The sequence below is a fragment of the Nocardia sp. NPDC049190 genome (assembly GCF_040648115.1).
Taxonomy (GTDB): Bacteria; Actinomycetota; Actinomycetes; order Mycobacteriales; family Mycobacteriaceae; genus Nocardia.
This window is the reverse complement of the sequence record NZ_JBEZDE010000002.1, coordinates 113,661-229,003: the sequence shown is the minus strand read 5'-3', so window position 1 is coordinate 229,003 and position 115,343 is coordinate 113,661. Positions and strand designations below refer to the sequence as shown.

Here is a 115,343-nt window from a genome sequence, read left to right as displayed (position 1 = left end):
CGCCCGGCTCCCGCCTGTACCGGACCGGTGACCTGGTGCGCTGGGTGCAACCGCGCGATCCCGAGGTGGGCAACGCCGGTGTGCTGGAGTACATCGGCCGCACCGACTTCCAGGTCAAGTTCCGCGGTCAGCGCATCGAGCTCGGCGAGATCGAGACCGCCCTGCTCGAGCACTCCGCGGTCACCCAGGCCGTGGTACTGGTCATCGATACCGTCGCAGGCGACCAGTTGGTCGCCTATGTGGTCACGCCCGGCGGACCGGTCGACATCGACAACATCAAGAATGTTCTGCATCGCACCCTGCCCGCCTACATGGTGCCGTCGGCGATCGTGGTGCTCGAGTCGCTGCCCCTCAACCCCTCCGGCAAACTCGACCGCAAGGCCCTGCCCGCGCCGGTGTTCGAGGTGCGTGAGTTCCGTGCTCCCACCACGCCGATCGAGGAGATCGTCGCGCAGATCTTCGGCGAGGTGCTCGGCATCACCCGGGTCGGCGTCGACGACGACTTCTTCGAGCTCGGCGGCAACTCGCTGATCGCGACGCAGGTCGCCTCTCGGCTGGGCATCGCGCTGGACACCCGGGTGCCGGTGCGCATGCTGTTCGAGGCGTCCACCGTCGCCGCGCTCGCCGCACGGGTGGAGTCGCACGCCGGGGACGGCGCGCGCAAGGCGCTGGTCGCCCGGCATCGTCCGGACGAGGTGCCGCTGTCGCTCGCGCAGCAGCGCATGTGGTTCCTCAACCGGTTCGACACCGCCTCGGCGGTGAACAACATCCCGGTCGCCATCCGGCTGTCCGGCGATCTGGATATCGCCGCGCTGCAGGTCGCGGTCATCGACGTGATCGACCGGCACGAGTCACTGCGCACGGTCTTCCCAGAGACCAACAGCGGTCCGGTCCAGGTGGTGCTGGACGCCGCACAGATCGTGCCGGACCTGACCCCGGTGCCGGTGACCGAACACAACCTGATCGACCATTTGGTCGAACTCGCCTCGATGGCGTTCGACGTGACCAGCGAAGTGCCGCTGCACGCACGACTGTTCGAGATCAGCGAGACCGAGTATGTGCTCAGCATGGTGGTGCATCACATCTCGGCCGACGGCTGGTCGATGGGCCCGCTGGCCCGCGATGTCATGGTGGCGTACGCCGCCCGCACCTCGTGGGAGGCGCCGGCCTGGTCGGCATTGCCGGTGCAGTATGCGGACTACGCGCTGTGGCAACGCGAAGTGCTCGGCTCCGAAGACGACCCGAGCTCGCTGATCTCCACCCAGATCCGGTACTGGACACGCGAACTCGCCGACCTACCGGACGAATTGGTGCTGCCGTCGGATCGGCCGCGTCCCGCTGTCGCCTCCTACCGCGGCGGGACCTACCCGTTCGTGATCTCCGGCGAGACGCAGCGCGGGTTGGTCGAACTGGGCCGTAGGCACAACGCCTCGCTGTTCATGGTGCTGCACAGCGCGCTCGCGGTACTGCTGGCCAGGGCAAGCGGTACCGACGACATCGCCATCGGTACACCGGTCGCCGGCCGCGGCGAGGCCGCGCTGGACGACCTGATCGGCATGTTCGTCAACACCCTCGTGCTGCGCACCAAGGTGGACGGCGCGTCCAGCTTCGTCGATCTGCTCGCCACGGCCCGCGAGACCGACCTACACGCCTTCGCGCACGCGGATGTGCCCTTCGAGCGGCTGGTCGAGGTGCTCAACCCGGCCCGCTCGCAGGCCAGACACCCACTGTTCCAGGTCATGCTGACCTTCCAGAACACCAGGCAGGCCGGCCTGGAGTTGCCCGGCCTCTCGGTCAACGGCATCGACTACGATGCCCGGCTCGCCAAGTTCGACCTGCAACTGACGCTCTCGGAGACCCAGGACGAACAGGGTGACGCGGCGGGGATGTCGGCCGAGTTCTCCTACGCTCTCGACCTGTTCGACGAGGCGACAGTCGCCGCGTTCGCGCGACGCCTGGATCGTATTCTCGCGGCCGTCACCGCCGACCCGAATGTGCCGGTCGGCGATATCGACCTGCTCACGCCGGCCGAGCACGCGCGGGTCCTGGTCGACTGGAACGACAATGCGCACCCGGTGGGCGCCGATACGCTGGTCTCGCTGTTCGATGCGCAGGTGGCGGCGACGCCGGACGCGGTCGCATTGGACTTCGAAGACGAATGGCTCACCTATCGCGAACTGCAGCAGCGGGCCAACCGCATCGCCAGGCAGCTGATCGGCGCGGGCGTCGGGCCGGGATCGCTGGTGGCGCTGGCGATCCGGCGTTCGACGGAACTGGTCGTCGCGATGTACGCGGTGGCGCAGACCGGCGCCGCCTACGTCCCGTTGGACCCCGATCAGCCCGCGGACCGGGTCAACTACATTATCGAGACCGCGCGGCCACGGATCGTGCTGTATCGCTCGGCGGACGGATTCGACCTCGAGCTGCCGCCGCAGGTGACGGCGCTCCCGGTCGAGGGCATCGAAGGGGTTCCGGGATACGCGGACTCCAGCGGCGCGCCGATCGCCGACAGTGAACGCACGCAACCCCTTCGGCCGGAGAACATCGCGTACGTGATCTTCACGTCGGGGTCGACCGGCCGCCCGAAAGGCGTGGCGGTCGGTCACGCCGCGATCGTCAACCGCCTGCGGTGGATGCAGCACGAATATCCGATCGGCCCCGAGGACGCGGTACTGCAGAAGACGCCCGCCACGTTCGACGTGTCGGTGTGGGAGTTCTTCTGGCCCTTGCAGACCGGTGCCCGGCTGATCATCGCGCGCCCCGACGGACACCGCGACCCGGTGTACCTGTCCCAGATCATCGCCGACAAGGGCATCACGACAGCGCATTTCGTGCCGTCCATGCTGTCGGTGTTCGTGGCTACGCTCGGCAACGAGAACGGCGAGGGCCTGGCCGCGCCGCGTTTGCGGCAGGTGTTCGCCTCGGGTGAGGCGCTGCCCGCGCCGACCGCGGCCCGGCTGCGCGAGCTGACCGGCGCCCGGTTGCACAACCTGTACGGCCCGACCGAAGCCGCCGTCGACGTGACGTATCACGAAGCGACGGACGCGGATACCGTGTCGGTGCCGATCGGACGCCCGGTATGGAACACCCAGGTTTTCGTCCTCGACAGCCGTCTGCACCCGGTCGCACCGGGTGTCGCGGGTGAGCTGTATCTGGCGGGCGATCAGCTGGCGCTGGGCTACCTCGGTCGCGCGGACCTGACCGCGGATCGATTCGTGGCAAACCCGTACGGCGTCACCGGTGCGCGGATGTACCGCACCGGTGACCTCGTCACCTGGACTCCCGACGGTGAGCTGGAGTATCTGGGCCGCACCGACTTCCAGGTGAAATTGCGTGGCCTGCGCATCGAGCTGGGCGAGATCGAAGCCGCGTTGCTCGCGCAACCCGGGGTCGCGCAATCGGTCGTCGTACTGCGTTCCGACGCGCACGCGGGCGACCAGCTGGTGGGTTACGTTGTCGCCGAGGCGGACGCGATCGTCGACGGTGACCAGGTGAAGGCCGCGATCGCCGCGTCACTGCCGGGTTACATGATCCCGGCGGCGCTGATGGTGTTGGACACCTTCCCGGTCAACGCCTCCGGCAAGCTGGACCGTAAGGCGCTGCCCGCGCCGGTGTTCGAGGCCAAGGTGTTCCGTGCACCGTCCACCCCGATCGAAGAGATCGTGGCAGAGGTGTTCGCCGAGCTGGTCGGTGTGTCGCGCGTCGGTGTGGACGACGACTTCTTCGAGCTGGGCGGCAACTCGCTGGTGGCCACCCAGGTGGTCGCCCGCCTGAGCGCGGCGTTGAACACCGAGGTCGGGGTGCGCGCGCTGTTCGAGGCGCCGACCGTCGGCGCGCTGGCCGCCAGAGTCGAGTCGCACGCGGGTACCGGTGCGCGCCGAGCCCTCACGGCACAGACCCGTCCCGACCACCCGCCGTTGTCGCTCGCGCAGCAGCGGATGTGGTTCCTCAACCGTTTCGACGCCGACTCCGCCGCGAACAACATTCCGGCCGCGGTCCAACTCGAAGGCGTGCTCGATCTGGACGCGCTGCGCGGCGCGGTCTCCGACGTGGTGGCGCGGCATGAATCGCTGCGTACCATCTACCCGTCCCGAGACGGCGTCGCCTATCAGCGGGTGCTGCCGGCGACCAGAGCCATCCCGGACCTGGAGATCGTGCCGGTCGCCGAAGGCCGACTGCTCGGCGCGCTCTACGAATTCGTCGAGCGTGGCTTCGACATCACCGCCGAACCGCCGGTGCGCCTGCGTGCTTACCGGCTCGGCGCGGACGACTATGTTCTGGTCGTGGTGGTGCACCACATCGCCGCGGACGGGTTCTCGATGCGGCCGCTGGTGCGTGATCTGATGACCGCCTATGTGGCGCGCACCTCGGCGTCCGAGCCGGGCTGGCCGCCACTGGCGGTGCAGTACGTCGACTTCGCGCTGTGGCAGCGTGACACGCTCGGTTCCGAGGACGATCCGACTTCGCTGATCTCCGAGCAACTCGACTACTGGCGCGAGGCGCTCGCGGGCCTGCCGGAGGAGCTGCGACTGGCCGGCCGCCCCCGGCCCGCCGTCGCGTCCTATCAGGCGGGTACGCATCGGTTCCGCGTGCCGGGCGAGCTGATCGACGAGCTGAACCGGGTCGCGCACACGCACGGCACCACGCTGTTCATGGTGGTGCACAGTGCCTTCGCCGCACTGCTGGCCCGGTTGAGCGGCTCCGACGACATCGCTATCGGCATCCCGGTGGCCGGGCGTGGCCAGCAGGCCCTCGACGACCTGGTCGGCATGTTCGTCAACACCCTGGTGCTGCGCGCCCAGGTGGACGCCGCCGAGTCGTTCACCGACCTGCTCGCCCAGGTGCGCGAGCGCGACCTGCAGGCCTTCGCGCACGCGGACGTGCCGTTCGAGCGGCTGGTCGAGGTGCTCAACCCGGTCCGCTCGCAGGCGCGTCACCCGCTGTTCCAGGTGATGCTGTCGTTCCAGAACCTCGGGCGCACCTCGCTGGAGTTGCCCGGTCTCACCGTCTCCGAGCTGAGCCTCGACCAGCCGACTGCGAAGTTCGACCTGCAGCTGACGCTGAGCGAGGTGCCCGGTGTTCAGACCGCGATGGACGCCGAACTCGTCTACGCCAGCGACCTTTTCGACGGCCCGTTCGCCTCGACGTTCGCCGAGCGCTTCGTCCGCGCGCTGCGCGGCGTCGCCGCCGAGCCGTCGGTCGCGGTCGGCGACATCGACCTGCTGGACGCCGCCGAACGATCGCTGGTGATCGAGCGGTGGAACGCCACGGAATTCTCGGTCGACGCCGCGCTCACGTCGCCGGTGGGCGATGCCGCGGCAACCCTGGTTTCGCTGTTCGAGGCGCAGGTGGCGCGCACGCCGGACCGAGACGCGGTGACCTTCGAGGGGACAAGTCTGTCCTATGCCGAGTTCGCCGGCCGAGTGCATCGACTGGCGCGCTGGTTGAAGCGCAACGGCGTCGGCCCGGAATCGTATGTGGCGCTGGGCATGCGCCGCTCGATCGACCTCGTGGTCGGCATGTACGCGGTGAACGTCGCGGGCGGTGCGTACGTGCCGCTGGACCCGGATCATCCGGCTGAGCGCACCGACTACATTCTGGAAACCGCACGACCGGTGTGCGTGCTGACCTCCGGTTCCGATCTGGCGACGACCGCCTCCCGGCAGGTGCGTATCGACCGGCTCGACCTGTCGGAGTTCGCGGACGCGCCCCTGACCGACGCGGATCGGCACAAGCCGTTGCGTCCGGCCAACACGGCGTATGTGATCTTCACGTCGGGTTCGACCGGTCGTCCGAAGGGTGTGGCGGTCTCGCATGCCGCGATCGTGAACCGCTTGGTGTGGATGCATGCCGAGTATGGTCTTGCGGCTTACGATGTGGTGCTGCAGAAGACGCCGGCGACGTTCGACGTGTCGGTGTGGGAGTTCTTCTGGCCCTTGCAGGTCGGTGCGCGTTTGGTGGTCGCGAAGCCGGACGGGCACCGCGATCCCGCCTATCTGGCGCAGTTGATCACCGAGGAGCGGGTCACTACGGCGCATTTCGTGCCGTCGATGCTATCGGTGTTCGTGAGTTCGTTGGCGGAGTCCGCGGGTCGGTCCGGGCGGGCGCAGGCGGCCGGTGCGGAGCGCCACGCCGACGAATGTGCAAGTCTGCGTAATGTTTTCGCGTCCGGTGAGGCGTTGCCCGCGGTCACGGCGCAGCGGTTGCGTGAGTTGACCGGTGCGCGTCTGCACAACCTGTATGGTCCGACCGAGGCTGCGGTCGATGTCACGTATCACGAGGTGACCGACGCTGACACCGTGTCGGTGCCGATCGGTGCTCCGGTGTTCAACACGCAGGTGTACGTGCTGGATTCGCGGCTACGGCCGGTGCCTGCCGGCGTGCCGGGCGAGCTGTATCTGGCGGGCGCACAACTCGCCCACGGCTACGTGGCCCGCCCCGACCTGACGACCGAGCGTTTCGTGGCCAATCCGTTCGGCGACGGCGCCCGGATGTACCGCACCGGTGACCTGGTGGCCTGGACGGCCGGTGGTGAGCTGGAGTATCTGGGTCGTACCGATTTCCAGGTGAAGTTGCGTGGTCTGCGGATCGAGTTGGGTGAGATCGAGTCGGCGCTGACGGCGTTGGAGTCCATCGCGCAGGCGGTCGTGGTGGTGCGTTCGGATGATCGGCTCGGCGACCAACTGGTCGCCTATCTGGTGGCGGATCCGGACCGTGTGGCCGACGTCGACTCGGTGCGGGCTGAACTCAGCGCGCAGCTGCCCGCGTACATGGTGCCGTCGGCCTACGTGGTGCTCGATGAGTTCCCGTTGAATGCCTCCGGCAAGTTGGATCGCAAGGCGCTGCCCGCGCCGGTGTTCGAGGCCAAGGTGTTCCGGGCGCCGGCCACCCCGGTACAGGAGATCGTGGCCGACACGTTCGCCGAGGTACTCGGCGTCGACCGCGTCGGCCTGGACGACGATTTCTTCGAACTCGGCGGCAACTCGCTGGTCGCCACTCAGGTGGCGGCCCGGCTCGGCGAGGCGCTCGACACCCAGGTTCCGGTGCGCACGCTGTTCGAGGCGTCCACCGTCGTCGCGCTGGCCGCGAAGGTGGAATCGGCTGCCGGACAGGGTGGCCGAGCGCCGTTGACAGCGCGGCAGCGCCCGGCTCCGGTGCCGCTGCCGACCGGTGAGACGGCGCAACTGGTGCCGCTGTCGCTCGCGCAGCAGCGGATGTGGTTCCTCAACCGGTTCGACAGCCGCACCGCGGTGAACAACATCCCGGTGGCGCTCGGCCTGACCGGTGACCTCGATGTGGCCGCGCTCGGCGCGGCGCTCGGCGACGTGCTCGCGCGGCACGAAGCGCTGCGCACCGTCTATCCCGAGGTAGCGGGGATCGGCTACCAGCGCGTCCGGTCCGCCGCCGAGGTGGCGATCGACCTGACCGCCGAACCCGTCGCCGCGGCGGAACTGCCCGCGCGGATCGTCGAACTCGCGAGCGTCGGTTTCGACGTGACCGAGGAGATCGGGTTCCGGGCCAGCCTGCTCGCCCGGTCCGCGACCGACCACGTGCTGGTTCTGGTCATGCACCACATCAGCGCCGACGGCTTCTCGCTGCGACCGCTGTTGCGTGACGTGGTGCTCGCCTACACCGAGCGCACCCGCGGTGAAGTCCCCTCCTGGGCCCCGCTCGAGGTGCAGTACGCCGACTACGCGCTGTGGCAGCGCGACGTTCTGGGCGCCGAGGACGACGCGCACTCCGTCGCCGCGCGCCAGATCGCGTACTGGACCGAGCAGCTGCGGGACCTGCCCGACCAGATCGAGCTGCCCGCGGACCGTCCGCGCCCGGAGATCGCCTCCAATGCCGGTGGTACACACAGCTTCTCGATCGACGCCGAGTTGCACGACGCGTTGGCCGAGCTGGCCCGCACTCACGGCGTGACGCTGTTCATGGTCGTGCACGCCGCGCTCGCCGCCTGGGCGGGCAGGTTGTCCAACAGCACCGATATCGCGATCGGCACGCCGATCGCGGGCCGTGGCGAACGCGCGCTCGACGATATCGTCGGCATGTTCGTCAACACGTTGGTGCTGCGCAGCGAGGTCGATCCGGCCGCCACCTTCGGCGAACTGCTCGACCAGGTGCGCCGCACCGACTTGGCCGCCTTCGCCAACGCCGACGTGCCGTTCGAGCGGCTGGTGGACGTCATCAGCCCGACGCGCTCGCAGGCGCACCACCCGCTGTTCCAGGTCGCGCTGACTTTCGAGGCAGCGTCCGCTTCCGAGCTCGGCGTCGTGTCGCTGTCCGGCCTCGACGTGGAGATCGTCGAATTCGACGCGGGCACTGCCAAGTTCGACGTCCAGCTCACGGTCGGCGAGATCGCCGACGGCGGGCTGGCGCTGTCCTGGAACTACGCCACCGAACTGTTCGACCCGGAGACGGTGGCCGCCTTCGCGGACCGTCTGGTGCGCATTCTGCGTGGCGTCGCCGATGATCCGCGGATCGCGATCGGCGACATCGATCTGCTCGGCGAGTCCGAGCGCCTCGATGTCGCGCAGCGCTGGGTGTCCTCCGGCGCCGACAGCGTGGCGCGGGCGACGGAGCCGGTGGTCCGGGTCGCCGCGGAGCGGCACCGGAAAACCGTTGCCGAGGTCCGGACGGCCGCGTTCGCGGACCGGGGCGCCACGCTGGTGACGGTGTTCGACGCGGCGGTCGCCGCGCACCCGCACCGCATCGCGGCCCGTTTCGGCGTGGAGACGCTGACCTACGCCGAGCTGGACCGGCGGGCGAACGTGCTGGCGCGTCGGCTGATCGCCGACGGTGCGGGACCGGAAGCGCTGGTCGCGGTGATCCTGCCGCGTTCGCTCGACCTGGTTGTCGCGCTGCTGGCCGTGGTGAAGACCGGCGCGGGCTACGTGCCGGTCGATCCGACCTACCCGGCCGACCGGATCGCCTACGTGCTGGCCGATTCCCGGCCGACCAGCGTGATCCTCGATTCCACGGTCCAGGTGACCGTTCCGGACGAACTGCCCGCCGTCGTGCTCGACGGGTTCGCGGTCGAGACCGGCAATGTGGAGGACGCCGACGACGGGCCGATCACCGACGCCGACCGGGTGGCCGCGCTCACGCCGGACAATGTCGCCTACGTGATCTACACCTCCGGCTCGACCGGCCGACCCAAGGGCGTCGCGGTCGCGCACCGAAATGTGGTGCGGCTGTTCGCCAATACCGACCGGGACTTCGGATTCGGACCCGACGATGTGTGGACGCTGTTCCACAGTTACGCCTTCGACTTCTCGGTGTGGGAGCTGTGGGGTCCGCTGCTGTTCGGCGGCACCCTCGTGGTGGTCGACTACTACACCTCGCGATCGCCCGAGCAGTTCCTGGAGCTGCTGCGCACCGAGCGGGTCACGGTGCTCAACCAGACGCCGTCGGCCTTCTATCAGCTGGCGGAGGCGGACCGGAACGCGGCGGCGGACGCGGCGCCGCTGGCGCTGCGTTACGTCGTGTTCGGCGGCGAGGCGCTCGAGTTGCGCAGGCTGTCGGACTGGGTGGCGCGCCACGGCGCGGGAGCCGACGGCCGCTCCGGCTCGCCGCTGCTGGTCAACATGTACGGCATCACCGAGACCACGGTGCACGTGTCCTACCGCGCGCTGGATGCCGCGACCATCGCCGCCGCCTCGGGCAGCGTGGTCGGCCGCGCCGTGGCGGGTCTGCAGGTCTACGTGCTCGACAGCAGGCTGCGACCGGTCCCGATCGGGGTGGCGGGCGAAATGTACGTGGCGGGACCGCAATTGGCCCGCGGTTATCTCGGCCGGCCCGATCTGTCGGCCACCCGCTTCGTCGCCAACCCGATGGCGGGTGCGGAGGCCGCGGGCTCGCGGCTGTACCGCTCCGGCGACCTCGCGCGTTGGAACCGCTTCGGCGAGCTGGAGTACCTGGGCCGCGCCGACGACCAGGTGAAGGTGCGTGGCTTCCGGATCGAACTCGGCGAGATCGAATCGGCGGTCCTCGCGCAACCCGGGATTGCCCAGGCGGCGGTCATCGTGCGGGAGGACCAGCCCGGTGATCAGCGGATCGTGGCCTATGTGGTCGCCGAACCCGATGTCGAGCCGGTGCTCGACGTGGTCCGCGACGGCGCCGCCGAGCGGCTGCCGGCGTACATGGTGCCCTCGGCGCTGGTGCGGTTGGAATGGATTCCGCTGACCGTCAACGGAAAGCTGGACCGTCGGGCGCTGCCCGCGCCGACGGCGCAGGCTCGCGCGTTCCGCGCGCCGGTCACCCCGGTGCAGGAGACGGTGGCGGCGGTGTTCGCCGACGTGCTCGGCCTGGAGCGGGTCGGCGTGGACGACGACTTCTTCGACCTCGGCGGTAACTCGCTCATCGCGACCAGGGTGGTCGCCCGGATCGGCGCGGCACTCGGCGTGTCCGTCGCGGTGCGCGCGCTGTTCGAGGCGTCCACCGTGGAAGCGCTTGCCGCACGGGTGGAATCGCATGCCGACGGCGACGCGCGGGCCCGTCTGGTCGCGCGGCAGCGTTCGGCCGACGAACTGGTGCCGCTGTCGTTCGCGCAGCAGCGCATGTGGTTCCTGAACAAGTACGACACCACTTCCGCCGCCTATAACCTGCCCATCGCCATTCGGCTGACCGGCGCGCTCGACGTTGCCGCGCTGCGGCTCGCGGTCGCCGATGTGGTGCGCAGACACGAGTCGCTGCGCACCCGCTACCCGGAACACGGCGGCAGCCCCGTCCAGGTGATCGTCCCCGCCGAGGACATCACCCTCGACCTGCACGCGGTGCCGGTGGCGCCGACCGAGCTGACCGCGGCGGTGACCGCGTTCGCCGGCGCCGGATTCGATGTGGCCGAACAGGTTCCGCTGCGCACCCGGCTGTACGCGGCCGGGCCGAACGAGCATGTGCTGGTGGTGGTGGTGCACCACATCGCGGCAGACGGCTTCTCGATGGGGCCGCTGACCCGAGACGTGATGACCGCCTACACGGCGCGCGCCCAGGACAGCGCGCCCGGTTGGGCGCCGTTGACGGTGCAGTACGCCGACTTCGCGATCTGGCAGCGCGAGATCCTCGGCGCCGAAGCCGATCCCGAGTCTCTGCTGGCCAGACAGGTCGCGCATTGGCAGCGCGCGCTCGACGGTATTCCGGACGAACTGGCGTTGCCCGTGGATCGCCCGCGTCCGGCGATCGCCTCGCACCGCGGTGCGACGGTGCACAGCGAGCTGTTCGGCGAGCTGGTCGCCGCGCTGGAAGCCGTCGCGCGCGAGCGCGGGGCCTCGCTGTTCATGGTGATGCACGGCGCCCTGGCCGTCCTGCTCTCGCGACTGTCCGGCGGCGACGACATCGCGGTCGGCACCCCGATCGCGGGGCGCGGCGAGGCCGCGCTCGACGACTTGGTCGGCATGTTCGTCAATACGCTGGTGCTGCGCACCGGAATCGATGCGGCGGAATCGTTCGGCGAACTGCTCGACCGGGTGCGCCGCACCGACCTGGACGCGTACGGCAATGCCGACGTCCCGTTCGAGCGACTGGTGGAACTGCTCGCGCCGGAGCGCTCCCAGGCACGCAACCCGCTGTTCCAGGTGATGCTGGCGTTCCAGAACCTGGAGCGCGCTACCCTGCAGCTGCCGGGTCTGTCGGTGTCCGCACTGGACCTGGAAGAAAAAGTCGCGCGCTTCGACCTGCAGTTCACGCTGTCGGAGCGCGGGGAATCCGGCTCCGGCGCCATGGCATTGGCGCTCACCTACGCCACCGAGCTGTTCGACGAGTCCACCGCGGCACGGATCGTGCAGCGGTGGCAGCGCGTGCTGGCGGCCATCGCGGCCGACCCGGCGATCACCGTCGGCGCCATCGACGTTCTCGACGCCGCCGAACGAGCCGATCTTCTCGCCCGCACCGGCGCTGCGGCCACCCCGGCGCGGACTCTGCCGGAGTTGCTCGCCGAGGCCGTCGCCATCGACCCGCACGCGCCCGCGGTGGTGTTCCAGGGGAGAAGTGTGTCCTATGGCGAGCTGGACACGCGGTCGAACCGCCTGGCTCGCTTGCTGATCGCCCGAGGCATCGGCACCGAGGATCTGGTGGCGGTCGCCGTGCCGCGGTCGGACGAGTCGTATTTCGCGGAGTGGGCGGTAGCCAGGTCCGGCGCGGCGTTCGTGCCGATCGACCCGGCCTACCCGGCCGATCGCATCGCCCACATGGTCACGGACTCGGGTTCCCCGGTCGGCCTCACGGTGGCGTCGGTTCGTGCCGAACTGCCGGATTCGGTCGAGTGGCTGGTGCTCGACGAGCTGGATCTCGCCGAATTCTCCGACGCAGCGGTCACCGACGCGGATCGAGTGCGACCGGTGCGTCCGGAGCACCCGGCCTACGTCATCTACACCTCGGGTTCCACCGGTGTACCTAAGGGCGTCGTGGTCACCCACGCCGGCCTCGCCAATTTCCGCGATGAGCAGAACGCACGCTACGACGTCGATTCCGACACGCGCGCATTGCATTTCGCCTCGCCGAGCTTCGACGCCTCGATCCTGGAGTTCCTGCTCGCGATCGGCCGCGGTGGCACCTTGGTGGTCTGCCCGCCCGGCGTGTACGGCGGCGAGGAGCTGTCCGAACTGATCCAGGCCGAGCGGGTCACGCACGCGTTCCTCACCCCGTCGGTGCTCGCCTCGTTGGATTCGGCCGCGCTGGCCGATATGCGGGTGATCGTGGCCGGTGGTGAGGCCGTGCCCGCCGATCTGGTTCTCAAGTGGGGTGGCGCACCGGATGGTTCGGGCCGCCGTTTCCACAACGGTTACGGTCCGACCGAGACCACGATCATGACGAACATCAGCGATCCGCTGGCGCCCGGTGCTCGGATCACCATCGGCGGTCCGATCCGCGGCATGCAGTCGCTCATCCTGGACGACCAGCTCAGGCCGGTTCCGGTGGGTGTCGCAGGTGAGCTGTATCTATCGGGCGTCCAGCTGGCTCGCGGCTACCACGCGCGGCCGGGGCTGTCGGCCGAGCGTTTCGTCGCCAACCCGTCGGTACCCGGCGCGCGGATGTACCGCACCGGTGACGTCGTGCGCTGGACGAGCACCGGCGAGGTCGAATATGTCGGCCGCTCCGATTTCCAGGTGAAGGTGCGCGGTTTCCGCATCGAACTCGGCGAAATCGACGCCGCGCTCGCCGCGCACGAGACGGTGGACTTCGCGGTCACCCTCGGACACAAGAATGTCGCGGGCGCGACGTCGCTGGTGTCGTATGTGGTAGCGGCGCAAGGCCGTTCGATCGATGTGTCGGCGCTGACCGCTCATGTCGAGGATCGGCTGCCCGCGTACATGGTGCCTTCGTCGATCATGGTGATCGACCATGTCCCGCTCACTCCGGTGGGCAAGCTGGACCGAAAGGCGTTGCCGGAGCCGGTGTTCGCGACCGAGGTCGTGTTCCGCGCCGCCCGCACGCCGGTCGAGCAGACGATCGCCGAGGTATTCGCCGAGGTGCTCGGTCTGGAGCGGGTCGGCATGGACGACTCGTTCTTCGCGCTCGGCGGCGACAGCATCGTCTCCATCCAGCTGGTCTCCAGGGCCAAGGCGCGCGGTGTGGTGTTCACGCCGCGCCACGTTTTCGAGCAGCGCACCGTGGCGGGCTTGGCCGCGGTCGCCGAAACCGCCGAGGCGGCCGAGGCGTCCGCCGTGACGCTCGCCGAACTGCCAGGTGGCGGAGTCGGCACGATGCCGTTGACGCCGGTGGTCCGTTTCATGGCCGAGCGTGGTGGGTCGTTCGGTCGGTTCAACCAGACGCTCGCGCTGGAACTTCCGGTCGGCATCGATCAGGCGGGCATCGCGGCGACGGTGGGCGCGGTCATCGACCGGCACGACATGCTGCGGGCGAGCCTGCGCCGCGCCGGCGACGAGTGGGTCGTCGAGACCGCCGCGCCGGGAACGGTCGACGTGGACGCGCTGATCGACCGCACCGAGTTCGACGCGGGTGTCGGGGACGCCGAGCTGGTCGAGATCGCCTCGGCCGCACTGGACGCGTCGTTGGACCGGCTCGATCCCGCCGCCGGTGTGGTCGTCCGCTTCGTTTGGCTGGAGCCCTCGTCCGCCGATCGTGCCGGACGCCTGATCGTGGTCGCGCATCACGTGGTGGTGGACGGTGTCTCCTGGCGCATCTTGGTGCCGGACTTCGTCACCGCCTGGGGGCAGCGCACCGCGGGCCAGGCGCCCGAGTTGGTCGCACCGGCCACCTCGATGCGGGCCTGGGCGCATGCACTGCAGCGCGAGGCTGCCAGCGCCGAGCGGGTCGCCGAACTCGACTACTGGCGTTCGGTGGTCGGCACCGCCGATCCGCTGCTGACCGAGCGTCCGATGGATCCGGCGATCGATACGTCGGGCGTCGTCGAGAAGCTCCAGGTCCAGGTGTCCGCCGAGGTCACGAAAGCGTTGCTCACCACCGTCCCCGCGCTGTTCCACGGCGGCGTGAACGACGGGCTGCTCACCGCGCTCGCGTTGGCCACCGCGAAGTGGCGCGCCCGCCGGGTCGGCGCCCGCGGCGACGACTCGCTGCTGCTGCGGCTCGAAGGCCACGGCCGCGAAGAGGACCTAGCGCCCGGTGCGGATCTGTCACGCACCGTCGGCTGGTTCACCGCGATCTACCCGGTCCGGGTCGATCTGTCCGGTATCGACATCGATGCCGCGTTCACCGGCGGGCCCGCGCTCGCGACGGCCGTCAAGGCGATCAAGGAGCAACTGCTCGCGGTTCCGGACAAGGGCCTCGGTTACGGTCTGCTGCGCTACCTGAACGCCGACACCGCGCCCGAACTGCCCCGCGACCTGCCCGGCCAGGTGAGTTTCAACTACCTCGGCCGGGTCTCCGAGGGCGACGTGCCCGAGTCGTTGCGCGGCTTCGGCTGGGTTCCCGCGCCGGAACTCGGCGCGCTGGGCGGCGCCTACGACGCGGACATGCCCGCGATGGCGCCGCTGGATGTCAACGCGATCGTGGTCGGCGACAAGCTGACCGCGAATATCGGTTACCCGTCAACCCTGTTCACCGCCGCTGAGGTGCGCGAATTCGGCGAGTTGTGGACCGCCGCGCTGGAAGCGGTTGCCCGCCACGCTCAGTCGCCCGGTGCGGGTGGACACACGCCGTCGGATTTCACGCTCTTGCGCACCGCACGGGACGGATCGGGCCGGGGGGTGACGCAGCGCGATATCGACGGCTGGGAGCAACGGTTCCCCGCGCTGGCCGACGTCTGGCCGCTCTCGGCGCTGCAGGCGGGACTGCTGTTCCACGCCCGCCTGGCCGCCGGCTCGGTGGACGTGTATACCGCGCAGGCGGTGCTGACGCTCACCGGACGGGTGGACGCCGTCCGACTGCGCGCGGCCGCCCAGGCATTGGTGGATCGCCACGAGAACCTGCGCACCGCGTTCGTCACCGACCACGACGGCAATCCGGTGCAGATCGTGCTGGACAGCGTCCGGGTCGCGTGGGCCGAGCACGACCGGATCGCTCGCGGCGACGGTGACGACCTGATCGCCGCCGACCGAATGCGCCGCTTCGATCTCACCGAACCGCCATTGATCCGCTTCACACTGATCCAGGTGGCGGACGCGTCGGCGGCGGGCGGGGCCCGCTGGCAGTTCGTGGTGTCCAACCACCACATCCTGCTCGACGGCTGGTCGATGCCACTGCTCATGCGGGATCTGCTGGTGCTGTATGCCGCACACGCGGACACTGCGGGTGGGGCGGGGGGAGTGAGCGCCGCATTGCCCGCGGCTCGTTCCTATCGGCACTTCTTGGCATGGATCGGGCAGCAGGATCGTTCGGTGTCGCTGGCCGCGTGGTCGAACGCGCTGCGCGGGGTCGGCGAGCCGACGCTGCTGGCCCGCCCGGATGCCGGTCGCGAGATCACCGCACTGTCCGGCGAGTACTTCTTCGACCTGGACGAGGCGGCGACCGCGCGGCTGACCGCGCTGGCCGGCTCGCTCGGCGTCACGCCGAACACCGTGCTGCAGACGGCGTGGGGCATCCTGCTCGGCCGGATGACCAGCCGGGATGATGTGCTGTTCGGCACCACCGTCTCCGGGCGTCCCGCCCAGCTGGCGGGTGTGGAGTCGATGGTCGGTCTGTTCATCAACACCGTGCCGGTGCGGGTGCGCTTCGATCCCTCCGAGTCCGTGCGGGAGCTGTTGGCCAGGACCCAGGGCGAACAAGCCGACTTGCTCGACCATCATCACATCGGCCTCGCCGACATCCAGGCCGGCGCCGGCATCGGCGGCCTGTTCGACACGCTGGTGGTGTTCGAGTCCTACCCGGTCGACGCCGAGGGCCTGCAGGCGCAGGCCTCGGATATCGACGGCATGGCGGTGGTCGGCCTGGACGCGGCCGACGCCACGCACTACCCGCTGACGTTGATCGCACAGTTGGATTCGCGGTTGCGCGTGCGCGCCGGCTACCTGCGCGACCTGTTCGACGAGCAGACGGTGCGCCGCATCGCCGACCGCCTGGTCCGGGTGCTCACCGTGATCAGCGCCGAGCCCGACGTGGCGGTCGGCGACATCGAGCTGCTCGACACCGCCGAGCGCGAGCTCGTCATGTCCGGTTGGAACGACACCGAGTTCGATGTGGCTGCGGTGTCGTCCGGTCGCGACGGCGGCTCCGTGCCCGCCGCGACCCTGGTCTCGATGTTCTACGACCAGGCCGAACGCACGCCGGACGCGCCCGCGGTCACGTTCGAGGGGACAACTCTGTCCTACGCCGAGTTCGCGGGCCGGGTCAACCAGCTGGCGCGCTGGCTGATCGCGCGCGGCGTCGGTACGGAATCCGCGGTGGCGCTGGGGATGCGGCGCTCGATCGATCTGGTCGTCGGCATGTACGCCGTCGTCGTCGCGGGCGGCGCGTACGTGCCGCTGGATCCGGATCATCCGGCCGATCGCACGGAATACATTCTCGGCACCGTCGATCCGGTCTGTGTGCTGACCTCCGGTAGTGATCTGGAGATCGACACCGCGCAGGTGCGGATCGATCTGCTCGACCTGAGCGGGCTGTCCGAGGCGTCGATCACGGACGCGGATCGCCGTGCGCCGCTGCGCGCGTCGAACACCGCGTATGTGATCTTCACCTCCGGCTCTACCGGCCGTCCGAAGGGTGTCGCGGTCTCGCATGCCGCGATCGTGAACCGCCTGGTCTGGATGCAGACCACCTACCAGCTGTCCGCGGACGACGTGGTGTTGCAGAAGACGCCTGCCACGTTCGACGTGTCGGTGTGGGAGTTCTTCTGGCCGTTGCAGGTCGGCGCGCGGCTGGTGGTCGCCAAGCCGGACGGGCATCGCGACCCGGCCTATCTCGCCGAGATCATCAGTGCGGAGCGGGTGAGCGTCACCCACTTCGTGCCCTCCATGCTCGCGGTGTTCGTGAGTTCGATCGCGTCCGCGGGACCCGATGCGGCGGACGCGTCCGCGGCGCGCTGTGATGCGCTGCGGCTGGTGTTCGCCTCCGGTGAGGCGCTGCCGCCCAAGCCCGCGCACCGCCTGCGCGAGTTGACCGGTGCGGCGTTGCACAATCTGTACGGCCCGACCGAGGCGGCGGTGGACGTCACGTTCCACGAGGTGGCCGACACCGACACCGACACCGTGCCGATCGGCGCTCCGGTGTTCAACACGCAGGTGTACGTGTTGGATTCGCGGTTGCGCCCGGTGCCGGTGGGTGTCGCGGGTGAGCTGTATCTGGCCGGCGCCCAGCTCGCGCGCGGTTACGTCGCGCGGCCGGACCTGACCGGTGACCGGTTCGTCGCCAACCCGTACGGGTCGGCCGGGTCGCGGATGTACCGCACCGGCGACTTGGTGGCCTGGACCGAGAACGGTGAGTTGGAGTATCTGGGCCGCACCGACTTCCAGGTGAAACTGCGCGGTCTGCGCATCGAACTCGGTGAGATCGAGTCGGCACTGACCGGACTGGACGAGATCGCGCAGGCGGTCGTGGTGGTGCGCTCCGACGCACACACCGGTGACCAGCTCGTCGCGTACGTCATCCCCGCGCGCGATGCCGCGCAGCACACAGCGCGTGCTGCCGCGCAGCACACAGCGCCCGGCGCCGCGTTGGACACCGAGCTGGTTCGCGAGGACTTGGCGCGGCAGTTGCCCGCGTACATGGTGCCGTCGCTGGTGATCGTGCTCGACGAATTCCCGCTCAACGCCTCCGGCAAGCTGGACCGCAAGGCGCTGCCGGCCCCGGTCTTCGAGGCAGCGGTGTTCCGCGCCCCGACCACGCCGGTCGAGGAGATCGTCGCCACCACCTTCGCCGATGTACTCGGCTTGGAACGAGTCGGCTTGGACGACGACTTCTTCGCGCTCGGCGGCAACTCGCTCAGCGCCACCCAGGTGGCGGCCCGGCTCGCCGCCGCGCTGGACACCGACCTCGGCGTCCGTGAACTGTTCGAGGCCTCCACCGTGGTGGCGCTCGCGGCCCGCGCGGAGACCAGGGCGGGAGCCGGCGCGCGGGCGGCGCTGGCGCCGCAGCCGCGGCCCGAGCTGGTCCCGTTGTCGCTGGCTCAGCAGCGGATGTGGTTCCTCAACCGTTTCGACCCCGAGTCGGCGGTCGACAATATCCCGGCCGCGGTCCGGCTGTCCGGTCTGCTCGACCGGCAGGCACTGCAGATCGCGGTCGCCGATGTGCTGGCCAGGCACGAGTCCTTGCGGACCTTCTACCCCGAGGTGGACGGCGCCGCGTACCAGCGGACCGTACCCACCGCCAAGGTCATTCCGGACCTCTCGCCGATCGACGTCACCGAAGCCGAACTGCCCCAGCAGCTGTCGGAACTCGTGCTGACCGCGTTCGACGTGACCGTGCAGGTGCCGTTCCGCGCGCGGCTGTTCGAGATCAGCCCGACCGAGCACGTGCTCGCTCTCGTAGTGCATCACATCTCGGCCGACGGCTTCTCGATGGGCCCGCTCACCCGGGACGTGATGACCGCCTACGGCGCGCGCGTCGACGGCGGCGAGCCGGCCTGGCGGCCGTTGGAGGTCCAGTACGCCGACTTCGCGCTGTGGCAGCGCCAGGTGCTCGGCGCCGAGCACGATCCGAATTCGGTGATCTCCGAGCAGATCTCGTTCTGGTCGAACACGCTGCGCGGGCTGCCCGAGCAGTTGGATCTGCCTGCCGACCGGCCACGCCCCGCGGTCGCCACCGGGCGCGGCGCCACGCACACCTTCGATATCGACGCCGAAACCCATGGCAAGCTCACCGAACTCGCCCGGACCAGGGGCGCGACGCTGTTCATGGTCGCGCACACCGCCCTTGCCGTGCTCTTGTCCCGGTTGTCCGGCGAGGACGATATCGCCATCGGCACCCCGGTCGCCGGGCGCGGCGAACGCGCACTCGACGACCTGATCGGCATGTTCGTCAACACTCTGGTGTTGCGTACCCCGATCGAGGGCGACGCGACGTTCACCGATCTGCTGCGCACGGTCCGTGCCACCGACATCGCGGCATTCGGACACGCGGACCTGCCGTTCGAACGGCTGGTGGAGATTCTGAACCCGGCGCGTTCGCAGGCGCGCCATCCGCTGTTCCAGGTGATGCTGTCGTTCCAGAACCTCGGCCAGAGCAGCCTCGAACTGCCCGGGCTGACCGTCAGTGGCGTCGATCTACCGATCGACGTCGCCAAGTTCGATCTGCAACTGGTGCTCTCCGAGCGGGACGCCGCGGGAGCGCCCACCGGCGTCGGCGCGCCGGCCGGTGGCATCACCGCCGAGCTCATCTACGCCACCGACCTGTTCGACGCGGACACCATGGTCGAGTTCGGGCGACGGTTCGGTCGTCTGCTGAAGGCCGTTGCCGCCGAACCGGATCGGGCTATCGGTGACATCGCGCTGCTGGACGATCGGGAGACCGAGCGGGCGCTGCGCGAGTGGAACGACACCGCACACGCGTTCGCCTCTACCGGCACGCTGGTCGAGGAGTTCGCCGCGCAGGCCGAGGCCACGCCGGACGCGGTCGCGGTCGTCGACCCGGCGGCCGGAAGATCGCTGACGTATGCCGAATTCGCCGGTCGGGTGCGCATACTCGCCCGCCGCCTGATCGAGGCGGGTGTCGGCCCGGAGACGCTGGTCGCCCTCGGCATGCGCCGTTCGGTGGATCTGGTCGTCGCGGCCTACGCGGTGCACGCGGCCGGCGGTGGCTATGTGCCGCTGGACCTGGACCAGCCCGACGAGCGCGTGCAGTACGTGCTCGACTCGGCCGATCCGGTGTGCGTGCTGACCACCACGCGCGATGGGTTCGACGGTGCGGGCCGTGCCACGCTGACCGTGGACGAACTCGACCTGTCCGGGTACTCGGACGCGCCGATCGCCGACTCCGAGCGCATCGTGCCGTTGCGGCCGCGGCACCCGGCGTACGTGATATTCACCTCGGGCTCCACCGGACGCCCGAAGGGCGTCGCGGTGTCGCACGCCGCCGTGGTCAACCAGATCCGCTGGATCACCGGCGAGTACGGCATCGGCGTGGACGACATCGTGCTGTTCAAGACCCCCGCCACCTTCGACGTGTCGGTGTGGGAGTTGTTCGGGCCCATGACCACCGGTGGCCGGATCGTGGTGGCGAGCCCGGACGGGCACCGCGACCCGCAGTACCTCGCCGAGGTGATCGCGGCCGAGCGGGTCACCATGACCTCGTTCGTGCCGTCGATGTTGACCGTTTTCGCGGGGGCCATCGACCCTGCCGACGCGGATGCGCTCGCGTCGCTGCGGACGCTGTTCGTCGCGGGTGAGGCGTTCACCGCCGACGCGGTCGTCGCCATCCGCCGGGTGAGTTCCGCGGCGCTGTACAACCTGTACGGTCCCACCGAATTCACCGTGCACGCCACGCACGGGCCGGTGGCCGACCAGGTGGACGGCGCTGTGCCGATCGGCCTGCCGGTGTGGAACGCTCAGGCGTACGTGCTGGATGCGCGTCTACACCCGGTGCCGGCCGATGTCCAAGGCGAGCTGTACCTCGCCGGTGATCAGCTGGCCCGCGGCTACCTCGGCCGCGCCGACCTGACCGCGGACCGATTCGTCGCCAACCCGTTCGGCGCGCCGGGCGCCCGGATGTACCGCACCGGAGACCTGGTCACCAGGGACGACACCGGCGCCATCGCCTACCTCGGCCGCACCGACTTCCAGGTGAAGCTGCGCGGCCTGCGCATCGAACTCGGCGAGATCGAAACCGCGCTCACCGCACTCGATTCGGTCGCACAGTCGGTGGCGCTGGTGCGCTCCGACGCGCGCATCGGCGACCAGCTGGTCGCCTACGTGGTGCCGGCCGGCGGTGCGACGGTGGACATCGAACAGTTGCGGGCGCACCTGTCGGCGCAGTTGCCGTCGTACATGGTGCCCGCGGCCATCGTGGTGCTCGAGGCCATGCCGCTGAACGCCAATGGCAAGCTGGACCGGCGTGCGTTGCCCGAGCCCGTCTTCGAGGCACGGGAATTCCGTGCGCCGTCCACCCCGGTCGAGGAGATCGTGGCCGACACCTTCGCCGAGGTGCTCGGCGTGGTGGTCGCGGACGGCGAGCGCGCCGTCGGCCTCGACGACGACTTCTTCGATCTGGGCGGTAACTCGCTGATCGCCACCCAGGTGGTCGCTCGCCTCGGCGCCGCGCTGGACACCAGGATCCCGGTGCGGATGCTGTTCGAGGCGCCGACCGTCGCCGCGCTGGCCGCGCGAGTGGAGGCGAGCCAGGGCACCGGACGCCGCCGCGAACTGGTCGCTGGTCTGCGGCCGTCCCGGATTCCGTTGTCGCTGGCGCAGCAGCGGATGTGGTTCCTGAACCGGTTCGACAACCAGACCGCGGTGAACAACATTCCGCTCGCGGTCCGGCTCGCCGGATCCCTGGACACCGCGGCGCTGCGCCAGGCCGTCGCCGACGTCATCGACCGGCACGAGGTGCTGCGCACCGTCTACCCGGAGACTTCCGATGGTCACGGTGTGCAGGTCGTGCTGCCCGCCGGTCACAGCACGCTCGACCTGACCCCGATCGAGGTGTCCGAGGCCGAGATCCAGGGTCGGATCAGCGAGCTGGTGCTGACCGGCTTCGACGTCACCACCGAGGTTCCGGTGCGGGCCGAGTTGTTCCGGATCGCGGGCTCGATGGACGGTTCGCAGCCCGACACCCACGTGCTGGTGTTCGTGGTGCATCACATCTCCGGCGACGGATGGTCGGTGCGGCCGCTGGCACGCGACGTGATGGTGGCCTACTCGGCGCGCTCGCGCGGCGAGGCGCCCGCTTGGGCTCCGCTGCCGGTGCAATACGCCGACTATGCGCTGTGGCAGCGTGAGACGCTCGGCTCCGAGGATGACGCGTCCTCGCTGATCGCCCAACAGGTCGCGTTTTGGTCGCAGCACCTGGCCGGCCTACCCGATCAGCTCGATCTGCCGTCGGACCGTTCGCGTCCCGCGGTCGCGTCCAACCGCGGTAGCGTGTACGAGTTCTCGCTCGACGCGCACCTGCTGCGCGGCCTGAACGCACTGGCCCGCGCGAACGGGGCCAGCCTGTTCATGGTGGTGCACGCGGCCCTCGCGGCGCTGCTGGCCCGCCTGTCCGGCAGCGACGACATCGCGATCGGCACCGCCGTCGCGGGCCGCGGCGAGGCCGTGCTCGACGACGCCATCGGCATGTTCGTCAATACGCTCGTGCTGCGCAGCGCGATCGACCCGGCCGAACCGTTCACCGAACTCCTCCAGCGCACCAAAGACACCGACCTCGCGGCGTTCGGGCACGCGGACCTGCCGTTCGAGCGGCTGGTGGAGATCCTGAACCCGGCGCGTTCGCAGGCGCGGCATCCGCTGTTCCAGGTGATGCTGTCGTTCCAGAACACCGGAGAGGCATCGTTCGAGCTGCCCGGGCTCGAGGTGGCCGGTGTGCCGTTGGACGTGGTGACCGCCAAGTTCGATCTGCACCTGAACCTCGCCGACCGGTTCGGCGCCGACGGCGCCGCGGACGGGATGACCGCCGAATTCGCCTACGCGACCGATATGTTCGACCAGCGCACCATCGCGGGCGTCGCGCGTCGACTGGTGCGGATGCTGACCGCTGTGGTCGCGGACGCGTCGGTGACCGTCGGTGACGTCGAGTTGCTCGACGCCGTCGAGCGCACCGAGGTCGTCGAGCGGTGGAATGCCACCGCACATGTCGTGGACCGGAACGCCACCTTGGTGTCGCTGTTCACCGCGCAGGCCGAGCGGACGCCGGACGCGATCGCGGTGACGTTCGAGGGGACGAGTCTGTCCTACGCCGAGTTCGCCGCGCGGGTGCACCGCCTTGCCCGTCACCTGATCTCGTCGGGTGTCGGACCGGACGCGATGGTCGCGCTCGGCATGCGCCGCTCGATCGACCTGGTGGTCGGTATGTACGCGGTCGGCGTCGCCGGTGCCGCCTATGTGCCGCTGGACCCGGACCATCCCGCCGACCGCACCCACTACGTGCTCGACACGGCGAATCCGGTGTGTGTACTGACCACCTCGGCCGAGGAGTTCGACGCGGGAACCACCCCTGTGATCGAGATCGACCGGGTGTCGCTCGCGGACTACGCGGACACGCCGGTCACGGATGCGGAGCGTCTGGCGCCGCTGCGTCCGGCCAACACGGCGTATGTGATCTTCACCTCCGGTTCGACCGGTCGTCCGAAGGGTGTGGCGGTCTCGCATGCCGCGATCGTGAACCGTTTGGTGTGGATGCAGGCCGAGTACGGCCTCGACGGCACCGATGTGGTGTTGCAGAAGACGCCGGCGACGTTCGACGTGTCGGTGTGGGAGTTCTTCTGGCCCTTGCAGGTCGGTGCGCGCTTGGTGGTCGCGAAACCGGACGGGCACCGTGACCCGGGTTACCTGGTACAGGTGATCACCGGTGAGCAGGTGACCACGGCGCATTTCGTGCCGTCGATGCTGTCGGTGTTCGTGAGTTCGTTGGCGGAGTCCGCGGGTCGGTCCGTGGCCACGCAGGCCGACGCCGGAACCGTCGGTTCTGCGGTGGCTGACGAGGCTTCGGCCGAATGTGCCGGTCTGCGGAATGTTTTCGCGTCCGGTGAGGCGTTGCCCGCTGCTACGGCGCAGCAGTTGCGCGAGTTGACCGGTGCGCGTCTGCACAACCTGTATGGTCCGACCGAGGCTGCGGTCGATGTCACATATCACGAGGTGACCGAGGCCGACACGGTGTCGGTGCCGATCGGTGCTCCGGTGTTCAACACACAGGTGTACGTGCTGGATTCGCGCCTGAATCCGGTGCCGGTGGGTGTCGCGGGCGAACTGTACCTGGCGGGCGTGCAACTGGCCCGTGGCTATGTCGCGCGTCCAGAGCTCACCGCGGACCGGTTCGTGGCCGACCCGTTCGGCCCGGACGGCGCCCGGATGTACCGCACCGGTGACCTGGTGGCCTGGACGGCCGGTGGTGAGCTGGAGTATCTGGGTCGTACCGATTTCCAGGTGAAGTTGCGTGGTCTGCGGATCGAGTTGGGTGAGATCGAGTCGGCGCTGACGGCGTTGGAGTCCATCGCGCAGGCGGTCGTGGTGGTGCGTTCGGATGATCGGCTCGGCGACCAGCTGGTCGCGTATGTGATCGCGACCGCGGGCCGTTCGGTGGACATCGACGGCGTGCGCGCGGAACTCGGCGGCGAACTGCCCGCGTACATGGTGCCCTCGGCGTTCGTGGTGCTCGATGAGTTCCCGTTGAATGCTTCCGGCAAGTTGGATCGCAAGGCGCTGCCGGCGCCGGTGTTCGAGGCCAAGGTGTTCCGAGCGCCGTCCACCCCGATCGAGGAGATCGTGGCGGGCACTTTCGCCGACGTGCTCGGCGTCGCCAGGGTCGGCCTGGACGACGACTTCTTCGAACTGGGCGGCAATTCGCTGCTGGCCACCCAGGTGACCGCGCGGCTCGGCGCCGCGCTGGACACCCGGCTGGCGGTCCGTGACCTGTTCGAGGCGTCGTCGGTGCTCGCGCTGGCCGCCCGGGTCGAGCGCAACGCCGGATCCGGGCGCGACCGGCCGAAGTTGGAGGTGGTCGAGCGCCCGGCGCGGATTCCGCTCTCGCCCGCGCAGCAGCGGTACTGGTTCCTCAATCAGTTCGACACGGCTACCTCGGCGGTGGACAACATTCCGCTGGCGGTACGGCTGTCCGGCACGCTCGACGTGGCCGCGCTGGCACAGGCCATCGGTGACGTGTTCGCCCGGCACGAGGTGCTGCGCACCACCTACCCGCGCTCGGCGGAGGGGCCGCACCAGGTGATCCGCCCCGCGGCGCAGTCCGCGGCGGCGCTCACTCCGATCGATGTCGCCGAGGAGGACCTGCTCGGCAGCGTCATCGCGTTCGCGCTCACCACCTTCGACGTCACCGTCGAGGTGCCCTTGTCGGTGGCGCTGTTCCGGATCGCGGCCCATGATCACGTGCTGGCGTTCACCGTGCACCACGTCGCGGCCGACGGCTCGTCGATGGGTCCGCTGGCCCGGGACGTGATGGCCGCGTATGTCGCTCGCGTACAGGGTGAGACGCCACAGTGGCAGCCACTGCCGGTGCAGTACGCCGATTACGCGCTGTGGCAGCGCGCGGTGCTCGGGTCCGAGAGCGATCCGGAGTCGCTGGCCGCACGGCAGGTGGCGTACTGGACGACGGCGTTGGCGGAACTGCCCGACCAGCTGGAGTTGCCCGCGGACCGCCCGCGCCCGCCCGCGCAGTCGTTCCAGGGCAAGGCGATTCGCTTCGAGATCGACCCGCAGCGCCACGCTCGTCTGCACGAGCTGGCCCGCGCGCACAACGCGTCGCTGTTCATGGTGGTGCACGCGGCGCTCGCGGTGCTGCTGGCCCGCTTGTCCGGCACCGACGACATCGCGGTCGGCACCCCGATCGCGGGCCGCGGCGAACGCGAACTCGACGACCTGATCGGTATGTTCGTCAACACTCTGGTGTTCCGCACCCGGGTGGCGCCCGCCGACCGATTCGCCGATCTGCTCGGTGACGTGAAGGATCGCGACCTCGAGGCGTTCGCCAACGCGGACGTGCCGTTCGAGCGCCTGGTCGAGGTACTCAACCCGGTGCGCTCGACCGCACGCAACCCGCTGTTCCAGGTCGGCCTGTCGTTCCAGAACCTGGCCGAGACCACCTTCGAGCTGCCCGGGCTCTCGGTGAGCGCGGTCAACTTCGACTCGCAGCTGGCCAAGACCGATCTGCACGTCACGCTGTACGACCGGTACTGCGAGGACGGCACCCCCGCCGAGATCATCACCGAATTCGGCTACGCCACCGACCTGTTCGACGAGGCCACGGTGCAGGGCTTCGCCGACCGGTTCGTGCGGGTGCTCGACGCCGTCGTCGCCGACGCCACGGTGCAGGTCGGCGAGATAGATCTGCTCGCGCCAGAGGAGAGCGACCGCATCCTCACGGCGTGGAACGACACCGAATATGATCTCGACGCTCTGCTCGCGGCGCGTTCGGCGGGCTCCACGGGCACCGCGACGTTGGCGTCGCTGCTGGATGCCTCGGTGGCCGCGACACCGCACGCGGTGGCGTTGGTCGCCGACGAGCCGACCGGGCAGCGGGAGTTGACCTACGTCGAGCTGGACGCTCAGGTGAACCGCCTGGCCCGCTACCTGATCGAACGCGGGGTCGGCCCGGAGGACCGGGTCGCGCTGGCGATCCGTCGCTCCACCGACCTGGTGATCGCGATGTACGCGGTCGCGAAATCCGGTGCGGCGTATGTGCCGATCGATCCCGACCAGCCCGCCGAGCGGACCGACTACATCCTGGCCACCGCCGCACCGGCGTGCGTGCTGACCATGGGACGGGACGGGTTCCGTACCGCGGCCGCCGCGATCGCGCAGATCGACACGCTCGACCTCGCCGCGTACCCCGACGGCCCGGTGACCGCGGACGAACGTCACGCCGCGCTGCTGCCCGCGCACACCGCGTACGTGATCTTCACGTCCGGTTCGACCGGTCAGCCCAAGGGCGTCGCGGTGCCCCATGCGGCGATCGTCAACCAGTTGCAGTGGGAGACCGCGACCTTCGGGCTCGGCACGGACGACGCGATTCTGCTGAAGACCGCGGCGACGTTCGACCTGTCGGTGTGGGAGTTCTGGTCGGCCGCGGTCTCCGGTGGCCGCCTGGTGATCTCGGCGGCCGATGGGCACCGCGATCCGGCCTATCTGAACGACCTCATGCACACGACCGGCGTCACCACGCTGCATGTGGTGCCGTCCATGCTGGATGCGTTGCTCACCGAATCCGACGCTCGCCTGGCGACCTCGCTGCGACGGGTACTGGCGATCGGTGAGGCGCTGCCCGCCGCGACCGCGCAGCGGTTCCGGCGTGCCAACGCCGCCGCGCTGCACAACCTGTACGGTCCGACCGAGGCGGCGGTGTCGGTCACCAGTCACCTGGTCACCGATGCCGACGAGGCATCGGTCTCGATCGGCGCTCCGGAGTGGAACAGCCGGGTCTACGTGCTGGACGCGCGGCTGCGGCCGGTGCCGGTCGGCGTCTCGGGCGAGCTGTACCTGGCGGGTGCGCAGGTGGCGCGCGGGTACTTCGGTCGCCCGGAGCTGACCGCGGACCGATTCGTCGCCGATCCGTTCGGTGCGTCCGGCACGCGCATGTATCGCACCGGCGACCTGGTGGCCTGGAACGCCACCGGCGAGCTGGACTACCGCGGCCGCACCGATTTCCAGGTGAAGATCCGCGGTTTCCGCATCGAGCTCGGCGAGATCGAGGCCGCGTTGCTGCGGCAGACCACGGTGAGTGCGGCAGCCGTCGTCGCGCACAACGATCCGAGCACCGGCGATCGTCTGGTCGCCTACGTGGTGACACGGACGCCCGGTGAGATCGATAAGCGCGGGCTGCAATCGGCGCTGTCGTCCGAACTGCCGTCGTACATGGTGCCGTCGGTACTGATCCAGCTGGACGCGCTGCCACTCAACGCCAACGGCAAATTGGACCGTAAGGCGCTGCCGCAACCCACCTTCGAGAAGGCGGTGTTCCGTGCGCCGGTCACGCCGATCGAGCAGATCGTGGCGAACATCTTCGCCGAGGTGCTGCGGATCGGGGACCGGGAGGGCGGCGAGTCGAAGCGACTCGGGCTCGACGACGACTTCTTCGGGTGGGGCGGCAACTCGCTGCTGGCCACCCAGGTCGCGGCCCGGCTCGGCGAGGCGTTGAACACGCGGGTGCCGGTGCGGCTGCTGTTCGACGCGTCCACTGTTGCGGCGCTGGCGGTGCGGGTCGAGCAGCACGCCGATATGGGTGGGCGTCGCGCGCTCACCGCGGGCCCACGGCCGGAGCGGATTCCGCTGTCACTGGCGCAGCAGCGCATGTGGTTCCTCAACCGGTTCGACACCCAGTCGGCGGCCTACAACGTGCCGATCGCGGTGCGCCTGACCGGCGCGCTGGACGTGGCCGCGCTGCGGGCCGCGATCGCGGACCTGGTGACCAGGCACGAGATCCTGCGCACCATCTACCCGCAGACCGATTCGGGTCCGGTGCAGGTCATCCTGCCGCCCGCGCAGGCCGTGCCGCGGCTGGACGTGCGGGTGGTCGCGCCCGCGGACATCGAATCCGCCGTGGTGGCGCTGACGTCCACGATCTTCGACGTCACCACCGAGGTGCCGGTGCAGGTCGCGCTGTTCCAGATCGCCGCGGACGCGACAGTCCCGACCGCGGGCGATTCGGTGGAGTACGTCCTGGCTATGGTCGTGCACCACATTTCTGGTGACGGTTCCTCGGTCGGCCCGCTGACCAGGGACTTGATGATCGCTTACGCCGCGCGTTCGGTCGGCGAGGCGCCGAACTGGGCGCCACTGGAGGTCCAGTACGCCGACTACAGCATTTGGCAGCGCGAACTGCTCGGCAGCGAGGATGATCCGGACTCGGTGGCCGCCAAGCAGGTCGCCTACTGGAGACAGGCCCTCGCCGACCTACCCGACCAGCTGGACCTGCCCGCGGACCGGCCGCGGCCCGCGGTGCAGTCGTTCGCCGGTGGCAAGGTCGAACTGCGGGTCGACGCGCAGACCCATCAGGCCCTGATCGAGTTGGCCCGCGCGGAGGGCGCGACGCTGTTCATGGTCGTGCACACCGCGCTCGCGGTCCTGTTGTCTCGTTTGTCCGGTACCGCGGATATCGCGATCGGTACGCCGATGGCCGGCCGCGGCGAAGCCGCGTTGGACGACCTGATCGGCATGTTCGTCAATACGTTGGTGTTCCGCACCCGGGTCGAGGCGGGCGAGGCGTTCACCGAGCTGTTGGCTCGTCAGCGCGAAACCGATATTCAGGCGTTCGCCAACGCGGATGTACCGTTCGAGCGGCTGGTCGAGGTGCTCAACCCGGTCCGTTCGACCGCGCGGCATCCGCTGTTCCAGGTGGGTCTGTCGTTCCAGAACCTGGCACAGGCCACGCTGGAACTGTCCGGCCTGACCGTGGCGGGCCTGGACATCGACACCGAGCTGTCCCAGTTCGATCTGCACCTGATCGCCACCGACCGCTACGACGACACCGGTGCGCCCGAGGGCATCTCCGGGTTCTTCACCTACGCGACCGACCTGTTCGATCACGACACGGTGCGTGGCTTCGTCGACCGGTTCGCGCGTTTGCTCGGCGAGATCATCGCCGCGCCGCGCATTCCGGTCGGTGACATCGAACTGCTCGACGCCGCCGAGCGGACCCGCCTGCTCACCGCGCGCAACGCGACCGAGCGGCCGGTGGATACGTCCGCCACGCTGGTGTCGCTGCTGGACGCCACGGTGGCGGCCGGCCCGAAGGAAGTCGCGCTCGTTACCGATGACGGTGCGTCGATCACCTACGGTGCGCTCGATGTGCGGGTGAATCGCCTGGCACGGCACCTGATTTCGTTGGGTGTCGGTCCGGAGTCGCGGGTCGCGCTGGCGTTGCGTCGTTCGGTGGATCTGATCGTGGCGATGTATGCGGTGGCGAAGTCCGGTGGTGCGTATGTGCCGGTGGATCCGGAGCAGGCTGCCGAGCGTACGAACTACATCTTGGCGACGGCGGCGCCGGTGTGTGTGCTGACCGATGCCGACGCCGAGTTCGAGACCGATATCGCGCCGGTGGTGCGCATTGACGAACTCGATTTGTCGGGTGTGGACGCCGCGCCGGTCACCGACGACGACCGGGTCGGACCGTTGCGTCCGGAGAACACGGCATATGTGATCTTCACGTCGGGCTCGACCGGCCGTCCGAAGGGCGTGGCAGTGCCGCATGGCGCTATCGCGAATCAGTTGCAGTGGAAGAACATCGAGTTCGGTCTGGACGCCGCGGATGCGGTCCTGCTGAAAACGGCGGCGACGTTCGACCTCTCGGTGTGGGAGTTCTGGTCGGCCGCGGTGTGCGGTGGCCGTCTGGTCATCGCTTCGCCCGACGGTCATCGGGATCCGACGTACCTGAACGAACTCATGGCACGCGAGTGGGTGACCACGCTGCATGTGGTGCCGTCGATGCTGGATGCGCTGTTGACCGCCGGGCTGCCGAATTCGCTGTGGCGGGTGCTGGCGATCGGTGAAGCCCTTCCGGGGGCGCTGGCGCAGCGGTTCTCGCGGCAGAATCCGCGCACCGAACTGTTCAACCTCTACGGTCCGACCGAGGCGGCGGTGTCGGTCACCAGCCACCGCGTCACCCTCGCCGACGAGACCGCCGTGTCGATCGGTGCGCCCGAATGGAACAGCCGGGTCTACGTCCTCGACTCCCGGCTGCGGCCGGTGCCGGACGGCGTTTCCGGTGAGCTGTACCTCGCCGGTGCGCAGTTGGCGCGTGGCTACTTCGGCCGCGCGGACCTGACCGCGGATCGTTTCGTGGCCAACCCGTTCGGGCCGGGTACCCGGCTGTATCGCACGGGTGACTTGGTCGCATGGACCAGCGCGGGTGAACTCGAGTACCGAGGCCGCACGGACTTCCAGGTGAAGATCCGTGGTTTCCGTATCGAACTCGGTGAGATCGAAGCCGCGCTGCTGGCTAGGCCGGAGATCGCGCGGACCGCGGTGATCGCGAAGTCCGATCCGAAGACCGGTGACCGGTTGGTGGCCTACCTCGTGCCCGTCGACGCCGCGGCCGGCGTCGACGTTGCGCAGGTGAAGTCGGCGCTGGCGGCAGGCTTGCCGTCGTATATGGTGCCGTCGGCGTTCGTGGTGTTGGATGCTTTGCCGTTGAATGTGAACGGCAAGTTGGATCGGAAGGCGTTGCCGGAGCCGGAGTTCGAGGTTCAGGTCTTCCGGGCGCCGTCGACACCGATCGAGGAGATCGTGGCATCGGTGTTCGCCGAGGTGCTGGGTGTCGAGCGGGTGGGTGCGGACGACGATTTCTTCGCCCTGGGCGGTAATTCGCTGTTGGCGACGCAGGTCGCGGCGCGGATCGGCGCGGCGCTGGACGCGCGGGTTCCGGTGCGGGTGCTGTTCGAAGCCGCCACGGTGGCCGGGTTGGCCGCGAAGGTCGAGCAACACGCGGGCGCTGGGGGTCGTCGTGCGCTGGTGGCCGGCCCGCGTCCGGAACGGATTCCGCTGTCGTTGGCGCAGCAGCGCATGTGGTTCCTCAACCAGTTCGACACTGCCTCGGCGGTCAACAATATCCCTGTCGCGATTCGGCTGACCGGCGATCTGGACGTCGACGCGCTGCAATCGGCGGTCGGGGACGTGGTCAGCAGGCACGAGACGCTGCGCACCCGCTACCCCGAAGAGGGCGGTGCGGCGCACCAGGTGATCGTGCCGGTCGCGCGGGCCGTACCGGACCTGACGCCGGAGGCGGTCGCCGCCGCGGACATCCGGCAGCGGATCATCGAAATCGTCTCCGCCGGCTTCGACGTGACCACCGAAATTCCGTTGCGCGCCAAGCTGTTCCACGTCATGGCCGGGGGTGCGGCGGAAGCCGCGACTGCCGATGGAGCGGGAGCCGACACCGAATACGTCCTGGTGTTCGTCGCGCACCACATCAGCGCCGACGGCTGGTCGATGGGCCCGCTGACCCGCGATGTGATGCTGGCCTACGCGGCCCGCTCGGCCGGGGTGGAACCGGGCTGGGCGCCGTTGCCGGTGCAGTACGCCGACTTCAGCCTCTGGCAGCGCGACGTGCTCGGCGCCGAGACCGATCCGGACAGCCTGATCTCGCAGCAGGCGGACTACTGGCGCGCCGCGCTGGCCGGTCTGCCGGACGAACTCAACCTGCCCGCCGACCGGGCGCGTCCGACGACGCAGTCGTTCGCCGGTGGACGTGTGGTGTTCCCGATCGACGGCGAGTTGCACCGGGCGCTCACCGAGATCGCCAAGGAGCAGCACGCGACGCTGTTCATGGTGGTGCACGCCGCGCTCGCGCTGTTCCTCGCGCGGATGTCCGGCACCGACGACATCGCGATCGGCACCCCGGTGGCCGGTCGCGGCGAAGCCGAGCTCGACGACGTGATCGGCATGTTCGTCAACACGCTCGTGCTGCGCTCGCAGGTGGACGGCGACCTGACGTTCGGGCAGTTCCTCGCCCGCACCAAGGACGCCGATCTGCAGGCGTTCGCGCACGCGGATCTGCCGTTCGAGCGGCTGGTGGAACTGCTCAACCCGGAGCGCTCCACCGCGCGCCACCCACTGTTCCAGGTGGCGTTGTCGTTCGAGAACCTGCCGGAGAGCAGCTTCGAGCTGCCCGGACTGCACGTCGGTGCGGTGGATTTCGACGTCGACATCGCGAAGTTCGATCTGTCTTTAACCATTCGCGAGGCAGGGACCATTCGCGAGGCAGGGACCATTCGCGAGGCGGGGACCATCCGGGAGGCGGGGGAGAACCCGGACGACGCGGGCATGTACGCGGAGTTCTCCTTCGCGCGTGACCTGTTCGACGACGACACCGTGCGGGTGTTCGCCGAGCGGTTCACCAGGCTGCTCACCGCGATCGCCACCGACCGGCAGACCCCGATCGGTGATCTGCCACTGCTGGACGCCTCCGAGCAGCACCTGCTCACGCACGTGTACGGCGAGGACGTCATGGCCACCGGCCTGCTGCCGGACCTGCTCACGCGCGGCGTGCAGCAGAACCCGGAGCAGATCGCGGTCCGCTACCAGGGCAGATCGATCACCTACCGCGAACTCGACGAGTACTCCTCACGCCTGGCGCGCGTGCTCATCGCGCGCGGTGTCGGACCGGAACGCATTGTGGCGCTGTCGTTCCCGCGCTCGTATGAGATGGTCGCGGCGTTCTGGGCGGTGGCCAAGGCCGGTGGCGCGCATGTGCCGATCGACCCGACCTACCCCGAAGACCGCATGCGGCACATGGTCAACGACTCCGGCGCGGTCCTCGGCATCACCGCGAGCGAGTACGTGGACCGACTGCCGCGCGATGTCGAGTGGCTGCGGATGGACGATCCGGAGTTCGGCGAGCTGGTCGAGAGCCGGTCGGCCGAGCCCGTGACGGACGCGGACCGGATTTCCGCGCTCGCCATGCGGCACCCGGTGTATGTCATCTACACCTCGGGTTCGACCGGTATGCCCAAGGGCGTCACCGTGACCCACGCGGGTATGGGCGGACTGGTCGGCGTTGCGACCGATCTGTACCAACTCGAGTCGCATCACCGGTTCCTGCACATCTGTTCGCCGAGCTTCGACCCGTCGGTGCTCGAATGGCTGTGCGCCGCCTACATCGGCGCCACGCTGGTGATCGTGCCGTCGACCATCATCGGTGGTCCGGATCTGGCCGAGCTGCTGCGCACCGAGCGGGTGACCCACACGATCATCACCCCCGCGGTGCTGGGCACCGTCGATCCCGAGGGGATGGCGGCGCTCGAGGTCGCGTCGGTCGGCGGTGACGTCACCACGCCGGAACTGCTGGCCAAATGGTGGCCGGGCCGCAAGTACTTCAACGCCTACGGCCCGACCGAGACGACGATCATCTCGTCGTACGCCGCGCTCACCCCCGGGCGACACATCACCATCGGACGTCCGGTGCGTGGCATGTCGGCCCTGGTGCTGGACAACCGGCTCAACCCGGTGCCACCGGGTGTCGCGGGCGAGCTGTACCTGGCCGGCGGCGCGCTGGCGCGCGGCTACCACAACCGCTCCGACCTCACCGCGGAACGGTTCGTGCCCAACCCGTGGAGCACCGAGGGTGCGCGGATGTACCGCACCGGTGACGTGGTGCGCTGGTTCGCCGAACCCGGTGAGCGGGAGGGCAACGCCGCGGTGGCGTCGGTGCGGTGGGAGCTGGACTACGTCGGCCGCTCGGACTTCCAGGTGAAGATCCGCGGCTTCCGGATCGAACTGGGCGAGATCGATACGGTGTTCGGCCGGCACGAGGACGTCGAGTACGCGATCACGCTCGGCCGCCAGACTTCGGCCGGCGCGACGATTCTCGTCACCTACGTGCTGGCCGCGCCGGGTCGTGAGATCGACACGACCCGGCTCACCGAGTACGCGTCGCGCAGCCTCCCGCCGCACATGGTGCCCACGGCCATCGTGGTGCTCGACGAGATCCCGCTGACCCCGGTCGGCAAGCTGGACCGCAAGGCGCTGCCCGAGCCGGAGCTGGCCCCGCGCGAGTTCCGCGCGCCCGCCAACGACGTCGAGGCGGTCATCGCCGAGGTGTTCGCCGAGGTACTCGGGGTCGAGCAGATCGGTTTGGACGACTCGTTCTTCGGGCTCGGTGGCGACAGCATCCTGTCCATCCAGCTGGTCTCGCGGGCCAAGGCGCGTGGCGTGGTGTTCACCCCGCGCGACGTGTTCGAGCGGCGCAGTGTCGCCTCGCTCGCCGAGATAGCCGTGCTCGGCGCGGGCGCCGAGCAGGTGAAACTGGAAGAACTGCCGGGCGGCGGTGTCGGCGAGATCCCGCTGACGCCGATCATGGCGCAGATCCTCGCGAGTGGCTCGTCCTACCAGCGGTTCTCGCAGACCATGGCGCTGCGGCTGCCCGACGGTATCGACCGGGAGACTCTGGTCGGCACCGTCGCGGCCGTGTTCGACCACCACGACGTGCTCCGGTCGCGCCTGCGCCGGGTCGGCGCCGACTGGCGGTTCGAGGCATTGCCCAGCGGTGCGGTAGACGTCGATGCCCTGGTGCATCGGGTCGACCTGCCCGCCGATGTCGACGACGCCGAGCTGGCCAGGGTCGGTACCGAGGCGTTGGACGCGGCGCTGGGCAGGCTCGATCCGGCGCAGGCGGCGATGGCCCAGTTCGTCTGGTTCGCATTCGGCGCGGACGCGACCGGCCGGGCGGGAGACGACACGGCAGCGGGTGAACCCGACGGCACGCGGCGCGATGTGCTGCTGATCGTCGCGCATCACTTCGTCGTCGACGGTGTGTCCTGGCGCATCCTGATCCCGGACTTCGCGGTCGCCTGGTCGCAGTTGGTCGCCGGTCAGCCGGTGACTCTGCCCGGCAACGGCACCTCGATGCGGCGCTGGGCGCACAGCCTGGTCGAGGCCGCGCGCGCACCGGAACGGGCCGCGGAATTGCCGTTCTGGCAGCAGGTTTCGGCAACACCGGATCCGCTGATCGGCACACGCGCGTTCGACCCGAAGCGCGACACGTTCGCGACCGTCGAACGGGTCGAGGTCACGCTGTCCGCCGAGGTCACCGACGCGGTGCTCACCGCGATCCCCGGCCTCTACCGCGGCGGCGTGAACGACGGGCTGCTGTCGGCGCTGGCCATGGCGGTCGCCCGCTGGCGCGGCGACGGTTCGGGCGACGACGCGGCGGCAGCGCGTACGACCACGCGAGCGATCGCGGACGCCGCCCTCGGACACCGTGCGGCCCTGGTCAAGCTGGAGGGTCACGGTCGCGAAGAGGACGTCGTCCCCGGTGCGGATCTTTCCCGCACCGTCGGCTGGTTCACCACGGCCTACCCGGTCCGGCTCGACCTGGCCGGCGCCGATCTCACCGACGCCTTCGCCGGTGGCGCCGCGGTGGGTGAGATCGTGAAGTCGATCAAGGAGCAGTTGCTCGCGGTCCCGGACAAGGGCCTCGGCTACGGCCTGCTGCGTCATCTGAATCCGGAGACCGCGGCGAGCCTGGGCAGCGGCACGTCGGGATCCGACACCGCGCAGATCAGCTTCAACTACCTCGGGCGGATGTCGGCAGGGGAGATCCCCGAACAGCTCGCCGAGATCGGTTGGGTACCGGTGGCCGACCTCGGTCAGTTGGATGTCGACATGGACCTCGACATGCCCGCCAACGCGACGATCGACATCAACGCGATCGTCACCGACGGTGTGGACGGACCGCAGCTAGGGGCGGCGTTCGCCTTCCCGACCGGATTGATCGGCGCGCAACGGGTGCGGGAGTTCGCCGACCTGTGGGTCGAGGCACTCACCGCGCTGGCCACGCATGCGCGGCGGTCGGACGCGGGCGGCTTCACGCCGTCGGACATGCCGCTGGTCCGGGTCGGCCAGACCGACATCGAACTGTGGGAGCGCAACTACCCGGCGCTGGCCGAAGTGTGGCCGCTCTCGCCGCTGCAGTCCGGTCTGCTGTTCCACGCGCTGATGACGCAGTCCACCGTGGACGTGTACACCATGCAGGCCGTGGTGGACCTGGGCGGTGCGCTGGACGTGGCACGCCTGCGCACGGCCGCGCAGGGCATCGTCGACCGGTATCCGAACCTGCGCACCGCGTTCGTCACCGACTCCGACGGACAGGCCGTCCAGGTCGTGTTGGATCGGGTCGAAGCGCCGTGGCGCGAGGTGGATCTCACCGGCCTGCCCGCCGATCAGCGGACCGCGGAACTGCGCGAGCAGATCGCGGCCGACCGGGCGACGCACTTCGACATGTCCATTCCGCCGCTGCTGCGGTTCACGCTGTTCCGCAGCGACGAGGCGCAATGGCACCTGGCCATCACCACCCACCACATCCTGTTGGACGGCTGGTCGATGCCGCTGCTCATGCGGGACCTGCTGGTGCTCTACGCGGTTCGCGGCGATCAGACGGCGCTGCCGCGGGTGGCCTCCTACCGCAACTTCCTCGGCTGGCTGGCCGGGCGCGACCGGAATGCTTCGCTGCGCGCCTGGGCCTCGGCGCTGGACGGTGTCACCGAGCCGACGCAGCTCGCGCCGCAGCCACGCGCCGCGGAGACCTACGAGATCGGCACGTTGACCGCCGAGATCGACGCCGACCGCACCCGTCAGCTCACCAAGCACGTCGCCGAACTCGGTGTCACGGTGAACACGCTGGTGCAGGCGGCGTGGGGCATCCTGCTCGGACGGCTCACCGGCCGCGGCGACGTGGTGTTCGGCGCGACGGTCTCGGGTCGTCCGGCCGAGTTGTCCGGTGTCGAGTCGATGGTGGGTCTGTTCATCAACACGCTGCCGGTGCGGCTGCGGATCGACGATCGCGAGACAGTCGGCAAGCTGCTGGAGCGGTTGCAGCACGATCAGGCCGACCTGCTCGAGCACCACTATGTGGGTCTCACCGACATTCAACGGGTGTCCGGCACCGGGTCGCTGTTCGACACCCTGCTGGTGTTCGAGTCGTATCCGATGGACAAGGACGCGATTTCGGCGGCCAGCTCGATCGACGGAATGTCGGTCACCGGTGTCGGCGTCAACGACGCGACGCATTACCCGATGACGCTGCTGGTGATCGCGGAGTCCACCGTCGAGCTGACCCTGAAGTACCTGGGCAGCCGGTTCACCGGCGACGAGGTCGCGACCCTGTCCGCGCGCCTGGTTCGGGTGGTGGAAGCGCTGATCGGCGATCCGGACGCACTGGTTGGCGACATCGATATTCTCGATGCGAACGAGCGGGCCCAGCTGCTGGTCGAATCCGGTATCGCGGCGTCGGCGTCGGCGCCGGACCCGGTCGGCCGGGTCGGTGCGCGCACGGTGGCCAAGGTGCTCGCCGAAGTCGTCGAAGAGGACCCGGCGGCGCCCGCGCTGCTGGCCGACCGCGACGAGATCGCCTACCAGGTGCTGGATCGGCGATCCTCGCAGCTGGCCAGGGTACTCATCGATCAGGGTGCGGGACCGGGCGATGTCGTCGCCGTGGCACTGCCGCGCTCGGTGGACGCGGTGGTCGCGGTGTGGGCGGTGCAGAAGGCCGGTGCGGCTTGCTTGTTCGCGGGCGGGCTGTCGACGGACGATTTGACCGCGGCGGGCGTCGGGTTCGGGATCACCCTGGCGCCGGTGGCCGACAGCGAGATTCGCTGGGTGGCGCTCGACGGACCGCAGGTGAAGCAGGATCTCGCCACGGCGCCGTCGCATCCGGTGTCCTACTCCGATCGGGTGCGCCCGCTCGGCGAAGAACACCCGGCATTCGTCATCGCCACGCAGGGCGAGGTCGTCGCGATCACCCAGTCCGAGGCGTTGGCTCGAGCCGAACAGGTGCGCGAGGAATACGAGATCGACTACGAGTCGACCACGTTCACCGTCGCCGCGTCCGGTCGAGCCGCCGTCCTGGAGTTCCTGGCTTCGGCCACCGCGGGCGCTCTTTCGGTCCTGCCCGGCGGCGATCTCGCCGACGACTTGGCCGACGGCGAGGTCACCCACTGGTTCCTCACCCCGGGCGACTCGACGGAGGCGGCCGACGCCGAGGTCAGGATCGTGATCGCCGAGTAGCGGTTACTCGAGAACTGCGGGCGGGGAGCACTGACCGGTGCTCCCCGCCCGCAGCTACCATAGGCGGTTCGAGCCCAACCCGTTCAAGGGGCAACTGTCCGGTGAGTCCGTGTCGGTGCAAGTCGCGCACGAACTGGGTGACGACCGCACTTACCAGTTGACGCACCGGGTGGCGGCAGGGAACGCCGTCACCCTGCACAGTCCTTTCGAATTCACGATTGATCCCGGATCGCTGCTGCCTTGATCGTCCGCCGGGCAACCATGACCGGAGATGCGTTAGCCGGGAATGGCGTGCTCTTCAGCAAAGACCTTGCGGCAGACCGAAGCGCAGAAGGCGTGGCCGGTGCCATCGTGAGTGAGGGTGAAACGGGCGGTGGACAGTTCGACTGGCATTCCGCAAACCGGGTCGATGGTGTACCCGTCAGGGGGTTCCGCGCGATCGCCGGATTCTCGGTGGTCCCGCGTCATCAGTTCGGTGATCTCGGTGGCGCCGAGTTCCCGACCGAAGGTGCCGATGTTGTGTTCGCGCAGGCCGACAATCTGGATCACGCAGTGCGGCTCGCGGGTCAGCCGATCCGGATCGTTCTCGGTTTCGGCGATGGCCCTCGTTATCAGCGGAATTACGTGGTGGCCGATGTTGTTGTTGCTCCAGGATCCGGGGACGGTGATTCGTACCAGATAACGTGGCGCGGCGTCTAACTCCGGTCCGCCGGTCGCCCACACCTCGGGACTGCGCACCAGAACATGGGTTAATTCACGGGCTTTCTCCAGCACCGAGGCCGGTGCCCCGGGCTCCGTGGTCAGCTCGCGCAGGATGCGTTCGGCGAGGGCGCGTTTGCGTTCGGCGGTGAGTGTGTCGTCGGAGACGAACAGTTCGACGGTCATCATGGGCGTGTTTCCTTTGTCGGGCGCAGGGTAACGAAAACGACGAGCAGGAAAGCCGATACCGCGCACGCGGTGCGCGCGACATGGAATGCTTCCCAGCGGCTCAGGATCTCGGCGTAGTCGACCGGTGGATCGCTGACTGCCCATACCTTGATGTGCTGGTTGATCGGGACGTTGCCGAGCCGGGTGATCAGGAACGAGGCGACGGCCAGCACTGCCGCGCCGCCCGCGAGCCAGCGGTCCCGCGCGGATGAGCGCACGGCGAGCACCAGAGTGCTGAGTATTGTCGCGCCCATCAGCGATTGCATGACAAGGCCGTTCACGCTCATCAGCGCGGTATGAAAGGTGAAGCGTACGTCCAACGGAACCCTACGAAAGGCGTACAGGACATTGACCGCGCCGTAGCCGAACGCGCCCGCGAGCAGTCCGCCGAAAAACAGCGCGCAGGCTCTTGCCAGAAGTGGCCTTTCGATGTTCAGCACGGGTGACGCTCCGCTGTCGATGCGAGCGTGAGCAGTTCGTCGACCGACCACTGGTCGTAGACGTGCTCACCCTGTTTCGCGGCGAGCACGCGTCCGTCCGGAGCGATCAGGAAATCGCCCGGGAGCCCGAGGCCGCCGCCTTCGGGATTCGTGGGCGGGGCGGCCTGCTCGCCGCGCAGGGTCGCGCGTATGTCGTGTGCGACACCCCGCAGGATCGCGGGCCATCCGCGCGGGTCGAGCAGTGCGCGGGGTGAAGTCTCGACACCGAACTCGCGGTAGAGAATTCGAGACGGATCGGCGACCACGTCCAGCGGCAGCTCCGAGGTGTATTTGCGTAATTCCGCTGCGCTGGAATGGAACACGACCACCTCTCGAATGTTCGCCGCGGTGATGTCGCTTGCCCGCGTGACGATCGAGCGGAGGTGCAGATTGCACACCGGGCACCCGGCGAATCGGCGGAACTGCAGATGGATCAGGCAATCCGGGTCCGGCACCTGGATCTGCGCACCGGAGACGGTGACCAGTGTCCGGTCCTGGACGGTGGTCGGTAATGACATCGAGGGCTCCTTTTGTAGGTGTACCTTGTACGCCTACGTCCAGTATGCGCGTACCTTGTACGCTGTCAACCCATGCCCCGTCCTCGCTCGCTGACCACCGCGGATCTCGCCGCGGCTGCCCTCGCGGTGCTCGACCGCGAGGGTCTGTCCGCGCTCACCATGCGTGCGGTGGCTACCGAACTCGGCATGGCGACCATGGCTCTGTACCGCTACGTGCGCGACCGCGACGGGCTCGAGTTGCTCGTGGTGGACCACGTGTTCGCCTCGATCGACACGACGCTGCCCGTCGGGATCGACTGGCGGGCGCGGATGACGCTGCTGCTCGAACACATCCGAGCCGGTTTTTCGGCCCATCCGGCAGCGGTGCCGCTGGTGCTGCGGCACCGCCAGTCCTCGATCGCCTCGCTGCGGGTGATGGAAGCCATGCTCGCCGTGCTCGCCGAGGGCGGTTTCCACGGGCGGGCACGGGTGATCGCCCAGCGCACGCTGGTCGCCTTCCTTATCGGTTTCCTGCAGAACAAGCACTATGCGCCGCTGTCGGGTCGGGGGACGGTCGTGCTGTCCGAACTGTCCCCGGAGGACTATCCCCATCTGGCGCAAGCGGCCGGCCAGGCCAAGGACATGTCCGCTGACGACGAGTTCCGGGGTGGCGTGGAGATCGTGCTGCGCGGACTGAAGTCCTAGCGCGTGAGCGTGCGGTCAGAGCCGACGGCGCCGCCTATTCAGAAGGTCGCAGCGGCAGGGAGCTGGGTCGGGTCACCGGCCGCCCAGCGCAGCGGATCGGGACCCAGTTCGACCAGTTGCTCCACCTGCATCCGGCACCAGGGCGAGACCTCGAGGGTGCCGTCGCACACGCCGGTCGCGAAGCTGCGCCACGGTATCCATTCGGCGCCGTCCACTTCCTCGGGGTCTGCCTGGAGCGTGGTGGATTCAGCGGTGGCCGTGAAGACGGGGCACAGTTCGTATTCGACGATTCCGTTCGGCATTTCGGCGCGGTAGGAGAAAGCCGGCAGGACCAAGGTGATGTTTTCCGCCTTCACACCGAGTTCTTCGTGGACGCGACGTCGCACGGCGTCGGTGAGCGGCTCCTCCGGCGCGGGGTGGCCGCAGCAGCTGTTCGTCGTGACGCCTGGCCACGTTGCCTTCGCCGATGAGCGTCGGGTGACCAACAGGCGACGATCGCTGTCGAAGATGTAAGAGGAGAAAGCCAGATGAAGGGGGGTGTCTCGGTGATGCACCTGGTCTTTCGGGAGGTAGCCGACGGCTTCGCCGTCAGGTCCGCAGAGAACGACTGTGGGGCTCGGTAAAGCAGGGTGATTCATAGCGACGCCTGTTGTGGTGAAGGGAGCACGCTGTCGTGGACCGCCAGCGCTGGAGTGCGAGTGAGCAGCGCGTCGAAGGCGCGCTGCTGCTGTGTACCGTAGCAAGCGTGCTCGCGGGCGAGGAGCAGCCGCGAGTCCAACGGCGTGGGCCGAGTCGACGGAAAGGTCGAACAGCGGGTCGGGACGCACTTCGTGCTGCCGGCGCCAGCGAATCAGGCTACCGAATCCCACGATCGACGCGACGCATTCCCGTTGTTCCGCACACCGCCAAGCGGCAGACAGTTCGTGCAGCATTCCTGGCTCGGGATGCGGTGGAGCGAGTCTGTGATGGGCTCTGGCGAGTAGTCGTCCGGTGTATCGGTCGGCGACGACGATCGGCGCCCGCAACGCGCTCGCCTGGCTGACGGCGCGTGCGCTTTTGCCCACTCCGGTGGCGCCGACGAGGAGGGATGATTCGACATCGAGTCGGCGCGGCCCCGTCATGGCCTGGTCATTCTTCCGGTGCGCCGCGCGCAGCGACTTCGGCGGGAGTCGCGCAGCCATACCACTATCCATGATCGTGCTTCCAGATTCGTGCCTCGCCGCTCGGATCGAGTACGTCGTCCTCGAAGCGTTCGGCGTCTCGCAGATACTACAGGGATCTGTCCGTTTTTCAGGTCTATCTCACTTTTGGTGTGCGATGTGCGGTACCGCGCGCTGGGCCGCAAAGTTCTTCCAGGTCGGCTCACTGACATCGGCGCCGGCGAGACCAGGTTCTCGCCTAATCGGCGGCGCACTTCGCGCGAGAATAAACCAGCGGCGGCAGGTCGGCGGCAGCGGCCGAGACGTACCCGACGTGCCGGACTCCCGCTGCAGCGGCCCACAGCCGAATGTAGGGATTTCCCGACTTCACCAGCCCGTGTCCGCGCGGCAGACTCGAGCAACCGAATCACCGAAACGGGTACCGGCCCTGCCGGTCCCAGATGCAGGTAGTAATTGTGACTGGTCACGACATCAGCGCGGGTAGCGCCGCTACAGATCACCTGTGGATGCATTTCACTCGCCATTCCACTCAAGACACCTCGGCTGCGTCCGTTATCGTGCGCGGCGACGGCCCCTACATCTACGACGCGGCAGGCCGCCGCTACCTCGACGGATTGTCCGGGCTTTTCGTCGTGCAAGTCGGTCATGGCAGGCAGGAACTCGCCCAAGCGGCCGCCAAGCAGGCGGGCGAATTGGCGTACTTCCCACTCTGGTCCTATGCGCACCCACCCGCGATCGAATTGGCCGCGCGATTGTCCGACTTGGCGCCGGGTAATCTGAACCGAGTCTTCTTCACCACGGGCGGTTCCGAAGCGGTCGAGACGGCGTGGAAGCTCGCCCGTGCCTACTTCCGGCGCACCGGTCGTCCGCTCAAGCACAAGGCGATCTCGCGGGTGATGTCTTATCACGGCACTTCCATGGGCGCCTTGTCGATCACCGGAATGCCCGCCGCGCGTAATGATTTCGAACCGCTCGTGCCAACGGTCGTTCGCGTGCCGAATACGAACTACTACCGGCGACACCATCGGGCTTCGGACCTCTACGAATTCGGGCAGTGGGCCGCCGACCAGATCGCGGAAGCCATCGAACAGGAGGGGCCCGACACGGTCGCCGCGGTCTTCATCGAACCGGTGCAAAACGCGGGTGGCTGTATCCCGCCGCCACCAGGGTATCTTCGCCGTGTTCGAGAAATCTGCGACCGGTACGACGTCCTGCTCGTCGCTGATGAAGTAATCTGCGGATTCGGAAGGCTGGGCGAGTATTTCGGCTCGCAGCGCTATGACTTCCAACCCGACATCATCACCTGCGCCAAGGGGTTGACCTCCGGCTACGCCCAGCTCGGTGCGATGATCGCCGATGAACGTTTGGCCGAACCGTTCCGCGCCGATCGCGACTGGTTCGCACACGGTTTCACCTACGGTGGCCATCCCGTCGCGGCCGCGGTCGCTCTCGCCAACCTCGACATCATCGAGGGCGAACAGCTCAACGCGTACGTGCGCGCCAATACCGATGTCTTCCGTGGTTATCTCGAACGGCTTTATGACCTTCCCATCGTCGGCGATATCCGTGGCGACGGATTCTTTTTCGGCATCGAGTTGGTCAAGGACAAAGTGACTCGCGAAACGTTCACCACCGAGGAGAAAGAGGTGCTGTTGCGCGAACATGTGTCGAAGGCGCTGTTCGACGCGGGACTGTATTGCCGCGCCGATGACCGCGGTGACCCGATCATCCAGTTGGCCCCGCCGTTGATCTGCGACGAATCACATTTCGCCGAGATCGAGCAGATACTTCGAGCCGTACTCAGTGATGCTTGGCGGCGACTGTGACGGAGGTGCGCGAAGAAGTCACCCCGGTCGGGGCATTCATCGGTCGACACACGATGGCGGAACTCGAGGGTATCGATGCGGCGTTGCTGGATAACGAGGATCTGCTGCGCAAGATCCTCGCGGGGTCGCTGACCGTCGCCGGCGCCACGGTTCTCGACATCACGTCCAAAAGGTTTCAGCCGCAAGGCGTCACCGTCCTGTTGTTGCTGGCCGAGTCGCACGCGTCCATCCACACCTACCCCGAACTCGGCGCCGCGTTCGTAGACGTGTTCACCTGTGGTGAACGTGCGGACCCCGGGTACGCCACCCGTCTGGTGGCCGAGGCCCTCAAACCCACCACGCTCAACCTGCACACTGTCGCTCGCGGACACACCGAACGGATCGCCGCGAAAAACGGCGACGAGCCGCAGACCGGGTGATGCCGTCGGCATAGTCGATCGGCGCCAGGCGGGTCCGGAACGCTCCGGCTCGCCTGGTGACGCCGATCGTCGCGGCCGTCGGCACGACAATCTCGATGCCCGCGTGTCAGCGCGCTGAGCTGGACGATCAGTGCGTCGGTGACGCGATCTGCCAGTGCTCCTGGAGCGCGCCCGCGATCTGCGGGAGCACCGTCACCGGAATCCGCTTGCGGCGCAGGATCGCCCGGATCTCGGTGACCTGGTCCCGCTTGCGCAGGTCGTAGGCGCCCGAAACCGGGCGGACCACCGGAGCTATCGACAGCAGGACCAGCTCGCCGTAGGGTTCGTCGCCGCCGGACAGGTCCAGCGCCAGCGACCAGCGAGACCGTTCGTCGAGGGCGAACCGACCGGCCACCACACGATCCCAGTCGATGCTGGACACCGTCCACGGCGTGCGCTGGTAGATCGAGTGATCGGTCAGTACGACGGCATCCCGGGTGAACAGCGCCGACAGTACGGCGACGCCCGCGACGGCACCGGCCAGCAGGCCGGTGAACACCCGATTGATGCCGAACGCGGCGACGAACGCGCCGCAGATCGTCACGGTCATCATGAGCCCGAGCACGCTGTAGAGCGCTGCGCGCTGCGTCGGGACCACACCTGCCCGCACCGTTGTCATCTCACCTACCTGCCTCTGGCGCACTGCCGGGCATCACGGTACCGCCTGCTCGGCCGGCGGCGCATACTCCCTGGTGGATGGCTGCTGATGACCGCTGCTGGCGCGCATCCCCAATCCGGTCATCGCGCGCGGATATAGTCGAACTACTCCGCCTGGTTGGGCATGCCGATCCAGCAGTGTCGGCTCCTGGACCGACGAGTGTCAGTCGATGTCGATCACGATTTTGCCTCCGACGGTACCGCTGTCCACGATCGCATGGGCGTCGGCGACGGTGTCGAGCGTGAAGCGCCTGGGGTCGAGCAAGGGCTCGAGCGCTCCAGCGTCGGCGAGGGCGGCCGCCGCACGCATGATTTCCCCGTGGTGCTCCCGCCCCCTGCCCGTCAGCATGGGCAACAGGGTGAAAATACCCGAATAGGTGGCTCCGCGGAAGGAAAGGGGAGCCAGCCGATGGGTACCCCAGCCCAGGGCGCTCAGGACGTGGCCGGTGTAGGTGCGCGCCGCCGCGAAGGACGAATCGAGCACAGGACCGCCGACGGTGTCGAAGATGACATCGAAGCCTTCGCCGCCGGTGTGTTCAGCGACGTACTCGTCCACGGCAGTGGTTGTGTAGTCGATCGGCGTGGCCCCCAGGTGCTCTACGACCTGGAAGCGCGAGGGCGACACGGTGGCGAAGGCTTCGGCGCCGTGGGCACGTGCGATCTGAACGGCCACATGGCCGATACCACCGGCGCCCCCGTGGACGAGAACCTTCTGCCCTGCATGGACCTGCGCCCGGTCGACCAAGCCCTCCCACGCTGTGATGACGACCAAGGGCAGGGCCGCGGCCTCGCGCATGGTGAGCGAGGTCGGTTTATGGGCGAGCAGGCGAGCGTCGACTGCCGCGTACTCGGCGAGTGAGCCCTGCAGATCACCGACGCCACCGGTCATGCCGTAGACCTCATCGCCGGATGCGAAGTCGGTTACCCCCGCGCCGACCTGTTCGACTACGCCGGACAGATCCACGCCGAGTACGGCCGGCAGCGTGCTCTTGGCATGTGGAGCCTTGCCGGCCCGAATCTTGGTGTCCAGCGGGTTGACACCGCTGGCCTTCACCTTGACCAGCACCCGGCCCGGCCCCGCGGTGGGTTTGTCGATTTCGCTCAAAATCAGCGGAGTGCCGAACTCTTGCAGGACTACTGCGCGCATGATGTGCGCCTCTTTCCTGATGTGAACTTCTCACCGTTTCGAACCTGCTGATGTTTCCTTCGACAAATCACATCATCGCAGCTCGCAGGGCATCTCGGTCCGCATTCTCACCGACTGCAGAATGCGGTCGGTGGATCCGGACTCAGGCAGTGAGCGCGACCGCGGCCTCGGCGGTGTAGGCCAGGAAGGTCAGGCTTTCCTGAAAGTACAACTGGACTGTCGCCGCGTCGTGCGACAGATAACCGATGGACACGTCCTGGCCGACGCGGAGATCGAAGTCACCGCCGCGGGTCGTGAGCACGATCGCGCCGGTAATGGCGGGCGCCCACACGATCTCGCCCTCCGGGATCAGGCGTTCGATGTGCGTGCGGATCGGGTGCCCGTGGTCGGAGGTCTCGCTGACCTGGGTGAACAGATCGGCGCTGAGCAGCACCGAGTACGGCCCGTCGACACCGGCCAGGCGTAGCGCGCTCAACGCCTGTGCGATTGCCTCGGGGACCAGCCGGGGGTCGCTGGGCAGGGCGATCGGCTGGTTGGACGAACTCGCCCGTATCCCGGTGATGTTCGCGGCCGGGTACCCCTCGAAGATCGCGCGATCCTCGGCGAACGCGATCTTTTTCGCGGCGTCCTTCACCGGGTCCAGATCGGTGTCCTTGGCGCCGCGCTCGACGTTGTCGAGTTCCTCGCGTGACAGCGTGAACGGCACCCGCAGTTCCACCAACGGCGCGACCACACGCTGACGGGCCAGCACGCCGTCGCCGGGCGCCGCGATCGGTGTCGTATGACCGGTACCCGCCGCGGAGTAGTCGGCGCCGTGCGGGCCGGACAGATCGACGACGCGGCGGCCCGCGATGTGCCGCTTGAACGTGCGCGTCGACTCCTCCTCGATGGCCGCCCATGCCTCGGAAGTGACCGGCGCGAGTTCGCGATGCAGGTTGTTCATTGCCGAGTGCTCCTTTTCAACGTGCCGATACCGAGGGCGCCGTCACTGGTAAATGTGGCGGCACCGGGCCGCGCTGCCTGCTCGACGGCATCGGTTCCGAGGGAAGCGGGGCAATCCATGGATCGCCCCGTTTCCCACGGCGCGGGCGGAAGATCGTCGAGGAAATCGACGGTCGGTGTGAAGAACGAGGTGCCGGTGACGGCGAGGGAGAAGTCGAGGATGCGGTCGTACGCGGCGTCGTCGGTGCCGACGAACATCCGGGTGAGCATGCGTTCGGTGACGCTCGGTGTGGCCGCGTACGCGATGTAATAGGTGCCGAATTCACCGTCGCGCACGCTGCCGAACGGCATGTTTCCGCGCAGGATCTTGCGTTCGGTGCCGTCCGGATCGACGAGTGTGTTGACCGCGACATGCGAGTTGGCGGGTTTGTCCGCGTCGGACAACTCGAAGTCGTCCAGCTTGGTACGGCCGATTACGCGCTCCTGCTCTTCGATCGACAGAGCGCTCCAGTCCGCCAGCGGGTGCGTGTACTTCTGCACGATGACATAGCTGCCGCCGGTGAATTCCGGGTCCTCGTCGCCGATGAGCGCGGCGGACGCCGCCGCGCGGCCCTCCGGGTTCTCGGTGCCGTCGACGAAACCGAGCAGGTCGCGCTGCTCGAAATAGCGGAAGCCCACTGTCTCGTCGACAATCGTTGCCGCGCCGGCGAGCTCCCGGCCGATGGCCATGGCCAGCTCGAAGCAGGCGTCTTGCGCCTCGGCCTTGATGTGGAACAACAGGTCACCCGGCGTCGCGGGGGCGGTATGGCGCGCACCGACGAAGCCGGGGAACTCGTGCAGTTCGGCGGGCCTCGGCCCGGCGAACAGCCGGTCCCACGCGGCCGAGCCGATCGACGTGATGCAGGCGAGGCCGGCGCCCGACAGCCGGAAACCTACCGAGCGGCGCAGGCCGGAGATGTCGGCGAGCAGATCGCGTACCGCCGCTTCGCCACCCTTGTCTATGGTCGCGACCAGGAAGATCGCGGCGGGTGTGAGCGGTTCGAGGATCGGTTGCGGCTCACCCATGATCGACACACTAGTGCCCGGTCCGCCCGGCCGGCACGCATGACGTGGCTGTTATTTGGCCACTGTCAGCAAGAAGGCGACATCGTCGACGGCCTTGACGCTATGGCGTGCCTTGGGCACCACGATCAGGTCGCCCGCCGAGCCCTTCCATTCGTCGGTGCCGCTGATCAGGGTCAGCGTGCCGCTGAGCACCAGCAAGGTGGCGTCGCCCGCGTTGTCGTGCTCGGCCAGGCTCTGTCCCGCCGACAGGCCGACCACCGTCTGCCGTAACGAATGCGTGTGGCCGCCATAGATGGTTTGTGAACTGCGTCCGCTCGTGGCGGCAGCAGCCAACTTCAGTTGTTGGCGCGCGACCGCAGTCAGCGATTTCTTGTCCATGGACCGCCTTTCACAGATCACCCCAGCCGATGCCGGGCTGGTGGCAACGGCTTCTGGCGCTCGGACGGACGAAGGTCCGGCCGCCCCATATCCAGGAGTATGCCCGAGACCGCCGCGGCGCGGGTCGTGTTCGACCAGCCCGCACGCAGTCCGGCGTGTTCGACCTGGTCGACATGATTCGCGCGGCGCGGCGGTCGCCGATCAGCCGGTCCGCCCTCGCGTGTAGTGCCGGACGCGAAAGCGAAGGCCGGTCTTGGAGGTACGCCAGGGTTCCGGTTCGTCCGGTGTCCACTCCGGGCCGATCGGTGGTGCGTAGGCGTCGCCTTCGACGGTGGTCGCGATCTCGGTGACGTGCAGGTCGGTCGCGAAATCCATAGCAGCGCGGTAGATTTCGCTGCCACCTGCGATCCACACCGGGTCTGGCGCGCACCGTGCCAGCGCCTCGGGCACCCCCGCGGCGCGTTCGGCTCCCTCGGCCGCCCAGTCGGTCTGTCTGGTCACCACGATGTTGCGTCGCCCGGCCAGCGGACGAAATCGCGGCGGCAGCGAATCCCAGGTCCGCCGGCCCATTACGACGGGGTGGCCCCAGGTGACGTCCTTGAAGTTCGCCAGGTCCTCGGGCACGCGCCAGGGGATGCTGTTCTGGTAACCGATCACCCCCTCGCGGGTCTGCGCCCAGATCAGCCCGATCGTGCGGCTCACACCGCCACCGCGGCTTTGATGGCCGGATGATGCTGGTAACCGACCACTTCCACGTCCTCGTAGCGGTAGTCGAACAGCGTCGGCGCGGGCCGCAGCCGTAGCGTCGGGAACGGAAAGGGGTCGCGGCCGAGTTGCTCGGTGACCTGTTCGAGGTGGTTGTCGTAGATGTGGCAGTCGCCGCCGGTCCAGATGAAGTCCCCGGGCTCGAGTTCGGTCTGCTGGGCGATCATGTGGGTGAGCAGCGCGTAGCTGGCGATGTTGAACGGAACACCGAGGAACAGATCGGCACTGCGTTGATAGAGCTGGCACGACAGCTTGCCGTCGGCGACGTAGAACTGGAAGAACGCATGGCAGGGCGCCAACGCCATCTTGTCCAGTTCCGCCACGTTCCATGCGGAGACGATGATGCGCCGGGAATCCGGGTTGGTGCGCAGGGTGTGCAGCACCTGGGCGATCTGATCGATGTGGGTGCCGTCCGGCGTCGGCCACGAGCGCCACTGCGCGCCGTAGACCGGGCCGAGCTCGCCGTGCGCGTCGGCCCATTCATCCCAGATCGAGACGCCGTGTTCGCGCAGCCAGCCGACGTTGGAGTCGCCGCGCAGGAACCACAGCAACTCGTAGATGATCGACTTCAGGTGGACTTTCTTCGTGGTGATCAGCGGGAAGCCCGCGGTGAGGTCATAGCGCAACTGGTGGCCGAAGATGCTACGGGTGCCGGTCCCGGTGCGGTCTGCCTTCTTCGTGCCGGAGGCGAGCACCAGACGGAGCAGGTCCTCGTACTGGCTGTCGGGGGCGGAAGCCGGATGGAGCGAGTCAGGGGCCACACCTGGCAACTCTAGTCTTCCGCCGACCTGGCAAGCTCGCGGCCATGCGCAAGCTCTACGTGATCGGCATCGGCGCCGGCGACCCCGACCAGGTCACCGTGCAGGCCGTCAAGGCGATGCGGCGAGTGGAGGCGTTCTTCGTCATCGGCAAGGGCGAGGCCGCGCAGGAGTTGATCGACGTACGGACCGCGATCCTCGACGAGCACATGGACCACCCGTACCGGATCGTGCCGATCGCCGACCCGCCCCGTGATCGCCGACCCGCCGACTACGCGGGCGTCGTCGCGGATTGGCACGATCGCAGATCCGCGCTGCTGGAATCGGCCTTCGCCGAGGTGGACGGTGTCGGCGGCATTCTGGTGTGGGGTGATCCGGCGCTGTACGACAGCACCCTTCGGATGGTCGAGCGGGTGCTCGCGCACGGGAAGGTGACCTTCGACTACGAGGTGATCCCGGGGGTCACCAGCGCACAGGCACTGGCCGCACGACATCGCGTCGTTCTGCACGGCATCGGCGAACCACTGCACATCACCACTGGTCGTCGGCTGCGCGAGGAGGGGCTCGCCACGGCCAACGCGCTGGTCATGTTGGACGGTGACTGCGCGTTCACCGCGATTCCCGGCGATGACGTGCACATCTGGTGGGGCGCCTACCTCGGGATGCCCGATGAGACGTTGATCGAGGGCCCGCTGCCCGCGGTGCGGGACGAGATCGTCCGCCGCCGCGCGGAACTGCGCGCCCGCAAGGGCTGGATCATGGACAGCTATCTGTTGCGCCGCGGCCGATAGCCCGGCCTGGTCGCTACGGTGCGCGGGAACCCGCAGGTTGTCGGTGGGTCTGGGTAGTCTTGACGCGTGCCCGAGCTACCGGAAGTGGAGGCGTTGGCGCAGTTCCTCCGGGAACACGCGGTCGGCGCGGTGGTGGGGCGTGTCGACGTGGCCGCGCTGAGCGCGGTCAAGACGTTCGATCCCCCGGTCACCGCGTTGTCCGGCCGAGACGTGACCGGAGCAGGCCGGTGGGGGAAATTTCTCGGTATGGAATGCGGCGGGCTGTGGCTCGTGACGCATCTGTCGCGCGGTGGGTGGCTGCGCTGGATCGACGAACCCAGTCCGACCCCGCCGAAGCCCGGCGGCAAGAGTCCGCTGGCGCTGCGGGTGCATTTCTTCACCACGGAGGGTGCGACACCTGCCTTCGACCTGACCGAGGCGGGCACGAAGAAGCGTCTGGCGGTGTACATCGTCGAGGATCCCAAGATGGTGCCCGGCGTCGCCCGGCTCGGCCCCGACGCGCTCGAGGTGACCGAAGCGCAGTTCGCGGAGATCCTGCACGGCACTTCGCAACGGATCAAGACCGCCATTGTCGACCAGTCGTTGCTGGCGGGCATCGGAAACGCCTACTCCGACGAGATTCTGCACACCGCGCGGATCTCACCGTTCGCGAACACGAAGACTATGGCCGTGGACAAGGTCGCCGAGCTGTACTCGGCCATGCGTGCCGTACTCACCGACGCGGTGCGGCGGTCGGTCGGCCAGGACGCCGCCCGGCTCAAGGGCGAGAAGCGGTCCGGTATGCGGGTACATGCCCGCACCGGGCTGCCCTGCCCGGTCTGCGGCGACCTCGTCCGTGAGGTCTCCTACGCCGAGCGGTCGTTCCAGTATTGCCCGACCTGTCAGACCGGCGGCAAGGTGCTCGCGGACCGGCGGATGTCCCGGCTGTTGAAGTAACGCCGGCTCAGACCAGGGTGGGCGCTCGCACACCTTGCCAAGCAAGGCGTTTCGACTTGTCCGGATCATGCTCCAGTCGGGTGGGGTAGTCGATTATCAGGGTGGACCTGCGCTCCTCGGTATAAGCGGGCCACGAGGGCAACGGTGCGCCGGAGCGGGCGAACGTCAGCCAGTTGTCCTGGAACTGGTCGGTGACCGCGAGCAGCCCGCGTCGACCGCCCGCGGCGGTGAGGGCGCGGCCGAACGGGGTGTCCGCGGCGCCGAAGACCGGGAGGAGGTCGGTCGCATGGGTGGCGCCGAGCCGGGCGATATGCAGTGCGCGCGGCGCGAAGTCGTAGCGATAGGCATAGGTCGGCGCGTGCCGGCTGTGGCTTTCCATCACGGTCACCGAAGGACGCCAGAACGTGAAATCGCCACCGGCGCGTACCGCGGCCGTCGGACGCGGATAGCCGGAATAGGCTGCGGCGATCCGGGATTCGGCATCGTCGCCGGAGCCGGCGAGCGCGGCGCGCAGCCGATCCGGCGTGGTCGGCAGTTCGTCGATGAACCGCGCGAACAGCGTGCCTTCGTCCCGGGTCGTTCCGATGATCAGCGGCACCCGGTACGCGGTGCCCTCGCGGATCGCGTCGATCGGTGCCCGCGGCAGGTAATCACCGTCCACCACCGGGCATGCGGGATACAGCCCGGGTTGTTCGCGCAGCACCCGGTTGATGGTGCGGTCGACCGCGCGGCGGATGTCATTGGCGCCCGCGGTGCGCAGAGCGGTAGCGGCGGTGTCCGGTGTGGCGCCGAGCGCCGCGACGCAGCGGCGGGCGAAGACGCGCGCCTCATCGGCGGTCATCGCCCAGTCGGCGGGCGCGCTCTGCGCGATGGCCCGATGGAACAGGCCGTTCGCCGCGGGCGTGGCGAGCAGGCTGAGTACGGCGTGCGCGCCCGCCGACTCGCCGAAGATCGTCACGTTGTCCGGGTCTGCGCCGAACGCCGCGATGTTGGTGCGCACCCACTGCAGTGCGGCCACTTGGTCGCGCAGTCCGAGATTGCTGTCGAACGGGTGTTCCGGCGTGCCGAACTCGCTGAAATCGATGTAGCCGAACGCGCCCAGGCGGTAGTTCAGCGAAACCACGACCGCGTCGCCGCGCAGTGCCAGCCGCGACCCGGAGTACAGCGCCAGCGCGGACGTGCCGGTGAGGTAGCCGCCGCCGTGGATGAAGACCAGCACCGGGCGCGGCGCCGCGGATGGCCGCGTGGGCAGGGTGACATTCAGTGTCAGCGCGTCTTCGCTGGTCGGCTGGAAGCTGCGCGGTCCGGTCCTTGCGCCGGAGCGGTGCTGCATCGCCGCGGAGGTGAATGCGGTGGCCTGGCGAACACCGGACCAGGGGTCGACCGGTCGCGGGGCGCGAAATCGCAAGTCCCCCAATGGAGGAGCCGCGTAGGGGATGGACCGCCAGCGCGATACGCGGTTGCCACGGCGTCCGCGGACGACTCCGTCCGCGGTCGTGATATCTATCGTTGCCGCCATCCACCGATGGTAGCTAGGCGCGCCGCTGCTCCAACAGACGCAACCAGAATTCGCTTACGGCCGGGAATGCTGGCACCGCGTGCCAGATCGTCGCGAGCGGCACCCGACCGACCACCGCGATCGTCGCCGCGTGCAACTGTTCGCCCACGTCCGGCCCGACGAATGTGGCGCCGAGCAGCGTGTCGGTAGCGCTGTCGACCACCAGTTTCGCGTGGCCGGCGTAGTCGTCGCGCGCCAGGGACGATCCGGCCACCGCGATGTCGAGTTCCACCGTCTCGACCGCGTGGCCCGCCGCCCTGGCCGCCGCCTCGGTGAGCCCGACGGAGGCGACCTCGGGTGCGGTGAACACCACTTGCGGCACCTTGCCGTGGTCGGAACTCGCGAAGAACTTCGCGTCGTCCAGCGGCCTGCCCTCGGCCCGTGCCGCGATCACGTCGCCGCACACTCTGCCCTGGTACTTGCCCATATGCGTGAGCGCCACGCGCCCGTTCACATCGCCGACGGCGTACAACCACTCGCCCGCGACAGCGGTTACGGCGAGATGGTCGTCGACCGCGACGTAACCGTCGGGTAGCCCGACCGTGGTCAGCCCCAGTCCCGCGCTGGAAGGCGCCCGTCCCGCCGCGACCACGATCTCGTCGACAACGATCTGCGACTCGCCCTCCGCGCTGCGCAACCGGACCGTGGCGGGACCGCCATGGATCCAGCCCTCGCCGGTGTCCGTGGCCGCCGGGCGCTCGACAGCGGTCGGTACGGTGCCGAACCGCACCCGCACGCCCGCCGCGGTGAACGCCGCGGCCACCCGCTCACCCGCGAACTGCTCGGCCGAGGCGAGGAGTGCGGAGCCGCGCACGAGCACGGTGACCTCGGCGCCCAGCGCGGCCAGCCAGGTCGCCGCCTCGCAGGCCACCACGCCGCCGCCGACCAGGGCGACCCGGCGCGGGACCTCGTGCAGATTGGTGACGTCGCGGGAGATCCACGGCAGCGCCGCGCGCAGGCCGGGCACATCGGGGACGTTGGCGGTGGTCCCGGTGGCCAGCACCACCGCATGCCTGGCGCGCAGCTGCCGCCCGTCGACGTCCACCAGGCGCTCCCCGGCCAGGCGGCCCGCGCCGCGCACGACCTCGATATGACTGTGCCGGGCCCAGTCGACCTGCGACGAGTCGTCGTGGTCGTGCACGAACGCGTCACGGCGGCGCAGCACGGCCGCCACATCGAGTCCGGTGGCGGAGACGCCCGGCATGGTTCGTGCGGCCGCCAGCACGTGGCCCGGCCGCAGGAGCGCTTTGCTGGGGATGCAGGCCCAATACGAACATTCGCCGCCGACGAGTTCGCGCTCGACGATGGCTGCGGTGCGGTCGCTACCCGCGATGGCGTAGGCGGCGGCATTCTCGCCGGCCGGCCCGCCACCGATCACGATGACGTCGTACTCGGTTGGTGTACTCGACATGGCGGCGGCTACTGCAGGTAGCCCTCGACCTGCGACACCGAATTGGCCTGGACTCCGTCGGACGACTCGCCCAGGTCGGCTCGTGCCCTGCGATGCCGTAGCAGGTCCCAGGCCTGATCCAGCATCACTTCGAGTTCGGCCAGACGCTGGCGTTCGGTCTTCGGATCCAGCTCACCATTGGTTGCCTGCGAGCGCAGTTTGTGCTCCTGGTCCACCAGATCCTTGATGCGCGCCAAGATGTCCTGTTCGCTCATGCAGACCATGCTACGGGCAGGCTCAGGCAATCGGCGGCGATCGGGACCGCCGCGACCAGGTCCGACCAGGACAGGGCGGTGTAGCCGAGGGCGACGCCGAAGTGGTCGCGGCGGGGCCCGAGATGGTGTCGGGCCAAGCCGTCGAGCGCGACGCCGCGTGCCTGTCCCGCCGCGACAACGCGCTGCTCGGTCTGCGCCGAATCCACCGGGACGACGACATGAGAACCGGCGTCGTCGCCGAGGACGGCGAGCCCGCGCCGGCGCAGTTCGGTCACCACCAGTGCGCGACGGGGCGGCAACGCGCGGCGCAGCCGGCGCAGGTGCCTGGCCAGATCGCCCTGCGCGGCGAAGGCCGCGAGCACCTGCTGGCTCGCTGAGCTCGGGCTGGTACCGGTCCGCTCCCGATGGGCGAGCACTGCCTCGGCGACCTCGGGTGCGGCGAGCAGCCAGCCGACGCCGAGGCTCGGGGACAGAATCTTGCTCGTCGTGCCGAGGTGGACCACGACATCCGGAGCCATGGTGGCGAGCAGTGGCAGCGGTGCGGCGTCGTAGCGCAATTCGCCGTCGTAATCGTCTTCCAGCACGAGGATTCCGGATCGGCGCGCGTGTTCGACCAGCTCCACCCTGCGGGCCGCCGGCATCCGCGCGCCGAGCGGAAACTGGTGTGCCGGTGTGCAGTACACGGCCTTCGCCTTCGGCGGCAACAAGTCGACACGCAAGCCGTGCTCGTCCACCGGAACCGGAAGGACCTGAAGACCAGCCGCGGCGAATGCTCCTGCCGCCCGCTGGTAGCCCGGGTCCTCCATGGCGACGACCTCACCTGGACGCAGCAGAGTGGCAGCCAATTCGGCTACAGCGGAGCTGGTTCCGGCGGTGGCGAGCAGCACGGTTTCGCTTCCCGCGCCGAGACCGCGGTGGCGTAGCAAGTGTTCGATCACCGCCGTGCGGAATTCCGGTTCGCCTGCTCGGTCCTTGCGCACCAGCGGAGCGTGATCGGCGGCGGAGCGCCAAGCCCGGCGCCAGGCGGCTGGATCGATGGCTTCGGTGCACGGAGCGCCGGGGCCGAGGTCGAACAGCTGCGGTGCGGCGTCCGTGTTGCCGGCTACCGCGTCGCGCGCGGGCACCGCGGCCGGGGCAGTGGTCAGATAGGTGCCGGACCCGCGCTTGCCACTGATCCAGCCCTCCGCGTGCAACTGGTCGTAGGCGGCGGCCACCACGGTGCGGCTCACGCGGAGCCGATCGGCCAACGCGCGAGAGGACGGCAACCGGTCGCCGCTGCGCAGCAGTCCGGTCGCCGCCGCGTGCCGCAGACCGTCGGCGACCTGCACCGAGAGCGGTTCGGGCAGCTCTCGATCGAGGGCGAGCGGCAGGTCGAGCACGGGGCACCTCGCATAGTGGCCTGCAAAAATATCGTTGGATTGGCACTTTGATAATGCCACTTAGGGACCGATGCTGAGCATATGACCGATTCAGCCAGCTCACGGCCTCCGCTGTCGCCGACACCGCGCAGCACACCTACCCGACTGCGGGACCGCGCTCGGGCCGATCGGGCCGACCTGGACGCTGTGCTCGACGCCGGGCTCGTCTGCCATCTGGGTGTGCTGCTCGGCGGGGCGCCGGTGGTGCTGCCGACCGCCTACGGGCGCGACGGAGACACGCTCTACCTGCATGGCTCGACTGGTGCGGGAAACCTGCGCGCGGCGAGCGCGGCGGAGGTCTCGGTGGCGGTAACTCTGGTCGACGGCGTGGTCTACGCGCGTTCGGCCATGCATTTCTCGATGAACTATCGCTGCGCGGTGGTACTCGGTCGCGCCGTCGAGGTCACCGACTCCTATGAGCGGATACACGGGCTGCGGGTGGTTGTCGAACACGCCGCACCGGGCGCCTGGTCACGGGTTCGCTCGCCGAGCGCCAAGGAACTCGCCGCGACCATGGTGCTCGCCCTCGATCTCACTGAGGCGTCGGTGAAGATCCGCGTGGGCGATCCCGAAGACGACCCGGCCGATATCGAGGCCGGCGGGGTATGGGCCGGGGTGCTGCCGGTGCGTCAGATGTGGGGCGCGCCAGTCGACTCCGGCGACCTGGCGCCCGGCATCGCCGTTCCATCCGACGTACTCCGGCGGACTGAACCCGGCCTGGCTCCGATGCGCTGATCAGTGGGCCTCGATCCGTCGGCCGGCCTGCCGGTCGCTACCCGGCCCACCTGGGTCGCGGCCTGGCCGCGGGGTCGGCCGCCGACCGAACAGCGCTTCCCCGCCGATCGCGGCCGAGCCGAAGACAAGCGGGCATCGTCTCGGCCGGGTTCGTCATCGGACCGACAGCGAAGGTCACCGGCGACTGTGCCGAGCTTGTCACCGTCTGATGGTGATCACGTGGGAATTGGTGAAGGACCGTGTCATATCCCAGTCGAACGGCAAGTCGGGTGCTACAGGCGCATCTCAGAACACGAATTGAGTTCCGTAGCCCGTCGTTTGGACGGAGCCGTTCCTTGCGTCGGCGCGGACGGTGACAAATGGTATGGCCGAGGCAACCGGGAGGCACGAGTTGATGTTCAACGGGGTGTTGCTGTGTGCGAACGTGTAGGGGAACATCGCATCCTCGTCCAGGTTCGCTACGCCGATTACCACCGCAGTCACAATGCCGGGGGCCAGAGTTACGTCCAGACCCAATTCGACGTCCGCCTCGACACCGACGGTGGGCTGGATACCGACGCTGCCGCCGATGGTGACGCTCGGCGGAGCGTCCATCTCCAGATTGACGGCCCCATCGAGGCTGACGAAGGGTGTGATCGAGGCATCGACGCCGACACCGGGGGAGATGCCGATCGTGAAACCATTGGAAAGGTCCACGGCGCAGCCGATCAGATACCCGACGGCGATCTGTCCGCTGCGTAGCGCCGAGACTCCGTCGAGCACGACCGAGTAGTCCCCGGACACCTTGACCGAGTGCGCGAAGGGTATTCCGAATGGAATATCGCCACCGGCGGGTACCGCACGGTTCGAATCCACTGCCGCGATCACATGCATTCCGCGTGAGCTGAGTTCCCCTGGCTCCGCGCCGGCCGTGGTGTCGGCGACAGCGCCGGTCGCGGCCACCAGTACGGCGGTCAGCGCGGCCAGGAAACGCGAACGCTTGCGGTTCATCACGCTCCAGTCGAGTGGTCGTCGAAACGGAACTTCACGCGCGGCCTTGCACCCCAATGATCGTCATGGATTCTGTTCGGCGGGTGTGGACCGGCACTCTACCGTCAGGTTCAACTCGGTGGCAGTAATCGCTCCGGTGCGGCGAGTTGCCGACATGATCGGCAACAGTGCTGGTAGGGCCGTGTTGATGATCGGCTCGCCGGTCGCCGGACGGCTCGATACCGGCGGTGGCTTCGCGGGCCCGAACTCACCACGCGTATGCCGACAGCCCGGCCGAGGTTGTCGTGTGCAACGCTAATTCGCGTAGTGCGGCGGCGGATTCGATGCGCGCCGGGTCCAGACCGACCAGGCTGAGCACATAATCGTCGCCGATACGACACAGGTAGCCGGAAAGTCTGGTGCGCGGCAGTCGTGCGGCGGTGAGATCGGGATGGATGGCGCGGGCGGCGACGCCGGTGCAACGGTGCGGGCCCAGTGCCCGCAGCCTGGCGGGCAATGTTCCGATATTGGAACACAGGATGTCTCGCTCGCCCGCGCCCTTGGACAGCGCATGGGCCCAGCGGTCCGGGATCACCTGGAGTAGTTCCGCGGGCATACCGCCGGGTGCGTGAATCCGGCGCTCGTAGGCGAATCTGGCCGATGCGCGGATTGTCGCTGGGGTGTCGCTGCGGCTGACCGCGATCGCTGTCATGGCGAGATCGTTGTCGACCCGGGGTTCGTCGCGGGTGTCGATGGGAAGGCTGGCTTCGATTGTGCTGTTCGGAAATCCGCTGTGCCACAGAATTGTCACGACGAGTTGGATGAACAGACTGTTGGCCGTACCGCCGGTGGTCGCGGCGGCACGGTCCCACTCCGGGGCCGGGCATTGCAGGATCGCGCTGTGTGTGACCGGTCCGGTCGGTATCGTCGGCTCCGGCGCCCGAGTCGTGACGGCGGGGTTGCGGGGAATGCCGCGACGTATCGCGGCAGCGGTGCCGCGCAGCACAATCGACCATTGGCGCAAGGCATCGAACCACTCCGATTCGCTCGCCCCCGATTCCGGTACCTCCGGGTGGGGGTCACCCAGCGCGCGGTCCACGGCGAAGACCAGCGCGCGGCCGTCGGCAAGCGCGTGCGAGCAGGTGAGCGCGACGACCGAGCCGCCGTCCACCATTCCGGCGGTCGAAAGTCGCCATCCCGGAACGGATTCCGGGTCGATGTCGCTGCCCTGTGCGTCGGCCCAGTCCATTAGAGCTGCATCGGACAGGACGCCCTCGGTGCTTACGAGCTGATGGGCGCGGGTGTTGCGCTGCCAGGACCGGCGTGCGCCGGGTACCCGCGGACGGCTCACCCTGCGCCCCAGCGGTCCTGAACGCAAGGCGGAGTGCACCTGTGCCAGCAGCGCCGGTTCGACCCGGTCGGCGGTGCGCCACAGCCCTTGCAGCGCGATCGGGGTGCCCAGCCCGCGGTGGGTGCGCAGAAAGATCTCGTCGACGACGCGCAGGCGTCCCATCGTGTTCAGGTGGGTGCGCCGTGTCGGCCCGCGCCCGACGCGAATCGCTGTGCGCCGTCCAACGCGCCGTTGTCCAGCGCCCGCAGCCCGTGTCGGAATTCGTTGCGCAGCGCGGACTCCTCGGTCATCCCGTCCTGCTCGAGCAGGGACATCCGATCCGAACGTAGGCAGGTCTGCGGCAGCGCGGCCAGTTCCGCGGCGAGTCTCTCCGCGGCGCTGCGGGCTTCGCCGGTCGGCACCACCCGGGTGACCAGTCCCATCTGCAGCGCTTCCGTGGCGCCGACCGGACGTCCGGTGAGCACCAGGTCCATGGCGCGGCCGGCGCCGATGAGGCGCGGCAGGCGAACGGTGCCGCCATCGATCAGCGGGACGCCCCAGCGGCGGCAGAACACGCCGAAGGTGCTGTCCTGCTCGGCGACACGCAGATCGCACCACAGCGCCAGCTCGAGCCCGCCCGCCACGGCGAACCCGGAGACCGCGGCGATCACCGGTTTGGATAGCCGCATGCGGGTCGGTCCCATCGGGCCGTCGCCGTCCTCGGTGGCCTGGTTGGACCGCTCGGTGCCGAGGCCTTTCAGGTCGGCTCCCGCGCAGAAGGTCCCGCCGTCACCCCACAGGACGGCGACTGCCGCCGCTGGGTCGGCGTCGAACTCGCGGAACGCGTCGGCCAATGCGGCCGCGGTCGGGCCGTCGACGGCGTTGCGTGCCTCGGGGCGGTGCAGGATCACCGTCGTCACGGGGCCGTTGCGTTCGATCAGTACGGTCACGCGCTCGACCATACGCTGTAAAAGCGCCCTTGTTGAAGAAATGAATTCATGGTTCACTTCTTGTATGGCCTACCGAAGAACTCCCGCCGTGCAGGCCCGTCTGGACGCACAGGCGGGGTTGATCGTGCAGGCCGCGACGAAAGTCCTGTCCCGTGGCGGGTACGCGGCGCTGTCCATGGCGGCGGTCGCGGCCGAGGCGGGCGTAGCCACCGGCACCGTCTACAAGAATTTCGCCAGCAAGACCGACCTGATCAGCGCGGTCTTCCGCAAGGTGGTCGCCGGTGAGGTTGCCGCCGTGGCCGAGGCCGGCGCCGACGGGACGGCCGTCGAGCGGGTGACCGCCGCGGTGGAGACCTTCGCCGGTCGCGCGTTGAAGAATCCGAAACTGGCCTACGTGCTGCTTGTCGAGCCGGTCGATACCGTCGTCGACAGCGAACGGTTGACCTTCCGGCTCGCCTTCGCGGAGGTATTCGAATCGGCGGTGGCCGACGGGGTTTCCCGAGGTGAACTGCCGCCGCAAGACTCGAAGCTCAGCGCGGCCGCCTTGGTCGGCGCGCTGGGCGAAGTGCTGGTCGGCCCGCTCGCAGACGCGTCACAGGGGGAATCCGTCGTCCCCGAACTCATCGCTTTCGCTGTACGCGCGCTGGGGGTGCGTGCGCACCCGGGCGTACTCCGCGCTCGGCCGGAACAAGGAGTGTCCTATGCAGACACATGAAGTCTTCAACCAAGTACCCGACATCGTTCCGTTCGACGTCGCGCGCAATCCCGCGCTGATCGAGGGGCTGCACCGAGAAGGCGCGGGATGGGCGGAACCGGAGGTCCGGGAACTCGGTGCGCTCGCGGGTGGGTCCGAGGCGCAGGAATGGGGCAGGCTGGCCAACGAGTACCCGCCGGTACTGCACACCCATGATCGCCACGGTCGTCGTATCGACGAGGTCGAGTTCCATCCGTACTGGCACAAGTTGATGCGGGTCGCGGTCGAGCACGGCCTGCACGGCACGCCGTGGCTGCAGGACCGTCCCGGCACGCACGTGGCACGCGCCGCGAAGTTCTACACCTGGGGTGTCGCCGACGCGGGCCACACGTGTTCGATCTCGATGACCTACGCGGTGGTGCCCGCACTGCGGCACAACGCGGATCTGGCGGCAACATACGAACCGTTGCTCGGCTCCCGGATCTATGACTTCGGTCTCCGAGAGCCGTCCACCAAAGCCGGACTCATCGCGGGCATGTCGATGACCGAGAAGCAAGGCGGCTCGGACGTCCGCGCCAACACGACCACCGCGACCCCGCGACCGGATGGTTCGTATCGGATCGTGGGACACAAGTGGTTCACCTCGGCGCCGATGTCGGACATGTTCCTCACGCTGGCGCAGGCGCCCAGTGGTCTGTCCTGTTTCCTGCTGCCCCGGGTGCTGCCGGATGGCAGCCGCAATCCCATTCGGATCCAGCGACTCAAGGACAAGCTGGGCAACAAATCCAACGCCTCCTCCGAGATCGAGTACGAGAACGCCACCGGCTGGCTGGTCGGCGCGGAGGGCGCCGGCGTCAAAACCATCATCGAGATGGTGAATATGACCAGGATGGATTGCGTGATCGGCTCGGCCACCGGTATGCGGGTCGGCGCGGTCTACGCGGTGCACCACGCCCGGCATCGGAAGGCGTTCGGCGCCGCACTGATCGACCAGCCTGCCATGCGCAACGTACTCGCCGACCTGGTGATCGAATCCGACGCCGCGACCACCGTGATGATGCGCCTGGCCGGCGCCACCGATCGGGCTACGCAGGACCCGGCCGAAGCGGCGCTGCGACGCATCGCGTTGGCGGTCACCAAATACTGGGTATGCAAGCGGGCGCCCGCGCACGCGGCCGAGGCCCTGGAATGCCTGGGTGGCAACGGGTATACCGAGGAGTCCGGTATGCCGCGGCTGTACCGGGAGGCGCCGCTGATGTCCATCTGGGAAGGCTCGGGCAACGTCGCGGCGCTGGATGCTCTGCGCGCCATGGGGCGTCAACCCGAGACCGTCGAGGCGTACTTCAACGAGGTGTCGATCGCCAAGGGGGAGAACCCGCGACTGGACGACGCGATCGCCCGGGTCGGCAAGGAACTGTCCGACCTCGACAACATCGAATACCGCGCGCGGCGCGTCGTCGAGCTGATGGCACTCGTGCTGCAGGGCGCACAGCTGGTCCGGCACGGCCACCACGCCGTCGCCGACGCGTTCTGCGCCACCCGGCTCGGCGACGACTGGGGCATCGCGTTCGGCACACTGCCGGTCGGGGTGGATACCGGCGCCATCATCGAGCGCGCGTTCGTCTGACGCGGCCGGCGGCTCAGGCGGCCGACTGGGTCGAGTACGCGGTCGGCCAGCGTGTTCCGCTGCCATGATGTGCCGGTCACGGGGCGGGTATGGTGCGGCGGTGGCCGGGGAATTCGTTGAGCGACCGTTGGGCTGGTTGGCGCGGCGGGTAGTGGACCGGGTCGGTCGCGGCCGGTATCTGGTGGGGATCGCGGGTCCACCCGGGGCGGGCAAGTCGACGTTGTCGGCCGTGCTGCGGGACGCGATCGATGCCGAGGCGGGGGCGGCTGTCGCCGAGATCGCGCCGATGGACGGGTATCACCTGCCGAACGACGTCTTGCGTGCCATGGGAAGTCTCGCGCGCAAAGGGGAACCGGATACTTTCGACGTTGCGGGGTACCTGGCCGGCCTGCGCTTGCTGCGCAGCGCCGCGATCGGAGAGCTGGTCTCCTGGCCGACGTTCGACCGAACCATCGATACGTCGGTTCCTGATGGTGTGGTGATCGACCACCAGTCCATCGTGCTCACCGAGGGCAACTATCTGTTGCTGGACGACTTCGAGGGCCGGACGTGGTCGGCGGTGCGTACCCTGCTCGACGAATGCTGGTATCTGGACGCGCCGCGACAAGTGATCGCGGGTCGCCTGCTGCACAGGCACATCGATGGAGGCCGCACACCCGAGGCCGCTGCGACGAAGGTGCGCGACAGCGATCTGCGCAACGCGGATTTGATCGCCACCACCAAGGCACGCGCCGATCTGGTGCTACTCGAGAAGGGCGGACGTTACTCGGTCGCCGAACGTTGACGGCTGTACTCCTCGCATATTCCCAGCGTTTGGAGCAGGTGCTCGGCCCGTCACCAGTCGAGGCAGTAGCAGGTGCCGCTTGAAGCAGGCGGCCGGCACGCTGGGAGCCGAGTCGGACCCCGGCCGCGTGGGTGTAGCGGCGCTGCGTCCCGCCCACCCGGTCGGTCAGCGGTTCGCGCGGTACCAGCGGATGAGCGCGTCGGTGGACGAGTCATCCTGCGGTTCGGGGTCTTCCGCGGCGGTGAGTAAGGGAGCGAGGGCGAGCGCCTGCTGCTTGCCGAGTTCCACGCCCCACTGGTCGAAACTGTCGATGCCCCAGATGGTGCCCTCGACGAAGACTTGATGCTCGTAGAGGGCGATGAGCTGGCCGACCACCGACGGCGTGAGTTGTGGCGCGAGAATGGTGGTAGTCGGACGGTTGCCCGGCATCACCTTGTGCGGCACCACCTTCGGATCCGTTCCCTCGGCGGCTATCTCCTCGGCGGTCTTGCCGAAGGCGAGCACTTTGGTCTGCGCGAACAGGTTGCTCATCAGGATGTCGTGCATGCTGCCGGTGCCGTCGCGGGTCGGCAGGTCATCGGTAGGACGAGCGAACCCGATGAAATCGGCTGGCACCAGACGGGTGCCCTGGTGCAGCAGCTGATAGAAGGCGTGCTGGCCGTTGGTTCCCGGTTCGCCCCAGAAGATCTCGCCGGTCGAGGTGGTGACCGGGGTGCCATCGGCGCGCACCGACTTGCCGTTCGACTCCATGGTCAGCTGTTGCAAGTAGGCGGGAAAGCGGCCGAGGTCATTCGAATAGGGCAGCACCGCATGCGATTGCGCGCCGAAGAAGTTCGAGTACCAGACACCGAGCAGGCCGAGCAGCACCGGGGCGTTCGCTTCCAGCGGCGCGGACGCGAAATGCTGGTCCACCGTGTGCATTCCGGCGAGGAACTCCGCGAAGCGCTCCCTGCCGATAGTTGCCATCACCGAAAGCCCGATGGCCGAGTCCACCGAGTACCGACCGCCGACCCAGTCCCAGAAGCCGAACATATTGGCGGTGTCGATGCCGAACTCCGCCACGCGATCGGCGTTGGTGGATACCGCGACGAAGTGTTCGGCAACGGCGTCTTCGCCGAGCGCGGCGACCAGCCAGCGCCGAGCCGCGGTCGCGTTGGTCAACGTCTCCAGCGTGGCGAAGGTCTTGGAGGCCACGACGAACAGCGTGGTCGCCGGGTCGAGTCCGTCGAGCTTCGCGACCAGGTCCGCCGGATCGACATTCGAGACGAATCGAGCGCCGATACCCGCGTCGGCGTAGTGCCGCAGTGCCTGGTGGACCATCACCGGGCCCAGGTCCGAACCGCCGATGCCGATGTTCACGACCGTGGTGATGCGCTCCCCGGTCGCGCCGCGCCACTGCCCGGAGCGCACCGCGTCGCTGAACTCGCCCATTCGGCGCAGCACGTCATGCACCTCGGCGCCCGCGTCGACGCCGTCGATGGCCACAGTCTCGCCTTCGGGCATCCGCAGCGCGAAGTGGCCGACCGCGCGGTCCTCAGCGGTGTTGATGTGCTCGCCTCGGAACATCGCGTCCCTACGCTCGGGCACGCCCGCCTCGTCCGCCAATTCGACGAGCAGATGCAGGGTTTCCCTGGTCACGCGGTGCTTGCTGTAGTCGATGTGCAGGTCGCCCACCCGGACGGTCAGTTCGCTGCCTCGGGCGGGATCCTCAGCGAAGATCTCCCTCAGGTGTCGTCCGGACACGGCGGCGTAGTGATCGTGCAGTTTCCGCCATGCCGCCGTCGCGGTGATGTCGCTGCTCACGTTCGCCGACAGTACAAGCAGGCGCCGCGGAGTGCACGAAAAGCCTTCGGAGCGTCGGCCGACTCATGAATGCGCGATGTGAGAACTCGATGGTTCACACCGGGACTGCGTCGAAAGGGCACCGCCGGATGGGGCCCGCCGAAGGCCCGTACCGCGCGGCACCGTACGGCACCGAACGGCGCTGCCGACGACGACCGTCGAGGAACTCGAGGGCGCTGATATCTGCCGCCGACGTGCCGATCGAGGGTGTCCCCCGGGTGCGCCGCATAGGCTGGCCCCATGGTGTCCGAACGTGAGGTTCTCGAATCCGTACCGACGCAACTGTGGATCGGCGGACCCGTCGACGCCACCGGCGCAGGCACCTTTCCGGTGCACAATCCGGCGACCGGGGAGGTACTGACGCAGGTCGCGGACGCGACTCCGGAGGATGCAGTGCGTGCGCTGGACGCGGCCGTCGCGGTACAGGCCGAGTGGGCGGCGGCGCCCGCCCGTGATCGGGCCGAGATCTTGCGGAAGGTGTTCGAGCAGATCACCGCGCGCGCGGAGGAGTTCGCGTTGCTGATGACCCTCGAGATGGGCAAAGCCCTCCCGGAGAGCCGCAACGAGGTCCGCTATGGCGCCGAGTTCTTCCGGTGGTTCAGCGAGGAGGCTGTGCGGGTGCACGGGCGTTACCTGCACGCCCCGTCCGGCGCCGGTCGCATCATTGTGCACAAACAGCCGGTAGGCCCGTGCCTGGCGATCACGCCGTGGAATTTTCCGCTGGCAATGGGGACTCGCAAGATCGGCCCCGCGCTGGCAGCGGGCTGCACGATGATCGTCAAGCCCGCCTCGGCCACGCCGCTGACGATGTTGCTGCTGGCGAAGCTCTGCGCTGAGGCCGGTCTGCCCGCCGGCGTGTTGTCGGTGATCACCTCCAGCCGATCGAGCGCGGTGACCAAGCCGCTGCTCGACGATCCTCGGTTGCGCAAGTTGACCTTCACCGGCTCCACCGAGGTCGGCAAGAAGCTGGTGGAGCAGTCCGCGAATGGGCTGCTGCGCACCTCGATGGAACTCGGTGGCAACGCGCCGTTCGTGGTGTTCGACGACGCCGACGTGGATAGCGCGGTCGCCGGGGCACTGCTCGCGAAGCTGCGCAACGGCGGCGAAGCGTGCACGGCGGCCAACCGGTTCCATGTGCAGAGCGGCGTTCTCGAGGAGTTCACCACCAAGCTTGTCGAGGCGATGTCCAGCAGCGTGACGCTCGGGCCGGGGACCGACCCTGCTACCACGCTCGGCCCCCTGATCAGCGAGGATCAGCTCAACACGGTCAGCGAACTGGTCGACGACGCCGTCGCGGCAGGCGCGCGGGTGCGGCTGGGCGGCACGGCGCCCGGGGGACCCGGCTGGTTCTACCCGGCGACCATCCTCAGCGATATCCCGGCGCGGGCCAGGATCCTGCGCGAGGAGGTGTTCGGCCCGGTCGCCCCGATCATCGGCTTCGAGACCGAGGCCGAAGGTCTGGCCGCCGCGAACGACACCGAATTCGGCTTGGTCAGCTATGTCTACACCCGTGACCTCGACCGCGCCCTGCGGATCGCCGAGGGGCTGGAGTCCGGCATGGTCGGCGTCAATCGCGGCGTCATCTCCGACCCCGCTGCCCCCTTCGGCGGCGTCAAGGAATCCGGCTTCGGTAGGGAGGGCGGAACCGAGGGTATCGAGGAGTATCTGTCCACCAAGTACATCGCCCTCACCTGACCACAGCCGTCCGGCCGCGAGAGCGGCACGCGACAAACCAGGGAGATGCTCGATTGGGCGGCACGATCGGCTCCAGCGGGCACCACTGACCGACGAATTTTTCGACAGGCGCAGGGGTGACCGCTGGACCGAGGTGTCCGCGATCAGTGGTCGAGAGAAAGCCGGATGACCGGTCCGCGGACACGAACAGGATCACGGCCGCTCGGACATGAAACGGCCGCCCCGGGGTCTGCGCACCCGGGGCGGCCTTTTGGAATGCGACGGTCTTACGATCGCCGCAGGGTTCGGGGGCGTGCTCTACGGCCGAGAGCAGGCCGAATCAGTGGCCGAGGCGGCCGCGGCCGAGGCGGAGCAGCAGCATTGCGAGGGTGTGGCCTTCCTGGCCGAGTTCGCTGAAGCGCTCGAGCACCTTCATTTCCCGGGCGTGGACGAGCCGCGGCCCGCCGGACGCCATCCGCGTCCGGCCGATGATCCGGGAGACTTCCGTGCGGCGCTTGATGGCGGCGAGAATCTCGGCATCGAGGCGGTCGATCTCCTTGCGGAGTTGGTCGATCTCGGCCTCGGTCTGCGGCAGGGCGGAATCGGACCCGGCCGTCGTTGCAGGCGTGCTCATCATTCATCTCCTCGTGTCAGAACATGGATCGGTGCGTGCAGATGGCTCGTTACCGATCAGTTCTTTCACCGTGAAACAGACCTGGGGGCTTGGATCGTCCCCCCAAGAAAGGTGCGCTCAAGTATTGGCTCCGCAATCACGATATCCAGCGGGTAGCCGGACGGGAAGTGTCGTGAGAGTGCAGAACATGTCGCCAGTGTGCCATGGGGTGGGAAGTATGCAAAACGATTGTTTTGTATATCTCGTGAGAAGCCCTGGTCGCTTTGCCTCCGCTTCCCATCAGTGGGAGTTCATGCCCGGCTCCCTCGGCCGGGGTCGAACGGACCGCACTCGGCCCGGAACTACATGTCTGTCGGTCCCCGCCGGTAGCGTGGATGGACGATGGACATCACGGTGGCTCCCATAACGCAGTCCGGTCCGGTCGGGCACCCGGATCCGACCCTGGATCCGACATCGAATCCCCAGGTCGCGGGCGGTAATGCCGAGGAGGGGGCGGGGCGCGCCACCGTCCGGGCGGCACTACCGTCGGACGCCGAGCGCGAACAGCGGCGCATCGAGCATGCGCAGCGGCGCGCCGAGGAGGCCGAACGACTGCTCGATGGCCTCAACCCGCAGCAGCGCGCCGCGGTCGTGCACACCGGTTCGCCCCTGCTGATCGTGGCGGGCGCGGGGTCGGGCAAGACGGCCGTGCTCACCCGCCGCATCGCCTATCTGCTCGCCGCTCGCGGCGTCACTCCCGGCCAAGTCCTCGCCATCACCTTTACCAACAAAGCCGCCGCGGAGATGCGGGAGCGCGTATCCGGGCTGGTCGGCCCACGCGCCAACACCATGTGGGTGTCTACCTTCCACTCGAGTTGCGTTCGCATCCTGCGGATGCAGGCCGCGTTGCTGCCCGGCCTGAATTCGAATTTCTCCATCTACGATGCCGACGATTCGCGCCGACTGCTCACCATGATCAGCCGCGACCTGGACATCGACACCAAGAAGTATTCGGCACGGCTCTTGGCGACCGCGATCTCGAATCTGAAGAACGAACTCATCGACCCGGGGCGGGCGACCGCGGACGCCGAAGCGGATGACGCCGACCTGCCCGGTCTGGTGGCCAGGGTCTACACCGAGTATCAGCGGCGGCTGCGCTCGGCGAACGCGCTGGACTTCGACGACCTGATCGGCGAGACGGTGGCGCTGCTGCAGAACCATCCACAGGTCGCCGAGTACTATCGCCGCCGGTTTCGGCATGTCCTGGTAGACGAGTATCAGGACACCAACCATGCGCAGTATGTCCTGGTGCGAGAGCTGGTCGGACACCATCTGGCGGACGCGGGCGAGGATCGGGTACCGCCGAGCGAACTGTGCGTCGTCGGCGACGCGGATCAGTCCATCTATGCCTTCCGCGGCGCGACCATCCGCAATATCGAGGAGTTCGAGCGGGACTTCCCCGACGCGGAAACCATTCTGCTGGAACAGAACTACCGCTCCACCCAGCATATTCTCGCTGCCGCCAACGCGGTGATCTCGCGCAACGAGAACCGGCGCGACAAGAAGCTGTGGACCGACTCCGGCGAGGGTGACCTGATCACCGGCTACGTCGCAGACAACGAGCACGACGAGGCGTCGTTCGTCGCGCGCGAGATCGATCGGCTGGTCGACCAGGGTGACGCCAACTACGGTGACGTCGCGGTCTTCTATCGCACCAACAACAACTCCCGTGCGTTGGAAGAGATCTTCATCCGGATGGGGCTGCCGTACAAGGTGGTCGGTGGCGTTCGCTTCTATGAGCGCAAAGAGGTGCGCGATATCGTCGCCTACCTTCGGGTGTTGGAGAATCCGGACGATGCGGTGAGCATGCGGCGAATCCTGAACACCCCACGCCGAGGCATCGGCGATCGGGCCGAAGCCTGCGTCGCGGTACATGCCGAACAGCGCGGGATCGGATTCGCCGCCGCACTGCGCGATGCCGCCGACAACAAGGTGGCACTGCTGAATACGCGTGCGCAGCGCGCGATCGCCGGCTTCCTCGATCTGCTCGAGGAGATTCGAGCGGCCGGCGAACGCGAGGAGTCCGACTTCCCGGACGTGGGCAACGTGGTGGAGGCGGTGCTGGAGCGCACCGGCTACCGCGCCGAGTTGGCGGCTTCCGACGACCCGCAGGACGGCGCGCGGTTGGACAACCTGAACGAATTGGTCAGCGTCGCACGGGAATTCAGCTCTGAGGCGCACAACAACGCCGAAGCGGCCCGGCAGGAGGGCCTGCTGCCCGAGGCCGGCGAGGGTGAGCCGGACCCGGGTTCGCTCGCCGCGTTCCTGGAGCGGGTATCGCTGGTCGCCGACACCGACCAGATTCCGGACGAGGGCTCCGGCGTCGTCACGATGATGACGCTGCACACGGCCAAAGGCCTGGAGTTCCCCGTCGTGTTCGTGACCGGATGGGAGGACGGCCAGTTCCCGCACATGCGGGCACTCGGCGATCCGACCGAGCTCGCCGAGGAACGCCGCCTCGCCTACGTCGGCATCACCAGGGCGAGACAGCGCTTGTATCTCACCCGCGCGGTGGTCCGTTCGGGATGGGGGCAGCCGGTCTCCAACCCGGAATCGCGCTTTCTGCAAGAGATTCCGGGGCATCTCATCGATTGGCGCCGACTGGAGCCCGCCGGGTCGTCCGCGTCGAGGGGTATCCGGCGGCGGGCCGGCGACGACGACGGGTCGGAGCGGGACTGGACCCGCGGCGACGGTTGGTCGGAGCCGCGGCCAGGGCTGCGCGATCGTGGCCCACGCAGGCCCGCGCCAGGGGGTGCGGCGCGCAACAACGCCAATCTGGTACTCGCCGTGGGAGATCGAGTCAGCGACGACAAGTACGGCCTGGGGCGCGTGGTCGCCGCGGAGGGCTTCGGGCCGTTGGCCACCGTGACGATCGACTTCGGCACCGCGGGCAAGATCCGGTTGATTCCGCAATACAGCCGGACGCTGGTGAAGCTCTGAGCGCTCCTACACGATCCAGGGCCACAGCCGCGCGATCCGAGCCGTGTTCCGCGGGTGCGCGGCAGGGCGTTTCGGCCCTGTCCATGGCGTCGACGCATCAGTAGGGTCCGGGGTATGGACACGGTCGCGCGGCACATCCTGTGGTTTCTGCCCATGCTGTGGCTCGGCATGGTGCTGGCCATCTCGTTTGTGGAAGCGCCGCTGAAGTTCCGTGCGCCGGGGATCACCCTGCCGCTCGGTCTCGGCATCGGCCGTGTGGTGTTCCGTGCGCTGAACATCGCGGAGACGGTACTCGCCACGCTGCTGGTGCTCGCCGCCTTGATCGTCTCGCCGGCCGCGGCGAGCTGGGTGTGGCTCGCCACCGCGGTCGCGCTACTGGCCGGCCAGGTCCTGGTGGTGCGACCGCCGCTGAGCCGCCGCACCGATCGCGTGCTGTCCGGCGAGGACCTGCCCCGCTCCATCGCGCACTACTGGTACATAGGCTTGGAGGTTGCCAAAGCGGCGGCGCTGGTCGGCCTGGCGATCGCGATGGCGCCGACCAGCTGAAAATCGGTGCGCGGACCCTCGCGCCAGCGTGCTGTCAGTCGCGCTGCGGGCCGAGGCTGATGCCGCGAGTGGCCAGCCAGGGGAGCGGATCGACTTTGTCGGAGCCGTTCAGCCAGACCTCGAAGTGGCAGTGCGGGCCGGTGGAGAAGCCGCGGTTGCCGATGGTGGCGATCTGGTCGCCGGCGAGCACGCGTTGGCCCTGGGACACCGTCGCGGTGTCGATGTGACCATAGATGGTGACAGTTCCATCGTCGTGCAGCAGGCGAACCCACATGCCGAAGCCCGCAGCGGGACCGGCTTCGATCACGGTACCGTCGGCGACCGCGACGATCGGGGTGCCGATCGGACCGGCGATGTCGATGCCCAGATGCTGTACGCCCCAGCGGGCGCCGAATCCGGAGGTGAAGGTTCCCGCGGCGAACTTGGTGAACAGCGGACGAAGTTTCGCGGCTTCTTGGGCCGCGAGGTCTTCGGCGTACTTCTGGCCCTTTTGCAGGATATCGTTGAACTGGTCGAGATTGGCGGCCGCCGAAACATTCAGCACCTGAGGCGATTCCGGTGAAGCGCTGGCGTCGGCGACGTTCATCGACTGCGCGGCGATCTCGTGGATCTGGCCCGCGGCTTCGTAGTCGACCGTTTGTGCCGGCTGCTCCGGGGAGGCGAACGCCGCCTGCCCGGCGGCGACGACCGCACCGGCGGCGACCGCGGCGACCGCGGCGCGGCCTTTGAGGGCGGCGGGCGGTGCGGGCATTCGATGAGCGCCGCCGCGCTTGTGCGCGCTGCGGCGGCCGGGGATCACCGTGGGGACAGCCGGGGTGTCCGACTCGGATTCGGCTTCCCCGGATTCGGTGGCCTCGGGGGACCAGGTCTCCTCCGGCGTCCATGTGCTGTCCTCGGACGCCCACGAGTCCTCTTCGGCCCACGCGTCGCCGGTGCTCCACGCGCCACCGTCGGACCAGGAGTTCTGTTGTGACCACTCCTGTTGGGTCCATGCGTTGTCAGTGCCCCAGGAGTTGTCTGCGCCCCAGGAGTTGTCTGCGCTGCCGGTGTCGTCGTAGCTCGCGCTCTGGTAGCCCGCGCCGTCGTAACTCGCGCTGTCGTTTCGTTCGCCCGAGGCAGCGAAGTCGTATCCGGCGGGCGCGGACGTCGCGCTGTAGAGCGAATTCCGCTGCCGGTCGACCGAAGGGGCCTCGTGCCCGCCCGTCGGGCCGAAGGGCTCGTTGTCGGGACGGTAACGATGTCCCGACCGAGTGCGATTATCGGGAGCGAAGGTGGAGCGATGGTTCATCGGCGGTGCCACATCGTGAAGCGAAAGATCCTTGAATGCCTGCTGTTCAGCGGCGTCGATGGGTCATATGCGGAGCGGCTCTCCGTCTGCGGAGTGCTGTGCTGCGTCAAGCTCGCCGTCCTCCTAGTCGTGACCGTGCTGTGACATCGACCGCAATGACGGTAACGAAACGATTGCGTCGCCACAAGCGCAGCGACCCTCGGATTCAAACATGTGAGATTGATCACTCGGAGTGCGGGGAATATCTCACTGCGCTATGGGCACCCAAGAGGGGTTATTCGACGACGGGTTGTAGTAGACCGACGTCGTTCCCGGTTCGGCAGCTCTACCTGGCGCGGTGTCGGCAACCTACTCGTCGGTAGTGTTGGCCAGCGGTTTTGCCGCTGTCGGCACTGGTCGGTGACCTGCGCCACTTACGATGTATGTGGCCGATCGGCCGTCCATGTGACTGGTTAGAGTCCGACCCGACCCGCTTCCGACGTCGGGCCGCCAACAAAGACGTTGTCATCACAACGCAGACGAGACGGTGAGTACATGGATCTCTTCGAATATCAGGCGAAGGAGCTCTTCGTTAAGCACGGAGTGCCTTCGTCCGAGGGCCGCGTCACGGACACGGTCGCCGAAGCCCGCGCCATCGCGGAGGAAATCGGCAAGCCGGTGATGATCAAGGCCCAGGTGAAGACCGGTGGCCGCGGCAAGGCGGGTGGCGTGAAGTACGCCGCCACCCCGGACGACGCGCAGACGCACGCGCAGAACATTCTCGGTCTGGACATCAAAGGCCACATCGTCAAGAAGCTGCTCGTCGCCGAGGCCAAGGACATCGCGGAGGAGTACTACATCTCCTTCCTGCTGGATCGCGCGAACCGGACCTACCTGGCCATGTGCTCGGTCGAGGGCGGCATGGAGATCGAAGAGGTCGCCGCGACCAAGCCCGAGCGGTTGGCCAAGGTCCCCGTCGACGCGGTCAAGGGTGTCGACCTCGCGTTCGCGCGTTCGATCGCCGAGCAGGGCCACCTGCCCGCCGACGTGCTCGACGCCGCGGCGGTGACCATCCAGAAGCTGTGGGAGGTCTTCGTCAAGGAAGATGCCACCCTGGTCGAGGTCAACCCGTTGGTGCGTACCCCGCAGGACGAGATCCTCGCGCTCGACGGCAAGGTCACCCTCGACGAGAACGCGGCATTCCGGCACGCGGACCACGAGGCGTTCGCGGACAAGGACGCGACCGACCCGCTCGAACTCAAGGCCAAGGAGAACGACCTCAACTACGTCAAGCTCGACGGTGAGGTCGGCATCATCGGCAACGGCGCGGGCCTGGTCATGTCGACCCTGGACGTCGTGGCCTACGCCGGCGAGGGCCACGGTGGCGTGAAGCCCGCGAACTTCCTGGACATCGGCGGCGGCGCCTCGGCCGAGGTGATGGCCGCCGGTCTCGATGTCATCCTGAACGACGAGCAGGTCAAGAGCGTGTTCGTCAACGTGTTCGGCGGCATCACCGCCTGTGACGCGGTGGCCAACGGCATCGTGAAGGCTCTGGAGATCCTGGGCGACGGCGCGAACAAGCCGCTGGTGGTCCGGCTGGACGGAAACCGGGTGGACGAGGGCCGCAAGATCCTCGTCGATGCCGCGCACCCGTTGGTGACGCTGGCGCAGACAATGGACGAAGGCGCCGACAAGGCCGCCGAACTGGCTGCCGCCCGATAACGACGGCCGAGTAAGGACAAAAACAATGTCTATCTTCCTGAACAAGGATTCCAAGGTCATCGTCCAGGGCATCACCGGTGGCGAGGGCACCAAGCACACCGCGCTGATGCTGAAGGCGGGCACCCAGGTCGTGGGTGGTGTCAACGCGCGCAAGGCGGGCAGCACCGTCGCGCACACCGATAAGGAAGGCAACGCGATCGAGCTGCCGGTGTTCGGCACTGTCGCGGAGGCCATCAAGGAGACCGGCGCCGACGTGTCCATCGCGTTCGTGCCGCCGAAGTTCGCCAAGGACGCCATCATCGAGGCCATCGACGCGGAGATCCCGCTGCTCGTGGTCATCACCGAGGGCATCCCGGTGCAGGACACCGCGTACGCGTGGGCCTACAACGTGGAGAAGGGCGCCAAGACCCGGATCATCGGCCCGAACTGTCCCGGCATCATCACCCCCGGCGAATCGCTGGTCGGCATCACCCCGGCCAACATCACCGGCAAGGGGCCGATCGGCCTTGTCTCGAAGTCCGGCACGCTGACCTACCAGATGATGTACGAGTTGCGGGACTTCGGCTTCTCGACCTCGATCGGCATCGGGGGCGACCCGGTCATCGGCACCACCCACATCGACGCCATCGAGGCGTTCGAGAAGGACCCGGAGACCAAGTTGATCGTGATGATCGGCGAGATCGGCGGCGACGCCGAGGAGCGGGCCGCGGCCTACATCAAGGCCAATGTCACCAAGCCGGTCGTCGGCTACGTGGCGGGCTTCACCGCTCCCGAGGGCAAGACCATGGGACACGCGGGCGCCATCGTCTCCGGATCGTCGGGTACCGCCCAGGCGAAGAAGGACGCGCTGGAGGCCGCGGGTGTGAAGGTCGGCAAGACGCCGTCCGAGACCGCCGCGCTCGCTCGCGAGATCTTGGAGAAGGCCAGCATCAGCGCCTGAGCCACGCAACGCACGAAGGCCGCCTCCGATCGGGAGGCGGCCTTCGTCATGTGTGGTGGCCGGGCTCGGCTCGGGCAGAAGCTGAGCGTCCTGAACCAACCACTCGCGGAATCTGTTCTATCGGTCGGGGAACCTTTCGTTTGTTCCTCCTATCGACAACGAGACAGCAGGTGGAGGGGTTCAGCCGGGCCTCCGATCACCATGCACGCGGTCAGAGGCGATGTCGGACAGATCATTCCCGGCACTGAGAATTCTGGCAGTGTGAAAGCAACCACCGTGACCATCGCACGTTTCACTGTTGCTGTCGGGCGTACCGGCACCGGTTTCCTTCGGGCGTGGTATTGCCGGGTGACGGCGGGCTCGATGCGCACCTGCCTCAGCGACTGCCTGCGGCAAGGCGATATCGGCAAGGCGGCATCGGCAAGGCGGCATCGGCACGGACAACGGCGAATGGGCCGGTCGGTGGCGCGGGCGTACCGGCGCCCCGGCCGCACGACCGAGCGGGAACGATCTCGGTTCGGAGCAATCACAGTGCGCTCCTGGCCTGGCTCGCGGCCCGTCTGGCGAGGTCGAATCGGGTGGCCTGACCACTCGGTCAAGGGTGACCTGGCACCAGGAGTGCAGTAGCGTCAGAAGCGAGATTCAGCCGTGAAAGACACTGTACGACTCGACCTAGGAGACGACGACATGTCATACCCGACCGGGGGCTCCGGGTACAACACACCCGCACCCTCAGCACCATCCAGTCAAGCCCCTGCTGCGGGTGGTGCCAGTTCAGGTTCGAGCGCCGCCGGTTCCGATGCCAAAGGTCTGCCGTTCCTGCTGGCGGTCGGGGTGGCGGCGCTCGGTGTGATCAACTTCCTGCTCGGCTTCCTCCCGTTCCTCGGCAGCAAGCCGCTCGATTTCGACGGCACCCGGGTGGGCGGTCAGGAGACGGCGAAGCTGTTCGAGGTGGCGTCCGGCTCGCCGCTACTGGGACTGCTGCTGCTCGGTGGCATTCTCGCCGGCTTGTCGCTGCTGCCGAAGCAGAGCTTGATCGGTGCGGCCGCCGCGGCCTCGACCGCAGGTTTTCTCGCGCTGCTGTTCCAGTCGTTCAACTTCGGTACGGGCGCCGAGCTGAAGTGGGGCGCCTACGTCGTGCTCGTGCTCGCTTTCGTGCAGGCCGCGCTGGCGATCGCCGCGGTGCTGTTCGAGGCGGGCATTCTGAAGCCGCCCGCGCCACGCCCGGCCACTCCGCCGAGCGGTTTCGGCCAGGGCGGTTACGGCCAGCAGCCGCCCTCGTTCGGACAGAACCAGCCACCGTTCGCGCAGAGCCAGCCGGGTTATGGCCAGAGCAGCCCCTACGGGCAACCCGGCTACGGCACCCAGCCCGCGCCACCGCAGTACCCGGCACAGCCTTCGCCCTATGGCCAGAGCCAACCGACCTACGGCCAGGGGCAGTCGGCGCCGTCCTACGGTCAGCCGCAGTCGCCCTATGGGCAGAGTCAGCCGAGCACGCCCTACGGCGCGGCCCAGCAGGGTTCGCCCTACGGTGCGCAGCCGCGACCGGACGAAAGTGCGACCCAGCAGTTCGGCGGTCAGCAGTCCGGTCAGCAGTCGCCATACGGCGCCTCGAGCTTCGGTCAACCGCAGGCCCAGCCGGGTCAGCCGTTCGGCGGTGAGCAGGGGAGTGACTCGTCCTCCGATGCCACCCAGGCATTCCGGCCCTCGGAAGACAACAAGTAGTACACCTGGCATCCTCCCCGGCGCGGCGCGCCTGACCCGCTCGCGCCGGGGAGGCTGCCACGCTGAAAAGTTATGAGCTCCTCCAGAAACTCCCTGGTGCCTCGGACCGGCGGGTCGCGGCCGCCGAAGCCGCAGAGCGGCGCGGACGAGGTCGGGTTTCTGTCGCTGACTCCCGAACGGGCTCGAGTGCTCGTCCTCGTCGCGGGTCGTCCTGCGGCCATCGCGCTGGCCGTCATCGTCGTTCTCGCACTCGGCGCGTTGTTGTCCGCGGGCAGCGACCTGGCCGGCGCCTCGGGTGCGATCGCCGCCGGTTGGCTTGCCGTGCACCAGGTTCCGCTGACCATCGGCAAGACCACGCTCGGCCTGTTGCCACTGCTGCCGGCGGCATTGCTGGTCTGGCTGACCGGCCGCGAATGCGCACGCGCCGTGGAACCGGACAGCACCAGGGTCGATCTCGGCTGGATCGTCGGCGCCGCGGTGGCCGGTCCGCTGTTGGTCACCGCGGTCTGTCTGGCGGTCGCCGAGGATGCCTCCGGTGTCATCGCTTTACAGCCGCCGAACCCGCTTGCCGCGTTCGCCTGGGTCGTCGGGCTGTATCTGCTCGCTGCCGTCGCAGGCATCTCGATCCGCATCCGGCGTCGGCTCGTCGTGCTGCTGCGTGTGCCCGACTGGGTTGTCTGCGGACTCTCTGGCGCGGGCCGCTCCGGTTTCCGTTTGCTGGCTTGCGCCGCCGCGGTCTCGGTGCTGTCGTTTCTCGTCCACGTACCCCGGGTAGGAGAGACCTACCAGTCGGCAGGTAACGCGGCGGGTGTGATCGGACTGACGCTCCTCTCGCTGGCCTATCTGCCGAACCTGGTGGTGCACACCGTCGGTGTGGTCGTCGGCTCCAGTGTGCAGTTCGGCGCCGCCTCGTTCGGTGTGTTTTCGGTGGTAGGCGGCCCTATCCCGGCCATTCCGCTGATGGTCGCGGTGCCCACTGGTCCCGCGGCGTGGTGGTGGGTTGTGTTGCTGTTCGTCCCTGCCGCGATCGGTGTGCTCGGCGGGTTGGACTGCGCGCGGAACTCGCCCGACCGGATCGACGCCCCGTGGGCCACCTTGACCTCTGCGGCGCTGGCCGCAGTCGCGCTCGTCGTGCTCGGCCTCATCGCGGGCGGTGAGCTCGGCACGTTCGGTCGGGTCGGGCTCGACCTGCCGATCTTCGCGGTGGTCGTGTTCGCTTGGCTCGCCGTCCCCGGATACGCGGGTCTCGTGTTCGCCCGTTGGTTCATCGTTCCGGTCGGGGCGTCGCCCGCTGAATACACCGATCCGTACGACGATGAGTATTACGACGACGGCGCCTACTACGACGACGGCGCCTACTACGACGATGACGGCGACCACGCCTACGACGACGATGACTTCTACTACGACGACGAGTACGACGGGCCGGAGTTGGAAGGCGAACTGGTCGATGAACAGCCCGCGATCGCGTCCGGCCACGAGTACCACTCCGGAACCACACCCGACATCCTCGACGCCGAGGTGGTCGAGGCGGACCTGCCGGACAGCGGCCCGGTGGATGGTCGTTAGGCTCTAACCCGGCGGTGTCGCATCCGTCCGCCACCCGATCGATCGCAGGAGTAGAGCGCTGACGTCTCCGCACGCCCCGTGGAAGCCCGCAGCGGCGCCGGCCACCGTTGTCGTGCTCGCGTCAGGCACCGGCTCGCTGTTGCGGGCCCTGCTGGACGCCGCGTCCGCACCCGACTATCCGGCGAAGGTCGTCGCAGTCGGCGTCGACCGCACCTGCGCCGCCACCGAGCACGCGGACGCCGCGGGCGTGCCGCACTTCCGGTTGGCCCTGAACGATTTTCCGGATCGGGCCGCGTGGGATGTCGCGCTCACCCAGGCCGTCGCCGCCCACGCCCCTGATCTCGTGGTGTCGGCGGGTTTCATGAAGCTGCTCGGTCCCGTCTTCCTGGACCGATTCGGCGGCCGAATCATCAACACCCACCCCGCGCTGTTGCCCGCGTTCCCCGGCGCGCACGGAGTGCGCGACGCGCTCGCGTATGGGGTGCGGATTACCGGCTCCACCGTGCATCTGGTCGACGCGGGTGTCGACACCGGGCCGATCCTCGCGCAGGAGGCGGTTGCGGTACGTCCGGAGGACGACGAGGCCACTCTGCACGAGCGCATCAAGGTTGTCGAGCGACGGTTGCTGGCGGACGTTGTCGCCGCCGTCGCGACGCGAGGCATTGTCTCCGACGGACGAAAGGCAGTTATCCCAGATGAGCGAGTTCTCCGGTGAGTGAACGTAGGCCGATCAGCAGGGCGCTGGTGAGCGTCTACGACAAGACGGGTCTGACCGAGCTCGCGACCGGTCTGCACGCGGCCGGCATCGAGCTGGTCTCGACCGGGTCCACCGCGAGCAGGATCGCCGACGCGGGTATCCCGGTGACCAAGGTCGAGGACCTGACCGGGTTCCCGGAGACCCTGGACGGGCGGGTCAAGACGCTGCATCCGCGGGTACACGCGGGGATCCTGGCCGACTCACGCAAGCAGGAGCACGTAGACCAGCTGGTCGAACTCGGCGTCGAAGCCTTCCAGCTGGTGGTGGTGAACCTCTACCCGTTCACCGAGACCGTGGCGAGCGGGGCGAGCCCCGACGAGTGCGTCGAGCAGATCGACATCGGCGGGCCGTCCATGGTGCGCGCCGCGGCGAAGAATCATCCTTCGGTGGCCGTGGTCGTCGACAGCGGCGACTACGACGACGTGTTGGCCGCGGTGGAATCCGGCGGCTTTACCCTCACCGAGCGAACAGCCTTGGCGGCCAAGGCTTTCCAGCACACCGCGAGCTATGACGTCGCGGTCGCCGGCTGGATGACCAACGTGCTCGTCGACGGTGCTTCCGCCGACGCCGCGACCGGATTCCCGGAATGGCTCGGCGGCACCTGGGCGCGGTCGGCGGTGCTGCGCTACGGCGAGAATCCGCACCAGGCCGCCGCGTTGTACACCACCGGCGACGGCAGCCTCGGACTGGCACAGGCGCAGCAGATGCACGGCAAGGAAATGTCGTACAACAACTACGTCGATGCGGATGCCGCCTGGCGCGCCGCCTACGATCACGAGGCCCCCGCGGTCGCGATCATCAAGCACGCCAACCCTTGTGGCATCGCGCTGGGCGACGACATCGCCGAAGCGCATCGCAAAGCACACGCGTGCGACCCGGTCAGCGCGTTCGGCGGGGTGATCGCCGCCAACCGTCAGGTCACCGTGGAGATGGCCGAGCAGGTCGCCGAGATCTTCACCGAGGTGATCGTCGCCCCCTCCTACGCTGACGGCGCCGTGGAAGTGTTGCAACGCAAGAAGAACGTGCGCATCCTGGCCGCGCAGCCGCCGCGGCGCACGGGCGCCGAACTGCGCCCGATCAGTGGGGGCGCACTGCTGCAGCAGCGCGACGTGCTCGATGCCGCAGGCGACAACTCGGCCGACTGGACCCTGGTCGCGGGCGAGCCCGCGGATGCGGAAACCCTGGCGGATCTCGAATTCGCCTGGCGCGCTTGCCGGGCCGTCAAGTCCAACGCGATCCTGCTGGCACACGACGGTGCGTCCGTCGGCGTCGGCATGGGCCAGGTCAATCGTGTCGACGCGGTGGGTCTCGCGGTGCAGCGCGCCGGTGACCGTGCCAAGGGCTCGGTGGCAGCCTCTGACGCGTACTTCCCGTTCCCGGACGGTCCGCAAACTCTGATCCAGGCCGGAGTGCGCGCGATCGTCCAACCCGGTGGTTCGGTCCGCGACCAGGAAACCATCGACATCGCCCGCGCGGCGGGGGTAACCCTCTACCTCACCGGCGCCCGCCACTTCGCGCACTGAGGTCGCCATCGATCAGAACGCCGCGTCGGACGATACGTCCGACGCGGCGTTCGGCGTTCGGTGGTCGATGGTCGGTATCCAGGGTGTAGGCCGAGCCGACTGGCACTTCGGGGACCGTCACCTAGACGGCGGCGCGTGGGCCGGCTCGTTCCGGCGCAGTGCCGCACCGGCCGGGAACGGAATGTCGCAAATAAGTAGCAATCTTCCTCCCGGCGTGGTGTGGATCGTCCGCGCCGGGGCTACTCGTGCGATCAGACCGCGCTGAGCACCGTGCGATTACCGAGCGGTGCTTTCAGCGGCACCTCCAGCGTGCCGAAGATCGCGATCATCGTGCACATCCGCCCTACCGCGTCCGCGCGGGTGCCCGAGCGCAGTTCGACGGTCACCGTGGAATCGGTCTCGTCGACCGAGGCGTCGACGCCGTAGCATTCCGGCGAGCCGGTCTCGAAGTTCACCGCAATCCTGTTGTCCGCCAACCTGGTCCATGACGTGAACGGGATCGGATGCGCGCCGACTATGGTCGGATCGGCGGTGAACTGGTTGCCCTGGTTCCCGTTCGGGTTCTCGGTCGGTGTGCTCGGCCCCGAGGTGGTCGTGGTGCCGGTGTTCTGCTGTGGCCCACCGTCGTTCGAGCCGCCGCAGCCCGCGGCGAGGAGACAGACGAGCACTACGGCGACTGCTGCGGCGGCGCGTCCGCCGGGGATCCGATCCATGCCGTCAACCCTAGTCGGCGTGCCCGGCCAGCTGGTGCACTATGCGCTACGGCGAACTCCATAGTGAACCTTCCGCGAACCCCGCGCGTCGATCCCACCGAAAGCCGGAAATGGGCAGTAGGTTCAGCAGTGTTGTGCGCCAAACGGTTTCGGCGCGCATCGATGTCGGATGATCTACCAGCCCTCCTCGAAAGGAAGAATCGTGGGCGACACGCTGCACGTAGGCGAAGAACTCGGACTGGGCCAGTCCCTCCAGGGGGGTGCATACACCCTGACCTTGCAGGCCGATGGCAACTTGGTGCTCTCCGAGCCGGGCGGAAACGTGCTGTGGGCTACGCAGACTCACGATCAGGGCGTCGAGCGGGCCACCCTGCAGGACGATGGCAATTTCGTCCTCTACAAGGGTGACGGCGCCGCGTGGGCGACGGAGACCAACGGCACGGAGCCCGATCGGTTGACCGTGCAGGCCGACCGTAACGTCGTGCTGTATGGCAGGGACGGCAGCGCGCTGTGGGCCTCGGGTACCAACACCGACGATCCGTTGCCCGCGCCGGAGCCGGAACAGGAGCGGGCTGCTGCCGAGTTCGTCGAAGAGGTTCCCCCTCCGCCGCCCGCGCCGGAGCTGCGAACCTACACCGTCGAGCCGGGCGACACCCTGTGGGCGATCGCCGAGCGCTTCTATGGTGACGGCAATCGCTACCAGGAGATCGCGGACGCCAGCGGCGTTCCGAACCCGGATGCGATCAACCCCGGTCAGGTGTTGACCATCCCGTGATGCGGTAGCGACGGCGACGACCCGGTGCGCGGTGGATTGCAGGGGTTGTCGCACCATCGGTATTGCGAGGCGCTCGGCTGGGTTTCCCGGCCGAGCGTTGTGCGTAGGCGGTCGTTGAACTCGGCGGTGAGTTCGCTCATTCACTCCCACGCCCCGGCACGCATGAGCCCGCTCATCCCTTGCGCTCCGGCGCGGTGAAACCCACGCTGCCGCAACAACTTACGCAGCCCTCCGGCGCCGCCCGATCCTCCCGGACGTCGAAGTCCACCACGCATCCCTGCATCGAGATGGTGTGACAACCTCTCCGGGCGCGCGTCGGGGCCTTGTTTCAGCCCGCGCGAGGTGCGTCCCTACCTGCTGGTGAACGGCAACAGCGCCATCTCGCGGGCGTTCTTCACCGCGATGGCGACCTGACGCTGCTGCTGCGGGGTGAGGCCGGTGACCCGGCGGCTGCGGATCTTGCCGCGGTCGGAGATGAACGTACGCAGCAGGTTCACGTCTTTGTAGTCGACCATTTCGATACCCGCGGCGATGAGCGGGTTCTTCTTCGGCCGGCGGGCCTGTTCGGCGCGAACCTTCTTCGACGGTGCTCGCTTGACTGCCATGTGACGGATTCCTTCTGACGAGATCAGCGGTTGTCTACCAGCTCGATTTGTGCACACCGGGCAATTCGCCCCGGTGGGCCATCTCGCGCACACGCACACGGGAAAGTCCGAACTTCCGGAGATGACCGCGCGGTCGTCCGTCTGCGGCGTCCCGATTGCGCAATCGTACCGGACTGGCATCGCGCGGCTGGCGCTGCAGTTCGGCGTGGGCGGCCGCGCGGTCGGTGTCCGGTGTGTCCGGCTTCCGGATCAACTCCTTCAGTTCGGCACGGCGTTCGGCGTAGCGCGCCACGATCGCCCTGCGCTGGCGATCGCGTGCGATCTTCGACTTCTTCGCCATCTCAGCGCTCCTCACGGAAGTCGACATGCTTGCGCGCGACCGGGTCGTATTTGCGCAGGACCAGGCGATCCGGGTCGTTGCGGCGGTTCTTGCGGGTCACGTAGGTGTATCCGGTGCCCGCAGTCGACTTCAGCTTGACGATAGGGCGGATGTCGGTCGATTTCGATGCCATGGGTCGCTCCTCAGATCTTGTCGCCGCGCGCCCGGATTCGGGCCACCACGGCTTCGATGCCGTCCCGGTCGATGGTCTTGATGCCCTTGGTTGAGACGGTCAGCGTGATGCGACGGCCCTCGCTGGGCAGGTAGTAGGTCTTGCGTTGGACGTTCGGGTTCCAGCGCCGGCTGGTCCGTCTGTGCGAGTGCGACACGGACTTGCCGAATCCGGGCTTGCGCCCGGTGACCTGGCAGTGGGCCGACATGCCAACTCCCTTCAGTAGATGACAATCATTTTCGACAATGACTGCTAGGCAATGTACCGTTGCTCGACAGCAAATGAAAATCATTACCGAAAGGGGTTGCTGGTGTCTGCGCCGGATTCCACCCTGATCCCACCCGAGTCCGACCGGAGGACGTCCGTGGTGGTCCTCGCCGGTTTCGCGGGACTCGCCGCGGACGGCGTGGATCGTGCGGCCGCGGCGTTGCGCGAGACCCCGGGTACCGTTGTCGTCCGACACGATCTCGCCCAGTTGCGGGAGGGCATCGTGCACCGCACGGTGCGCAGCGCGACGCAACATCACTCGGCCGTACTCGAACTCGCGCACGGCTGCGTCTCCTGCACGCTACGCACGGATCTGCTTCCGCTGCTCTGCACGCTCGCCCAGCGCGAGTCCGTGGACCGCGTCGTCCTCGCGCTCGATTCCGCCTTCGAGGCGGAAGCTGTGTGTCAGGCCATCGAGCACGTCGTGGTCACCGGCGTGGTCGGCCGGCTCGATGGACCGGCCTCCCGCGATGTACGGGTGTCGTCGATACTCACCTGCCTGGATGCGGCAGTCTGGCTGGCCGACGCCACCGGGGACGAGACGCTCGCCGAGCGCGGACTCGCCGGCGCCGACGACGACCGGACGGTCGCGCAGCTCGCCGTCGGTCAGGTCGAGTTCGCCGATGCGGTCGTCGCGATGGACTCGGCGGGTGACGGACGGACGGACCGGGGCAAACTCGCCGCGGTGCTGGCCCGACTGGTGCCCGGCGCGCCGCTCGCCTGGGTCGACGATGTGCGCGAACTCACTCCCGCCTGCGTCGAAGGACTGCTGGAGCGCGTTCCCGCTGGTTCGCGGCGCGGCCGGATATTCGATGCACACGCGCCGCTTCTGCGCGGCCGGCCACCGCTGACCAGCGAGTACGGTGTCGAACTCGTGGAATTCGCCGCGGCCAGGCCGTTTCACCCCGCGCGGCTGCACGAAGCGCTCGATGTGCTGTTCGACGGCGTGGTGACCGCGCGCGGGCGAATATGGCTGGCTACCCAGCCCGATGAGGTGGTGTGGCTGGAGTCCGCGGGTGGCGGTCTACGGGTGGGCGGTGCGGGGCGCTGGCTGGCCGCGATGTCCGACGACGAACTGGCCGAGACCGATCCGGAGCGGAGGGTGATGGCCGCGATGCGCTGGGATGAGCGCTTCGGCGATCGGGACGTGTCGCTGGTGATCCTGGTGCACGACGCCGATCCCGCCCAGATCCGTGCGGCGCTGCATTGGGCGCTGGTGGAAGACGAGGAAATGCGACTCGTCGAGCGGGCGCCGGATCGGGTGGCGCAGTGGGAGGACCCGTTCGGGGAGTGGCACGCCGACCCGTGCGACAGCGATGAGACGGCGGCTCTGGCCGTCGAAGACGGGAAAAGCCCGAGAGGAGAGGCGAAATGAAGAAGGGTATCCATCCGGACTATCACCCGGTGGTCTTCGAGGACGCGAGTACCGGAAAGCGGTTCCGCACTCGCTCCACTGCCGTCGGTGCGCGCACGGTGGCGTGGACCGACGGCAACACCTACCCATTGCTGACAGTGGATGTGACCGCGGACTCGCACCCGTTCTGGACCGGCGCGCACCGCGTGCTGGACACCCAGGGACGGGTGGAGAAGTTCGAGCGTAAGTACGGCAAGCGCGTCACGCGTCGCAGGCAGGCCTGACATGGCGGTGCCGAAGCGGAAGATGTCGCGGTCCAATACCCGCAGCCGGCGGGCGAACTGGAAAGCGACCGCACCGAACCTGGTGCCGGTGACGGTCGGAGGCGTTGTGCGGCAGGTGCCGCGCAGGCTGGTCGCTGCTGTGCGGCGGGGCCTGATCGATCTCGATCGGATCTGAGCGGGGCCCGGTCGGGCCGGAACGCGGCGGGCCGACCGGACGTCGATCCCGGTCGGTCCGCTCGTGTTCGCGCGATCAGCCTTCCTTCTTGGCAAGGTCCGCGAGGGCGGCGGCAAGCCGGAAGTACTTGTTGTCGGCCAGATCGGCGATCGTCTTGATTCTGAGGGCTTCCAGCAGTTGCTTGTCGTGCGCTTCGGTGAGACCCGCCAAAGCTGAGGGTGGGGCGGACAGGATTTCGTCGAGCGACTTGTTCTCGTATTCCTTGTCGAGAGCCTTGTCGAGCACCACATTGACGGCCATACGAACTCCTTCGAACGAACCTTGGTGTGTGGCGCCGCGCGAGCGCCTCGTGCACGCCGACGATAACTCGCCAGGTGGCGACGGAGTGTCGAACGCGCCGGAGCGTTTTCGATCGAAGGCGACGTGCCATGGTCCAGGGGCGCATGACAGTGTGGGCGCACACCGCGGAGCAACGGCAACCTTTTGGCAACCGATCGTGCGGGTAGTACGCGGCAAGATTGCGTTCGACCGGATTGCGCAGGAGTAGCTGATGGGTGAATTACATACTGAGAGTTGGTTTTTCGTAGGCGTAAAAGTCCTGAAAAAGTGATGCATTAGTGGCCCTTGCACCGGTATTCTCGTGCGGGAGGGCGGGTTCTTCTGGCTTTCAGAAGAACCCGCTCATCGCCAAAATTCCCCGGCCCTCGCCGATTCTCGATCTTCCGATTGCCCTCTCCCGCTGCCGGTCTGCGCGAGCGTCAGGTGCCGCGGATCAGTTTTCCGAGGTCGACGCCGCGGGTGTGCCGCTGTCGTCGGGAGCGTGCGTGTCATCGTCACGCTGACCTGGCAAACCAGGGAAGTCCGGCAACAGGGCTTCCAGTCGGGCCAACTGTTCGCCGACCAGGGCGGCGGGCCCCTCGATCAGGGACAGCGGCCACGGCCACTGCCGCCCGTTCAGCCGCGCCACCTGTTCGGCCAGCTCGGCCGTCGTAGCCTCCAGTTCGCTGATTTCGGTACGCAATTCGCTTACCTGCGTTCGCAATTCGGCGGACTCGCGTTCCAGTTCATCGATCCGGACCAGCGCCGCGGCCAGCCCGTTCACCATCGTGCGATGGCTGCCGTCCATCTCGGTGCCCAGCTGCGGCCAGCCGGACAGGTCGGGCCCGCGCAGCTGAATCTGGATGTCGCGCAGCACTGCCTCTTGCTCCGGCGTCACGTCCGGGTCCTCCTGTGCAACGAAATCTCACTGGCCACGATCGATGGAGACGCCCGCCCGCCGCGCGGCCAGCCGGCGCCTTGGACATCCCATGGCGGAGTCCGGTTCGAAAAGCATGACTCTCACCTTAGGTCGGTCGGCGGAGAATTATCGGGGGCATTCCGGAACCCGGTTACCCGACCGGATCGTCGTACCGCACACGGCGGTGACTTGGCGGCACGAGTTCGGCGGCTGCCCGGGCCGGCCGTGCCGGCGCAACCGGTTCCGCACCAGTGTCGGATCGGCCCGGTCGACCGGGCGAAGTCAGTGCGCGGGTTGCGGCTTCGGCCCGCGCGGCTCGGGCACGGTTGTCCGGAACTCGCGCCGGTCCGGCGCGATCAGGACCGCCGAGATGGGCACCGTCAGCGCCAGCAAGCCGACGACGAACATCGGGAAGACGAAGTCGAACAACTCCACACCGCCGGGCACCTTCGCAGATCGGTCGATGTCGAAATGCAGTGCCGCGAGCGCGGTGTTGTACGTCGCCGCCACGCCGATGCCGAACAGCAGCACGGTCGCGATCCTGGCCAGCGGGAAGTGCAGGGCCTGGAACGACCACAGCGCCGCCGTCGCGGTGATCACCGCGATAGCGGCGGACACGACGGCAGGCCAGATCGTCACATCGACCGAACCCTGGATATCGATCGAGCCGATACCGAGGTAGTGCGTGAGGCCGATGCCGAGGCCGAGCACCAGTCCGCCGGAAAGCAACAGGGGCAGCCGCAAGGTGCGCCCGATGATCAGCAGCGCCGCGAGCACCGTGATGATCGACATCACCATGGCGGCGATCAACCTGCCCGGGTCGTAGCGTGTGGCGCTACCAGGCACTCGCAGGCCGAGCATGGCCACCGATGTCGCGAGCCACACCCCGACGCCACCGAGCGACACTGCCGCCGAGACCAGCCACACCAGCCGGAATCCGGCCGATCGGGCGCCGTGCACGACGCAGGCCAGCCCGACCACCCCACCGAGCACCGAGATCCCCACCGACAGTGCGATCAGCCAGTAGCCCATGGCGAACTGGTCGACGGTCTCGCCCGCGGCCAGCACCGCGCCCTCATGCATGCGGGGCAGTTCCTTCCAGTTCCTTCGCTTTCAGTTGGGCGATCGCGTACTCGGTGACGGCCGCCAGTGCTTGGCGCACTTCGCCGGCATTGCGCGCGTCGATATCCACGATCGGGACACCCTCGCGGACCGAAAGCGCTTCGCGCAGTTCGGCAATGGGGAAGCGTGGCGAGTCGGGGAATCGGTTCACCGCGATCAGGAACGGCAGCTTGCGTGCTTCGAAGAAGTCGACCGCGGCGAAGCTGTCTTCCAGACGCCGGGCATCGATCAGCACGACGGCGCCGATCGCGCCGCGGATCAGGTCGTCCCACATGAACCAGAAACGACGCTGTCCCGGGGTGCCGAACAAATAGAGCACCAGATCGCCCGGCAGGATGATTCGGCCGAAATCCATGGCGACCGTGGTGGTTTCCTTCTCCGGCGTACTGGCGAGGTCGTCGATGCCGTCGGAGAAGTGGGTGACCATCGCCTCGGTCCGCAGCGGAACGATTTCCGACACGGCGCCGACGAAGGTGGTCTTGCCCGCGCCGAAGCCGCCTGCGACAACGATCTTCGTCGAGGCGACTCGGTCTCGGTTCTTGGTGCTGTCCGGCCCCGGGCTGCCACCCGGTCCGGAATTCCCACTCGGCCCGAGATTCCCAGTGGGCGCTGGATTCCTAAAGGGCGCGGAGTCCACGCAAAGTCCTCTCCATCAGGGAACGGCGCTCGTCATAGCTCGCCTCTTCGGTCAGGGTCGAATGCACGCGCACTGTGCCATCGACGACGAGGTCGCCGATCACCACCCGGACCATACCCAGCGGACGGTCCAGATGCGCGGCGATCTCCGCGACCGACAATTGGTGCGCGCCGAGTCGCAGTATCTCGGCGCGGATGTCGCCGGTCGGCCAGTCGAGATGTGCAGTGTACGACAAGGTCTCGATCACCGCCTCGAGCGGCAGGTCGACCGCCGGTTCGGTGCGCCCTGAGGTCAGGGCATAAGGCCGGACGCGAGTGGTCGGTCGTTGTCCGGGGCCGTAGGGGTTGGACATCTCACGCTCAGACAGCGGTACGGGCGGTGGCGGTGACCACCGAGCCCACCCGGTCGACCAACAGTGCCATTTCGTAGCCTATGCGGCCGATATCGTGCGATTTGTTCGCGAGCACGGCCAGGTGCGAGCCGTTGCCGACGCTCATCACCAGCAGGTAGCCGCGCTGCATCTCCACGATCGACTGCATCACCTTTCCACCGTCGAACAGGGAAGCCGCGCCCATGGAGAGGCTGGCCAGGCCGGCGGTGACGGCGGCGAGCTGCTCGGCCCGGTCACTCGGCAAATTCGGGCTGGTGGCCTGCAACAAGCCATCCGCCGACACCAGCACCGCATGAGATACCCCGGGGACGTCCCGGGTGAAGCGGGCAACCAGCCAGTTCAGATTCTCGTCTGTGGTGCTGTTGTTCGCGTTGGTCATGCAAGCCCTCCGTCGTTGTACTGCGCATTGGCCCGCCCGCTGCGGACCCCACTGAGATGCCTGGTCAGGTTGTTGCGGATTTCTTCAGGATTGCGCGGCGCGGCTTCGTCCGCCGGTGTCAGGCCGCCGGGCACCAGCTGGGCGCCCGGCCGACGAATCGGCAAGCCGCCGACGGTGCGCGAGGTCGTCGTCGGGTGGCTGGCGTCCTCGGCGGCCACCCAGCCGGCGTCACCAGGCGACGACCAAGCGCTGTCCGACGATTGCGCGGCCGAGGGCTCGACCAGCCATTCCGAGACCATGCGTTGGTAGATCGGCGTCGGCGACGCGCCCGCGACCGGTTGCAGTCGGGTGGACGTTGCCGTCGCGGGTTCGGGTGTCCCTTCCTGCGGCGGATCGGCGGGTACGGCCGGCTTCCGGATCGGAAGGCCGGATCCGGCGGTGGTCTGGGGTGCGGCGGTCTCTCGCGGCACGGTCGGGCTCGGACCGGTGCTGTCGTCGATCTCGGTCCACAGATCGGTGTGCGCGGACGCCTGCTTCTCGGGGCGGGACTGCGTGGCGGCGGCTGCCGTCGGCCCGAGCGAACCGGTCGGCGTGCGATCGGCGTCCGCACGGGGTGTGATCACCGGCCACGGCTGGGTGGCGGGCTGATCGGCCGGGTTGTCGGTGCGGCCGACCGGCGCGGAGGGCAGGGGCTGGTCGGCGACCTCGGCGACCCGGATGGCTGGTCGGCGCTGTGGCAGTCCGGAACTCGTCACGCCGAAGCGCGCGGTATCGCGTTGCGGCAGGCTGGGCACCGGCACCAGGTTCCGCTGCGTCCCGGCGGGCGGGGCGGTGAAGGCGGGCAGCTGATGCTCCGCGGTGAGGTCGAGCGGTTTGCCCGCCGGGTCGGTGGTGTCCATCGGCGGTGCGACCAAGGTGCCGGGCAGATGCACGCTGGCGGTGACACCGGGCTGCTGCGTCGTCGTCGAGGTGCGCCGCAGACTCACCGTGATGGTGTGCCGCTTGGCCAATCGGCCGACCACGAAAAGACCCATCCGGCGCGCGGTCTCGACGGTGACCTCGCCACCGGATGCGAGCCGGTCATTGGTGGTCTGCAGGTCTTCCGGGGACATACCGAGGCCGCGATCGGTGATCTCGATCAGGTAGCCGCCATCGACGGCGCGAGACACCATCACTGTCACCGGTGTGGTCGGTGGGGAGTAGCGCAGTGCGTTGTCGATCAACTCGGCGAGCAGGTGCTCGATGTCGACCGCTGGTTCGCCCGCGACGATGCCGTCGGGAACCGTCCCGATCTCCACCCGCTGGTAGTCCTCGACCTGGGAGACCGCGCTCCACAGCATGTCCGACAGCGGTACCGGGTGCAGCAGGCCGCGGCGCAACGCGGTGCCGGCCAGCACGAGCAGGTTGTCACCGTTGCGGCGCATCCGGGTGGCCAGGTGGTCGAGACGGAACAGGCTCTGGAGCCGGTCGGTATCGTCTTCGTCGTGTTCGAGGTTCTCGATCAGGGCCAGTTGCTGCTCCACCAGCGATTGGCTGCGGCGGGACAGGGTTTCGAACATGTTCCCGATCTGCAGGCGCAACCGAGCCTGATCGGCGGCGAGATTGAGGGCTTGCTCGTGGATCTCGTCGACGGCGCGGGCCAGCTGGCCGATCTCGTCGGTGCTGTGCACCGCGACCGGGGTGATCTCCGGAGTGGCGCCGCCCGCACGGACGACGGCGAGTTCGTCGGGCAACTTGACGTGCGCGACCTCGAGCGCGTCGCGACGCAGCCGGCGCACCGGGACGACCAGGGTGCGCGCAACGGACAAGGCCAATGCCAGGCCCGCGAGCAGCATGCCGATCACGATCGTTGTCTCGCGCAGCGCGCCGGTCTGCGCTTCGATGGTGCGCTCCGCCAGGGCTTTGTCGATGGTGTCGATCAGCTGCGCGGTGGTCTTCTCGTAGGTGTCCGAGCTGACCAGCAGCGAGTCGAGCACCGCGGGATGGGTCGCCGGGTCGGCGACGTTCTGACTGAAGGTGCCCAGCCGGGTCTGCACCGCGTCGAGCAGCGGGCGCATATTGCCCGCGTAGTCCGGCAGGATCTGCGCGTACTGGTAGATCATGGTGACCTCGGCGCCCGCCGCGACCAACACGCGCGGCCGCACGCTCGAGTTGCGGCCCGCGTCCGGCGAGCCGACCAACATGCGTTGCTGGGTGAGCATGCGCCGCGCGGTCTGCACCGAGGCCAGCTGCTGAAAGTACCGCTGGATGACCAGGTCGTCGACGGAGGGCGACAGCGCGAGCGCGTTTCCGATCCGCACCATGATCTCGTCAGCCTGTTCACCGACCATCGCGGGCGAGCCGTTGCGCAGGCTGTTGCGCATGGTGGTACCGGTCGCGACGGCGGAGGCGAGTTCCGAGGTGACTCGGCTGCCGGCCTTGGTGGTGTGCAGCGCGGCCTCCAGATCGGCCAGCCCCTTGTCGAACTTCGTCAGCGCCGCGTCGGTCTGCGGATCGGCGGTATTGCCCCAGGTGGCAGTCGCGATCACGCCGAGTTGCTCGGTGGCCGAACCGAACTTGACGATCGGGCGGATGATGATGGCCTGCTCGGTGGCAGCGTCCAACTGCCCCATGGTACGCAGTTCATTGTTGATTCGAAGCACGGCGAAGACGGTCGCCAGCAGCACGGGAAGGACAAGCACCATGCCGACCTTGCGGGTTACCGACCAGTTCGACAGGGTGAATTGCCAGGACCGCGGTGCAGCTTCCATCCGCTTCCGTCGCCTCCGCTTCGCGAGTGACCTCGGCCGCGCGTGGCTGTTCAGTATTGATTCAACCCGCAAAGAACCAACGAGAGGTCTTCTTTTTACCGCACGGAACATACCGTGCAGAGTGATCATCGGCAATCCGGGGGACCCTGCCCGCAAATTGCCGAATATGGCTATAGAGAACATGATTCACGTCAGAATGCGTTAGGGTCGCCTCGACGCCTCGACACCACGGTGGAAGCCGCTGGTCATCCGGGGTCTGTCGGTGTGCCGCGCCGAAGGCGGTTCGGCGCCGACACGCCGCGGCGTGTCGGCGGTGTCCTCTCAGTTACCTCTCAGTCGATGCGGTCAAACTGGTGGCATGCGCATTCTGGTAGTCGACGACGATCGCGCCGTCCGGGAATCGCTGCGCCGATCGCTTACCTTCAACGGCTACTCTGTCGATCTCGCGGTGGATGGCGTGGACGCGCTGGAGAAAGCAACCGCCCAGCGGCCGGACGCCCTCGTGTTGGATGTGATGATGCCCCGGCTGGACGGGCTGGAGGTCTGCCGACGCTTGCGCAGTACGGGTGATGATTTGCCGATTCTGGTTCTGACAGCACGGGATTCGGTATCCGAGCGAGTTGCCGGACTCGATGCCGGGGCTGACGACTATCTGCCGAAACCGTTCGCACTGGAGGAATTGCTCGCGCGGCTGCGTGCTCTGCTTCGCCGGACCACCGCCGATCCGGGCGAGGTGTCGGAGGCAATGAAGTTCGCCGATCTGTCGCTGGATCCGGTGACCCGTGAGGTGTCCCGCGCTGCCCGCCAGATCAGTCTCACGCGCACCGAGTTCGCCCTGCTGGAAATGCTGATGGCGAATCCGCGCCGGGTACTCACCCGTAGCCGCATTCTCGAGGAAGTGTGGGGTTACGACTTCCCGACCTCGGGCAACGCTCTCGAGGTCTACATCGGCTACCTGCGCCGCAAAACCGAGGCAGAAGGCGAGTCCCGGCTGATCCACACGGTGCGCGGCGTCGGTTACGTGCTGCGGGAAACTCCTCCGTAGGCCGGCGATCATGGCACGCACCACTCCCAAGCGTCCCGTTGTCGCCGCACTCGGCAACGGACCGGTCGAACACCGCGACATGCGACCACCGATGCCGTTGACCCGTTCGATCTCGCTGCGCTGGCGAGTGACCCTCCTCGCCGCCTCCGTGGTGGCGATCGCGGTGGCCGTGACGTCGATCGCGGCTTACGCCCTGGTCGCGCGGGCACTGTATGCCGACGTGGACGCGCAGTTGCGCACCAGGGCCAGCGCCGTGATCGCCAGCAACCCGTACGGCTTCAACATCCAGAATCTGATGGTCGCCACCGCCTTCTACAACGACACCGGCATCGCCCTGATTTTTCCCGACCTGAGGCCGTATTCGCCGCCGCAATCGACCGATCCTCCGGTCGGGAACCAGGAACTCGAGGTCGCGCAGGGCGAGCTGAGTTCGTCGCTGCGCACCGTCGGCAATCAGCGTGTGCTGGCCGTAGGCACGAACTCGGGTGCGACGCTGGTCATCTCGCAGCGACTCGACCCGACTCGCGAGGTGCTCGACCGGCTCGCCTGGTTGCTGTTCGTAGTCGGCGGCTGCGGCGTCGTGCTGGCCGCCGCGGCGGGAACGGCGGTCGGTCGCACCGGACTGCGACCGATCGCGCGGCTCACAGCGGCCACCGAGCGAATCGCCCGCACCGACGACCTGACGCAGATCCCGGTGACCGGCGATGACGAACTGGCCAGACTCACGGACAGTTTCAACACGATGCTGCGCGCGTTGGCCGAGTCTCGCGATCGGCAACGCCGGCTGGTCGCCGACGCCGGCCACGAATTGCGTACTCCGCTCACGTCATTGCGTACCAATACCGAGCTGCTGATCGCCGCGGGTCGTCCTGGCGCCCCTCGAATACCGGACGAGGACATGGCCGGCTTGCGGGCAGACGTCCTCGCCCAGATCGAAGAGCTGTCGACCCTGGTAGGCGACTTGGTCGATCTCGCACGCGAGGACGCGCCGGAAACCGTCTACGAACGGGTGGATCTCGGCGAAGTGGTGGAGCACGCGCTCGGGCGCGCCCGGCGCCGCCGGACGGGAATCGAGTTCGTCGCGGACCTGCGCCCGTGGTTCGTCTATGGGCACGAGGCCGGGTTGGAGCGCGCGGTGCTCAATGTGCTCGATAATGCGGCGAAGTGGAACCCCAGCGGCGCCCAGGTCCGCCTCGCTATGCGCGAGAGCGGTCCCGGCCTGCTCGAATTGTCCATTGACGACGCGGGACCGGGAATTCCCGTCGCGGAGCGTGAGCTGGTGTTCGAGCGGTTCTATCGGACCACGTCATCGCGGTCGATGCCCGGTTCCGGTCTCGGCTTGGCGATCGTGAAGCAGGTGGTGACGAAGCATGGCGGGACTATCGCGATCGATACGTCGGATCGCGGTGGCGCGGTGGTCCGCATCGTTCTCCCCGGCGAGGCGGGGGCGAACGATGTGGACGAGTGAAAGTGACCATCGCGCTTTGTCCGGATGCGGCTGTCGGCCCGATCCGGTGGGTCGACAGCACAATGGCGGCGAATTTCCACCGCGATGATCGTGTTGGTGCCGAATATTCGTCGACTGTGTGGTACTTCGAGCATTGTTTCGGCGGGGATTTGTTGTGGCGGATTCCGGTTCGCCGCGTGATGCGGCGTATCGCCGGGGCGCGTGGTGAACCGCCGGGGAGCGGGGTGCCGGCGGGCTGCGTATCGTAATTTTCGACGGGACGATGGGAGTGGCCGGTGGTTGTCGCCTGGCGGTCGAAGTCCACCAGTGCGACGCAATGCACACCACCGCAATCGCACATCTCGGAAAACTGAAAGCACGGTCTCAGTCCGCTCTCAGTCGCCGCGGCCACAGTGGTCGACAGACGTGAGGAGAAACGAGGAATCGATGACCGAGGATTCGAAGGATCGCCGGGAGGAGCCGGGGACGGCGGGTGCCGGGTCGGGGGATCGGCCGACCGAGCAACTCTACGGCCCGGCGGCCGGCGCCCCGTTCGGTGGCGAAGCCGGACCCGCGCCGGTCGGGGGCGTATTCGGGCCGCAGGATGCGCCCGGTCCCGGTTACGTCCCGCACGACGCGCAGCACCCTATGGCGCACCATCCGACCGCGCAGTTCTCCCGTCCGGAGTACGCCACAGGTCCCTTCCCCCAGCCGAACGCCGCTTATGGCGCGCACCACGTGTCGCCCGACCGCTCGTTCCGCACCGGCCTTGTCGCGGGCGCGGTGGCGCTCGCGCTGGTCAGCGGTGGCCTCGGTGGCGTGGTGGGCGCGCTGGCAACCCGGACCGACGACGGCCGCGCGCCGGTGACCAACGCACTGGACGCGCCGAAGCCGAACTTCAGTAACGTGGCCAACGCCCCGGCCGGCTCCACCCAGGCGGTCGCGCAGAAGGTGCTGCCCAGCGTGGTCATGATCAAGGTTGCCAGTAGCAGAGCCGAAGGCGAGGGCTCCGGGGTGGTGCTGTCCGCGGACGGCCTCATTCTCACCAACAACCACGTCGCCGCGGGTGGCGGACCGGACGCCAAGATGAACGTGATGTTCTCCGACGGCAGCACCGCGCCGGCCACGCTGATCGGGGCCGACCCGGTCTCCGACCTGGCGGTCATCAAGGTCTCCGGCAAGAACGGTCTCACTCCGATCGAACTGGGCACCTCGGCGAATCTGCAGGTCGGCCAGCCGGTTGTGGCGATCGGCTCGCCGCTCGGCTTGGCCGGGACGGTCACCACCGGCATCGTTTCGGCGTTGAACCGACCCGTCGTGACATCCGGTGACGGGAGCGGGGAAAGTCGTGGAGTCAGTCCGGTGATCGACGCGATTCAGACCGATGCCGCGATCAATCCGGGAAATTCCGGTGGTGCGCTGGTGGACGGCAGCGGCAAGCTCATCGGCATCAACACCGCGATCGCGACACTCGGGCCGACCGAGATGGCCGGCGGTCAGACCGGATCCATCGGGCTCGGATTCGCGATCCCGGTCGATCAGGCCCGCCGGGTCGCCGACGAACTCATCAAGAACGGAAGGGCCACCTATGCGCAGCTGGGCGTCAGCGTCGCGCGTCAGCAGGATCCGGCTCAGACGGTCTCCGGCGCGAAGGTTCGCGACGTCACGTCGGATGGTCCTGCCGCTCGTGCCGGCCTTCCCTCGGGAGTGGTCGTGACCAAACTCGATGACCGGCCGATCGATTCCGGCGACGCGCTCGTCGCCGCGGTCCGCTCGCACCAACCAGGAGACAAAGTGAAGGTCACTTACACCGATGAACAAGGCAACAACGCCAAGACCGTCGAGGTGACCCTCTCCGGCGCGCCCGCGGACGGTGGCCGATGATGCGGGTGTTGCCGGGCGGACATACCCGGCTGATCGGTGTCGACGGCGACGTTCGCAGCGCGGAGGCCGAGTTGCTCGACGCAGGCGCTACGGTGAGCAGCATGGAAATCGATGCTCCTGTGGCGGGGCGTGCTCTGGTGGTGGTCGTCGACGATCGAACGGCGCATGGAGGTGTTGACTCGCTCGGTCCGCTGGTTACCGAGCTGCTCACCGAGGCCGGTTTCCTCGTGGACGCGTCGGTGTCGGTGCAGGCCGACGAGGTGGAGATTCGTAACGCGTTGAATACCGCGGTGATCGGCGGCGTCGACTTGGTGATCTCGGTCGGCGGCACCGGCATGTCCCCGCGGGACGTCACGCCGGAGGCCACCTCGCAGGTGCTCGACCGTGAGTTGCCGGGCATCAGTGAGGCGCTGCGTTCCTCCGGCCGGGTGGCGGGCTCACTGGATGCGGGCCTTTCCCGTGGGGTGGCAGGCGTGTCCGGAAGCACTCTGGTGGTCAATCTGCCCGGCAGCCGCTCCGCGGTTCGTGATGGCATGGCGACACTCGGCCCGCTCGCCAGCAGGGTGATCGGCGAGTTGTCCGGATTGGTCGAGTAATCACCACTACGCCACCCCCGGACAACCCGGACAGCCCTCGCCCGGCGATTGGCCGGGCGAGGGATGCTGCGCGTCTAGCGAAGATTTTCGGTTCGACCCTGCCCGAGACCACCCGTGACGAGCGCGACGACGACCGCGACGATCGTCGATCCTCCGACGATTGGCTCCGCGCGCAGGTTCCTCCGCATCACGGTTGAGCAGGCTATCTACGTAGTAGCTACGTATTAGCGCTCCCGGATGCCATAATCCACGCGCAATCATTTCCTTCTGAAAGTAATCCCGCCGGATAGATTTACGGTCCTGTCCCGTATTCGGTCCCTGGCGCTGTTGTGACGAATGACGAATGGCATGGGTCGGCCGTCGGTAGCGGTTGGGCATTTATGCACGTCATGGCATGTCAGAATGGTCGCAACTGTGAGTTACGCCACTTTGAACTTTACGAAAGCTTGCGTTGCAGCGTTGTTGGCGAGCGTTTAATGTTCGCCATCGAGCCACCACAACTGGATCCCACCAGGCCCGGAGTATCGCGCGGTGTGACGACCTTGACGGAACCTGGCTCGGTTCCATAGCCAGCCAGGTCGTTGCGTCGAACTTACAGCCGGTTACGCATCGGCAACAATGTATGGACACACTGAGCTGGGCCTGAGAGGGACCAGTCCAGCCTCGATGGTCGAGGCTGACTGTTTGAACCTGATGAGGGGAAGTATGAGCGAGAACCGCACCAACGGCCTGCGTCGCGGTGCCCGCGTCGCAGGCGTCGGCGCCGCCGCGGCAGTTGCCATGGGACTGCTATCGACCGGTGCTGCCAACGCCGATACCTTCGTGCCGTTGCCGGACGGCCAGAAGGTGGGACCTGGCGTGACGATCACCAGGACGGGGGAGCGTGCTCTGGTCTCGCCGTCGCTGGCGGCCAATGGCGCTGGCCGCGTTGTCTGGGTATCGGGCAACGCCATTGCCGACGTCTCCGTCACGCCGGAGGGCTCCATCGGCCCGAACAATGGTGCAGCCGGAGGCCCCGGCACCAACAACTCCTCGACGCACGGCGCGTCTCAATTGAGCACCGGCTACATCGTCGGCTGCCAGGTCAGCATCGCTGATGACGCGATCTCCGCCGGCGTGTCCGGTGGCGTCAACCTCAGCGGCGCCAGCGCCGGCGGATCGATCGGGTTGAACCTGGGCCCGGGTGAAGTCAAGTTCGTTCAGATCGACTACAAGGACATCCTCAAGCCGGGTGTCTACTCCGTCGAGTACCAGGACGCCGAGATCCAGCTCCAGGGCTGCGCGGGCTACGCGCAGGCGCGCTCCTACACGGTTGTCGAGATCATCGGTGACGACTACTCGAAGACCACGCTCTACGGGATGCCGTTCAGCATCGGCTGACATCTGTCGAATCCAACGAACCACCTTCCCGCTGAAGCGGACTCACTCAACCCTCGAGGGGTAACAACCATGTTCAACCGTAAGAACTTGGCACGGATGGCCGGTGTCGGCGCCGCTGCCACCGTGGCCATGGGCCTGTTCTCGACCGGTGCGGCGAACGCCGACACCTTCGTCCCGCTGCCGGGCGGCGAGCTCACCAAGACGTTGTCCGATGGCACCGTGGTGACGATTCGTCTGGTCGGCGAGTCGGCCAACATCAATCCGTCCATGGGTTCGACCCCGCTGCATCGCAACGCGTGGGTATCGGGCAGCGCTCAGGTCGAGCTGTCCGGCACCGCCGGCGGCAAGATCTTCCCCGGTTACACCGTCGGTTGCCAGGTCAACATCGCGGGCGGCGGCGCCACCGGCGGGGTCGACGGCAACGTGGACTGGAGTGGCGAGAGCGTCACCGGCGGCGTCGGCGCCAACTCCGGTGGCAATCTGACGTTGGGTCCTGGTCAGGCGAAGTCCTTCTATGTCCTCGACCAAGAGGCGGCCGACGACTTCGGTAACGAGGTGCACAAGACCCGTAATGCCTTCAAGGGCACCAGCGGCTCGGTGACCTGGTCCGACGAGACCATCGGTCTGTCCGGCTGTGGCGGCTACGCGCAGGCGCGGGCGTTCATCAGCGTCGAGGTGGAGACCGACAACGTCGTCACCTGGGTGACGCTGTGGGGTAAGCCTTTCAGTCTCGGCTGAGTGATCGCGGGTGAAAAGCCCGCCGACGCCAACGAAATGGGCTCGTCGCATCTGCGGCGGGCCCATTTCGTTGTGAAACCGAGTGCTGTGAAACATCACTCGCGATCCTAACCGGATCGCTTGCGGATCGTCGGCGGTTCGACGTGGCTTGCCTGAAATTCCTGAAAAGTCTGGTTGGTGCCGAATAATAGTGTACGGGCCGCGATCGCTCGACCTGCGATGTCGGCGGACCGCCTAGTGGACAGCACATCCCACCGGGCGCCGTCGGCCTCGAGCGAGCTGCCCACCCCAACACCCCAGGGTGGACAGACGCAACCTGACGAGGAAAGTATGACCAACTACCGCCGCACCAACGGACTGTCCAGAGCTGTTCGCATCGCTGGTGCTGCCGCCGCGACAACCGTTGCCACTGGTTTGTTCTCGACCGGTGCCGCGAATGCCGATGTCTTCGTGCCGTTGCCGGACGGCCAGAAGTACGGCCCCGGCGTGACTCTCACTCATGTGGGTGAACGCGCCCTGATCTCCCCTTCCCTGGCCGCGAACGGTGCCGGCCGTGTCGTGTGGGTGACGGGGAATGCCATTGCCGACGTATCCGTCACGCCCGAAGGGGTGATCGGGCCCACCAATGGCCCGGGAAATGCGCCGGGCACCAATAATTCGTCGACCCATGGTGTTTCGCAGATCAGCACCGGCTATGTCGTCGGCTGCCAGGTCAGCATCGCTGATGACGCCATCTCCGCGGGCGTGTCCGGCGGTGTCAATGTCAGCGGCGCGAGTCTCGGCGGTTCGATCGGGTTGCAGTTGGGTCCCGGCGAGGTCCGGTTCGTCAGCCTCGATTACAAGGACATCCTCAAGCCCGGCGTGTACGCCGTCGAGTATCAGGATGCCGAGATCCAAGTCCAAGGCTGCGCCGGCTATGCCCAGGCGCGTTCCTACACGGTTGTCGAGATCATCGGTGATGACTACTCGAAGACCACGCTGTATGGGATGCCGTTCAGCATCGGCTGACGCCGACCGGATTCGTCAAAACTCTTTTCGCCGAGGCGAACTCGATTCTGGAGGGGTAACAACATCATGATCGACCACAAGAAGTCGGCACGCGCGGTCGGGCTGTGCGCATCTGCTGCCATCGCGTTGGGTTTGCTCTCGACCGGTGCGGCGAATGCCGATACCTTCGTTCCGCTGCCGGGCGGCGAGCTCACCAAGACGCTGTCCGATGGCACCGTGGTGACGATTCGTCTGGTCAACGAGTCGGCCAACATCAATCCGTCCATGGGCTCGACCCCACTGCATCGCAACGCGTGGGTATCGGGCAGCGCTCAGGTCGAGCTGTCCGGCGCCGCGGGCGGCTTCCTCTTTCCCGGTTACACCGTCGGCTGCCAGGTCAACATCGCGGGCGGCGGCGCTACCGGCGGTGCCGACGCCGGTGTGGACTGGAGTGACGGGCAGAATATGCGCCCCTCGGTCGGGGCGAACTCCGGCGGCAATCTGTCGCTGGGTCCTGGTCAGGCGAAGTCCTTCTATGTCCTCGACCTCGAGCAGGCCGACGATTTCGGCAACTCGGCACACCGGACGAATATCAGGTTCAAAGGCACCCACGGCTCGGTCACCTGGGCGGATGAGACCATCGGTCTGTCCGGCTGCGGCGGCTACGCGCAGGCGCGGGCGTTTGTCAGCGTCGAGGTCGAGACCGAGAACGTCAGCACCTGGGTGACGTTGTGGGGAGCGCCGTTCAGCCTCGGCTGAGCGCTGGGCAACCCTCCGACCACACGCGAAAGGGTCCGTCGTGGCGGGCCCTTTCGCGTGTAGCACAGTGGATTTCAGAATTCGTGCCGTCCGCCTTCGCTGGCCCTGGCCTCGGCGAGAAGATCGCGGATCTGGATCAGTACGTCCGAATCGGTCAAGGCGGAGTCGTCGGACCGCCGCGTCTTTATCTTTGTTGCCGGCGCCACGAGCACGAAGTACAGCACTACGGCGATAATGATGAAGTTGATCAGGGCTGTGATGATCGGGCCGACCTGAACGAACGTTGCTGGCTTGTCGGCAATCAGGCGGAAACCGAGCCCGACCTCGTCGCTGCCGCCGAAGACGGCGAGAATCGGATTGACGACACCACTACTGAACGCGGTGATAATCGCCACGAACGCCGTACCGATGATCACGGCAACCGCCAGGTCGACGACATTTCCGCGGAACAGAAACTCCTTGAAACCCTTGAGCATTGCCGATGTCTCCTCTTCGTGTGGAGCTGACCAGTCGTGCTCGGCGGTCCCCGCCTGCCGGTATGCCAGATGTTAGTAGACGGTAATGGCAAATTACTGGCGAACTGGTTCGGTCGGTATGTCGGTCAATGGAAGACGACGGTGAGTGCGGTGTGCAGCGAGGCCAGCGCCACGGCAGTGGCGTGTTCGGCGTCCGTGGCGACCAGCACTACGCGTTCGGCGGCGCCGCGTCCGTCGCCGGGGCCGGCGACCAGGATGACGGCGGCGTCGGTAGCAAGGGGCCGTACCGATCGGGCGCCTGGTCCGGCGGTTTCCTCCGCGCCGACCACGTCGACGCGGTCGCCCGCGCGCAGGATCTCGGCGACCGCGGTGTCGGCCAAGCGGATCGGAACGATCCTGGCGTCCCGCGTGCCGGAGGCCGCGGCGGCCAGCCGTGGGCCGACGACGCGCAGATCGGTGAAAACCTCGCCCTCCCGCATGGCGCCGGTCAGAGTGGCTCCGACCAGCGCGGCCGGATCAATCACCACGCCGGCTGGCAGAGTGCCCGCTTCGCGCGGCGCCGAACGTAGGTCGCCCGCGGCGATCAGGTGTCCCGGCGCCAGATCTCGACCTGCGAGCACGACCGTCGTGCGTTCGGTGCTGGGATCGCCGCGGAAGAAGAGGACGGCTGCGAGCACCGCGAAGGCGGCGGCGAGCAGCCGTCGAGCGAGCACGGCATCGGCCCAGGGTGGGCGTTGCCACACCGAGTCCCAGCCGCCCCGGCCGAGAGTGGCTAGTGCGCGAGTCATGGTCGGATCCTATGGCCGCAGACGCACGGACCCGGCGGGGAGAACGGCGGACTGTGGATAGCCCGAATGGGCTGTGGAAACCCTCGAATCAGCTGGCGACAGCGGTGCTGGCCGCCGTGGCGGAACCGCTCGACGCGCCGGATTCGGTGGACGGAGCCGAAGAACTGTTCGAGCCGCTGTCGGACTTGGCGGGGTCACTCGCGGTGGAAGCGCCACCACGGCTGTCGGTGCGGTAGAAACCGCTGCCCTTGAAAACGATGCCGACCGAGTTGAACAGCTTGCGCAGCTTCCCCGAGCACTCCGAGCAGACGCTCAGGGCCTCGTCGGAAAAGGACTGAACGATATCGAAGCGGTTGTCACACTCGGTGCACGCATACGAATAAGTTGGCACAGGATCCTCCGCGGGTTCGTCAATCTGGCACTCTACAGCCGACAGTGCCAACACCGCCAATCAGTATTTCATTCCGCGATGCTATTGCCGCCCAGCCGTCGCAAGCCGCCACGCGGCGTCAATGCCCAACCCACGCGCAGATCATGGGGTTCCTCGGGGAGGCGGTCGACCAGTTCGTCGTCCCGGACCACCGCGACCAGGCGGGCATCCGCGCGTGCGGCCGACAGCGTGCGGTCGTAGTAGCCCGCGCCACGTCCGAGCCGGACGCCGCGCCGGTCGACGGCGAGCGCCGGGACCAGGATCAATTCGGCCCGGCCGACGGTCGGAGGGGGCAGTACCGCGCCCGTCGGCTCCAGCAGCCCGAAGCGTGCTCTACGCAGACTGTCCGGGCCGGTGTACTCGCCCCAGCTCAGCGGACCCGGAGGACCGGTGACCGGCAGAAGCACCCGCGCGCCACCCGCTCGTAGTGCGTCCAACATCGCTGGGGAGCCCGGCTCGGCGTCAACCGGTACATACGCGCAGACCCATGCACGTGCGTCCAGGCAACCAGCCGCGGCGGCCAGTGCGATCGCCTCGTTCGCGCGATCGGTGGCGCTCACCGCGGCCCGCCGGGCGAGCAGTTCGGCGCGCCACGCATGTTTGGCACGCTCGCCGGGCATCTCCACGGTGATCACCATAGGCTCACCCCGGTATCGGGTCGGCGCGACGCCGGTCCGGCGGCGTGATGGATGGATAGGGTATGCGTATGACAGCAAAGGCCGGACAGCCTGGTGACGCCGCGCTGGTGTCGTGCTTCCGCACAGCCGTGGTGCCCGCGGCCGGGCTCGGAACACGATTCCTCCCCGCGACCAAGACGGTGCCGAAGGAACTTCTTCCGGTGGTGGACACCCCCGGGATCGAACTTGTCGCCACCGAGGCTGCCAGCTCCGGCGCCGAGCGGCTGGTGATCGTCACCTCGCCGGGCAAGGACGGCGTGGTCGCGCACTTCGTCGAGGACCTGGTGTTGGAGAGCACGCTCGCCGAGCGCGGCAAATTCCATCTGCTGGAGAAGGTGCGCAAGGCGCCTGGGCTGCTCGACGTCACCTCCGTGGTGCAGGAAGAGCCACTCGGGCTCGGCCACGCGGTTGCCCAGGCGGAGAAGGTCCTCGACGATGACGAGGACGCCATCGCGGTGCTGCTACCGGACGACCTCGTGCTGCCGTGCGGCGTGCTCGACGTGATGAGCCGGGTGCGCCGTAAGCGCGGTGGAACGGTGCTGTGCGCCATCGACGTACCAAAGGACGAGGTCAGCGCCTACGGCGTCTTCGATGTGGCGCCGGTGCCGGACGCGGTGAACCCGAATGTGCTGCGGGTCAAAGGAATGGTGGAGAAGCCCGCCCTTGCCGACGCGCCGTCGACCTTCGCCGCCGCGGGCCGATACCTCTTGGATCGCGCCATCTTCGACGCGCTGCGCCGGATCGAGCCGGGCGCCGGCGGCGAGCTACAGCTCACCGACGCCGTCGCACTGCTCATTTCCGAAGGTCATCCGGTTCATGTGGTGGTGCACCGTGGGTCGCGCCACGATTTGGGCAACCCGGGCGGTTATCTTCGAGCTGCGGTCGATTTCGCGCTGGAACGAGCGGAGTACGGCCCCGCCTTGCGCGAGTGGCTGCAGCACCGACTCGGTCCGGACTGGGATCCGCAGCTGACGACCTACGACTGACGAGCCTGTCGGGTTTCGCCGAGAGTGGACCGTCGGGTACGAATGAGGGTCCACCGCGGTGTGCGCGAACGCGGTTGTGCCGCGTCGGGATCGCGATCATGGTGCGGCGGAGTCGGATGGAGTGCGGGAGAGGATCAGGAAGGGCTGGATGCGCTCGGTTGAGGATCAGCAGATCAAGGTGACCGCAGCGGCGGTCGCGCCTCGCCCGGTCCGGGTCGCGATCTCCGAGGCCCACGGCCTGCTGTGCGCCGAGGACGTGGTCACCGAGCGGCCGCTGCCCGGCTTCGATCAGGCCGCGATCGACGGCTACGCGGTGCGCAGTGTGGACGTCGCCTCCGCGGGCGCCGACATCCGCAACGAGGACGGCGATCTCGTCGATCTGACCCTTCCGGTGGTCGGCGAGGTGGTGGCCGGATCGCGGCAGCCGATTCGGCTGCAGCCGCGACAGACGGTCCGGGTGGACACCGGTGCTCCGATGCCGACGCTGGCCGACGCGGTGCTCCCGCTGGATTTCACCGACGGTGGGCGGGCCCGGATCAAGGTGTACGAGCCGGTGCGCTCCGGCGATTACGTGCGGCGCATCGGCGACGATGTCCAGCCGGGCGATGTCGCAGTGCGCGCCGGCACCATCATCGGCGCAGCCCAGGTGGGTCTGCTTGCCGCCGTGGGGCAGGACAAGGTGCTGGTGCACCCGCGTCCGCGGTTGTCGGTGATTTCGGTGGGTGGTGAATTGATCGATATCGATCGCACGCCCGGCCCCGGACAGGTCTACGACGTGAACTCCTACGCGCTGGCCGCGGCCGCACGGGACGCGGGTGCGGATGTGAACCGTGTCGGCATCGTGAGTGCCGATCCACGGCGCCTCCGCGATGTGGTCGAGGGGCAATTGGTGCGGTCGGAAGTTGTCGTCATCGCGGGCGCGGTCGGTGGCTGGGCTTCCGAGCAGGTTCGCGAGGCGCTCGAAGGGCTCGGTGAACTCGAAATCACCCGGGTGGCCATGCATCCTGGATCGGTGCAGGGCTTCGGCCGACTCGGCCGGGACGAGGTGCCGACCTTCCTGCTGCCGTCCAACCCGGTCGGTGCGCTGGTGGTGTTCGAGGTGATGGTGCGACCACTGATCCGAATCGCGTTGGGACGTAGGCAGCCCATGCGCCGGATCGTGCGCGCCAGGACGATCACCCCGATCAGTTCCATGGTCGGGCGCAAAGGGTATCTACGCGCACAGCTCCTGCGCGATGAGGCGACCGGCGAATACCTCGTGCAACCGCTCGGCGGTGCGAACACGTCCTCGCATCTGCTGGCGACGCTCGCCGAGGCGAACAGCCTGATCGTGATCGACCCGGACGACGCCGAGATCCGCACTGGTGACGAGGTTCAGGTCGCCTTTCTCGCACAGCGTGGCTGAGGCGTGGAGTCCATGAACGTGTTCCGGGCCACGCAGCATCCGGGATGGCCTGCGCGACTCGGTCCGGTCCGGGTCGAGGCCGGGCAGGTGACGTTGCGTCCGGTGCGATTGCGTGACGCGGCGGCGTGGAGTCGGATTCGGTTGCGCGACCGGGCGCATCTCGAGCCGTGGGAGCCGACCGGACGCGGGGCGTGGGAGGCGCGCAATCACGCGTCCAATTGGCCCGCGTTGTGGTCGAGTCTGAAGGCGGAGGCGCGCCGCGGCGCGATGATCCCCTTGGTGATCGAGGTGGACGGCGCCTTCAGCGGGCAGTTGACCGTCGGCAACATCGTGCGGGGTGCACTGCGCTCGGCCTGGATCGGCTACTGGGTGGCCAAGGACCTCAGCGGACAAGGTGTCGCGACCGCGGCGCTCGCGCTCGGCCTGGATCACTGTTTCGAGTCGGTCGGTCTGCATCGTGTCGAGGCCACCGTGCGGCCGGAGAATCTGGCCAGCCAGGCGGTGCTGCGCAATGTCGGGTTCCGGGAGGAAGGGCTGCTTCGACGCTACCTCGACGTAGACGGAGCGTGGCGGGATCACCTGCTGGTCGGTCTGACGGTCGAGGAACTGACGGGAACAGTTCTGGACCGCCTGGTTCGAGAGGGGCGCGCCACCCTGCCGTGAATCCGACGCGCCCGGTGCAACCGACGCGCGGTGAAATTGGTGGAAATGTGACAGGTGTGGCGGATGTGCACGGCGCGCCTGCCGGACCGGACCGCTACCCGGAATTAGCCTACGGACGTCGGTGGTGCGTCTTGCAACACCGGCAGGGAGCCTGCGAGGCGACCGGTATCCACGCCGCAGTGTCGGATGGAGGCCGGCGGACGCGGGGCGTGTTACGCACCGCTCGCGGGCCGAGCCGGAAAAATCCAGGCGGGGACGGAGGTGCTGACCGAGATGCCGAATTCGATCCTGTGGATCGGACTGGTCGTGCTCTGGGTCTTCGTCCTGTTCCCGATCCTTGCCGACCGACACCCGAGAATACGCAGGACCACCGACGCCGCGCTGGCGACCAGAGTCCTGCATCGCGGCGGCGGAAAACGACGACTCAGAAAAGGCCCGGCTGCCGGGCACGAAACCGATCCGAACTGGCGGCCCCGCCGCGTACCGAGAAAGTATTCCCACAGCGATGATGCGGAGGACCGGATGACGACACCGGCCGACGAGTCCGTCACCGAGGCTGACGAGGAAGACGTGACCGCGGCCGCCGAGGCCGCGGGATCCGGCATCGCTGACGCCGAATCGGACAACGTAGAGTTGGCCGACCTCGACATCGGTGAACCGGGCGACGACGAGGTGGCCGACCGCGACTTCCGCGCCGGCGAATCCGATGACCGCGACCCCGATGGCGCTGAAGCGGACGACGAAGGGGCCGACCTCGACCGCGATTTCGCCGAACCGGGCGACGACGAGTCGGAGGACTACGAAGCCGCGGAACTGGCTGCATGGAATGACTCGGCGGCTGATGATGGCGGTGTGGGCGAAAGCCATTTCGAACCGGTCGCGGCCAGGATACCTCCCGTGTGGAGCGCCGCGCCCGCCCGCCTGGACGATTTCGAGTACGACGAGTATGACGAGCACGACGAAAATCATTGGTACGAACCAGAATTCGTGCCCTCTCGGCGTGGTCGCGGTGGCTTCGACCCCGAGGCCGACGCGATCGCCCGCGCGGCCCGCTACGGCTTTCGTCAGCGGGCGGTGCTCGGCTTGATACTCGCCGCCATTCTGTGCGGGGCGCTTGCGGTGGTGTTCACCGCACTGTTGTGGTGGGCATGTGGGCTGGCCGCGATCGTGCTGGTGGGCTATCTGGCCTATCTGCGCAAGCAGGTGCGAATGGAGGAGGAGATCCGCCGCAGGCGCGCCGCCCGTCTCACCCGTGGCCGACAGCACGGCGAAGCGGGCAACCGTCAGCGCCGGGCCGGCGTCCCGGAACCGCACAGCAGTATGGACCGCGATACCGCTCGCGCCCTCCGTCGCCGGTCAGTGCTCGTGGAGTCCGATGACGAGGACCCGATGTTCGACCACCTCGATCCCTTCGATCCGGCCACCGCCCGCGCTCTGCGCACCCGCACCGGGCGCAACATCCGCCGTGCCGCGGGCGCCTGAGACACTATCCGGGCAGTTCAGACCACCGATTCGGAGACGCGGCGGGTGGCCTGATACAGTGTCACAGCGCGGTTCTCCGGAGCCGCACGGGGCTATAGCGCAGTTGGTAGCGCGTCTCGTTCGCATCGAGAAGGTCAGGGGTTCGATTCCCCTTAGCTCCACCATGTTTGCCATTGCGCGAACACTTGCTTCATTTGCCCTGACCGGCGGTTTTCCTCCGGTCAGGGCATTTTTGTGTTCAGGGGGGTGGGGTTGAGGGATGTGGAGGACGGGGACGATGGTTTCTGGTCCGGTGATCTTGATTCCTTCGATGAGGGCGGACAGTTGCCCGATGTAGACGGGGTTGGACAGGGTGCCGCAGGCCTTTGGTGGCCCGGGCCGTCAGGTGGCCCCCTAGGCACCTCTGGCAGCCCCGAGTGAGTAACGGCGTCCTCCCCTGGCGGCGTACGACCGTGGTGGCGGCGTGGCGCTGATGGCTCCGGTGAGCGGTCGGTTCCGGGTGTGCGCCGGACGCGAGCGGCACCCACCACACCGCGCCGTCGCGTAGCGCGGGGACCTCGCGAATCCGCGAGCGCCGCCCAGGTCACGGGTGGTTGTCGCGCGACCAGCCGCCGTCCGTGTGGGCGCTGATCCTCGTGGACCGGTGGCTATGGCGCGGACGAGCGCCAGGGCAGCTAAGTCTTCCTGCGCCACGTAGCCGGGAAGATTTGATGAGGTGCGCAGTAGTTGAGCGAGCGAAATATTGATTTGACGTCGTGGCTCTCCTGTCGCCGCCTCAGCTGCGCTATAGGCGCTTGCTGAAGCGGTAGGGAGCGCCCGTTCCACTTCGCAGAATCGAGCCGAAAAGAACAAATCCCATGCGCGAGCTACCGCAGCGGTCAGTTCCAGCTGTGCGCCTGGTGGCGTATCTGGAATGCACCCCATAAGCACTGACCGCAGATGAAACATATTGCCGTCATGCGACCCGCTGCCCGAGCCATCCGGGGTTGCTTTGTCGGCAGGTCGCAGGGGCACCGCGGCGCGGCGTCGGACAGCATTGCGTCAGGAGCGAGGATGTCGGTGAGTTCGGGGGTGGCTTTCAACGCGACAGCGAGTTTGGGTCACAGCCACGCCAGAGGCTCACTCTTACCGGCCTCCCAGTACACCGGCACAGCCACACCATGGCGGCTGCCGACGCGATCGGCCGTCGACTGGGGTCGAGACCGATCGCCACGACCGGCGAAGACCATCTGAAGGCGGTTGAACGGGCCAGGCAGTGGCCGACACGAAGTTCGCACTGGGAGGACCGCCGCCACGTCGCGCGGGTTCGAACGCGATCGTTTCGGCGTGGGACTCGAAGTGGTTGCGCCGCCACTGCGTCATCGATGATCTCGCGCAGCAGCTGACCGGATTCGATGGTCCGGTCGCCGAGCCTGCCGGCGGCTCCCGGCCGCGGGGTGCTGTCGGCCGCGGTGACTGCCGGGAAACTGCAGGAGCGCAACGGATTCGGAACACGGACGCCTCTGGGTGATTCACTGGGATCGCTCCGATCCCAGCGTGTTCGTGGGCCGCCTCGGGCAAGGATTACCTCGACAAACTCGTCGGCAGTCGATGGAAGTGCTCCGGACGTGTCGTCGAGTTACAAGTTCCTGCGACCGATTTGACTGAGCACATGTCAAATATTTTGATTCACAACAAGGTTCATGGATCTTTCTCCCAAAGATGGGAAGATGCACTCCCTTGACTAGTGATGTGTCACACACCAAACTCTGATTACTCCAGCAGTTCTGGAGACTTGTCGGCCGACATGGTGAATTCTAAGCGAATCGAGGGTTCGGGCTATGACGACGAGTATCGCGGCCGCAACATCGGCTGAAACCGAAGTGCCTGCCGCGGATTTCGACACCACACATCTCAAGGAGAACCTGCGCTGGGGCCACTTGTTCTGGCCGGGCTCCACGGCGTTGACCGAGGAGCAGATCGACGATCGTGTAGCCCGCTACCAGCGGTCGCTCGAGCGCTTCCGGGCCGGCGGCATGCAGGGCAACTACCTGCCCGACGATCTGGAAGTGGACTCGGCGTGGCATGCGCACCAGTGCGATCCGGTCGGGTACGCGGAGTTCTGCACCCGGTATTTCGGTGGCATTCTCGCCCATACGGTGACGCTGTGTGTCTGCAAGTTGGTCGAGCTCGACCAGAAGTGACCCGCGCTTCGTGATAGCCGAGACGCATATCCGCGTCTCGGCCCCCGATTCATGCTTTGCGCAACTGAAGGGAGGTGGCTCGTGGAATCGATACTGAACGGGATCGCTGCTCTCGTCGCAGGGCCGGCACCGCCGCCGCTCGCATTCGTTGGCGACCGCGAGAGTTGATCCGTTCGGCGTAGCTCCCCTGCGTGGGAGCTACGCCCCGGCGGCAACTATCCGACCGTACGTGCGTCCGGTGACCGCCGTGCAGCGCACTACTCGCGTGGACCGATCGCACTGTTTCCAAAGCCATGAATGAGCGACGGTTGTAGAGCTTTCGAGGAGCTACCGATGAAGTTTTCGATCGAGCAGCCGACGAGCCCGACCTCGGGCACGCGGCAGGCTCCGCTATCGGAACCGGCCGACCCGCTCGACGTGGTGGGTCGCGCTCTCGGTACGGCGGTGGAGAGTATCGTCCCGAAGGGCAGTGGCACGATCCCGCCGTTACGCCGTGGCTCATCTCGGGTCACGGAATTTTCCGGCCGGTCATGATGACCGACTCCGGACATATCACGCGAGAGAGCTGGGCAGCTGAATTCTTCGACGAAGGCTTCCGCGAAACCTTCACTATCCTGGGCAAATTCGATGACACCGAGAGCGAAGTCGAGGCGATCGATGCCCTCCTCCGATTGCCTCCCGGAGCGCGAATACTCGATGTCCCGTGCGGCTTCGGCCGTCACGCCGGGCCGCTCAGTCGGCGCGGGTATCGGGTCGTCGGTATAGATAACTCGCCGAAACAACTCGACGACGCCCGCCGTCGATATCCTGACTGCGCCTTCGTCCTGACAGATATGCGAACGCCACCCGCAGGTCCATACGACGCAATTCTGAACCTGTGGATCAGCTTCGGCTTCTTCGACACCCGTGCGGAAGACTCTGCCGCTCTCGCGGCCTGGGCTGACGTTCTCGTGCCCGGGGGCAAGCTGGTCATGGAACTCGATACTCTCGAATGCTTCGAGCATCGTGTGCGCAAAGGCAGCGAGTTGATCAGTACGCAGCTGGTTCAACGGTCCGATCTCGTTGGTAACGCTCGATATGATTGGACTACCCAGGAACTCAACCTCCATTGGAGGCGCCCTGGATGGTCTCGACACGGTCGGCTCCACATGTATTCTCGACCACAACTCGAGACAGCAATCTACGAAGCCGGATTCAGCCACGTGGCATTCTCGGGCGACTTTGATGGCCGTCCGGTGGACGTGGACAGCGGAACCGTCATCGTCGCAACCAGGTAGCGCGGCACTTTCATAACTCCGACCGATTCGGTCCAGGGCAGTGGGACTGAAAGTCTGCGTGTTCAGAGTGTTTCACTGCCGTTCATTGCGATTCGGCATCCGAGCGATGGATTGCACCCATGCGTGTCATCGGGTCGAACTATTCAGCTACTGAGCATCCGCTGCTGATGGATGCGGTGGGCACCTACAGACGATGCCCACCAGCCTGGCTGATCGTCTACTTCTTCTCCACGGCCCTGGCGAGCAGGCCGAGCGAGGCCCGCAGCACGGATTCAGGAAGAATCGGGAAGATTCCCATGTCGCGGTATTTCTCTGGGATCTGACTCCAGTCGTAGTACGACGTCACCGAGGTGCCGATCTCGCTGGGTTCCACGCGGTAGCCGTAGCGGTGTTCAATCGGCACCTGGCCCTCTCGGCCGACTGTCCACGCGATATGGGCGTCCTTTTCGAATGCCGTGATGGTCACCGTGACGTCGTACTTTCCCATCTCGGGAAAGTCATTGAGCGATTCACGATCCATATGCACGACGAATTCATCTCCGACGGCGGTGATGGCTTCGCCTTCGGCGGATTGCAGCATGCCCGTGCTGTCGATCGACACATGCCCTTCGGGCGAGCACAGCAGGGCGAAGATCTCGGCCGGCTGTGCCGCGATCTCCCGTCGGACCTCGAACCGTTCTTCATTCATGGGATCCATCCTCGCACAATCGTTGAGCGGACGCTGATCCAAAAGGCGGTTCGGTGAGCGCAACTGACGAGAGGCAAGGGATGCGCGTGGGCCGGCGGCGCCTGGTTCGAAAAGAGTTCGGTACAACGTATCTCGATGAAATTTCGGTCGTTCCGCCCCGCCGTTCGGATATAATTCCCGCATACCGGCGAATGATCCGTTGTGGCGTGATGCGGAGATCTTGGCAGCCAATGTCAAAGTCGCGCAGGGACATTCTCCGCCAAGTTGCTGTCGGGTCTCGTTAATATCTCGAATAGTGCTGCCGCGCAGAACGTTCCCTTTGCGGAGGCCGCCGGATACTCGCGTTCATATCTCCACTGTCGCCTCCGTCCGGATCTCCGAGCCGGGCGAGGTGGCGGCGCTGATCACATCGTTTCCGGCAAGTCCGCCACCGTCGTGGGGCGGAGTTCGTTATCGACGATTGCGGGCGCGATCAGTGGCGACCGGCCGCCGGAATACCACACAGGATTTTCTCGACCGAGGTCGTGAAGTCGCATGCCTGCCGCTGGAGCAGGTCGATGTGGTCCGTTCAGCTGCCGGAGAAGGGCTTTCACCGTACCGTGCAAGCTCTTGCGACGCGCGCTCGCGGAATTCGGGTCCCGAGTCGGCGCAATGCCGGGATACTTCGTTGTCGGCTCTGGGCTGTCGCGCGGACCTCCACTGAAGCTGCGGCAGCCACGTCGGGCATGTCAGCCCTTGCCGTCTCTGAGTTCACGTTTCAGGATCTCGCCGCTGCCCGCCTTGGGGAGTTCACCGACGAACTCGACGATCCGCGGGCGCTTGTAACCGGCAAGCCGACCCTCGAGCCAGCCGAGCAGTTCACTCTCGTCGAGTTCCTGACCATGGCGCACCACCACGACCGCTTTCACGGTCTCACCCCAGTGCGGGTGGGGTACGCCGACGACGGCGGCCTCGTGCACCGCAGGGTGCGTGCCGATCGCGTTCTCGACCTCGACCGAGTAGACGTTCTCGCCGCCCACGATGATCATGTTCTTGAGCCGGTCGTGGACGTAGAGGAATCCGTCGTTGTCGATCGTTCCGATATCGCCGGTGCGGAACCAGCCGTCGGCGGATATCGCGGCCGCGGTCTCCGCGGGTTTGTTCCAATATCCTGTGGTCAGTTGCGGCGTCCGCAGCCAGATCTCGCCGTCCTCACCGGTGCCGAGGTCGCGACCGGTGGAAACATCGACGATCCGGCACTCGCAGCTGGGGTGGATGCGGCCCACGCTACCCGGATGCCGGTCGACCTCCCCCCGGCGCAAGACCGGCGCGACCGCCACCCCGGCACAGGTTTCGGTCAAGCCGTAACCCTGCGAAAAGCCGGTCTGCGGCAGCATCTCCATCGCCTCGTCGATCAGCGAGCTGCTCGAGGGCGCGGAGCCGTAGATGATCACCTCGAGACTGGACAGGTCGAAGGTCGCGGCGGCCTTCTCGGCAACCAGACTGGCCAGCAGGGTCGGTACCAGGCTGGTGTGGGTGACACCTCGGTCCTCGACGGCGCCGGCGATCGCGGCGACCGAGGACCCCGACGGGATGACTACCTCGCCGCCCAGGTGTACGCAACACGTCACCGAGCTCATCCCGCTCATACGGAACATCGGCAGGCAGGCCATGTACCTCATCTCCGGGTACAGCGCCCAGGCTGCCGCGGCCTGCTGGGCCATCTCCCGCAGATTTCGCTCGACCAGCTGAATGCCCTTGGGCTCGCCGGTGGTGCCGGTCGTGTAGGCCAGCAGCACGAGGGACTCGTCGGATTGATCGGCATCCGGCGCGTAGCCGGAATCCCCCGCGGCATACCAGCGCTCGAAGTCGGAGCCTTCGGGTCCGTCCAGCCGGACCACCGGGCACCGTGGGTCGAACCCCGATGCCAACTCCCGATCGGCGAAGAGCAGGGACGGGTTGCAGTCCTCCAGAACAGCCCGGAGCTCGGCCGCGGTCAGCCGCCAGTTCAGACCGACCAGCACAATGCCGGCCCAGGAGGCGGCGTAGACGAGTTGGACGTAGGCCAGGTCGTTGTCCGCGAGTACCGCCATCCGGTCTCCCCGGCGTAGACCGGCAGCGTGCAGCCGGTCCGCGATTCGCGCTACGTCCCGGGCGAACTCCGCATAGGTCTGTGATCCCGTAGGCGCGCTGACCGCGCGGCATCCGGCGCGGTCCCGAGCATGCCCGACCAAAAGTCCGGCCAGCGTCGGGGGGTGAGAAATGGTCATCGGCGTTTCCCTGGATCCTGGCCGCGACCGCAGTCACCTGCCCGGCGTACCGGATGGTTGATGTCCCATGGGTGCCAGATCACGTGGCCAACGGTTCGATCTCGTCGACGACGAACTGCCGAACCCAGGTGAGCTCTCGGGCGAACTCCAGATCGGTCTCGAGGCTCGAGGATCTCCTGCTCCCTCTTCTGCGTTCATATCTCTCGTTGGTTGGAACCGTGCAGGCACTATGCTCGGACCCCGGAAAAGGTTACCGCCGCACAGGTTCCCACCGTCCCGCGATCAGTCGCGGTCCTGAAGATGCTGCAGGACATCGTATCCGGGGCACGATCGGGTTGTCATGCGATTCGAAAGGACGCAACCCCGCCTCCGCGGGGCCGCTCTTCCGGCAACCCGCAAGACCTCACCGGCAACAAGTCGAACAACGCTACCTACGCAGCAAAGCCGACCACCACGACTGAATGCCGGTGTAACTCAGCGAACCCGCCAGGAATGGTGGGCCTCATCAACAGCACCCTGTGGGTGTGTGGGGGCAGCGGTGCACGCTGTGCAAGACGTACTTGTCATGGGTGATCGAGGCCTTGTCGCTGACGTCGCACAGGACCGAGGCGGTCGATGCCGGTGCCGCCTCCCGTGATGAAGGCACGGGTCCCTTCGAACTCCCCGTTCACTTGCCGACCCCGGTCAACTCGATGGAGAGGTCCCACAGTCGACGGGCATTGTCCGGGTCGAGGGCGTAGTCCGCGACGCCTCGGCGTATTCCGGGGATGAACGGCTCGGCCTCCTGGCAGTCCTCGAAATAGGTGCCCGTCACGCCCTCGACAAGCGGGGACGCGGCGAGCAAGACCGACGTCGCGGCTCCCTGTGCGATGTTCTTCTCCGACACGCCGGTCTTGCCCGAGGGGTCGAAGGTCGGCGGCGGGGCGTCGATGTGGCGGCCCAGATCGGTCTCCCAGATGCGGCCCGGGTTGAGCGCGTTGACCGCGATGCCGTCTTCGGCCCACCTCTTGGACGCCTCGACCGCGAAGAGGATGTTGGCGGTCTTCGACTGCGCGTA

At 67.7% G+C, this 115,343-nt stretch carries 79 protein-coding genes, 1 tRNA gene and 1 pseudogene (2 of these 81 cut by a window edge); 40 read left to right on the top strand and 41 right to left on the bottom strand.

All coding sequences use genetic code 11. From position 1 onward, the window contains the following. Both AB0B25_RS02915 and AB0B25_RS02910 read left to right on the top strand, forming a co-directional pair. Positions 1-38,507 carry the 3' portion of a non-ribosomal peptide synthase/polyketide synthase gene (locus tag AB0B25_RS02915; protein WP_357173767.1) on the top strand. It extends 5,833 nt beyond the left edge of the window, so only the last 38,507 of its 44,340 coding nucleotides appear in the window; its start codon lies off the left edge, out of view; its stop codon occupies positions 38,505-38,507. Positions 38,508-38,544: 37 nt separating this feature from the next. Continuing rightward, positions 38,545-38,751: a hypothetical protein gene (locus tag AB0B25_RS02910; RefSeq protein ID WP_357173764.1), complete on the top strand. Its 207-nt coding sequence runs from the start codon at positions 38,545-38,547 to the stop codon at positions 38,749-38,751. Between the two features lie 32 nt (positions 38,752-38,783). Here AB0B25_RS02910 and AB0B25_RS02905 read toward each other — a convergent pair whose 3' ends face one another. The 3 genes from AB0B25_RS02905 to AB0B25_RS02895 are packed head-to-tail and all read right to left on the bottom strand — an operon-like array spanning position 38,784 to position 40,431. Next, on the bottom strand, positions 38,784-39,395 hold the full coding sequence (locus AB0B25_RS02905; RefSeq protein WP_357173761.1) for an ATPase: 612 nt from the start codon (positions 39,393-39,395) through the stop codon (positions 38,784-38,786). Continuing rightward, positions 39,392-39,874 (bottom strand): DUF1772 domain-containing protein, encoded by a 483-nt coding sequence (locus AB0B25_RS02900; protein ID WP_357173758.1) that lies wholly within the window; start codon positions 39,872-39,874, stop codon positions 39,392-39,394. The genes AB0B25_RS02905 and AB0B25_RS02900 overlap by 4 nt, the downstream gene beginning before the upstream one ends. Beyond that, positions 39,868-40,431 (bottom strand): peroxiredoxin-like family protein, encoded by a 564-nt coding sequence (locus AB0B25_RS02895; RefSeq protein WP_357173755.1) that lies wholly within the window; start codon positions 40,429-40,431, stop codon positions 39,868-39,870. Before AB0B25_RS02895 ends, AB0B25_RS02900 begins: the two co-directional genes overlap by 7 nt. A 72-nt stretch (positions 40,432-40,503) precedes the next feature. Here AB0B25_RS02895 and AB0B25_RS02890 point away from each other — a divergent pair, with 72 nt between their 5' ends. Then, on the top strand, positions 40,504-41,115 hold the full coding sequence (locus AB0B25_RS02890; RefSeq protein WP_357173752.1) for a TetR/AcrR family transcriptional regulator C-terminal domain-containing protein: 612 nt from the start codon (positions 40,504-40,506) through the stop codon (positions 41,113-41,115). A gap of 38 nt (positions 41,116-41,153) precedes the next feature. Here the strand turns inward: AB0B25_RS02890 and idi are convergent, their stop codons facing one another. Both idi and AB0B25_RS02880 read right to left on the bottom strand, forming a co-directional pair. Continuing rightward, complete coding sequence (gene idi, locus AB0B25_RS02885; RefSeq protein WP_357174143.1) at positions 41,154-41,753, bottom strand: isopentenyl-diphosphate Delta-isomerase; 600 nt, start codon at positions 41,751-41,753, stop codon at positions 41,154-41,156. 162 nt (positions 41,754-41,915) lie between these two features. Next, positions 41,916-42,236: pseudogene (locus AB0B25_RS02880) on the bottom strand (isopentenyl transferase family protein); the annotation flags it as partial. Positions 42,237-42,730: 494 nt separating this feature from the next. On the opposite strand from AB0B25_RS02880, the gene AB0B25_RS02875 reads away from it, so the two are divergent. Next, the gene (locus AB0B25_RS02875; RefSeq protein WP_357173749.1) at positions 42,731-44,101 is read left to right on the top strand and encodes an aspartate aminotransferase family protein; all 1,371 of its coding nucleotides are present in this window, start codon (positions 42,731-42,733) and stop codon (positions 44,099-44,101) included. 5 nt (positions 44,102-44,106) lie between these two features. Further along, on the top strand, positions 44,107-44,520 hold the full coding sequence (gene speD, locus AB0B25_RS02870; protein ID WP_357173746.1) for an adenosylmethionine decarboxylase: 414 nt from the start codon (positions 44,107-44,109) through the stop codon (positions 44,518-44,520). A 127-nt stretch (positions 44,521-44,647) separates the two neighbouring features. Here speD and AB0B25_RS02865 read toward each other — a convergent pair whose 3' ends face one another. The 7 genes from AB0B25_RS02865 to AB0B25_RS02835 form a co-directional block, all read right to left on the bottom strand. After that, positions 44,648-45,178: a hypothetical protein gene (locus AB0B25_RS02865; protein ID WP_357173743.1), complete on the bottom strand. Its 531-nt coding sequence runs from the start codon at positions 45,176-45,178 to the stop codon at positions 44,648-44,650. Positions 45,179-45,379: 201 nt separating this feature from the next. After that, entirely contained in the window at positions 45,380-46,363 is a 984-nt protein-coding gene (locus AB0B25_RS02860) for a zinc-dependent alcohol dehydrogenase family protein (protein ID WP_357173740.1), read from the bottom strand. Positions 46,364-46,505: 142 nt separating this feature from the next. Continuing rightward, positions 46,506-47,306 carry a family 1 encapsulin nanocompartment shell protein gene (locus tag AB0B25_RS02855; RefSeq protein ID WP_357173737.1) on the bottom strand — a complete coding sequence of 267 codons (801 nt, stop codon included), beginning with the start codon at positions 47,304-47,306 and terminating at the stop codon, positions 46,506-46,508. Further along, entirely contained in the window at positions 47,303-48,370 is a 1,068-nt protein-coding gene (locus AB0B25_RS02850) for a Dyp-type peroxidase (RefSeq protein WP_357173734.1), read from the bottom strand. Before AB0B25_RS02850 ends, AB0B25_RS02855 begins: the two co-directional genes overlap by 4 nt. Before the next feature lie 51 nt (positions 48,371-48,421). Further along, a complete protein-coding gene (locus AB0B25_RS02845) occupies positions 48,422-48,748 on the bottom strand; it encodes a cupin domain-containing protein (protein WP_357072795.1) in 327 nt (108 codons plus the stop codon). Between the two features lie 201 nt (positions 48,749-48,949). Then, the gene (locus tag AB0B25_RS02840; protein WP_357173731.1) at positions 48,950-49,450 is read right to left on the bottom strand and encodes a dihydrofolate reductase; all 501 of its coding nucleotides are present in this window, start codon (positions 49,448-49,450) and stop codon (positions 48,950-48,952) included. Further along, complete coding sequence (locus AB0B25_RS02835) at positions 49,447-50,274, bottom strand: thymidylate synthase (protein WP_357173728.1); 828 nt, start codon at positions 50,272-50,274, stop codon at positions 49,447-49,449. Before AB0B25_RS02835 ends, AB0B25_RS02840 begins: the two co-directional genes overlap by 4 nt. 44 nt (positions 50,275-50,318) lie before the next feature. On the opposite strand from AB0B25_RS02835, the gene cobF reads away from it, so the two are divergent. Both cobF and AB0B25_RS02825 read left to right on the top strand, forming a co-directional pair. Continuing rightward, complete coding sequence (gene cobF / locus AB0B25_RS02830; protein ID WP_357173725.1) at positions 50,319-51,062, top strand: precorrin-6A synthase (deacetylating); 744 nt, start codon at positions 50,319-50,321, stop codon at positions 51,060-51,062. A 66-nt stretch (positions 51,063-51,128) separates the two neighbouring features. Next, positions 51,129-51,998, top strand: a complete 870-nt coding sequence (locus AB0B25_RS02825) for a DNA-formamidopyrimidine glycosylase family protein (RefSeq protein WP_357173722.1) — start codon at positions 51,129-51,131, stop codon at positions 51,996-51,998. A 7-nt stretch (positions 51,999-52,005) separates the two neighbouring features. On the opposite strand, the gene AB0B25_RS02820 is transcribed toward AB0B25_RS02825, so the two are convergent. Genes AB0B25_RS02820 through AB0B25_RS02805 form a run of 4 tightly spaced genes read right to left on the bottom strand, consistent with a single transcriptional unit; the run spans position 52,006 to position 56,600 of the window. Next, on the bottom strand, positions 52,006-53,517 hold the full coding sequence (locus AB0B25_RS02820) for a carboxylesterase/lipase family protein (RefSeq protein ID WP_357173719.1): 1,512 nt from the start codon (positions 53,515-53,517) through the stop codon (positions 52,006-52,008). A 13-nt stretch (positions 53,518-53,530) separates the two neighbouring features. Continuing rightward, positions 53,531-54,967, bottom strand: a complete 1,437-nt coding sequence (locus AB0B25_RS02815; RefSeq protein ID WP_357173716.1) for an NAD(P)/FAD-dependent oxidoreductase — start codon at positions 54,965-54,967, stop codon at positions 53,531-53,533. Positions 54,968-54,975: 8 nt separating this feature from the next. Continuing rightward, complete coding sequence (locus tag AB0B25_RS02810) at positions 54,976-55,221, bottom strand: DUF2630 family protein (RefSeq protein ID WP_357173714.1); 246 nt, start codon at positions 55,219-55,221, stop codon at positions 54,976-54,978. After that, positions 55,218-56,600 carry a PLP-dependent aminotransferase family protein gene (locus AB0B25_RS02805; RefSeq protein ID WP_357173712.1) on the bottom strand — a complete coding sequence of 461 codons (1,383 nt, stop codon included), beginning with the start codon at positions 56,598-56,600 and terminating at the stop codon, positions 55,218-55,220. Before AB0B25_RS02805 ends, AB0B25_RS02810 begins: the two co-directional genes overlap by 4 nt. An 81-nt stretch (positions 56,601-56,681) precedes the next feature. Here AB0B25_RS02805 and AB0B25_RS02800 point away from each other — a divergent pair, with 81 nt between their 5' ends. Next, positions 56,682-57,374 (top strand): pyridoxamine 5'-phosphate oxidase family protein, encoded by a 693-nt coding sequence (locus AB0B25_RS02800; protein ID WP_357173709.1) that lies wholly within the window; start codon positions 56,682-56,684, stop codon positions 57,372-57,374. A 285-nt stretch (positions 57,375-57,659) separates the two neighbouring features. Here the strand turns inward: AB0B25_RS02800 and AB0B25_RS02795 are convergent, their stop codons facing one another. The 3 genes from AB0B25_RS02795 to AB0B25_RS02785 all read right to left on the bottom strand — a co-directional run bounded on the left by AB0B25_RS02795 (position 57,660) and on the right by AB0B25_RS02785 (position 60,623). Beyond that, positions 57,660-58,364: an MspA family porin gene (locus AB0B25_RS02795; protein WP_357173705.1), complete on the bottom strand. Its 705-nt coding sequence runs from the start codon at positions 58,362-58,364 to the stop codon at positions 57,660-57,662. Between the two features lie 247 nt (positions 58,365-58,611). Then, the gene (locus tag AB0B25_RS02790) at positions 58,612-59,856 is read right to left on the bottom strand and encodes a hypothetical protein (RefSeq protein ID WP_357173702.1); all 1,245 of its coding nucleotides are present in this window, start codon (positions 59,854-59,856) and stop codon (positions 58,612-58,614) included. A 5-nt stretch (positions 59,857-59,861) separates the two neighbouring features. Continuing rightward, positions 59,862-60,623, bottom strand: a complete 762-nt coding sequence (locus AB0B25_RS02785; protein ID WP_357173699.1) for a crotonase/enoyl-CoA hydratase family protein — start codon at positions 60,621-60,623, stop codon at positions 59,862-59,864. Between the two features lie 64 nt (positions 60,624-60,687). Here AB0B25_RS02785 and AB0B25_RS02780 point away from each other — a divergent pair, with 64 nt between their 5' ends. The 3 genes from AB0B25_RS02780 to AB0B25_RS02770 all read left to right on the top strand — a co-directional run bounded on the left by AB0B25_RS02780 (position 60,688) and on the right by AB0B25_RS02770 (position 63,728). Beyond that, positions 60,688-61,338 carry a TetR/AcrR family transcriptional regulator gene (locus AB0B25_RS02780; RefSeq protein WP_357173695.1) on the top strand — a complete coding sequence of 217 codons (651 nt, stop codon included), beginning with the start codon at positions 60,688-60,690 and terminating at the stop codon, positions 61,336-61,338. Further along, positions 61,325-62,944: an acyl-CoA dehydrogenase family protein gene (locus tag AB0B25_RS02775; protein WP_357173692.1), complete on the top strand. Its 1,620-nt coding sequence runs from the start codon at positions 61,325-61,327 to the stop codon at positions 62,942-62,944. The genes AB0B25_RS02780 and AB0B25_RS02775 overlap by 14 nt, the downstream gene beginning before the upstream one ends. Before the next feature lie 100 nt (positions 62,945-63,044). Continuing rightward, positions 63,045-63,728 (top strand): nucleoside/nucleotide kinase family protein, encoded by a 684-nt coding sequence (locus AB0B25_RS02770; RefSeq protein WP_357173689.1) that lies wholly within the window; start codon positions 63,045-63,047, stop codon positions 63,726-63,728. Between the two features lie 165 nt (positions 63,729-63,893). On the opposite strand, the gene pgi is transcribed toward AB0B25_RS02770, so the two are convergent. Further along, positions 63,894-65,531 (bottom strand): glucose-6-phosphate isomerase, encoded by a 1,638-nt coding sequence (gene pgi, locus AB0B25_RS02765; protein WP_357173686.1) that lies wholly within the window; start codon positions 65,529-65,531, stop codon positions 63,894-63,896. 279 nt (positions 65,532-65,810) lie between these two features. Here pgi and AB0B25_RS02760 point away from each other — a divergent pair, with 279 nt between their 5' ends. Beyond that, complete coding sequence (locus AB0B25_RS02760) at positions 65,811-67,265, top strand: NAD-dependent succinate-semialdehyde dehydrogenase (RefSeq protein ID WP_357173684.1); 1,455 nt, start codon at positions 65,811-65,813, stop codon at positions 67,263-67,265. A gap of 319 nt (positions 67,266-67,584) precedes the next feature. On the opposite strand, the gene AB0B25_RS02755 is transcribed toward AB0B25_RS02760, so the two are convergent. Beyond that, positions 67,585-67,878, bottom strand: a complete 294-nt coding sequence (locus AB0B25_RS02755; RefSeq protein ID WP_357072741.1) for a chorismate mutase — start codon at positions 67,876-67,878, stop codon at positions 67,585-67,587. 381 nt (positions 67,879-68,259) lie between these two features. Between AB0B25_RS02755 and pcrA the strand changes: the two genes are divergently transcribed. Both pcrA and AB0B25_RS02745 read left to right on the top strand, forming a co-directional pair. Further along, positions 68,260-70,857: a DNA helicase PcrA gene (gene pcrA / locus AB0B25_RS02750; protein ID WP_357173681.1), complete on the top strand. Its 2,598-nt coding sequence runs from the start codon at positions 68,260-68,262 to the stop codon at positions 70,855-70,857. Between the two features lie 114 nt (positions 70,858-70,971). After that, positions 70,972-71,403 carry a hypothetical protein gene (locus tag AB0B25_RS02745; protein ID WP_357173678.1) on the top strand — a complete coding sequence of 144 codons (432 nt, stop codon included), beginning with the start codon at positions 70,972-70,974 and terminating at the stop codon, positions 71,401-71,403. A gap of 34 nt (positions 71,404-71,437) precedes the next feature. Here the strand turns inward: AB0B25_RS02745 and AB0B25_RS02740 are convergent, their stop codons facing one another. Then, entirely contained in the window at positions 71,438-72,691 is a 1,254-nt protein-coding gene (locus AB0B25_RS02740) for a M23 family metallopeptidase (protein WP_357173675.1), read from the bottom strand. A gap of 534 nt (positions 72,692-73,225) precedes the next feature. On the opposite strand from AB0B25_RS02740, the gene sucC reads away from it, so the two are divergent. From sucC to purH, 6 genes are all read left to right on the top strand, one after another. Then, positions 73,226-74,392, top strand: coding sequence for an ADP-forming succinate--CoA ligase subunit beta (gene sucC / locus AB0B25_RS02735; protein WP_357173672.1), 1,167 nt, complete (start codon positions 73,226-73,228; stop codon positions 74,390-74,392). Between the two features lie 25 nt (positions 74,393-74,417). Continuing rightward, a complete protein-coding gene (sucD, locus tag AB0B25_RS02730; RefSeq protein WP_357173669.1) occupies positions 74,418-75,332 on the top strand; it encodes a succinate--CoA ligase subunit alpha in 915 nt (304 codons plus the stop codon). Between the two features lie 687 nt (positions 75,333-76,019). Then, positions 76,020-77,057 (top strand): DUF5336 domain-containing protein, encoded by a 1,038-nt coding sequence (locus tag AB0B25_RS02725; RefSeq protein ID WP_357173667.1) that lies wholly within the window; start codon positions 76,020-76,022, stop codon positions 77,055-77,057. Between the two features lie 72 nt (positions 77,058-77,129). Then, complete coding sequence (locus tag AB0B25_RS02720) at positions 77,130-78,626, top strand: DUF6350 family protein (RefSeq protein WP_357173664.1); 1,497 nt, start codon at positions 77,130-77,132, stop codon at positions 78,624-78,626. Between the two features lie 37 nt (positions 78,627-78,663). After that, the gene (gene purN, locus AB0B25_RS02715; protein ID WP_357174140.1) at positions 78,664-79,341 is read left to right on the top strand and encodes a phosphoribosylglycinamide formyltransferase; all 678 of its coding nucleotides are present in this window, start codon (positions 78,664-78,666) and stop codon (positions 79,339-79,341) included. After that, positions 79,338-80,906, top strand: a complete 1,569-nt coding sequence (gene purH / locus AB0B25_RS02710) for a bifunctional phosphoribosylaminoimidazolecarboxamide formyltransferase/IMP cyclohydrolase (protein WP_357173661.1) — start codon at positions 79,338-79,340, stop codon at positions 80,904-80,906. Before purN ends, purH begins: the two co-directional genes overlap by 4 nt. 251 nt (positions 80,907-81,157) lie before the next feature. On the opposite strand, the gene AB0B25_RS02705 is transcribed toward purH, so the two are convergent. Next, complete coding sequence (locus AB0B25_RS02705) at positions 81,158-81,619, bottom strand: hypothetical protein (RefSeq protein ID WP_357173658.1); 462 nt, start codon at positions 81,617-81,619, stop codon at positions 81,158-81,160. Between the two features lie 202 nt (positions 81,620-81,821). Here AB0B25_RS02705 and AB0B25_RS02700 point away from each other — a divergent pair, with 202 nt between their 5' ends. Beyond that, positions 81,822-82,394 carry a LysM peptidoglycan-binding domain-containing protein gene (locus tag AB0B25_RS02700; RefSeq protein ID WP_357173655.1) on the top strand — a complete coding sequence of 191 codons (573 nt, stop codon included), beginning with the start codon at positions 81,822-81,824 and terminating at the stop codon, positions 82,392-82,394. A gap of 350 nt (positions 82,395-82,744) precedes the next feature. On the opposite strand, the gene rpsR is transcribed toward AB0B25_RS02700, so the two are convergent. Genes rpsR through rpmB form a run of 4 tightly spaced genes read right to left on the bottom strand, consistent with a single transcriptional unit; the run spans position 82,745 to position 83,758 of the window. Beyond that, entirely contained in the window at positions 82,745-82,999 is a 255-nt protein-coding gene (gene rpsR / locus AB0B25_RS02695; RefSeq protein WP_357072708.1) for a 30S ribosomal protein S18, read from the bottom strand. Between the two features lie 34 nt (positions 83,000-83,033). Then, positions 83,034-83,339, bottom strand: a complete 306-nt coding sequence (gene rpsN / locus AB0B25_RS02690; protein WP_357173652.1) for a 30S ribosomal protein S14 — start codon at positions 83,337-83,339, stop codon at positions 83,034-83,036. 1 nt (position 83,340) lies between these two features. Beyond that, on the bottom strand, positions 83,341-83,511 hold the full coding sequence (gene rpmG, locus AB0B25_RS02685; protein ID WP_357173649.1) for a 50S ribosomal protein L33: 171 nt from the start codon (positions 83,509-83,511) through the stop codon (positions 83,341-83,343). A gap of 10 nt (positions 83,512-83,521) precedes the next feature. Then, positions 83,522-83,758 carry a 50S ribosomal protein L28 gene (gene rpmB / locus AB0B25_RS02680; protein ID WP_357173647.1) on the bottom strand — a complete coding sequence of 79 codons (237 nt, stop codon included), beginning with the start codon at positions 83,756-83,758 and terminating at the stop codon, positions 83,522-83,524. A gap of 102 nt (positions 83,759-83,860) precedes the next feature. Here rpmB and AB0B25_RS02675 point away from each other — a divergent pair, with 102 nt between their 5' ends. The 3 genes from AB0B25_RS02675 to rpmF are packed head-to-tail and all read left to right on the top strand — an operon-like array spanning position 83,861 to position 85,630. Next, positions 83,861-85,192 (top strand): GTP-binding protein, encoded by a 1,332-nt coding sequence (locus tag AB0B25_RS02675; RefSeq protein ID WP_357173644.1) that lies wholly within the window; start codon positions 83,861-83,863, stop codon positions 85,190-85,192. Continuing rightward, entirely contained in the window at positions 85,189-85,455 is a 267-nt protein-coding gene (locus AB0B25_RS02670; protein ID WP_357173641.1) for a type B 50S ribosomal protein L31, read from the top strand. Before AB0B25_RS02675 ends, AB0B25_RS02670 begins: the two co-directional genes overlap by 4 nt. Before the next feature lies 1 nt (position 85,456). Beyond that, positions 85,457-85,630 (top strand): 50S ribosomal protein L32, encoded by a 174-nt coding sequence (gene rpmF / locus AB0B25_RS02665; protein ID WP_357173638.1) that lies wholly within the window; start codon positions 85,457-85,459, stop codon positions 85,628-85,630. Positions 85,631-85,705: 75 nt separating this feature from the next. Here the strand turns inward: rpmF and AB0B25_RS02660 are convergent, their stop codons facing one another. From AB0B25_RS02660 to AB0B25_RS02630, 7 genes are all read right to left on the bottom strand, one after another. Then, a complete protein-coding gene (locus tag AB0B25_RS02660) occupies positions 85,706-85,930 on the bottom strand; it encodes a hypothetical protein (protein WP_357173635.1) in 225 nt (74 codons plus the stop codon). Positions 85,931-86,402: 472 nt separating this feature from the next. Then, entirely contained in the window at positions 86,403-86,846 is a 444-nt protein-coding gene (locus AB0B25_RS02655) for a hypothetical protein (RefSeq protein WP_357173632.1), read from the bottom strand. A gap of 303 nt (positions 86,847-87,149) precedes the next feature. Beyond that, positions 87,150-87,950: an MHYT domain-containing protein gene (locus AB0B25_RS02650; protein ID WP_357173629.1), complete on the bottom strand. Its 801-nt coding sequence runs from the start codon at positions 87,948-87,950 to the stop codon at positions 87,150-87,152. Further along, positions 87,943-88,500: an ATP/GTP-binding protein gene (locus AB0B25_RS02645; protein ID WP_357073047.1), complete on the bottom strand. Its 558-nt coding sequence runs from the start codon at positions 88,498-88,500 to the stop codon at positions 87,943-87,945. Before AB0B25_RS02645 ends, AB0B25_RS02650 begins: the two co-directional genes overlap by 8 nt. A 106-nt stretch (positions 88,501-88,606) precedes the next feature. After that, positions 88,607-88,978, bottom strand: coding sequence for a DUF742 domain-containing protein (locus AB0B25_RS02640; RefSeq protein ID WP_357173626.1), 372 nt, complete (start codon positions 88,976-88,978; stop codon positions 88,607-88,609). A 7-nt stretch (positions 88,979-88,985) separates the two neighbouring features. Further along, positions 88,986-89,396 (bottom strand): roadblock/LC7 domain-containing protein, encoded by a 411-nt coding sequence (locus AB0B25_RS02635; protein ID WP_327110218.1) that lies wholly within the window; start codon positions 89,394-89,396, stop codon positions 88,986-88,988. Next, positions 89,393-92,146 (bottom strand): ATP-binding protein, encoded by a 2,754-nt coding sequence (locus AB0B25_RS02630; protein ID WP_357173623.1) that lies wholly within the window; start codon positions 92,144-92,146, stop codon positions 89,393-89,395. Before AB0B25_RS02630 ends, AB0B25_RS02635 begins: the two co-directional genes overlap by 4 nt. 358 nt (positions 92,147-92,504) lie before the next feature. Here AB0B25_RS02630 and AB0B25_RS02625 point away from each other — a divergent pair, with 358 nt between their 5' ends. The 8 genes from AB0B25_RS02625 (at position 92,505) to AB0B25_RS02590 (ending at position 100,982) form a co-directional block, all read left to right on the top strand. Then, positions 92,505-93,191 (top strand): response regulator transcription factor, encoded by a 687-nt coding sequence (locus AB0B25_RS02625; RefSeq protein WP_357173620.1) that lies wholly within the window; start codon positions 92,505-92,507, stop codon positions 93,189-93,191. A 79-nt stretch (positions 93,192-93,270) separates the two neighbouring features. Then, positions 93,271-94,659 carry a HAMP domain-containing sensor histidine kinase gene (locus AB0B25_RS02620; protein WP_357174137.1) on the top strand — a complete coding sequence of 463 codons (1,389 nt, stop codon included), beginning with the start codon at positions 93,271-93,273 and terminating at the stop codon, positions 94,657-94,659. 426 nt (positions 94,660-95,085) lie between these two features. After that, positions 95,086-96,522, top strand: a complete 1,437-nt coding sequence (locus tag AB0B25_RS02615; RefSeq protein WP_357173617.1) for a trypsin-like peptidase domain-containing protein — start codon at positions 95,086-95,088, stop codon at positions 96,520-96,522. Between the two features lie 101 nt (positions 96,523-96,623). Beyond that, positions 96,624-97,118, top strand: a complete 495-nt coding sequence (locus AB0B25_RS02610; RefSeq protein WP_357073042.1) for a MogA/MoaB family molybdenum cofactor biosynthesis protein — start codon at positions 96,624-96,626, stop codon at positions 97,116-97,118. A gap of 705 nt (positions 97,119-97,823) precedes the next feature. Continuing rightward, positions 97,824-98,498, top strand: coding sequence for an MspA family porin (locus tag AB0B25_RS02605; protein WP_357073039.1), 675 nt, complete (start codon positions 97,824-97,826; stop codon positions 98,496-98,498). Positions 98,499-98,567: 69 nt separating this feature from the next. Continuing rightward, positions 98,568-99,236 carry an MspA family porin gene (locus AB0B25_RS02600; RefSeq protein ID WP_357173614.1) on the top strand — a complete coding sequence of 223 codons (669 nt, stop codon included), beginning with the start codon at positions 98,568-98,570 and terminating at the stop codon, positions 99,234-99,236. A gap of 330 nt (positions 99,237-99,566) precedes the next feature. Further along, complete coding sequence (locus tag AB0B25_RS02595; protein ID WP_357173612.1) at positions 99,567-100,244, top strand: MspA family porin; 678 nt, start codon at positions 99,567-99,569, stop codon at positions 100,242-100,244. Positions 100,245-100,310: 66 nt separating this feature from the next. After that, positions 100,311-100,982: an MspA family porin gene (locus tag AB0B25_RS02590; RefSeq protein ID WP_357173609.1), complete on the top strand. Its 672-nt coding sequence runs from the start codon at positions 100,311-100,313 to the stop codon at positions 100,980-100,982. Positions 100,983-101,056: 74 nt separating this feature from the next. On the opposite strand, the gene mscL is transcribed toward AB0B25_RS02590, so the two are convergent. The 4 genes from mscL to AB0B25_RS02570 all read right to left on the bottom strand — a co-directional run bounded on the left by mscL (position 101,057) and on the right by AB0B25_RS02570 (position 103,314). After that, positions 101,057-101,458, bottom strand: coding sequence for a large conductance mechanosensitive channel protein MscL (gene mscL, locus AB0B25_RS02585; RefSeq protein ID WP_357173606.1), 402 nt, complete (start codon positions 101,456-101,458; stop codon positions 101,057-101,059). A 125-nt stretch (positions 101,459-101,583) separates the two neighbouring features. Further along, a complete protein-coding gene (locus tag AB0B25_RS02580; RefSeq protein WP_357173604.1) occupies positions 101,584-102,246 on the bottom strand; it encodes an SAF domain-containing protein in 663 nt (220 codons plus the stop codon). 88 nt (positions 102,247-102,334) lie between these two features. Next, positions 102,335-102,637, bottom strand: a complete 303-nt coding sequence (locus tag AB0B25_RS02575) for an FmdB family zinc ribbon protein (RefSeq protein ID WP_357174134.1) — start codon at positions 102,635-102,637, stop codon at positions 102,335-102,337. A 68-nt stretch (positions 102,638-102,705) separates the two neighbouring features. After that, complete coding sequence (locus AB0B25_RS02570; RefSeq protein WP_357173602.1) at positions 102,706-103,314, bottom strand: 5-formyltetrahydrofolate cyclo-ligase; 609 nt, start codon at positions 103,312-103,314, stop codon at positions 102,706-102,708. 68 nt (positions 103,315-103,382) lie between these two features. Here AB0B25_RS02570 and AB0B25_RS02565 point away from each other — a divergent pair, with 68 nt between their 5' ends. The 8 genes from AB0B25_RS02565 to AB0B25_RS02530 all read left to right on the top strand — a co-directional run bounded on the left by AB0B25_RS02565 (position 103,383) and on the right by AB0B25_RS02530 (position 111,349). After that, entirely contained in the window at positions 103,383-104,339 is a 957-nt protein-coding gene (locus AB0B25_RS02565) for a UTP--glucose-1-phosphate uridylyltransferase (RefSeq protein WP_357174131.1), read from the top strand. A gap of 148 nt (positions 104,340-104,487) precedes the next feature. Beyond that, a complete protein-coding gene (gene glp, locus AB0B25_RS02560) occupies positions 104,488-105,744 on the top strand; it encodes a gephyrin-like molybdotransferase Glp (RefSeq protein ID WP_357173599.1) in 1,257 nt (418 codons plus the stop codon). A 12-nt stretch (positions 105,745-105,756) separates the two neighbouring features. Continuing rightward, positions 105,757-106,407 (top strand): GNAT family protein, encoded by a 651-nt coding sequence (locus AB0B25_RS02555; protein ID WP_357173596.1) that lies wholly within the window; start codon positions 105,757-105,759, stop codon positions 106,405-106,407. A gap of 273 nt (positions 106,408-106,680) precedes the next feature. Further along, on the top strand, positions 106,681-107,889 hold the full coding sequence (gene glpR, locus AB0B25_RS02550; RefSeq protein WP_357173593.1) for a gephyrin-like molybdotransferase receptor GlpR: 1,209 nt from the start codon (positions 106,681-106,683) through the stop codon (positions 107,887-107,889). Positions 107,890-107,977: 88 nt separating this feature from the next. Beyond that, a tRNA-Ala gene (locus AB0B25_RS02545) sits at positions 107,978-108,053 on the top strand. 1,656 nt (positions 108,054-109,709) lie between these two features. Next, positions 109,710-110,072, top strand: a complete 363-nt coding sequence (locus tag AB0B25_RS02540; RefSeq protein ID WP_357173590.1) for a hypothetical protein — start codon at positions 109,710-109,712, stop codon at positions 110,070-110,072. A 333-nt stretch (positions 110,073-110,405) separates the two neighbouring features. Then, the gene (locus tag AB0B25_RS02535) at positions 110,406-110,606 is read left to right on the top strand and encodes a hypothetical protein (protein WP_357173588.1); all 201 of its coding nucleotides are present in this window, start codon (positions 110,406-110,408) and stop codon (positions 110,604-110,606) included. Further along, the gene (locus AB0B25_RS02530) at positions 110,603-111,349 is read left to right on the top strand and encodes a class I SAM-dependent methyltransferase (RefSeq protein WP_357173585.1); all 747 of its coding nucleotides are present in this window, start codon (positions 110,603-110,605) and stop codon (positions 111,347-111,349) included. The genes AB0B25_RS02535 and AB0B25_RS02530 overlap by 4 nt, the downstream gene beginning before the upstream one ends. A gap of 217 nt (positions 111,350-111,566) precedes the next feature. On the opposite strand, the gene AB0B25_RS02525 is transcribed toward AB0B25_RS02530, so the two are convergent. From AB0B25_RS02525 to AB0B25_RS02515, 3 genes are all read right to left on the bottom strand, one after another. Further along, positions 111,567-112,037: a polyketide cyclase gene (locus AB0B25_RS02525; protein ID WP_357174128.1), complete on the bottom strand. Its 471-nt coding sequence runs from the start codon at positions 112,035-112,037 to the stop codon at positions 111,567-111,569. A 728-nt stretch (positions 112,038-112,765) separates the two neighbouring features. Next, entirely contained in the window at positions 112,766-114,286 is a 1,521-nt protein-coding gene (locus AB0B25_RS02520; RefSeq protein WP_357173582.1) for a class I adenylate-forming enzyme family protein, read from the bottom strand. A 667-nt stretch (positions 114,287-114,953) separates the two neighbouring features. Further along, on the bottom strand, positions 114,954-115,343 hold the 3' end of the coding sequence (locus tag AB0B25_RS02515) for an SDR family NAD(P)-dependent oxidoreductase (RefSeq protein ID WP_357173579.1). It continues 552 nt past the right edge of the window; 390 of the gene's 942 nt are visible here — the last part of the coding sequence; its start codon lies beyond the right edge, outside the window — the gene reads right to left on this strand; its stop codon occupies positions 114,954-114,956.

Bases quoted from the DNA above. Each gene is read 5' to 3' on its own strand.
- AB0B25_RS02780 (WP_357173695.1), top strand. From the start codon at position 60,688: ATGGCCTACCGAAGAACTCCCGCCGTGCAGGCCCGTCTGGACGCACAG.
- AB0B25_RS02725 (WP_357173667.1), top strand. From the start codon at position 76,020: ATGTCATACCCGACCGGGGGCTCCGGGTACAACACACCCGCACCCTCA.
- sucD (WP_357173669.1), top strand. From the start codon at position 74,418: ATGTCTATCTTCCTGAACAAGGATTCCAAGGTCATCGTCCAGGGCATC.
- AB0B25_RS02705 (WP_357173658.1), bottom strand. From the start codon at position 81,619: ATGGATCGGATCCCCGGCGGACGCGCCGCCGCAGCAGTCGCCGTAGTG.
- AB0B25_RS02610 (WP_357073042.1), top strand. From the start codon at position 96,624: ATGGAAATCGATGCTCCTGTGGCGGGGCGTGCTCTGGTGGTGGTCGTC.
- AB0B25_RS02580 (WP_357173604.1), bottom strand. From the start codon at position 102,246: ATGACTCGCGCACTAGCCACTCTCGGCCGGGGCGGCTGGGACTCGGTG.
- AB0B25_RS02570 (WP_357173602.1), bottom strand. From the start codon at position 103,314: ATGGTGATCACCGTGGAGATGCCCGGCGAGCGTGCCAAACATGCGTGG.
- sucC (WP_357173672.1), top strand. From the start codon at position 73,226: ATGGATCTCTTCGAATATCAGGCGAAGGAGCTCTTCGTTAAGCACGGA.
- AB0B25_RS02620 (WP_357174137.1), top strand. From the start codon at position 93,271: ATGCGACCACCGATGCCGTTGACCCGTTCGATCTCGCTGCGCTGGCGA.
- AB0B25_RS02555 (WP_357173596.1), top strand. From the start codon at position 105,757: ATGAACGTGTTCCGGGCCACGCAGCATCCGGGATGGCCTGCGCGACTC.
- glp (WP_357173599.1), top strand. From the start codon at position 104,488: ATGCGCTCGGTTGAGGATCAGCAGATCAAGGTGACCGCAGCGGCGGTC.
- AB0B25_RS02640 (WP_357173626.1), bottom strand. From the start codon at position 88,978: ATGTCCAACCCCTACGGCCCCGGACAACGACCGACCACTCGCGTCCGG.
- AB0B25_RS02845 (WP_357072795.1), bottom strand. From the start codon at position 48,748: ATGGACAAGAAATCGCTGACTGCGGTCGCGCGCCAACAACTGAAGTTG.
- AB0B25_RS02615 (WP_357173617.1), top strand. From the start codon at position 95,086: ATGACCGAGGATTCGAAGGATCGCCGGGAGGAGCCGGGGACGGCGGGT.
- AB0B25_RS02590 (WP_357173609.1), top strand. From the start codon at position 100,311: ATGATCGACCACAAGAAGTCGGCACGCGCGGTCGGGCTGTGCGCATCT.
- AB0B25_RS02890 (WP_357173752.1), top strand. From the start codon at position 40,504: ATGCCCCGTCCTCGCTCGCTGACCACCGCGGATCTCGCCGCGGCTGCC.
- cobF (WP_357173725.1), top strand. From the start codon at position 50,319: ATGCGCAAGCTCTACGTGATCGGCATCGGCGCCGGCGACCCCGACCAG.
- AB0B25_RS02635 (WP_327110218.1), bottom strand. From the start codon at position 89,396: ATGACCAACGCGAACAACAGCACCACAGACGAGAATCTGAACTGGCTG.
- AB0B25_RS02525 (WP_357174128.1), bottom strand. From the start codon at position 112,037: ATGAATGAAGAACGGTTCGAGGTCCGACGGGAGATCGCGGCACAGCCG.
- AB0B25_RS02600 (WP_357173614.1), top strand. From the start codon at position 98,568: ATGTTCAACCGTAAGAACTTGGCACGGATGGCCGGTGTCGGCGCCGCT.
- AB0B25_RS02605 (WP_357073039.1), top strand. From the start codon at position 97,824: ATGAGCGAGAACCGCACCAACGGCCTGCGTCGCGGTGCCCGCGTCGCA.
- AB0B25_RS02660 (WP_357173635.1), bottom strand. From the start codon at position 85,930: ATGGCCGTCAATGTGGTGCTCGACAAGGCTCTCGACAAGGAATACGAG.
- AB0B25_RS02850 (WP_357173734.1), bottom strand. From the start codon at position 48,370: ATGGGTGAGCCGCAACCGATCCTCGAACCGCTCACACCCGCCGCGATC.
- AB0B25_RS02530 (WP_357173585.1), top strand. From the start codon at position 110,603: ATGATGACCGACTCCGGACATATCACGCGAGAGAGCTGGGCAGCTGAA.
- AB0B25_RS02815 (WP_357173716.1), bottom strand. From the start codon at position 54,967: ATGTCGAGTACACCAACCGAGTACGACGTCATCGTGATCGGTGGCGGG.
- AB0B25_RS02625 (WP_357173620.1), top strand. From the start codon at position 92,505: ATGCGCATTCTGGTAGTCGACGACGATCGCGCCGTCCGGGAATCGCTG.
- rpmG (WP_357173649.1), bottom strand. From the start codon at position 83,511: ATGGCATCGAAATCGACCGACATCCGCCCTATCGTCAAGCTGAAGTCG.
- AB0B25_RS02540 (WP_357173590.1), top strand. From the start codon at position 109,710: ATGACGACGAGTATCGCGGCCGCAACATCGGCTGAAACCGAAGTGCCT.
- AB0B25_RS02800 (WP_357173709.1), top strand. From the start codon at position 56,682: ATGACCGATTCAGCCAGCTCACGGCCTCCGCTGTCGCCGACACCGCGC.
- AB0B25_RS02895 (WP_357173755.1), bottom strand. From the start codon at position 40,431: ATGTCATTACCGACCACCGTCCAGGACCGGACACTGGTCACCGTCTCC.
- AB0B25_RS02520 (WP_357173582.1), bottom strand. From the start codon at position 114,286: ATGACCATTTCTCACCCCCCGACGCTGGCCGGACTTTTGGTCGGGCAT.
- AB0B25_RS02720 (WP_357173664.1), top strand. From the start codon at position 77,130: ATGAGCTCCTCCAGAAACTCCCTGGTGCCTCGGACCGGCGGGTCGCGG.
- AB0B25_RS02775 (WP_357173692.1), top strand. From the start codon at position 61,325: ATGCAGACACATGAAGTCTTCAACCAAGTACCCGACATCGTTCCGTTC.
- glpR (WP_357173593.1), top strand. From the start codon at position 106,681: ATGCCGAATTCGATCCTGTGGATCGGACTGGTCGTGCTCTGGGTCTTC.
- idi (WP_357174143.1), bottom strand. From the start codon at position 41,753: ATGAATCACCCTGCTTTACCGAGCCCCACAGTCGTTCTCTGCGGACCT.
- AB0B25_RS02740 (WP_357173675.1), bottom strand. From the start codon at position 72,691: ATGAACCATCGCTCCACCTTCGCTCCCGATAATCGCACTCGGTCGGGA.
- pcrA (WP_357173681.1), top strand. From the start codon at position 68,260: ATGGACATCACGGTGGCTCCCATAACGCAGTCCGGTCCGGTCGGGCAC.
- AB0B25_RS02790 (WP_357173702.1), bottom strand. From the start codon at position 59,856: ATGGGACGCCTGCGCGTCGTCGACGAGATCTTTCTGCGCACCCACCGC.
- AB0B25_RS02755 (WP_357072741.1), bottom strand. From the start codon at position 67,878: ATGAGCACGCCTGCAACGACGGCCGGGTCCGATTCCGCCCTGCCGCAG.
- rpmF (WP_357173638.1), top strand. From the start codon at position 85,457: ATGGCGGTGCCGAAGCGGAAGATGTCGCGGTCCAATACCCGCAGCCGG.
- AB0B25_RS02820 (WP_357173719.1), bottom strand. From the start codon at position 53,517: ATGGCGGCAACGATAGATATCACGACCGCGGACGGAGTCGTCCGCGGA.
- rpsR (WP_357072708.1), bottom strand. From the start codon at position 82,999: ATGGCAGTCAAGCGAGCACCGTCGAAGAAGGTTCGCGCCGAACAGGCC.
- rpmB (WP_357173647.1), bottom strand. From the start codon at position 83,758: ATGTCGGCCCACTGCCAGGTCACCGGGCGCAAGCCCGGATTCGGCAAG.
- AB0B25_RS02760 (WP_357173684.1), top strand. From the start codon at position 65,811: ATGGTGTCCGAACGTGAGGTTCTCGAATCCGTACCGACGCAACTGTGG.
- AB0B25_RS02630 (WP_357173623.1), bottom strand. From the start codon at position 92,146: ATGGAAGCTGCACCGCGGTCCTGGCAATTCACCCTGTCGAACTGGTCG.
- AB0B25_RS02855 (WP_357173737.1), bottom strand. From the start codon at position 47,306: ATGAACAACCTGCATCGCGAACTCGCGCCGGTCACTTCCGAGGCATGG.
- AB0B25_RS02905 (WP_357173761.1), bottom strand. From the start codon at position 39,395: ATGATGACCGTCGAACTGTTCGTCTCCGACGACACACTCACCGCCGAA.
- AB0B25_RS02860 (WP_357173740.1), bottom strand. From the start codon at position 46,363: ATGCGCGCAGTAGTCCTGCAAGAGTTCGGCACTCCGCTGATTTTGAGC.
- AB0B25_RS02810 (WP_357173714.1), bottom strand. From the start codon at position 55,221: ATGAGCGAACAGGACATCTTGGCGCGCATCAAGGATCTGGTGGACCAG.
- AB0B25_RS02595 (WP_357173612.1), top strand. From the start codon at position 99,567: ATGACCAACTACCGCCGCACCAACGGACTGTCCAGAGCTGTTCGCATC.
- AB0B25_RS02670 (WP_357173641.1), top strand. From the start codon at position 85,189: ATGAAGAAGGGTATCCATCCGGACTATCACCCGGTGGTCTTCGAGGAC.
- AB0B25_RS02745 (WP_357173678.1), top strand. From the start codon at position 70,972: ATGGACACGGTCGCGCGGCACATCCTGTGGTTTCTGCCCATGCTGTGG.
- AB0B25_RS02865 (WP_357173743.1), bottom strand. From the start codon at position 45,178: ATGACAACGGTGCGGGCAGGTGTGGTCCCGACGCAGCGCGCAGCGCTC.
- AB0B25_RS02650 (WP_357173629.1), bottom strand. From the start codon at position 87,950: ATGCATGAGGGCGCGGTGCTGGCCGCGGGCGAGACCGTCGACCAGTTC.
- rpsN (WP_357173652.1), bottom strand. From the start codon at position 83,339: ATGGCGAAGAAGTCGAAGATCGCACGCGATCGCCAGCGCAGGGCGATC.
- AB0B25_RS02565 (WP_357174131.1), top strand. From the start codon at position 103,383: ATGACAGCAAAGGCCGGACAGCCTGGTGACGCCGCGCTGGTGTCGTGC.
- AB0B25_RS02795 (WP_357173705.1), bottom strand. From the start codon at position 58,364: ATGAACCGCAAGCGTTCGCGTTTCCTGGCCGCGCTGACCGCCGTACTG.
- mscL (WP_357173606.1), bottom strand. From the start codon at position 101,458: ATGCTCAAGGGTTTCAAGGAGTTTCTGTTCCGCGGAAATGTCGTCGAC.
- AB0B25_RS02535 (WP_357173588.1), top strand. From the start codon at position 110,406: ATGAAGTTTTCGATCGAGCAGCCGACGAGCCCGACCTCGGGCACGCGG.